We start from the raw sequence: 114,627 nt of genomic DNA, 5'->3' as shown, positions 1-114,627 counted from the left end.
GCCGGCCTGGCGCATCCAGGCGGGCACGCCGTGACCGATGCCGGCGGCCAGCCGGCCGGGATGCATGCGGGCCAGATTGGCCAGCTCCATCGCCAGCAGCATCGGATTGCGCAGGGGAGCGGGGGTGATGCCGATGCCGACGCGCAGCCGGGACGTGACGGCGAGTGCGGTGGCCGCCGCCGAGACGCCGCCCGTCCAGCCGAGGTCCTCCACCACCCACAGGTCGTCGACGGCGGTGCCGTCGAGCTCTCCGGCGAACGGGATCAGCTGCTCGGGCGGCAGGTCCCGGTCGAACATGACGCCAAGTCTCATGATGCTCTCCAGTAGTAGCGAAAGAGCCGGCCGACCTCCGCGTATCCGGCGCGCAGGAACGCGCCGGCCGACGGGACGTTTGCGGCGTCGGTGGCCGCGACGATGCGCGGCACGCCGGCCTCGGCGAGCGTGCGGGTGCCCCTGGCCAGCAGGTCGTTGACGTAGCCGTGGCCGCGGTGCTCGGGCAGCACCCCGATGTAGGCGATGGAGTGGTCGTCGGGAACCACCAGCCCGACGGGGGCGTCGCCCAGACAGCCGATGACGAACCAGTCGGGCTTGGCCTTGCGGTTGATCAGGTCGTCGTACATCCACCGGGCCTCGCGCTCGGCTCCCACGGTGGCCACCTCGACCTGGGTGTCGTGGTCGAGCGAGCCCTCGGACACGCGGATGAGGATGTCGAGCACGTATGACGGGTCCATGCGGCGCGCGGGGCGGTAGGTCAGCCGGCCGGGGTCGTCGGGCAGGTCGGTGCCCGCCGCCCATTCGAGCATGAGCCGCTCGACCTCCATGGTGAAGCCGGCCAGGGTCAGGGCCTCGTGCTCGACGGCGCGGTCGACGACAGGGGAGAGCCCGGGCCTGAGGGGGATGTCGTGGATCATCTTGCTCAGCCTCATCTCCGCCAGGCTGCGGCGCACCAGGCCGGCGGCGGCGACGGGGTCGGGCCCGGGGTCGAACTGCCAGGTGATCACTGGTCCGGAGCCGGGAAAGGGCGCCCAGTAGGCGAGGCGGGCCTGCCCTTCCGTGAAGCACCACTCGGGCCGCGTCCTGCCCTCCTCGAAGGCGGACACCAGCTGGGAGCGGGCAGGCTCGGGGAACTGGTCGAACAACGTGAAGGCCTCCATGCGCGCGAAGGGGGGGCTCCCGCTGGGCGTGCCCACGATGACATCTTCTCGCACGCCTGCCGCGGATCAAGACCGCCCGCGGGTCAGGCGGCGTCGTCGAGGGCCGTGCGCGCCTCGCCGAGCGATTCGGTGGTCTCGAAATGGTGGTCCAGGTTGGTGATCGTCAGCAGGTGGCGGATCATGCCGGGGCCGACCACGAGGATCAGGCGGCCGTGCCGCTGGTGGACCTGGTTGTACGTGGAAACCAGCACGCCCAGGCCGACGGAGTCGCAGAAGGGGGCCCCGGTCAGGTCGATGACGAGTTGGAGCGGCTCGGCGGCGGCCATCGCCTGCTCCAGCTCGGCCTGCAGCCTCGGAGCCCCTGCCACGTCAAGGTCGCCTGCGATGTGGACGACCGTGCAGCGGTCCTCCCGCCACTGTCTGACCACCATGGGCCTCACCTGTCCCGACCTGCAGAAAGATGTGTCTATTTCTTACATATGTTCTGCATTGCCGTTTTGGTGGAGGGTGTAACGCTCGGCTTCGCGGTCGGCATGGATTTCGACCCCTTCTGCCGGACCTTCGGCTGGTCGCTGCCGAGAATCAGCTCGATGCCGTTGATGTCCACCTCGCGCAGCTCGGACCCGGGGATGGCGTCGGCCACCACCCGCGCGGCCTCCTCCTGGCCCTTGCCATGGCGCACGACGGTCTTCTCGTAGTCGTGCTGCCTGGTGTTGCCCGGCTGCCCGGGCACCTTGAACCCGTACGCGACCAGCGCCTCCTTGGTGCGGGCGCCGAGACCGTTGATCAGCGTGCCGTTCTTGATCCTGAGCGAGACGCTCTCCGGCGGGATGGGTGACGGCTTGGCCGAGGGAGTGGCCGACGGGGTGGGCGCGGCCAGGTCGCGGTCGGCGTCGATCCTGGAGAACATGTCGCGGGCCGCCGCCTTGTCCCACAACACCGCGGACTCTCCTGTGGGCGTCTTGTAGTCGACGTCGGCCAGCGGCACCTCCGCGAACTTCACGTCCTCCAGCGAGACGTCCCTGAGCTGGGTGGCCAGGCCGATCAGCCCGTCGTCGGGGTCGACCTTGACCGTGCTCAGCGTCGAGTTGACGAACGAGGCCAGCGTGCCGGGGTTGGCCAGCGTGCCCGCGCTCAGCGCCCGGTTGAGCAATGCGGAGATGACCTGCTGCTGCCGGTCGATGCGGTCGAGGTCGGAACGGGCGGTGGCGCGGGTGCGGGCGTAGCCGAGCGCCTGGACGCCGTCGAGCTTGTGGGTGCCGGCGGGCAGGTCGAGCGCGATCCGCTGGTCCTTGATCGGCACCGGCGTGCAGACGGTGACCCCGCCGAGGGAGTCGACGACGTCGATGAAGCCGAGGATGTTGACCTCGATGTAGCGGTTGATCTGCAGCCCGGTGACGGACTCGACGGTCTGCCTGGCGAGCTTGGGCCCGCCGAACTGGTAGGCCGAGTTGATCTTGTGGTCGCCCTTGCCGGGGACCGTCGTCCAGGTGTCGCGCGGCAGGCTCACCACCGTGACCTTGCGGTGGTCCTCGGACAGGTGGATGACCATCATGGTGTCGGTGCGCTGCCCGGACTCGCGGCCCAGCTTGAGCCGGTTCTGCTGCTGGCGGGTCAGGTCGTCGCGCTTGTCGACCCCCACCAGCAGGATGTTCTCGGCGCCGCGGGAGGAGGACGCGGTCACGCCCGCGTCGACCGTGCCGATCTGGCGGGGGGTCGCCCACACCACGCCGGTCGTGACCAGCACGCACGTGGACAGGAAACCCGCGATCAGCACGTTGCGGCGGCGGGCCCTGGCGCTTTTCAGCGGCCTGCGGGTGCGGCCGGGTGCGAGCTTGACACCGCCATAGGCGTCTCCGCCCACGAGCACACCGGCGTCCTCCTCGCCCGGCTCGCGCATGCACGTCCCCCTCTGTTCACGCCGGAGGATCGGGCTTTCGATTGCCCTCCTCCCCTGCTCGTACAGTAGCGTGAGCCCCGCCATGAAGCAGTTCCCCGACTCGCCGCACGCTCCCGCGGAGACGCGTGCCTGGCCCCCCATCTCCGTCGTCATGCCGGTCCTCAACGAGGAGCGGCATCTCCGCGAGGCCGTCGACCAGGTCCTCGCCCAGAGCTACCCCGGTGAGATCGAGGTCGTCCTCGCCGTGGGTCCCTCCCAAGACTGCACCCAGGAGGTCGCCGAGGCCATCGCGGCGGCCGATCCACGGGTGACCGTCGTGCCCAACCCCACGGGCCGCACTCCCAACGCGCTCAACGCCGCCATCGCCGCGTCACGCAACGGCATCATCGCCAGAGTCGACGGGCACGCCATGCTGCCCTCCGACTACCTGCGCGTGGCGGTCGAGACGCTGGCGGAGACCGGCGCCGACAACGTCGGCGGCGTGATGGCGGCCGAGGGCGTCACGCCGTTCGAGCAGGCCGTGGCCTGCGCCATGACCTCCAAGATCGGCGTGGGCGCCGCCGCCTTCCACGTGGGCGGCACGGCGGGCCCGGCCGACACCGTCTACCTCGGCGTGTTCCGGCGCTCGGCGCTCGACCGGGTGGGCGGCTACGACGAGCACTTCCAGCGCGCCCAGGACTGGGAGATGAACCACCGCATCCGCCAGAGCGGCGGCCTGGTGTGGTTCCAGCCGCGCATGCGGGTCTCCTACCGGCCGCGGCCCAACGTCAAGGCGCTGGCCCGGCAGTATTTCCACTACGGCCGCTGGCGGCGCGTGGTCGCGCGCACCCACGAGGGCACGATCAACCTGCGCTACCTCGCGCCGCCCGCCGCGGTGCTGGCCATGCTGCTCGCGCTGGTCGCCTCGCCGGTCTTCCCGCTCGCGCTGGTCGTCCCCGGGGGCTACGCGCTGGCCATCGTGGCCGGCTCGGCGCTGACGGGCAGCGGTCTGCCGGCCGCCGCGAAGCTGCGCCTGCCGATCGTGTACGCCACCATGCACTGCTCCTGGGGCTGGGGCTTCCTCACCAGCTCGAAGAAGCTGGCCAGGCCGCCGCGGTGACGCCACTCAGCCCGCGAGCACCCGCTCGATGGCGGCGTTGAAGCGGGCCAGCGCGTCGGGATATTCCGGCCCCAGCAGATAGCTCCTGAGCTTGACCCTGGCCCGGGCCAGCGTGTCCTTCCCGTTGAGGAAGTCCGCCAGCCCGGCCAGGTCCTGCCCGAGCAGCTCGCCCGCCTCGGTGCTCGGGTAACGCTCGTGGAAGGCCTTCTCCGGCAGGCCCGCCACGTTCGTCACCGCGTACGGCTTCTCGCTGGCCAGGAAGTCGGCCACGACGCTGGAGATGTCGGTGACGAGCATGTCGCACTCGTTGAAGCAGTCATAGAGATGCGGCTCGGAGCCGGTGACGATCAGATGCCTGATCGCCGGCGCCTCGCCGGCCGCCGCTGACGGGTGCCTGGCCTTCGACGTGGCCAGCTCGCTCTCCTCGATCATGGCGACGATTTTTCTGTGCGCCCGGAGGGCGCTCTTGTCGCGGTGACCGGTCAGCGGGTGCGGCTTGTAGATCACGCGCAGGCGCGGACGGTGGTCGAGCAGGGCCCGCACGAGGCGCGGGCCCATGCTGATCAGCGACGTGTGCAGCAGGTCGTCGCTCCAGCCCTCCCAGGTGGGGGCATAGAGCACGGTCCGGTACGGCAGCCCCGGCCCCTCCGTCGAGATGCCCTCGAGTTGCGGCCTGCCGACCTCGTGGATGTTCTCGTCCCTGACCCCGACCCTGGCACGCCGGTAACGGTCGCGGCCCGCCGGCCCGGCCACCCACACCTCGTCGTAGACCCGGGAGAACGGGTTGAACGACGCCTCCTTGTCGCTGTCGCCGTGGTTCAGGAACGCGCTGCGCAGGGTCGGGATGCGCAGCATGTGGACGTTGCGGCCGGCGTTGGAGACGTACAGGCACAGTTTGGCGGCGGTCAGGGCGCGGAAGCTCATCAGGTCGGCCGACGACGGGAAGCACAACATCGGCAGGGTGGTCGGCTCCAGATGGGCGGCCATGCCGCGCTCGCGGAGCACGACGATGGCGCGCCTGTCGATGCGTTCGAGCACGGGCAGCCACATCCTGGCCTGGTAGGCGGCCGCGGGGGCGCCGGAGAAGTACAGGATGACCTCGGGGCGGTACTTCTCGACCTGCCTGCCCACGACCTCCATGACCTTCGCCCTGTCGGTGAGCGGGGCGGCGCGCCGTACGTACGGGATGAGCGCGAGCGTGCCGGCGGCGCCGAGCGCGACGGCCAGGCTCGCGCCCAGGGCCGCCGTCCTGGCGTCGAACGCCGCCCCGAGCACCGGCAGCGCGTCGAGATAGAGGAAGCGCACGCTGCGGTCGTCGCGCAGGAAGCGGGGCGGCAGCTTGGGGATGCGCAGCGCGGAGACGTCGAGGTTGCGGGTCGTCACCGGCATCCGGCTGAGCATCTGCCTGAGCCGCAGGGCCAGCCCGGCGTGCCCGGCCCGTACGACGTGGATCGCGAACACGCCGGCCGCCATCCCCAGGAACCAGGGCGAGTCGGGCCCGGCCGTCCGCGCCACCAGCAGCAGCGCCATGGTCTCCCTGGCCGCGAAGCGCAGCGTGAGCCCGAGGTGCACCTTGCACAGCAGGTCGGGCAGCGGCCTGCCGGCCCGCGGAGCCACCCGCTCCACCAGGTAGGAGGCCGCGGCGACGGCCCCGAACAAGACCGGCGCCGGCCACAGGGCCGACGCCAGCAGGACGGGGTAGCAGCCGAGCAGTGCCGCGATCACGATGAGTCTCCTCATGTGATCGCACGGTAACAAGTCTCAGGTCAAGCGCCGTCCACGCCTGCCTCTATGACTTGCCCTGATAGGTCGGAGATGAGGATGTCCAGCGAGGTCTGCGCGATCAGGTGCGGAGAAGTGCCGGTATTGACGCAGTTGACCCGGATGCCGTCAGTGGCCCATTCGTGGGCCAGTGCCCGGGTGAGCCCGGCCACCGCGGCCCGTGAGGCCGCGTGCAGCGCCCCGAAACCGGGCGGGCTGTGCAGCAGCAGGCTGCCGCGCAGATGCGGGCGGGCGGCTCGGGCCACGGTGAGCGCGCCCAGATGGTTGACGCTGACCGCGTCGGCGACGCTCTCGACGGTGGCCTCGGCGAGCCCGCCCGCGTGGCCGGCGACCGCCGCGTTCACCACGTGGTCGACCTCTCCCACGCCGTCGAGAGCCTTGGCCACCGCACCGGCGTCGTCGACGCGCACCCCGTCGGCCTCGGAGAAGGCGTGCACCCGGGCGCCGCGGGCGGCGGCCAGCTCCGCGATCTCCGCGGAGCCGAAGACCACCACGCTCTGCCCGTCCAGCCCTCCGGGATCGCCCGCCGGCACCCTGACGGCGAGCTGGAAGAGCCGCTCGGCGATGTGCAGGTCGGCCGGATGGGTGACCTTGATGTTGTGCTCGCTGCCCGGCACCAGGTGGATCGGAACGCCGGGCAGGTAGCGCAGCACCACGCCGCAGTCGTCGGTGGCGGGCCGCTCGCCGAAACCGGGATCGGCCATCGCCCGCTCGTAGGCCTCGCGGATCAGCGAGAGCCGGAAGCACTGAGGCGTCTGGCTGCGCCGCAGCCGCGCCCGGTCCAGCACCTCGCCGATCACCTCGCCGCCGGGCGCCGGCTCGGCCACCAGGACCGTGTCGGAGCTCGGGATCGCCACATTGACGGCGGGATGGTCGCGCAGCGCCCTGACGCACTCGGCGATGATGCGCGGCTCCACCAGCGGGCGCACGGCGTCGTGCAGCAGCACGTTGCACTCCTGCGTGCCCAGCGCCCGCAGCGCCCGCCACGTGCTCTCGGTGCGGCTCGCGCCGCCGTCGACGACCTGGCTGACCTTGCCGTAGCCGCCCCGCGCGACGATCTCGCGCACCCGGTCGGCGTGCCCCGGCGTCATCAGCACCACGATCTCGTCGATCTCGGGGGCGCGCTCGAACGCCGCCAGCGAGTGCTCGATGATCGTCCGCCCGGCCACCTCGACGAGCTGTTTGGGCGTGTCATGCCCGAACCGCTGCCCCACGCCGCCCGCGAGGAGCACCCCAACCGACCGCAGCCGTGACGTCATACCGCGAGCCTAACGGTCCTGGTCCGTGATATCGCGTTGACCTCTCGCTACGCTGTGCCTACGCACCCGCGTGCCCGCACTCCCGACCCGACCGGGAGGAGACCTGTGCCTTGCCCGACTCAATGACGCGAGGTGGCACGACCAGCCCTCATGCCGCGGCCGTGGTCCTCGCCACGACGCCGGCATGCGGGCTCTCGTGCGCCGACGGCACACTGCTCGACCGGCTCAGCGACCAGCTCGCCACGCTGCCGGTGCGCGAGGTGCAGGTGGTGACCCCCAGCGGCGGCCTCGGCGCCGACCTGCGAGGAGTGGCCAAGATCGCCCGCACCGCCACCGGCGCCGTCGCCGTGCTGCCCGGCGACCTCGTGATCCACACCGAGGCGCTGGCGCTGCTGCTCGAACACCCGGCCCACGACACCGGCGCGCTGGTCTGCCGGGAGACGGCCGCGGCCCCGCTCCGGCCGCCCGTACGCGTCGAAGGCGGCAAGGTCGTCGCCGCGGCCAGCTCGTTCCACCTGGTCCCCGAGGCGAACGCCACGTTCAGGGGAGTGCTCCAGGCGGCCGAGGCCGACCTCGGCGTGCTGGCCGACATCGCCGAAGAGCTGGCCGAGCTGGCCGACACCGGCCGCCTCGGCCCCGTCACCCCGGTCGAGGCCGTCGACCTGCTGCTCGTCGGGCTGGTCCGATCGGGTGTGGCCGTACGCGCGGCGACGCTCGGGCCGCTGCACGCCGACCGGGTGACCGGCCAGATCTCCGCGGACACCGCCCTGGCCAAGCTGGCCGAGGTCGACGAGGCCAAGGTCAAGGTCGAGACCGCCGTCAAGCACGACGACGGCTTCTTCGCCACCTACTTCGTCTCCACCTGGACCCGCCACCTGATCAGGCCGGCCGCCACGCTCAGGCTGACGCCCAACACCGTCACCGGCGTCTCCGTCGGCCTGGCGCTGCTGTCGGCCGTCTGGTTCTCCGCCGGCACCCCGGCCGCGCGGCTGGCCGGGGCGGTGCTGCTCTACCTGTCGTTCGCGCTCGACTGCCTCGACGGGCAGCTCGCCCGCTACACCCGCACGTTCTCCCCGCTCGGCGCGTGGGCCGACGGCATGGCCGACCGGCTCAAGGAATACGTCGTCTACATCGGCCTGGCCGCAGGGTACGCCGGACCCCGCATCTGGTACCTCGCGGTGGCCGCGATGATCCTGCAGATCGTCCGGCACGCCGTCGACTACACGTACGCGGGGGCCGTGGCCGACGCCGCCCGCGTCGGCGCCGCCTGGGGCCGGCCCGCCCGCTCCCTGCTGGAGTCGGAGGACGCCCGCCGCGCCAGGGGCGTGCTCGGCCTCGCCCAGCGGCTCGAACGCGACACCGCGGCGCGCTGGCTCAAGAAGATCATCGTGCTGCCCATCGGCGAGCGCACCGCCCTGATCGCCATCACCGCCGCCGGCTGGAACGCCAAGGTCACGTTCCTGTCGCTGCTGTGCTGGGGCGGCGTGGCGGCCCTCTACCAGCTCTGCGGACGGATCGCGAGGTCGGCACGGTGACATCGGTTCACATGGCACCCGTCCCCAGCAGCACGGTCGTGGCCTACCGCGACGACGGCCCGCTCGCGCGGGCCATGGGCCTGCTCGTGGCCGGGCAGCTCCCGCCGCTGCCCCCGGTGATCGCGGGCACGTTCGTCACCGGGGTGCTGCTGGTGCTCGGCGTGGCCGGGTCCGACGGGCTCGCCGTGTTCGCGCCCGCCGTGACGCTGCTGCTGGCCGGGCCGGGCAGCAGCCACGCGCACGACGGCCGGCTCGACTGGCTCGTGCCGCCGATCCTGCGGGTCATCGAATACACCTTCATCGCGGCGTGCGGGTTCGCCCACGGGGTGCACCCCGTGCTGATCACGTTGCTGCTCGGCGCGCTGGCCTTCCACCACTACGACCTGGTCCACCGGCTGCGCCAGCGCGTCTACGCGCCGGCCTGGCTGTCCACGTTCGGGCTCGGCTGGGACGGGCGGATGATGGTGGTCTCGCTGGTCGCCCTCATGGGCTGGCTGACCGGCGGCTACGTGCTGTTCGCGCTCTACCTGTGGGCGTTGTTCGGCTGGGAGAGCCTCACCTGCTGGCTGGCCGCACCCCAGGCGGGGGCGGAAGCGGCGGAAACGGGAACACAAGACTGATGCCAGATTGCCCACCGTAGGCCGAAAGGGAACTAACCTTTGGGCCTACGGTGGCGCGTCCAACGACCCGCCCCCAAACGCGGGTCGCGTCCAGTGCCCCGCCGCACGTTACGACTGAGGAGTGCACGTTGCTGGGAATGGTTCTGGCCGCCGGGGCCGGACGACGCCTGCGGCCGTACACCGACACGCTGCCCAAGGCGCTCGTGCCGGTCGACGGCGAGACCACGATCATGGACATCTCGCTGCGCAACCTTGCCGAGGTGGACCTGCGGGAGGTCGTGGTCGTCGTCGGTTACGCGGCGCAGGCCGTCCACGACCGCAAGGAGGAGCTGGAGGACAGGCACGGCGTCAAGCTCACCCTCGTGCACAACGACAAGGCCGAGGAGTGGAACAACGCCTACTCCCTGTGGTGCGCGCGCGACTACTTCGCCCAGGGCGCGCTGCTGGTCAACGGCGACACCGTGCACCCGGTCTCGGTCGAGAAGACGCTGCTGTCGGCGCCCGGGACGAGCGACATCCTGCTGGCCGTCGACAACGTGAAAAAGCTCGCCGACGAGGAGATGAAGGTCACCCTCTCGCCGGAGGGCGCGCTGCGCCGCATCACCAAGCTCATGGATCCGGCCGAGGCCTACGGCGAGTACATCGGCGCCACCCTCATTCGGCCGGGCGCGGCCGAGCGGCTGGCCGACGCGCTCAAGGCGACGTTCGAGCGCGACCCGCAGCTCTACTACGAGGACGGTTACCAGGAGATGGTCGGGCGCGGCGAGCTGATCCACGCCGCGCCCATCGGGGAGGTCGACTGGGTCGAGGTGGACAACCACGACGACCTGGCGAAGGCCCGCACCATAGCCGTGCGCTACTGAGGGGGCGCGATGCCGCTTCTAGCGAGAATGCTGCCGACGCCGCTGACCATGCAGGTCAGGCGGGGCGCGGTGGCGGAGCTCGGCGCGCTGCTGGCCGACAGCCGCGTGGCCACCTCCGGCAGGGTCGCCGTGGCCGTCGGGCCGGGCCAGGGCGACCACATCGAAAGCCTGATAGCGCCCACGCTGGGTGAGGCCGAGATCTTCAGGGTGGCCGCCGGCACGGTCGAGGCGGCCGTCTCGCTCGGCGCCGACCTGCGCAAGGGCGCCTACGAAGTCGTGGTCGGCGTCGGGGGCGGCAAGACGATCGACGCGACGAAATACGCCGCGTCGCTCGCCGGCATCCCGATGGTGGCCGTGGCCACCAACCTCGCCCACGACGGCATCTGCTCGCCCACCGCCTCCCTGGTCTACGACGGCGGCAAGGGCACGTTCGGGGTGCCGATGCCGCTGGCGATCCTCGTCGACCTCGACTTCGTGCACAACGCGCCGAAACAGCTCGTCCGGGCGGGCGTGGGCGACGTGGTGAGCAACCTGTCGGCGATCGAGGACTGGCAGCTGGGCAACGTCGAGCGCGGCGAGCCGATCGACGGGCTGGCCTGCTCCATGGCCCGCACGGCCGCGGAGGCGCTGATCGGGCGGGCCGACTCCATCGAGTCCGACGCGTTCCTCACCGTGCTGGCCGAATCGCTGATCCTGTCGGGCATGTCGATGGTGATCGCGGGCTCGTCCCGGCCCGCGAGCGGTGGCGACCATGAGATCCTTCATGCCGTGGATCAGCTCTTCCCCGGCACCTCCAACCACGGCGAGCTCGCCGGCATCGGTGCCGCCTTCTGCTTCTTCCTCAGGCAGGACGACGCTCGCGTGGCGCAGGTGACCGACTGCCTGCGCCGGCACGAGCTGCCGATCGTCCCCGCCGACATCGGGCTGTCCAGCCAGCAGTTCGCCGAGGCCGTCGCGCTGGCGCCGGCCACCCGTCCCGGCCGCTACACGATCCTGGAGCACCTGCGCATGCAGGACTCCGAGATCCACGATCGGGTGGAGGACTATGTCCGGGCCTTCGGTCGCTGAGCTGCGGCGGGTCGCCCAGCCCGAGGGCCACCTCCAGCGCAAGAACGGCGAGCACTGGGCGGGCGTCCTCTACATGCGCAGGATGTCCATCTACGTCACGTGGCTGATGGCCAAGACGTCGGTCACGCCCAACCAGCTCACGTGGGTGATGACGCTGGCCGGCATCGTGGCCGGCGTCGTGCTGGCCCTGCCAGGGCTCTGGGCGGCCCTGTTCGCCGCGCTGCTCATCCAGGTCTACCTCCTGCTCGACTGCTCCGACGGCGAGCTGGCCCGCTGGACGGGGAAGACCTCGCTGGTCGGCGTCTATCTCGACCGCGTCGGCGCCTACTTCACCGAGGCGGCGCTGCTGGCCGGGCTGGGCTGGCGGGCCTCGGCCGTCCTGCCCGACTGGTACACCGTGCTGGGGGTCGGCGCCGCGCTGGGCGCGATCCTCATCAAGGCCGAGACCGACCTCGTGGACGTGGCGCGGGCCAAGGGCGGGCTGACGGCCGCGACCGAGGCGTCCGTGGGCCAGTTCCGCTCCGGGCTGCTGGGGCTGGGCAGGCGGGTGCTGTCGGCGACGAAGTTCCACCGCATCGTGCAGCCGGTGGAGCTGTCGCTGCTCGCGCTGGCGACCGCGGTGATCGATCTGGCGATCGGCGATCTCACTCCCACCAGGGTGTTGCTCGTCGCCTGTTTCGTCGCCGCCTGCCTACAGGTTGTCCTGCATTTGGTCAGCATCCTGGCATCGAGGCGACTTGCGTGATCTCATGTCGGAACCGGAAGGGCCCCTCGTCCGTCGTATTGATCGGACGTCCGCCGTTCGGTGGGGGTTCACTGACGGTTCCGATACGCTTAGCTCCACCCATATCCCAAACGATGCAGACCAGCAGACTCGGTGATCATGAAAGAATGCTCCGCCCGTGCTCTCAACGCGTCAGGACGATGATTCGTTGAAGATCTCGTGCGTCATCCTCACCATGGGCAACCGGGTCGCGGAGCTGAACCGGGCGGTCGAGTCCGCGCTCAACCAGGTCGACGGCGACGTCGAGGTGGTGATCGTAGGCAATGGCGCCGACGTGCCCGAGGTGTCGGCGACGCCACCCGAGGGGTCGTCCGCGATCGTGAAAGCGATCCGGCTCGACCAGAACACCGGCATTCCCGCAGGCCGAAACCGCGGCGTGGAGGAGTGCTCGGGCGACGTCGTGCTGTTCCTCGACGATGACGGCTGGTATGCCAGCCAGAAAGTGGTCGCCCACGTACGCGACCGTTTCGCCACCGAGCCCGACCTCGCGGTGATCTCCTTCCGGGTGATGGACCCCGACGGCGGCATCGGGCAGCGGCGTCACGTCCCCCGCCTGCGCGCGGGCGATCCGCAGCGCTCGTCGCCCGTCACGACGTTCCTCGGCGGCGCCTCGGCCATCAGGCGCTCGGCCTTCCTGCAGGTGGGCGGCCTGCCCGAGCGGTTCTTCTACGCGCACGAGGAGACCGACCTGGCCTGGCGGCTGCTCGGCGAGGGCTACCGCATCGAATATGATGCCGAGACGGTGATGTACCACCCGCAGGTGCCGCCGACACGGCACACCGAGTTCTACCGGCTCAACGCCCGCAACCGGGTCTGGCTGGCCCGGCGCAACCTGCCGTGGCCGCTGGCGTTCCTCTACCTCACCAACTGGGTCGTCCTCACCATCGTGCGCGAGCGCGGCTCGGGCGGCGCGCTCAAAGCCTGGTTCGCCGGCTTCTTCGAAGGCCTGCGCACCTCCGCCGGCGAGCGCCGTCCCATGGCCTGGCGTACGGCCTGGCGCATGGTCAAGCTGGGCCGCCCGCCGATCGTCTGAGCTCAGGCCTGCTCGGCCGCGCCGAAGACCATCTCGGCACGCGAGACGTTCATGCTGAACAACGCCCGCTTCGGCAGGCCCAGCTCGCTCAGCTCCTTGGCGACGGGATGGTTGCCCAGGCGGATCAGCGCCCCGGCGGGGCGGACCCTGGCGCCGCGCGCCCGCACCGACCAGGGCACGCGCCGCGTCACGCCCTCCCGGTGCGTGTACGCGTCCAGCGGCGCCACGACGGTGGCGCCCGGCACCGGCACGCCCGGCTTGACCAGCATGTCGAGCACGAGCCTGCCGTCCTTGCGCAGCACACACCGCTTGTACGGCGAGCCGAGCCGCAACTCGATGTCGGCCAGCTCCTTCGGGAACCCCCACAGCGTGCGCCCGGCTTCCAGCGTGAAGTGCTGGTCGACCGGCAGCCAGTGCACGAACATCCCGGCCTTCGACAGGTCGGCCGCTCTCATGGGCCCCGACGCGCCCGGCGGGCGCACCAGGAACGCCATGCCGAACTCGTGGTAGGCGTCGAGGTCGCCGTCTCGGTAGTCGACGAACAGCAGCACGCAGAGAGCCTTGCCCGGCAGGACCTCGGCGACGTCGAGCCCGGAGTAGGCGATGACCGCCCTGGCGGCGTCGGCGCGCACCGGGTGGAAGGCGCCGCAGATCTCCGCGTCCCGCACCCGCACCGGCATGCCGACCGTCCGGCCGTGGATCAGATGCGTTGCCATGGTTCCAGTACATCAACCGGCAGGCCGTGTGACCATTCCCGTTCGGGTGCCGTCCGGTGCTGTGACCGGAAACGATCGCCCGGTAGGCGTGACCGCGGGCGGCGGCGGAAGCGCGCGTGGCACTGGCGACCGACCGCGCGTCGGCGTGGCGCCGGTGGTGTCAGGAGTTGCCCGCGGTGCCGGGGCTGCCCAGGTGCCGGGCGAAGAAGCGGATCGAGCTGTCGATCTCGAAGGACGGGACTCGGAAGTGGCCGCCGGGGTTGGCGTGCAGGGTCTTCTCGGCGGAGCCGAGCGCGTCGAACAGCTTCATGACTGAGTCCCGCGGGTTGCCTTCATCGTCCCACTGCAGCACGAACTCGACCGGGATCGTGATCCGCGCCGCGGTGTCGATGAGCCACTCGCTTCCGACGAGGCCGAGGACGGCAGCTGTGATCCGGGGTTCGGCCGCGACGAGGCGGATGCCCATCTCACCGCCCTGGGACAGGCCGTAGTACCCGACGGGCTGGCCGTCGCCGACGGAGTCCAGTTTCCGGAGCGCGTCCAGGGTGGTCTGCCAGTCGGGTACGAGCTGCGCCGCCACGGTTTCGTTGAGGGCGGGCCACTCCGGGCCGGACCAGAAGGGCTCGCCCGCGGCCTCTCGTTCCTGGATGAGCGCGACGAGCCGCCGGATCTCCGGGTGCTCCGGCCTGTCGCCGGTGCCTGGAGCGTCGATCGCGGCGACCGCGAAGCCGCAGGAGGTGACGTAGGGGAAGGCCCGGGAGACGACCTCCCATCCCTTCTTGTGCTGGCCGCCGCCGTGCCCGATCAAGACCAGCGGACGGGGACCGGAGCCCTCGGCGGGCGTCCAGAGCACCCCGGGGATGTCTCCGATGGTGAAGAGCTGTTCGCGGATGCCGTCAGCGACGGTTTCTGAGGCGATGCGCATGGCAGGATTACATCGGCATTCGCACTGACGATGCGAGTCAATTATCCGGGCGGTCGGGCAGCCGCCGGTTGGTCTCCCGCCGCCCGGCACGTTCGGCCATGCCGCCCGGCTTTCCATGGTCACGCCCGCGGAGCGCCCTACGCGCCAACGCGCTGATCGTTTCGGGTCGCGGCACTAAGAGCTGTTTCTTGGATCAGGTGCGGAGCCAGATGACCAGGGCGGCCAGGGTGACGGTGCCGAGGAAGATGTAGGCGCGTTTGTCGTATCGGGTGGCAACGGCTCGGAAGTTCTTTAGCCGATTGATCGCCCGTTCGACGACGTTCCTGCCCTTGTAGCGTTCGGCGTCGAAGCCGGTGGGCCGTCCTCCGGCCGAGCCGTGCCGGCGACGGTGGGCGCGTTGATCGCGTGGTTCGGGGATGGTGTGGCGGATCTTGCGGCGGCGCAGGTAGGCGCGGTTGGCGCGGGAGGAGTACGCCTTGTCCGCGGCCAGGCTGTCCGCCCGGGTGCGCGGGCGTCCCGGGCCCAGCTGGGGGACCCGGATGGCGGCCAGCACCCGCCGGAACTGCGGGCTATCGCCGTATTGACCTGGTGTCAGCACCAGCGACAGTGTCCGGCAGCGGCCGTCCGCGGACAGGTGGATCTTGGTGGTGAACCCGCCACGGGAACGGCCTAAGCACTCCCCAGTCTGACCACCTCCGCCAGCCGGGCGGCCAAAGCGGTCAGCACTGGATCGCCCCGGTTGTCCCCGCGGCATCCCCTTTTTGCCGCCTCGGGGCGGGAGGCGGCGGGGGCGGGGTGCGTGGTGCGCCGGCGGCGTGCTGGTGCGCCCGGACGGTGGTGGAGTCCACGGAGATGTCCCAGTCCACCCGGCCCTTGGCGTCCTGCTCGGCCTGGATCGCGGTCAGCAGCGCCTGCCAGGTGCCATCGGCCGACCAGCGGCGGTGTCGCTTGTAGACCGTGATCCACGGACCGAACCGCTCGGGCAGGTCACGCCAGGGCAGCCCAGTCCGAGCCCGATACAACACCCCGTCGATCGTCTTGCGGTGGTCATTCCATCGGCCACCCCGCCGGCCGCCCTCGGGCAGCAGCTGCCTGAGCCGCTCCCACTCGGCGTTCGTTAAGTCACCACGCCTCATGCACCCATCGTGACAACATCACCACATTTAGTCCGCAGATCTAAGAAGCAGCTCTTAGGTGTGATGTGAGTGCCCCACCGGCACGGGGGCGGGCGCACCAGGAACGCCATGCCGAACTCGTGGTAGGCGTCGAGGTCGCCGTCTCGGTAGTCGACGAACAGCAGCACGCAGAGAGCCTTGCCCGGCAGGACCTCGGCGACGTCGAGCCCGGAGTAGGCGATGACCGCCCTGGCGGCGTCGGCGCGCACCGGGTGGAAGGCGCCGCAGATCTCCGCGTCCCGCACCCGCACCGGCATGCCGACCGTCCGGCCGTGGATCAGATGCGTTGCCATGTCTCCAGCGCATCAACCGGCAGGCCGTGTGACCATTCCCGCCCTGGTGCCGTCTAGGTGTGATGTGAGTTTCCAACCGACACGGGGGGCGTCATCATCGAGGAGCTGTATCGCGAGCACTGGCCGCTCGTGTGCGGGTTCCTCCTGCGCAGGACCCGTGACCCCCATCTCGCGGAAGATTTGGCGCAGGAGACCTTCGTCAAGGCGACGAGGGCCCTGCTGGGCTGGCGCGGTGAGAACCCGGCCGCCTGGCTGCTCGCCATCGCCCGCAACGTTCTCATCGACCACGTGCGCCGCCGCCGGATCGAGGTGGCCCTGCCGGACCCCGGCGAGCTGGGCGTCCCTCCGCTCCACGTGGCCTCGCTCGACGTGCGCGACGCCCTCGACCGGCTGTCCGAACAGCACCGCAGGCTGCTCACGCTGGTCTACCTCGAAGGGTTCTCGCTCGTGGAGGTGGCCGTGATGACCGGCAGGAAGCACGCCTCGATCAAGACCGCCGTGTGGCGGGCCAGGAACGCCTTCGCCGACATCTACGGAGCCCCCGAATGACCAACGACTTGCCAGAAATGCCGGACTTCGACCCGAAGGCCACCCGGAACGCCGTCCGGCGGGGTGTCTTCAGGACGGCCGCGATCGTCCTGACCGCCCTCGTCCTCCTCGCCGCGGCGGTCACGTGGGGGTCGGCTCTGGTGCAGACCCGCGGCGACCGCGAGCAGCGCATGGCGGCGGTGCTCGGCACCGCGTTCAAGATGTACAGCCCGGCCTACGCCGTGAGCGTGAGCGCCTGCTGCGAGACCACTCCGGTGTCGATGTCCCTGGAGGTGCAGGTGGCTCCCCTGCGTCCTGTCGGCGACTTCTGGCCCGCGGGCGGCGCCGCGTACACGATCAGCCAGAACCTCTTCGGCCGGGTGGGGCGGCTGCCGCTGGGCAGCACGGCCAACACCAGGCTCTCCACAGCCCTGTACGACGTCGGCACCACCCTCGCCCCGAAGGAGGAGGTGCGCAAGGTGCTTGACAGGCTGCCCGGGGACCTCAGGGCGCTGGCGGTCGTGGAGTTCGCCACGCCCCTGCCCGAGAGCGACATGAAGGCCTTCCTGAAGACGCACGGCACCTGTGCCGAGCGGGTCGCCTACGAGCGCAGGCCGGGTGCCCTGTCCATCAACTGGGGCTTCGGTTACTGGTCCGGCGCGCGGACGAACCTCGGCGAGAAGGGCGGCGACATGACCGAGGAAGCGTGCGGCGGCGGGCTACGGGATTTCCGTGCCTGGGTCGGCCTGCTCCGCGAGCACGACGACGCCAACCTGCGCGCCTTCGACCTGTCCCTGGACCGGCTGCGCGAGGCGGCGGACGGCGGCCTCGCCCACGCCTACGTCGACCAGGTCGGCTCGATCGAGAAGCTGCGCGAGGTGATCAGAGATCCGCGCGTCCGCACGGTCCGCCTGGCGGACGTCGCCTTCGATCTGGACAAACCCTGAACCGCCACCGGGTCCGGGGCCCTTAGACCGCCAGCGCGTGCGCGGTCAGGCCGGCCCACGACTCGGCGCGGCGCACGAAGTCCTGAGCGTGGTCCGGCCAGTGGTGGCGCAGGCGCGCCTCGGCGTGGCCCAGCGCGCCCAGCTTGAGCCGGCGTGCCGGGTCCTCCTTGAGGTCCAGGACGGCGTTGAGGACGGCGTCCACGTCGAGGGGCACCACGAGGCCGCAGCCGGCCCGCTCGACCAGCGCGGCGCCCTGCGGGGTGGTGATCACGGGCAGCCCCTGGCCCATGTAGTCCATGATCTTGGTGGGCGGCGCCGGCACCGTGCCGGCGGCCAGCGACAGGCCCGCCAGCGCGCCCCCGGCCATGCGCAGGGCGTGCCGGTTGGGCACGTAGCCGTACCAGTCGAGCAGGCCGACGCGCTGGGCGTCGCGCAGCAGCGGCCGCACGTCGCGGGCCGCCGAGCCGATCAGGTCGAGCCTGATCCCGTGTGGGACGAGGCGTTCGGCCAGCCCGATCAGCTCCGTCACGCCGCGCTCGGCCGACAGGCGGCCGATGTGCACGACCCTGGTGTCGCCGGGTGGAGGTGGTCCGGCCGACACCTGGGTCGCCTCGGGGACCACCGCGGGGGTGATCACCCGGTGCCGGCGTCCCGCCCGGGCGAGCAGCGCCGGGGCCACCTGCTCGCGTACGTCCCAGACGACAGGGGGGCGCCGGTGGGGCAGCGTGCGCAGCAGCCGGTGCTCGTGGACGAGCAGGAGGTCCGCGTCCTGCACGCCGCGCCTGAGCGCCGCGCGGGCCCGGCCCGACGACGCGTGGTACGCCACGTCGACAGCCGCGAGCCCCATGGCCGGCGTCACGTTGAAGTAGGTGAACGGCGCGACGTAGGTCACCTCGTGGCCCGCGTCGAGCAGCGCCCGGATCTGCCGGTGCATGATCCGGGCGTCCTCGGGATGATGGACGGTCGTGGCGACACATGCGCGCATGTGTCGATGCTCGGCGCTAACCAGGTCAAAGGCGTTAATGCGGGCCGAACGGCTGCTTAACTTCGGGATGGCCGCCGGTAGAGCCAGGTCAGGCGGGGCTCAAGCACCCACTTGAAGACCGTGCGGGTCTCCGGCAGGCACAACACGATCGCCAGGGCGAAGGAGCTGAAGGTGATCGCCAGCACGCCGAGCGGCCCGTACAGCCACGGGAAGTCCAGCCAGCCCTGGTCCTTGGCGATGAGGACGGGGATGCCGTGCAGCAGGTAGCAGTAGAGCGTGCGGGTGCCGAGGTCGGTGTACCAGGTCTCCTTCCTGGGCACCAGCGCCAGCACGGCGAAGCACAGGGCCAGCGCGCACACCAGCAGGCCGACGCGCAGGCCGAGCCCCATGTACCAGGACAGGTCGAGGTCCTGGTAGCTGTTCTTGTAGTAGAAGGGGCCGAGCGGGGCCTTGGGCGCGATGTAGATGGCCACCGCCGCCGCGCCGAGCACCGTGACCGCCGAGACGATCTTGATCCAGCGCCGGTTGAGCAGTTCGAAGTGCTCCGGCTGCATCACGAGGCCGATGACGAAGAACGGCAGGAGGCCGAAGAAGCGATCCATGCTGAAGTCGCCCGAGATCTGCGAGAACCCGGCGAACAGGTAGATTGCGATCGACACGGGCACGGGGTATTTCATGCGCTTCCACACCGGCGTGGACAGGCGCCAGAACAGCAGCGCCAGGAGATACCAGTTGAGCCACGCCGGGTCGATGATCGTCAGGCTCCACTTCTGGCCCAGCGCGAAGCGGAGCGCGGCGTAGCCGACCTCGACGATCACGTAGGGGACGAGGAACGTGTCGACCAGCTTGTTGGTCTTCGCGTTGGAGTTCCAGAAATTTCTGGACAGGTAGCCGCTGATCAGCACGAACAGCGGCATGTGGAACGTGTAGATGAAGATGTACAGCGACCTGGAGGAGTCAGCCGACAGGGTCGGAACCAGCGAGTGGCCCAGCGGCACGAGCGCGATCAGGATGAACTTGACGTTGTCGAGAAACGGATCGCGCTTGCGCTTGGGCGGCTGCTCGGCCTGCTGCTTGGGCTGCGGTTGCGCCTGGGGCTGCGCGGCGGGCGCCGTGACCACGGGACGATCGGCCCGCACCGCCGGCTGCGGCGCGGTGCGCTCGCCGGGGGGCACGCCGTGCGGGTCGGTGGCCTCGCTCCAGAAGGTCTCCTCCGGCAGCGGCCATCGGGCTCCCGTGTCGGCGGGCCCGTCCTCGCCGTCGGGGCTCCGCGGGGTCGTGACGGGTGGGGACCATCTGGTGTCAGACACTGGGGGAGTCGCTCAGCTTCGCTCGGGGCCGGGGAACACGACGGCAGCACGACGCGGACGGCCTTGCGGCCCCGTGTCGCGCTGCGTCGCCGACCCGCAACACACTATCCCGCTCTCAAGGGTGCTGTCCCTCACGCGGGAGATATGACCCGATTACACAGGCAACTTGGAGCGTCAGGTGCACACGTTCTTCTGCTCGGACGCGTTGATCGAGCTCTGCTCGACGCTGTCGGGCAGCTTGCTGACCTTGACCGAGTCGAAGTCCTCGCCGATGACGAACTGGATCACCGGGGTGCCCTTGAGCTTGGCCCCGCCGGTGCTGGTCGTCGCGGACGTGTACGGCTGCGCATTCGTCGCCTTGACCTTGCCCGACGCCGGCGAGGGCTTGGGCACGACGGCCTTGGCCAGCACGCCGGCGTAGTCGGGCGCCGTCTCGATCGACTTGGCGTAGTGGACCTCGCTCTTGGGCAGGGTAGCGCCGCCCGGGGCCTCGTAGTTGCCCACCTCGACCACCTTGAAGCCCTGCTCGGCCAGCTGGGCGGCGACCTCGCCGGCCTTGCCCTGGGTTTTGGTGCCGTTGAGCACCTGGACCCGCACCTGCTCCGGCTTGGGCGTGACCTTGGGCTTGGAGCTGGAGCTGGCGCTGGCGGACGGCGACGGCTCGGTGACCTCGGTGTCCGTCTTGATCGCGGTGAACAGCTTCTCGGCGTCGGGCTGCCTCCAGATCACGCGGGCCTCGGGGTTCTCCGGGTCGGGCAACACCGGGACCGTGGTGAGCTCGACCCCCTTCGCCGTCAGCTGCTTCGTGCTCATGGCGATGGAGATGAGCTTCTCGGTGTCGTTGGCGAGCGCGGGGTCCATGGTGACCGAGCCGGCGGCGGCCGCGATGAAGTTTCTGAGCTTGCCGACGTCGGTCATGAGCTCGCTGCTGGTGGCCTTGGCGATGACCTTGCTCAGGAAGATCTGCTGCCGCTTGATGCGCTGGAGGTCGCTGCCGTCGCCGTATTTGCGCAGGCGTACGTAGCCCAGGGCCTTCTCGCCGTTGAGCAGGCTCTTGCCGGGCGGCAGCACCAGCTTGGAGGATTTGTCGTTGACGCCGGACTTCAGGCAGATCTCGATGCCGCCCAGGGCGTCGACGATGTTCTTGAAGCCGCTGAAGTCGACCTCGACGAAGTGGTTGACGCGGATGCCGGTGAGGGTCTCGAGCGTGGAGATCGTGCACGCGACGCCGCCCGAGTTGTACGCCGAGTTGATCATGTCACGGCGCGGCGGCATCTCCTGCTTGGTGGTCTCGTTCTTGCACTTCGGGATCTGCACCATCGAGTCGCGCGGGAAGCTGATCAGCCGGGCCTGGTCGCGGTCGGGGGAGATGTGCAGCAGGATAATCGTGTCGGTGCGCTTGCCGCCGCCGTCGGCCTGCCTGGCGGTCTCCTGGCCGTATTTCGCATTGCCCTCGCCCGCGCGGGTGTCGGAGCCCACGAGCAGCACGTTGAGCGCGCCGGTGTCGACGGGTCGCGGGTTGATGATGTCGTCGTTGATGCTCTTCTGCTTGATATTGCCGAACGCGTCGCGGTAGACGACGTAGCCGGTCAGCGCGCCCACGACCATGAGCGAGGTGACGCCGATGCTGACCCAGGCCAGCACGCGCATCCTGCCGCCCTGACCGCCGCCGCCACCGCGGTGGCCGCGGGGTGGCCGGTCGTCGTCAGGAGGCGGGGGAGGAGGCGGCGTGGAGCCCGCCGCTCTGCGGGCCATCCTGCTGCCCGGCGGGGAGTGAGCGCCTCGACGCTCGTGCGGAAAATCGGCTACTGGCGCGCCCCTGTAGTCGCTCATACGCCCCCTAGCCTCACTTCTTGCGCCTGACGCGCCGGCTTGGTCGCTCCGGGCAACGAGAGTAGGACACGTGCGGCGTGCCCGTGGCCATGATCGTAGGCGACGGTCGTGACCCGGGTGTGACGTTTTCGCGGCAAAGCATACTCAGAGCCGGACATTGGGTGGAATATCATCGCCAAACTCTTTTCACCCTCCGGGTTCTCGTCGCAGCGAATCAGGCTTGAGACTGAGGGCCGCCGCCAGGCAGGCCAGAGGTACGGCCGGCAGAACGTAGCGATAGTCGAACTCGGCGGCCGCGGCCGGTGTGACCAGCAGCACGACGGCCGCCGACCACGGCACCAGCCAGGCCGGAGCCCCCGCGCGAGGCCGGCCCCGCCGCCTGCGCCGGAACCCGGCGACGGCCGCCACCGGCGGCACCAGCAGCACCCCCAGAAGCACCGGGCCGGGCAGCCGCGCTGCGCTCTGGTAGGCCCTCAGCCATCCGGCGTAAGGCTCGACGATCTTCGTGCCGATCGCACCCTGCTCGTAGAGCTTGGCATATTCGGCGCCGACCTGTGCGGGATAACGGCCAGGCGGGCCTGGCTCGCTGACCGGGAACTCGTAGTAGCCGTAAATCTCGGCGTCAGGATAGACCGGGCGGCCCCAGACGAACGTGCGGCCCAGCTCGCCCAGCACGGAGGCGGCGTAGTCGAGCGGCTGGGTGGTGATCGCCAGCGCCGCGAACCTGGCCGCGAGCTCGTCGTTCTCCTGGGTGAAGGTGATCCCCGGCTGCAGGACGAGGGGCGCGTCCTTGGCCCAGATGTACTCCTGGGAGGGAGGGCGCCGCTCCGGCGGGCGCGGGTCGCACAGGACCTTCAGATCGGGCGGCGGGTCCATCCTGTCGCAGTCGGCGAACGACATCGTGCGGGCGTAGAGGAAGGCGCCGTTCGCGCCCACCAGGCCGACCCGCTGGTAGGTGGCGTAGAACCAGGCGCCGTACGCGACGAGCGGCACCAGGGCGGCGGCGAGCAGCACCCCGGCAGGACGGATGCGCCCGCGCAACACGAACCAGCCGGCCAGCACGACGATCAGCGGCTGGCCGACCGTCCTGGTGAGCACGGCGGCGGCCAGCAGCAGACCGATGGCGGCGACCGTGGCGGGCCGCCGCGTCATGCTGAGCGAGACGGCCGCCACGACCAGGAACATGAAGAGGGTGTCGGCGACCAGCAGGTGCTCGAGCTCGATCTGGTACGCGTCCAGCAGCACGGGGACGGTGGCCAGCGTCGCCGCCCACCGGGGCGCCCGGCGCGCCGCAGCCAGGTACACGAGCACGCCGGTGGCCAGCCCGAGCAGGTGTTGCACGACGGCGACGGCGGCGAAGGAGTGCAGCGGCTCGAGCAGCTTGAGGAACATCGAGTAGCCCGCCGGCCGCACCAGGTCGGGGCGCGGGTGGAAGACGGTGACGATGTAGGTGTAGGTGTCGGGGAACCACAGGGCGGGCCGGTAACCCGCCATCGCCAGGACGCGCAGGGCCGTGCCGAGGCCGAGCACGGCCAGGAACCATCCGTGCCGCCGTGTCAACCGCTGGGCCCGGCGGCGGGTGTCGCGCGGGAGACGCCGCCTGCCCCGGCGGGCCGGCGCGGGCGCCTCCGCACGAGCCTCCGACATCACCCGTACGTCCTCCCGAATCTCCGGCACGCCGCAGAGGTGCGCGATCCGACACCCGGCCGACACCCGGCCGCCACCCCCGGGCGGTCTGCCACCGTACGGTACCGGCGTTCGCGCGGAACCCGTGCCACTGGTGGCGCGCCACACCCCTGTCACCGGCGTGCCCGGTGCTCGCTGTTGGATACGCTCGCTCACCGATGGGACACGATCGACCAGGCCGGTTGCTCGCCGCGCTCACGGTGCTGCCCGCGCTCGCCGTGGCGGGATGGCTGCTGGCCGGGCTGCCGCTGCTGCTGCTCGGCCACTTCGCGCCGCTGCCCGCCGCGCTGCTCGGGCTGCCCGCCGCCGCGCTGCTGTGCCGGGCGGGCACGCGGCGGCTCGGCAAGCTGGTCGAGGCCACGCCCTGGCAGGTCGCGGGGGTCGTGGTGGTGGCCGTGGCCTCGGGCGTGTTCAACACGCTGCTGCACAGCGAGCAGATCGCCGTCAGGCGCGATCCGGCGACCTACGCGCTCTACGCGGCCTGGATCGCGGACCACGGCTCGCTGCCCATCCCCCGGCAGGCCGAGGCGTTCGGCGGGTCCGACCCCTGGTTGATCTTCGCCGGCGTCGGCTTCTTCGACGTGCCCGGCGGGGTGGTGCCGCAGTTCATGCCGGGGGCGCCGCTGCTGTTCGCGGTGGGCAACTGGTTCGGGGCGCCGTTCGCCATGCCCGCCGTGCTGGGCGCGCTGGCCGTACTCACGCTGGCCGGGCTGGTGGCGCGGCTGGCCGGCGCGCGGTGGGCGGTGGTCGCGGCGGTGGCGCTCGCGGTGAGCCTGCCGATCCTCTACACCTCCCGCACCACGTTCAGCGAGATCCCGTCGTTGATCCTGCTGTTCGGCGGCCTGTCGCTGACCTGCGACGCGCTCGCCAGGCCGGGGTGGTGGCGCGGGGTGCTGGCGGGGCTGGTGTTCGGGCTGGCCGTGCTGGTCAGGATCGACGGGCTGCGCGACGTGCTGCCGGTGCTGGCGTTCGCGGGGCTGCTGATCGCGATGTGGCGTTCGGCAAGGAACAGGGGTGCTCTGGGGCCGGGGCTGCTGGCCGGTCTGGTCGCGGGCGGCGGGCTGGGGATGCTCGCCGGATACGCGCTGGCCCGGCCGTACCTGGGCTATCTGGCGGGCTCGATCCGGCCGCTGCTGCTCATCTGCGCGGGCGTGCTCGTGCTCACCGCGGCCGGCACGGCCGCCGCGCCGCTCCTGGCGCGGTGGCGGCCGCCGGGCTGGCTGCCGGTGGCGGGCGCCGGGCTGACCGTGCTCCTCATGGCCGGCCTCTACGCGCGGCCGTGGGTGCAGACGGTCACCCGGGTGCCCGCGCACGAGAGCGACCAGCGCACGTTCACGATGATCGAGGCGATCCAGCGGGCCAACGGCATGGCCCCCGACGGCACCCGGCTCTACTTCGAATACTCGCTGCACTGGGCGGTCTGGTACGTCGGCCTGCCCGCGGTCGTGCTGGCCACGGTCGCCGCGGCCCTGCTCGTCCGCCGGCTGCTGCGCGACGGCACGCCCTTGGAGTGGCTGCTGCCGCTGGCGGTCGTCGGCTGGACGACCGTCACCACGCTGCTGCGGCCCGAGATCACCCCCGACCATCCGTGGGCCGCCCGCCGCCTGGTCCCCGTCGTCATCCCTGGGCTCGTCCTGCTGGCCGCGTACGCGCTGGCCTGGCTGCGCGACCAGGCGGGCCGGCGCGGCACGCGCGTCCGGTGCTGGGGCACGGCGCTGGCGGTGGTGCTGGTGCTCGTGCCCCCGGCCGTGACCTCGATCGGCACGGCGTTCACGCCGATCGAGCGGGGCGAGGCGGCGGCGGTCGAGGCGATGTGCGGCAAGATCCCGCGGAACGCGTCGGTGTTGTTCGTGGAGCGGGTCACCGGCGACCGGTTCATGCAGGCGGTGCGGGGCACGTGCGGGCGGCCCGCGGCCGCGGTCAGGCGCGTGCTCACCGACGTCGCGCCGGAGGACCAGGTCCGCCGCCTGATCGAACGGGTGCGGGGCACGGGGCGCGTGCCGGTCGTGCTGGCCGCCGACGAGGGCCAGGTCTCGCCGTACGGGCGGGCGACACAGATCATGGGGCTGGTGGCGCGCCAGGACGAGCGCTCGCTGATCGAGGCCCCGAACGGCACCTGGACCCTGCGGATGAACGTCTGGATGGCCGTGTCGGAATGAGTTGATCTTGTAGGGTAGACTCTGTGCTCCTCCGGGCAGAGTAACCTCGATCCTCGTGAGCACGCTTGACGCCTCCAAGAGTGGACCTGCCGTGGATGAAGCGCCATACGTCACGATCGTCCTTCCCTGCTACAACGAGCAGGATCACGTCATCGACGAGGTCGAGCGCATCACCAGGGCGATGGACTCGAGCGGCTACACCTACGAGCTCGTGGCCGTCGACGACTGCTCCAGTGACGAGACGCTGGCCAGGCTGAAGGAGGCCGCGCCCGGCTATCCCCACCTGCGCATCCGCGCCTTCCACCGCAACGGCGGCGCCGGCACCGTGCGGCGCATCGGCACGCAGGAGGCCAAGGGCGAGATCGTCGTGTGGACCGACGCCGACATGACCTACCCCAACGAGCGCATCCCCGAGCTGGTGCAGATCCTGGAGAAGGATTCCACGATCGACATGGTGGTCGGCGCGCGCACCAGCGAGGAGGGCTCGCACAAGCTGCTGCGGGTGCCCGCCAAGTGGGTGATCCGCAAGGTGGCCGAGAAGCTGGCCGGGCAGAAGATCCCCGACCTCAACTCCGGGCTGCGGGCCTTCCGCAGGCCGGTGGCCAAGCCCTATCTCCGGCTGCTGCCTCCCGGATTCTCCTGCGTCACGACGATCACGCTGTCGTTCCTGTCCAACCAGCACGACGTCTACTACCTGCCGATCGGCTACGCCAAGCGGGCCGGCAAGTCGAAGTTCAGCTTCGTCTCCGACGCCTACCGCTACATCCTGCAGGTGCTGCGGATGATCATGTACTTCAACCCGCTCAAGGTGCTGATGCCGCCCGCGCTGTGGCTGGTGGGCATCGGGCTCGTGAAGGGCATCTGGGACATGATCGAGCAGCCGTTCTACTTCCCGGCCAACACCGTCATGATCTTCCTGTCCGGGTTGCTGATCGGGTCCGTGGCGCTGCTCGCGGACCTGATCGTGCGCTCGCGCGGGAACTGACCGGTGCGCATCGCGATCGTCGGCCCGACCTACCCGTACAAAGGGGGCGGGGCCCAGCACACCACCGAGCTGGCACACCGGCTCGCGGCGCTGGGGCACGACGTGGTGATCGAGTCGTGGCGGGCCCAATATCCGTCGTTCCTCTATCCCGGCCGGCAGACGATCTCCGCGCCAGAGGGCAGCCCCTATCCGAAGACCGCGCGCAGGCTCGACTGGCGCCGGCCCGGCGGATGGGTCGCCGCGGGGCGGCGGCTGCGCTCGGCGGACCTGGTCGTGCTGGCGGTGCTTAGCCCGGTGCAGGTCCCGGCCTACCTGGGGATCCTGCTCGGCCTGGGGCGCAGGGCCAAGGCTGTCGCCCTGTGCCACAACGTGCTGCCGCACGAGCGCAAACCCTACGACCAGCCGCTGATGAGGGCGCTGCTCAAGCGGGTCGACGCCGTGCTGACCCACTCCGAGCAGCAGGCCGCGCTGGCCAGAGGGCTGACCGGCACGCCCGTGAGCGTGGCCGGGCTGCCGCCGCACCTGCCCTCGACCACCGCCGCGAGATCCACCGCCGTGCACCGCCGGCTGCTCTTCTTCGGCATCGTCCGGCCGTACAAAGGGCTCGACCTGCTGCTGCGGGCGCTGCCCGACGGCGTCGCGCTGACGGTGGCGGGCGAGTTCTGGGGCGGGCTCGACGAGACCAGGGCGCTGATCGCCGAGCTGGGCCTCGGCGACCGCGTCGAGCTGCGGCCCGGCTACGTGGCGGCCGAGGACGTGCCGGCGTTGTTCGCCGCCGCCGACGCGCTCGTGCTGCCCTACCGCACCGCGACCGCCAGCCAGAACGTCTGGCTCGGCCACGAGCACGGCGTGCCCGTGATCGCCACCCGCGTCGGGGCGCTGGCCGACCACGTCACCGACGGGGTCGACGGGCTCCTGGTCGAGCCGGGCGACGCCGGCGCGCTCCGCGAGACGATCGAGCGGTTCTACGCCTCCGGCGAGCCCGAGAGGTTGCGGTCGGGGGTCAAGGCGGTCGATCCCGAGCCGTTCTGGTCCGCGTACACGGGGGTGTTGCTCGGCGCCTGACGGCCCAGCAGCCACGACACCCCCGCGGCCGTCGCGTCGGACAGGGTGAACGCCAGCCGCGACACGATCGCCACCGCGAGCGCGGCGGGGGTGCCGACGATCGGCCCGAGCACCAGCACCAGCGCGCCCTCCCTGATGCCGACGCCCGCGGGCACGACGACGGTGAGGATGCCGGTCGCCCACGCGAACGCGTAGGCGCCGGTGGCCACGATGTACAGGTCGGTGACGCCGGCCAGCAGCCAGATGTGCACGCCGTACACGAGCCAGCCGAGCGCCGTCCACGCCACGGCGACAACGACCGTGCGGCCGGGCAGCACGCTCTCCAGCGGTTCCTTGCGGGCGACGCGCAGCGCGAGGTTGAGACCCCAGGTGAGCACCTTGGGGTGCAGGCAGACGACGATCACTGGTACGAGCAGCACGAGATACCAGGCCTGCCGCACCACCTCCTGCGAGCCCAGCGTGGCGGCGGCGATCGAGATCGCGACGCCGATGTTGATCACCAGGCCCAGCGAGATCGTCGCGAACGTGCGCCGCGGCGGGCTGCCGTGGTCACGGCCGAGGTCCATCATCGCGGCGTACGCCCACACCGCGCCCGGGATGTATTTCCCGAGCTGGCCCACGAACATGATCCGCCCGGCCACCCGCAGCGGCACCCGCGTGCCGAGCCCCGCCAGGATCTCGCGCCAGGCCACGAGCATGAAGAACTGGCCGAGCAGCACCGCGGCGAACGCCCCCAGCACCGCCCACGGCGACATGGCGGCCACGGCGGCCGTGGTCTCCTCCCAGTTCGCGGCCAGGCCGTAGCCCAGGAAACCGAGCGCGACCAGGGCGAGGACGACGCGCAGCAGGCGGCGGAGCATTGGGCCAGGCTACGCGTTCCTTCCCCAGACGAGCCAGACCATCGCCGCGAGCACGACCAGCGCGGCGAGCACCGCCAGCGTGATCTTGACCGCGCTGTACGGCCGGTCGCCCTGGACCTCCCCGCTCACCCCGTTGATCATCACCTGGTACGTCTTGCCGCCGAACAGGTAGTTGCCGACCCACACCGGCAGCAACACCAGCTTGAACGTGACGTTCGAGTAGGCGGTGTTCACGGAGTGCACGCGCTGCGCGTCACCGCCGATGTGCCGGCGGCAGTCGCCCAGGATGACCTCGTGCATGACGCCCTTGGCCAGCTCCAGGCCGGCCTGCGGCTCGGTGTCGTACCGGAGGCTGTGGTGCCCTGCCACGTAGCCGGGCTGGAACGCGACCGCCCGCTCCAGGGGCCAGGGCTGCAGCGCGTCGAGCCGGTCCTGGGGAAGCCGTCTCGTGGCGGGGACCAGGACGTCGTCGAAGCCGCGCGCGACCCGTCCGGCGGCCGGATACCAGCGGGTCTTGCGGACCCGCCGGGTCTTTCGCCGGCCGTTGGACGTGTACGACTGGGTAACCCAGTAGTGCTTGCCGCGCTGGCCGGTGTAGTCGGAGACCGTGGCCGCGTCGAACGTCCAGTGCGGCAGGTACGTGCTCTTCATGGTCTCCGCCTCGCTGACCTTCCTGAGGCGGTTGGGGGCGAACCAGCGGGTCCGCACCCAGCCGCGCAGCGAGTTCCTGGCGCCGCCCCGGTCGAGGGCGAACGGCAGCACGGCCTCGGGGGCGATCTGGGCGTCGTTCGCCGTGTCGGCCACCAGGGCGGTGCCGCAGAACTGGCAGGCCCTGGACAGGGCGTCGCTCTCCGTGCGGGCGCCGCAGCCGGGGCAGGTGAACTGGTGCCTGGCCAGGGTGTGGACGCGGGGCTTGGCGAGGAACGCGTCGAAGGAGTGCTCGCGTACCTGCCGCGCGGGCGGGGCGATCTGCTGGTCGAGCCCGCAGTAGGGGCAGCGCAGGACGGTCGTCCCCGGCGCGAAGGCCACGCTCGCGCCGCAGCCCGCGCACGGCTGGGCGGGGGTCTGGGTGGGGGAGCTCACGGGAGGTCCTCTCGGGGCCCGGGGCCCCCGGGCCAGGAACGGGGTCGGGCGGCGGGGTCGGGCGGCGGAGCCAGGCGGGTGTCGGGGTCAGGAGGGTGGCAGCGGGGGCGGCGTGTCGCGGAGCAGGGGCGCGAGGTCCGGCACGTCGCGGGCCGGGGTCCACTGCGGCATCCCGGCCCGCCACACCAGCGCGTCGGGGGTGAGCCCGGCGGCGGCCAGGCCGGCCGCGTCGAACGGTCCGCGCTGCTCGCCGTCCACTCCGAGATACCAGGGGCCGGCGCCGGGCAGCGGGGGTGGCCCCTGCCGGGTGTCCGGCCGGCTCTGGGGGGCGAGCGCCGCGGCCATCTGCTGGCCTGCGGCGATGCCCATGCCCAGCCCCATGCCCTCGCCCGCCCCGCCCGCGTTCTCCAGCGCTTCGGCCGCCTGGAACCTCGCGTACTGCCCGAGGTCGCCCACGATCCCCATCTGCGAGCGTTTGTCCATCGCCCGCTCCACCTCGGGCGGCAGCGAGATGTTCTCGATGGTGAAGGTCGGGATGGCGATGCCCACGCCCGCGAGGTCGGCCGTCAGCGCCTCCGCCAGCCGCTGCCCCATCTCGTGCTGCCTGGCGGCCAGGTCGAGCAGCGGCACGCCGGCGGTGGCCAGGGCGTGGGCGAGCCGGCCCACGACCATCTGCCGCAGGTAGCCCTCCACCTCCTCCGTGCGGAACTGCGGGTCCGTCCCCGCCAGCTCGCGCAGGAGGGCGCGGGCGTCGATGACTCTGGCCGCGTACGCGCCGAACGCCCGCAGCCGCACCGGCCCGAACTCCGCGTCCCGCACCATGATCGGGTTCTGCGTGCCCCACTTGAAGTCCGCGAACCGGCGGGTGCTGGCGAAGTAGACCTCGGCCTTGAACGGGGAGTGGAAACCGTACTTCCAGCCCTTGAGCGTGGCCAGGATGGGCAGGTTGCGGGTCTCCAGTGTGTACGTCCCCGGCGCGAACGCGTCGGCGATCTGGCCCTCGTTGACGAAGACGGCGACCTGCGACTCGCGGACGACGAGCTGGGCGCCCATCTTGATCTCGTTCTCGTGACGGGGGAATCGCCAGACCAGGGTGTCGCGGCTGTCGTCGAGCCATTCGACGATGTCGATGAACTCGCCCCTGATCTTGTCGAAGAACGTCACTTCGCCCCCGTTCGTCGGTTTTGAGCCAGGTCGGCCACCGTACCAAAGCGGCTTGACATCGGATTGGCGTCGTGGTCGGTACTGTGGCCACCGTGGTGAAGCAACGGGTCGCGCAGCTCGAATACAGCGAGTTCCAGTCCGCCATGCTCGACGAGGAGAAGCGGAGGCGGAAGGCCGCGAAGATCATCGCGGTGCTGGAACACTTCCACGGCCCGCTGGGCGGGCTGACCGTGGGCGACGTGGGCTGCTCGGCCGGGTTCATCGCCGACGAGCTCGCGCAGGCCGGGGCCAAGCACACCATGGGCATCGACATCGACGTGCCTGGCCTGCGCAGGGCGGCCGACCGGTTCGGCGAGCGGGTGGCGTTCGTGTGCGGCGACGGCACGGCGCTGCCGTTCCCCGACGGGTCGGTCGACGTGCTGGTGTTCAACCACATCTACGAGCACGTGGTCGACCCCGACGCCGTGGTGGCCGAGATGCACCGGGTGTTGTCGGACGACGGGGTGCTCTACCTCGGGCTCGGCAACCGGCTCGGCGTCATGGAGCCCCACTACAAGCTGCCGTTCCTGTCCTACCTCCCGCCGGCGGCCGCCGACCGCTACGTGCGGGCGTTCGGCCGGGCCGACCACTACTACGAACGTTTCCGCACCCGGCGCGGGCTGCGCAGGATGTTGCGCGCCTTCCACGTGTGGGACTACACGTTCCCCGTGCTGGCCACGCCCACCCGGTTCGCCGGGTCCGAGCTGTTCCCGGGGGCGCTGGGCAGGGTGGTGAAGGCGGTGCTGTCCAGGGTGCCGCGCGGGGTGCTGCGGCTGCTGCTGCCGGTCGTGCCGACCTACCTGTGGGTGGCGACCAAGAGCCCGCGGCGGCCCGCGGGCGCCGCGCTGCCGCAGCCGCCCGAGCCGGTCCGCCCGCTGTGAGCACGGGCGGATCGGGCGCGGGTGGCCCGGGACCGGGCGCGACCGGCGTGAGCGACGGCTCGGCCGGCGCGGGCGAGGAGGCGGCCCGCCCGAGGCGGTCCGTGGCCCGGGCCACGATCAGGTACGGGTTCCTGCTGATCGCGCTCGGGTTCGGCGGATGGGCCGTGGCCGGGCAGTGGGACGACGTGGTGGCCGGATTCGCCGGCCTGACGTGGCCCGCGCTGGCCGGATCGCTGGTCGCGGTGGTCGCCGCGCTGCTCGGGGCCATGCTCATCTGGCGCACCCTGCTGTCCGACCTCGGCTCCCCGCTGCCGCTCAGAGCGGCAGCCAAGGTCTTCTTCGTCGGCCAGCTCGGCAAATACATCCCCGGCACCATCTGGCCCGTGCTGGCGCAGATGGAGATGGGCCGCGACCTCGGCGTGCCGCGCTCGCGCAGCGCGGCGGCGTTCTTCCTGATGATGCCGATCCAGCTGGCCACCGGCCTGCTCGTCACGCTGGTCACGCTCGGCTGGGACCGTTACGGCTGGCTGCTGCTGTTCCTGCCCCTGCTGCTGGTGCTGCTCGAACCCAAGGTCGTCAACGGCGTGATCGGCTATGCCCTGCGCCGGCTCAAGCGGGAGCCGCTCGAACGCCCGCTCACCCGCCGCGGCATGCTCGCCGCGCTCGGCTGGGCGCTGGCCGGCTGGACCGCGTACGGCGTGCACTTCTTCTTCATCGCACCCGAGAGCGGGCTGCTCTTCGCCATCGGCGCGTTCGCGCTGTCCTGGTGCCTGGGCATCATGACCTTCGTCGTGCCGGCCGGCGCGGGGGTGCGGGAGGCCGCCATGGTCGGGGTGCTGGCCCCTCATCTGGCCGCCGGTCCCGCGATCGCGGTGGCGCTCACCTCCCGTGTCGTCATCATCCTGGGGGACCTGATCTGCGCCGGGCTGGCGGGAATCGCTGCACGTCGCGACAAGGTGTGATTTGGGCCACGATTGAGGGGACGCTGGCCATAGGCTGAAGTTCAGAGGGGGACCTACCGGGTCCCGCGTGGATCTTGAGGGGAGAAGATCTTCGTATGCCTCGAGTGCTCGTTGACGCGGCGGCGGTCCCCGCGGACCGCGGCGCGTTGATCAGATACGTGGACGGGCTGGTTGCCGGGCTCCACCGGGCCGGCGCGGACGTGGCGGTGGTCTGCCAGCGGTCCGAGGCCGAGCGATACCGGCGCCTCGCGCCCTCGGCGCAGGTCATCGCCGGGCCCGTCGCGATCACCAACAGGGCGGCCAGGCTCGCCTGGGAGCAGACGGGCCTGCCGCTGCTGGCCCGCCAGGCGGGCGCGGACGTGATCCACGCCCCCTACTACTCCATCCCGCTCGGCTCAGGGCTGCCGACGGTCGTGACGGTGCACGACGCCACCTGGTTCACCGAGCCTGACCGGCACCGGCCGCGGGCGTCGTTCTTCCGCTCCGCCACCCGTACGGCCGTTCGACGCGCCCGGCGGATCATCGTGCCCTCGAAGGCGACCAGAGACGAGCTGGTGCGCGTGCTCGCCGCCGACCCCACCCGCATCGACGTCGCCTACCACGGCGTCGACCTGGCGCAGTTCCACCCGCCGTCGGAGGAGGAGATCCGCCGGGCGGCCATGCGTTGCGGGCTGCACGGCCAGCCCTACGTGGCGTTCCTGGGCGCGCTCGACCCCCGCAAGAACGTTCCCAACCTGATCCGCGGCTTCGCCGCCGCAGTCGCGGCGCTGGAGCGGGCCCCCGCGCTGGTGCTCGGCGGCGGCGTGCACGACGACGAGGTGGACGCCGCCTGCCGCGAGGTCGAGGCCACCGTGAAGGTCGTACGGCCCGGCTACCTGGGCGCGTCCGATCTGCCGGGGTTCCTGGGCGGGGCGCTCGTGGTGGCCTTCCCCTCGCGGGGAGAGGGCTTCGGGCTTCCGGTGCTGGAGGCCATGGCCTGCGGCGCGCCCGTGCTGACCACCCAGCGCTCGTCGCTGCCCGAGGTGGGTGGCGACGCGGTCGCCTACACCGAGCCCGACGCCGGCAGCATCGGAACGGCGCTCGGACAGCTGCTCGCCGCGCCCGAGCGCAGGCGGCAGTTGCGGGAGGCGGGGCTGGCCCGCGCCCGCGAATTCACCTGGGACGCCTCGGCCGAGGCGCATCTCAGCTCCTATCAACGCGCGATCGAATAGTTCGGTAACCTCTCGGAATGATGACGAGCTCATTGCCAGACCTCGAGGCGATCCTCCTGGTCGGGGGGCAGGGCACGCGCCTGCGCCCGCTGACACTGGGCACGCCGAAGCCGCTGCTCCCGACCGCCGGCGTGCCGTTCCTGGCCCACCAGCTCGCGCGAGCACGATCGTTCGGCGTGCGCCGGATCGTGTTCGCGACGTCCTACAAGGCGGCGATGTTCGAGCCCGCGTTCGGCGACGGGGCGGCGTTCGGGCTCTCACTCGAATACATGACGGAGGAGACGCCCCTCGGCACGGGCGGCGCGATCCGCAACGCCGCGGAGGCGCTCACCTCGGGCCCCTCCGACCCCGTGCTCATCCTCAACGGCGACATCCTGTCCGGGCACGACATCGGCGATCAGGTGCGCACACACCTCGCACGGCGGGCCGCTGTAACGCTCCATTTGACAGAAGTGGACGATCCCACCCGATTCGGATGCGTGCCGACCGACGACTCCGGGCGGGTGACCGCGTTCCTGGAGAAGACCCCCAACCCCGTGACCAACCGCATCAACGCCGGCTGCTACGTCTTCACCCGGTCGGTGATCGACTCGATCCCGCGCGACGAGGTCGTGTCGGTGGAGCGGGAGACGTTCCCCGGGCTGATCGAGTCGGGGGAGCTCGTGCTGGGCTACGCCGACCGCAGCTACTGGCTCGACGTCGGCACCCCCGCCGCGTTCGTCCGCGGGTCGCGCGACCTGGTGCTGGGCCGGCTCGCCTCGCCCGCGCTGCCCGGTCCCACAGGCGAATACCTGGCGCTCGACGGGGCGCGGGTCTCGGCCGAGGCCAAGGTGCAGGGTGGCACGGCCGTGGGCGCGCGGGTCGTGGTGGGCGCCGGAGCCTCGGTCGCCGGGTCGGTGCTGCTCGACGACTGCGTCATCGAGCCCGGCGCCGTCGTGACCGACTCCGTGGTGGGCACGGCGGCGCGGGTCTGCGCGGGCGCGGCGGTGCACGACGCGGTGATCGGCGACCGGGCCGTCGTCGGACCGGGCAACGAACTGCAGCACGGCGCGCGGGTCTGGCCCGACATCGCGCTGCCCGAACGCGCGGTGCGCCATTCCAGCGACGTCTGAGACGCCGCACGCTCGCGGCACACTGTAAGGGTGAAGGAGCGCAGGTGGGGGCCCCGCGGGCCGCTTGACGTGGGGCTGGCGCTGCAGCCGCACCGGCGGGGTGGCGGCGACCCCACCTGGCGCCGCGGCGGTGACGGCGCCGTGTGGCGCACGTCCAGGACGCCCGACGGGCCCTGCACGCTGCGGGTGAGCGTCGAGGGCGGGTCCGTGCACGGGCGGGCGTGGGGGCTGGGCGCGGAGTGGGCGCTGGAGACGCTGCCGGCGCTGCTGGGGGCCGACGACGATGTTTCGGGCTTCAGCGTCAGGCACGAGGTCCTGGCGGAGGCCGTACGCAGAAATCCGGGGTTGCGGATCGGCAGGACCGGCCGCGTCATGGAGGCGCTCGTCCCCGCCGTGCTGGAGCAGAAGGTCGTCGGGCAGGAGGCGTGGCGGGCCTGGCGCTGGCTGCTCACCCGCTACGGCGAGCCCGCGCCGGGACCCGCTCCCGAAGGCATGCGGGTCGTTCCCGAGACCGCGGTGTGGCGGCAGATCCCGAGCTGGCACTGGCACCGCGCGGGCGCCGAGGCCGTGCGCGCCAGGACCATCGCGAACGCCGCCTGGCACGCCGCCAAGCTGGAGGCCGCCGCCACCACGGAAGAGCTCGACCGGCTGCTGCGGGCGCTGCCGGGGATCGGGGTGTGGACGTCGGCCGAGGTGCGCCAGCGCGCGTTCGGCGACCCCGACGCGGTGAGCGTGGGCGACTTCCACCTGGCCAAGCTCGTGGGCTACGCGCTGACGGGGGAGAAGACCGACGATCAGGGGATGTTGCGGCTGCTTGAGCCGTACGAAGGGCATCGGCACCGCGCCGCGGTGCTGGTCTGGCTCACCGGGCTGCGCCCGCCCGCCCGCGGGCCGCGGATGCCCGCGCGCGACTACCGGGCGTTCTGAGCCGCCCTGGGTGCGAGCGGCGAACCCAGCTCCACGTACTGTGCCCTTATGAGTCCCGTCAGCGATTCCGCGCTCCGCCGTGCTCTCGCCCGTGCCCGCGACGGCAAGGCCATCGACGTCGCCGAGGCGACCGTCCTGCTGCACGCCCGGGGCGAGCAGCTTGACGCCCTGCTCGACCACGCCTCCCGCGTACGCGACGCCGGGCTGGCGGCCGCCGGCCGCGAGGGCGTCATCACCTACAGCAGGAAGGTGTTCATCCCGCTGACCCGGCTCTGCCGGGACCGGTGTGGCTACTGCACGTTCGCGACCGCGCCGCACAGGCTGGAGTCGCCGTTCCTGAGCCCCGACGAGGTGCTGGAGATCGCCCGGCAGGGGGCGGCGATGGGGTGCAAGGAGGCGCTGTTCACGCTGGGCGACCGGCCGGAGGACCGCTGGCGCCAGGCCCGCGAGTGGCTCGACGCGCACGGCTACGACGACACGCTCTCCTACGTGCGGGCCATGGCGATCAGGGTGCTGGAGGAGACCGGGTTGTTGCCGCATCTCAACCCGGGGGTGCTGAGCTGGCGCGACCTGCAGCGGCTCAAGCCCGTCGCGCCGTCCATGGGGATGATGCTGGAGACGACGTCGCGGCGGTTGTTCGAGGAGAAGGGGCAGCCCCACCACGGATCGCCGGACAAGGACCCGGCCGTGCGGCTGCGGGTGCTGGAGGACGCCGGCCGCAGCGGCGTGCCCTTCACGACCGGGATCCTCATCGGCATCGGCGAGACGGTGGAGGACCGGGCTGAGTCGATCTTCGCGATCCGGCGGGTGGCCCGCGAGTACGGCGGCATCCAGGAGGTCATCGTCCAGAACTTCCGCGCCAAGCCGGACACCGCCATGCGCGGGCTGCCCGACGCCGACCTGCAGGAGCTGGCGGCCACCATCGCCGTCGCCCGCCTCGTCCTCGGCCCCCGCGTCCGCCTCCAGGCGCCGCCGAACCTGGTGGACGCCGAGCACGCGCTCATGATCCGGGCGGGCATCGACGACTGGGGCGGGGTGTCGCCGCTCACGCCCGACCACGTGAACCCGGAGCGGCCCTGGCCGCAGATCGACGACCTCGCGGCCCGTACCGCCGAGGAGGGCTTCCAGCTGCGGGAGCGGCTGACGATCTATCCCGAGTACGTGCTGGCGGGAGAGCCGTGGCTCGACCCGCGGCTGCTCGGGCACGTGGCCGCCCTGGCGGACCCGGCCACGGGCCTGGCCAGGCAGGACGCCGTCCTGCGCGGGCTGCCCTGGCAGGAGCCCGACGGGGGGTTCGCCGCGTCGGGCCGGGTCGACCTGCACGTCGAGGTCGACACGACCGGGCGGACCAGCGACCGGCGCGACGACTTCGACCAGGTCTACGGCGACTGGACCGCACTCCGCGACCGCCTCGCCCCGGATCCCGCCACGCCGGCCGGCGGCGGGGGCGCGACGCCAGGCGAGGTGCGGGCGGCGCTCAGGCGGGCCGAGGCGGATCCCGCGGGCCTGACGGACGCCGAGGCGGTCGCGCTGCTCGGGGCGGAGGGCGAGGCGCTGGACGAGCTGGCGGCGATCGCCGACGGGCTGCGCAGGGAGGCGGCGGGGGATGACGTGACCTACGTCGTCAACAGGAACATCAACTTCACGAACGTCTGTTACACCGGCTGCCGCTTCTGCGCGTTCGCCCAGCGCAGGACCGACGCCGACGCGTACACGCTGAGCCTCGACCAGGTGGCCGACCGGGCGCAGGAGGCGTGGGAGGCGGGGGCGACCGAGGTGTGCATGCAGGGAGGCATCCACCCCGACCTGCCCGGCACGGCGTACTTCGACATCGCGAGGGCGGTGAAGGCCAGGACGCCGGGCATGCACGTGCACGCGTTCTCCCCGATGGAGGTCATCAACGGCGCGAGCCGGACGAACATGTCCGTCCGCGCCTGGCTGGAGGCCGCCAAGGAGGCGGGCGTCGACTCGTTGCCCGGGACGGCGGCCGAGATCCTCGACGACGACGTGCGGTGGGTGCTGACCAAGGGCAAGCTGCCGGCCGCCGAATGGGTCGACGTGATCACCACGGCGCACGACGTGGGCATCCCCACGACGTCCACCATGATGTACGGGCACGTCGACAACCACCTGCACTGGGTCAGGCACATCAAGCTGATCCGGCGGCTCCAGGAGAGGACCGGCGGGTTCTCGGAGTTCGTGCTGCTGCCGTTCGTGCACACCAGCGCCCCCATCTACCTGGCCGGCCTGGCCAGGCCGGGCCCCACGGCGCAGGAGAACAGAGCCGTGCACGCCCTGGCCAGGATCCTCCTGCACGGCGCGATCAGGAACATCCAGTGCTCCTGGGTCAAGCTCCGCGACGACCTGTGCCGCCAGGTGCTCCAGGGCGGCGTGAACGACCTCGGCGGCACGCTCATGGAGGAGACCATCAGCCGGATGGCCGGCTCGGAGAACGGCTCCTACAAGACCATCAGCGAGCTGCGGGAGATGGTCGAGGCCACGGGCCGCCCGGCCAGGCAGCGCACCACCGAGTACGCGACTCCGGCGGCGGAGCGGCTGCGGGCCTCGCAGGCGAGTGACGGGGTGTGCCAGAGCGTCAGGAGGGCCCTCCCGATCGCCTAGTTATAACATGTTCTAACAAGGCGCCCGCCACGGGAGGCGCTGGAAGAATCGTCACTCCCCGGAGAGAGGTTCACCGTGCGGTTGGGTCGGCACCGTGCCGCGCTGCCCCCTGAGCGGCGGCGCAGGAAGGCGTTCCGGCGGGGCATGCTGGCGACGCTCGCGGCCGTGGCGATCGTCGCGGCGGGCGCCGTCGCGGTGCTCGGCGGCGGGGGCGTGCTGTGCAGCGCACGAGAGCCTGTTCTCGTGAGTGTGGCGGCGGCCGTCGACGTGGCGCCCGCGGCGATGCAGGCCGCGGGGCGGTTCAACGAGACCAAGACGGCGGTCGGCGGCAGGTGCGTGCTGGTCCAGGTGACCGAGCACCCGCCGGCCACCGTCCTGCGCACGCTGATCGGCGACCGGGCGGGCGTGCTGCGCGAGCGGCCCGACGGCTGGATCGCCGACTCCTCCGCGTGGATCAGGCTGGCCCGCCAGCAAGGGGCGAGCGCGCTGCCCGCGGGCGAGAGCGTGGTGGCCACGTCGCCCCTCGTGTTCGCGACCCGCCAGTCGCTGGCCGAGCGGTTCTCCGTCGGTAAGACCGAGATGAACTGGCGGATGGTCTTCCCCTCGACCGTGCGCGGGCGGCTGACGCCCACCGAGGACGAGCCCGACATCGTCCGCGTGCCCGACCCGTCCCTCGCCGGGGCGGGCATCGCCACGGTGGCCGCCGCCAGGGACGTCGTCGGCACGGGCCCGGAGGCCGACAAGGCGCTGACCGCGTTCGTACGGTGGGCGCAGGCCGGTTCGGCGCCCGACTACCGCAGCATGCTGGACGCGGTCGACGACCGCGCGTTCTGGAAACGACCGGTCGTGATCGTCCCCGAGCAGTCGGTGCGGCAGCACAACCTGCGCCCGTCGGACGACCCGGTGGTGGCGCTGCACCCGCGCGAGGGCACGATCAACCTCGACTACCCGTACGTGGTCACCACCACCGACCCGGCGGTGGCGGAGGCGTCCGCGGCCTTCGCCGGCTGGCTGGAGGGGCCGCAGGCCCAGGAGATCGTACGGCGGGCCGGGTTCAGGTCGGGAGACGGGCGGCAGGGGCCGATCTCTCCCGGGCCGCAGGTCCCCTCGGCGGCCCCGAAGACGAGGCCGTCGGTGTCGCCGCAGGACATCGACGCGGCGCTGGCCGCCTGGAGCAGGCTGGCACCGCCGACGAACATCCTGGTGCTGACCGACGCCTCCAAGCACATGGCGGAGAAGCTGAACGGCAGGACCAGGATCAGGGTGGCGCTGGACGCGGCCAAGATCGGGCTGCGGTTGTTCCCCGACTCCACGCGCATGGGGTTCTGGGAGTTCGCCGACCGGCTCGGCGGCATCAAGGGCTACCGGGAGCGGGTCACGCTCGGGCCGATCAACGAACCCGAGTCGGGCCAGGTGATCCGGCGCAGTCGGCTGGACGAGCTGACCAGCACGATGACCGCCCATCCGAAGACGGACAGCTCGCTCTACGACTCGATACTCAGCGGCTTCCGCAAGGTCACCGGCGACTACCGCGACGACATGAACAACGCCCTCCTGGTGATCACCGGTGGCCGCGACGACGGCCAGGGCACCGACCTCGCGGGGCTTCTCCAGGCCTTGCGGGACGGGTGGAACCCGGACCGGCCCGTCCAGATCATCATCATCGCGTTCGGCAAGGACGTGGACCGGTCGAGCCTGTCGCAGATCGCGGCCGCCACGAACGGCTCGCTGCACGCGGCGAAGGAGCCGGAGGAGATCATCGACGTCTTCCTCGCCGCCCTGGCCCGCCGGCTCTGCCACCCCACCTGCAAGCCGACGACGTGAGGGCCGCGTGAAGGGGGCGCGGGACGCCCCCTTCAGCGGTGCTAGGCGCGCTGCCAGAGGGCGGGAACGTTGGGCGGTTCCCACCCGGCGATGGCGGTGTGCGCCTGGACGCACCGGTAGGTGGCGCCGTTGTAGGTGACCGTGCTGCCGGTCGTGTACGCCGTGCCGGCCTTCCAGATGCCCGAGGGAGTCGTCGGGGTGCTGGTCGGGGTCGGGGTCGGGGTGGGCGTGGGCGTGACGGTCGGGTCCGGGTTGCTCCCGCCCCCGATGCGTACGTCGATGCACGAGTAGAAGGCGTTGGCCGTGTCGGCGATGTTCCAGATCGCCAGGATCTTCTGCCGCCCGGAGAACCCGGAGAGGTCGACCGTGTGCGAGACCGTGGGAGGCGGCTGCCTGCCGCCGCCGTCGAAGACGGCCACCCGCGTGCCGCCGATGTAGTACTCGAAGTCGCGCGTGGCGTGCTGGACGGTGAACGTCCAGGTGAAGGTCGTGGTGCCGCCCACCGAGGCGACGGGCCACGGCTTGCTCTCGTCGCTGAGCTGGGCGAACTGCGGGAGGTTGGCGTGGCAGCTGCGCAGGCCCTTCGGTCCCTCCACGCTCTGCGGCTCGTAGATGATGTTGCCGCAGTCGGGCACCTTGCCCTGGGCGCAGTTGGCCTGGCGGCTCGGCGGCGAGTTCACGTAGCCGTGGGCGAACGCGGGTGCGGTGTTGAACACCGTGGTGGCGAACGCGACCACCACCACGGCGAGTAAGGTCAGCGTTCTTCTCATTCGGCGGCTCCTTCACATGGGGGGATGAGCCGAATGTAAAGGAAACTTTCCTAACGGTAAATGCCCGGATGACTGGAGTTCCGTCACCCGGTCAACGCGTGACGATGAAGTCGTCAGGATCGCGCGGCGCCCGCTCGCGCGGCGGCGCGGCCGCGTGCCCGACGGCCACGCAGCCCATCGGATCCCACGACCCGGGCAGGCCGAGCACCTCGCGCACGACCGGCCGGCAGAACATCGTGGACGACACCCACGCCGACCCGAGCCCCTCGACGGCGAGCTGGATCAGGAAGTTCTCCACCCCGGCGCCCGTCGCCACGACGAACATCTCCCGCTCGGAGGCGTTGCGCCGCTCGTCGCGGTAGGTGTGGGAGCCCTCCATCACCAGGCACGGCACCACCAGACAGGGCGCGTTGCGCAGCACGTCACCACGCTTGATCCGCTTGGCGATCGACTGCTCGGTGAACCCGTCGCCGCGCAGATCGCGGATCCACGCCTCGCGCATCGCGTCGAGCAGTTTCGTCCTGGTCTCGGGCGACTCGACCAGCACGAACCGCCACGGGGTCGTGTGGTGCGGCGCCGGCGCCGCGATGCCTGCCGCCACCGCCCTGCGCACGGCCGCGGGGTCGACGGGCCGGTCGGCGAACTCCCTGATCGTCCTGCGGGCGAACACCACGTCGCGCGACCCGTAGCGGAACAGGTCTTCGTCGGCCGCCCGCACGAGAGGCCTGACGCCCGGCCCGTCGTCGTCGGTGACCAGGTGGGACAGCCCGCGCACGATCGCCACGGGAACCCCGCCGAGCTTGCCCTTGACCAGCTCGGCCGCGCCCGCGATCTCGTCGGCCAGCGCCGTGACCGTCGCGCCCAGCTCGTTGCCGTAGCCGTCGGACGTGCCCCGGAAGTCGTCGAGCGGCCGCACGCCCGCCGCCCCGATGGCCACGTCGGTGAGGCCGTTGCGCCACGGCCGGCCGAACGTGTCGGAGACGATCACTCCGGCGCGCACGCTCAGGCCGGCCCTGATGCGCCTGGCCGACGCGTCGGGATCGGCGGGCAGGAGCAGCACGGTGCCGGGCTCGGTGTTGGAGGCGTCGACGCCGGCGGCGGCCATGACGAAGCCGTGGCGGGTCTGCGAGATCACGGTGTCGCCGCGCCGGGCCACCACGCGCTCGGTCTCGTCCTCGATCGCCTGGGCGCGGTCGGGCGCCTGCCGTACCCTGCCCTCCGCCTTGCTCACGATCTTCGAGGTGACGACCACGACGTCGCCGTCACGCAGCCCCGCGTCCTTGAGCAGGGTCGCCACGTCGTCGCCCGGCCGCACCTCGCCGATGCCCGTGACCGCGATCACCTCGATCCGCCGCGCGGGGCCCGCGGGCTCGGGAGCCTGCGACCGGTGGGAGGCGGTCCCGGGCGACGAGTGGGGCGACGGGTGCTGGGAGGCGGTCATCGGGCGAGCTCCAGGGCGAGGTCGAGTGCGGTGCGGGCGATGCCGGCGGCGGCGTCGGAGTCATGCATGAGGATCGGCCTGGCGACCACCCTGACGCCGTCGAGGGCGACCGCGTGATCCTCCTCCGCCACCAGCCAGCCGTCGACGAGATCGGAGCCGTACAGCTCCAGGACGGCCTGCGCGGTCGTCTCCACCCCGATGGCCGTCAGGCAGGCGTCGGCCATGCCCCTGACGGGTGCGCCGCCGATGATCGGCGAGACGCCGACCACGGTCTTGGGCAGCAGGGCCTCGCGGATGCCCGGGACCTGCAGGATCGTGCCGATGCTCACCACCGGGTTGGACGGCGGCAGGATGACCACGTCGGCCTGCTCGACGGCCTCGAGCACGCCGGGCGCGGGCTTCGCGGTGTCGGCCCCCACCAGCGCGAACGACTGGGCGGGCACCGAGGCGCGCAGGCGTACCCACCACTCCTGGAAGTGCACGGCGCGCTTGCCGCGGTCGTCCTCGATCACGACGTGGGTCTCGCAGCGGTCGTCGGTCATCGGCAGCAGCCGCACGCCGGGCTGCCAGCGCGCGCACAGCGCCTGCGTGATCTGCGAGAGCGGATAGCCCGCCTCCAGCATCTGCGAGCGCACGATGTGGGTGGCGAAGTCGCGGTCGCCCAGCCCGAACCACTGCGGCTCGACGCCGTAGGCGGCCAGCTCCTCCTTGACGACGTGGGTCTCCTTGGCCCGGCCCCAGCCCTGTTCCTCGTCGATGCCGCCGCCCAGGGTGTACATCACGGTGTCGAGGTCGGGGCAGACCCGCAGGCCGAACAGGGTGATGTCGTCACCCGTGTTGCCGATGACGGTGATCGAGGCGTCTGGCTCGGTGGCGCGCAGGCCGCGCAGGAAACGGGCGCCGCCGATGCCGCCGGCGAGGGACACGATGTGCATGCGGCCCAGTCTTCCACCGGGCTCTGGCAGGCCCGCCTCGGGACCGGTTTTGGCCGTGCCGAAACCCCTGTACATGGGGATATTTGTAGAATTGGGATGGAAGAGGTTTCTGGGACTCCCGCGAGCCTCGTCAGTGATGTGGCAAACTCCCTTCGGGCTAAAGGGTCCGATGGGGGTAGTTGTGAGTAGATTTGACGTCGCCCGGCTGAGGGAGCCGGCCGCGTGGGCCATGGTCGTCCTAGGACTGATGTACGTCCTGGTGAGGTTCGGTCGCGTCCTGGTCGGTGACCCCGACACGACCATCATGGAACGTGCTTCCTGGAACACCCTCGACATCACGAGCCCGTACGTGGTGGCGTTGCTCGTGGGGTCCGTGCTGCTCCTCACCAAGGTCGGCGAGCCGTCGCCCAAGGCCAAGCCCGTCGCGTACGCCGCGGTGGCCGGGCTGGCGATGGCCGCGGTGGGCGGCATGCTCTCGCTCGTCCTCGGCGTGTTCACCGGCGACGGCGCCCGGTCCGCGATCGAGCTCGTGCTGCTGGGCGCGCCCGCGCTCGCGCTGACCGCCATCGCGCTCGTCTACCTGCTGCCGCAGGTCGTCCCCGACCGGCCGGCCGCGCAGGTCTACCAGCCCCAGTTCGGCCAGCAGCCCCCCTACTACGGCCAGCAGCAGCCCGCCCCCGGCTACGGCCAGCCCGGACAGCCCGGCCCGGGTCAGCCCGGTCAGCCCGGTTTCGGGCAGCAGGAGCAGCCCGCCGCGTTCGGCCAGCAGCCCGGTTTCGGCCAGGAGCAGCCCTCCGGCGCGTACGGCCAGCAGGAGCCCGGTTTCGGCCAGCAGCCTCCGTCCGGCCAGCCCGGCTACGGTCCGCAACCCCCGTCGGGCCAGCAGCCCGGTTTCGGCCAGCAGCCCCCGTCCGGCCAGCCCGGCTACGGCCCGCAACCCCCGTCGGGCCAGCAGCCGGGATACGGCCAGCAGCCCCCGTCCGGCCAGCATCCCGACTACGGCCAGCAGCCCGCCCACGGCGGACAGCCCGAGCAGTCGGGCTACGCGCCCCCGGCCGACAACCAGCAGTACGGCCATGACCCCCAGCAGGCCGCGCCCCAGCCGCAGATCAGAGGCGCGCTGCCCGCCGCCCCTTCGGACCAGCAGCAGCCGGACCAGGCCTTCGCGCCGCAGAGCTTCGGCCAGTCGGCCTACGCCCCCGCCGACACGGCCCCCGCGGGCCAGGAGTACGCCGCTCCGCCCGCCGAGTACCAGCCGGCCCCGTACGTCCCCGCGGACAGCCAGCCCAACATCCACAACCAGCCCAGCCAGAACCCGTACGCCCCCCCGGCCGACCAGCAGAACCCCTACGCCCCACCCGCTGACCAGCAGAACCCCTACGCTCCCTCCCCGGACCAGCGGAATCCCTACGCGCCGCCGGACGCCGCCCCCAGCGCCTTCGCCCCCGCCGAGCAGGCCTACCCCCCGGGTGACACGAGCCCGAACGTCCCGCCCGCCGGGGTGGACGGCCAGCAGCCGTACTTCGGCCAGAGCGCGTTCGACCCGCAGCAGCCGGACCAGCAGCAGGGCGGCCAGCCGTTCACGGGATTCTCCGGCCAGGAGTACGCCACCCCCCAGGCGTACCAGGAGCCGCCCGCCGACCCCCGTTCCCAGCAGCTCATGGACGCCTACCAGCAGGCGGAGACCTACCAGCACTCCTTGCCGGGGACCCAGCCCGAGTTGCGCGTGCCCGATTACACGGGCCAGCCGCCCCAGCAGTACGACGACCCGTTCGGCCACCCCCAGCAGCCTTATCAGCAGCCCCATCAACAGCAGGGCGGCGGGTACGAGCCGCAGCAGGGCCAGTACCAGCCCTCTCATCAGGTCCCGGCCGGGGACGCGACGATGCGGCTCGACCCGTCGTTCGGGCCGGACGCCTTCGGCGGCGACCAGCGCCGTCCTGGGGACGACCCGATCGACCCGACAGCCATATACACCCCCAATGAGCCACGCAGGTAACGGACCGGCAATGAACGGCTAGAGAGAAGGTGGGCCACGGGCGGCCGTCTATCCCGCCCTGGTACGGTTCGGACCGCTGACAGCGTTGAACATGCCTGGTTGACGCCGCGCGCACATGGGTGTCGGCCGGGTGCGAACATCACATGCCAAGCACACCGGGGCGAGGTCTGGTCTTTCCCCGGATACCTGCATGCCGCTTGACGCCACGTGCGGCACGCGCGTGTAATTACAACCATGTTGTTACGCCTTCCAGTGGGTGGGTAATAAGGAAGGCGTCCATGGGGGGCTCCATTGCGGGCGGGCGGCAGGGAGGTGTGCAGTGACCGATCCGGTCATCGCACAGGATCAGCTTGACGCTGAAGAACTCGGATGGCAGGAGCGCGCCTTGTGCGCGCAGACTGATCCGGAGGCGTTCTTCCCGGAGAAGGGCGGCTCCACCCGAGAGGCCAAGAAGGTCTGCCGATCGTGCGAGGTCCGTGCAGAGTGCCTGGAATACGCACTCGAGCACGATGAGCGGTTCGGCATCTGGGGTGGGCTGTCCGAGCGGGAGCGCAGACGGATCAAACGCCAGGCCGTTTGAGAGATATGGGCGAGAGGGTCACGCGGCTGCCGTGTGGCCCTTTTTCGCATCTCTTGAAGGGGTTCGCCGGTAAGGTGGGCGCGCCTGATCAACTCCCAGGAGTCACCCGCCCATGGCACGTCCCTGCGTCACCGCGATCGTCGTCGCTCACGACGGCGGGCGCTGGCTTGGGGAGACGCTGCGGGCTCTGGCCGGCCAGAGCCGCAGACCCGACCGCGTGGCGGGCGTCGACAACGGCAGCAGGGACGGCTCCGTCGACCTGCTCGCCCGGACGCTCGGCCGCGGCAACCTGATCTCCCTGCCCCGCTCCACCGGTTTCGGCGAGTCCGTGGCGGCGGCGCTGGAGAGGCTGCCCTCCGCCGGTCCCGATGAGTGGATCTGGCTGCTCCACGACGACTGCGCCCCCGACCGGCGGGCGCTCGAGGCGCTGCTCGCCGCCGCGGAGCAGCATCCCAAGGCGGCCGTGCTCGGACCGAAGCTGCGCGACTGGCTCGACCGCAGGCTGCTGCTCGAAGTGGGCGTGAGGGTGGGCCGCACCGGGCGCAGGGACACCGGGCTCGAACCACGGGAGTTCGACCAGGGGCAGCACGACGGGACGCACGACGTGATGGCGGTGTCCACGGCCGGGATGCTGATCCGCCGCGACGTGTGGGAGCAGGTGGGCGGGCTCGACCCGTTCCTCCCGCTGTTCCGCGACGATCTCGATCTGTGCTGGCGGGTGCGCAACGCCGGGCACCGGGTGCTGAACGTCACCTCCGCCGTGGCCTGGCACGCCGAGGCGGCGGCCCGCAGGCGACGGCGCATCACGGTCAGCGGGGACCATCCGCGCAGGCTGGACAGGCGTAACGCCATCTTCGTGGTGATGGCCAACCTGCCGTTCGGCGCGATGCTCTGGGCGCTGCTGCGGAACGTGGTCGGCTCGGCCTTCCGCACGCTGCTGTTCATCGTCAGCAAGCAGCCCGCGAACGCGCTGGACGAGATGGTGGCCATGGGTTCGGTCCTGGTGCACCCGTTCCGGCTGCTCAGGGCGCGCCGTGCCCGCCGTAACGGCCGCAAGAAGGGATATAACCGCACAAAGCGGTTGATGACCCCTCGGGGAGCGGTCTGGCGGCGGCTCACCGACATGATCCAGAGCTTTCTCGCCGGCGAGGCCCCCGTCGACTCCGCCGGCCGCCACCACCACTCGTCCGCCGAGGAGGAGGACGAGCTCCCGCCCCCCGACACCGGCGCGGTCAAACGGTTCCTCAGCCGCCCCGGCGTCGTCCTCCTGCTCGCGCTGACCGCCGTCTCGCTGGTCGCCGAGCGTTCCCTGCTCGGCGGCGAGCGGCTCGGCGGCGGCGCGTTGGTCCCCGTCACGGGCGGCGCGAGCGACCTGTGGGCGTTCTACACCGAGGGCTTCCACGACGTCGGGCTCGGCTCGGACGCCTGGGCGCCCCCGTACGTCGCCGTGCTCGCCGTCCTGTCCACGCTCGCGCTCGGCAAGACGTGGCTGGCCGTCTCGGTGCTGCTGCTCGGCTCCGTGCCGCTGGCCGGCGCCTCGGCGTACCTGGCCACCCGGCACATCATCCCGGCGGTGCCCGCACGGGCCTGGGCTGCGGGAACGTACGCGCTGCTGCCCGTCGCGACCGGCGCGATCGCGGCCGGGCGGCTGGGCACGGCGGTGGTGTTCGTGCTCCTGCCCCTCTACACGTCGTTCGGCACGGTGCTGCTGTCCGGCGAGCGCCGCCGGGCCCGCCGCGCCGCCTGGGGACTCGGGCTGCTGCTCGCCGTGGGCACGGCATTCGTCCCGCTGGTCTACCCGCTCTTCGCGGTTCTCGGCGTGCTCGCGGCGGTCGCCTTCGGCGGTGTGCGGCGCGGCGTCGTGACCTCGATGGTCATCGCACTCGCGGTGCCGGTGGCGCTGTTGTCCCCCTGGCTGGCGACCCTGGCGGCCGACCCGGGCAAGATCCTCCTGGAGGCCGGGCTGCACGATCCCGCCCTGACCGACCCCGTGCTCGCTCCCGAGTCGCTGCTCGCGCTCAGCCCGGGCGGACCGGGGCTGCCGCCGTTCTGGGTGACGGCCGGCCTGATCACGGCCGCGCTCGCCGCACTCCTCATGCGCCGCCAGCGCATGATCGTCGCGATCGGCTGGGGCGTCGCCCTGTACGGGATGCTGGCCGCCATCCTGGTCAGCCGCGTCACCGTCGAAGGAGCGCGGGCCTGGCCGGGGGTCCCGCTGGCGTTCGCGGGCACCGGGCTGCTGGTCCTCGTGGGACTGACCGCCCACCGGCTGGCCGAACTGCGCGCCGGAGGCGGGCTGCGCAAGCTGGGCGCGACGGCGGTGGCGGCGGTCGCGTTCAGCACGCCGCTGCTGGCCGCGGGCTTCTGGGTGGCGGGCGGCGTCCGCGGGCCGCTCGTGGGCGACGCGCCCGACGTGCTGCCCGCGCTGGCCACGACCTACTCAAGGAACGGCGAACGCACCCTCGTCATCGAGGGCTCCGCGTTCACGGTGCTGCACGCCCGCACCCCGCTGATCGGCGAGGCGGAGCTGCCCGTCGCGTCCGGCGGCCGCACCCAGGTGCGGGCGGCCGCCGAGGGCCTGGCCGGCGGGCGCGGCGGCGACGCGGCCACGCTCGCCCGGCACGGCATCGCCATGGTCGCGGTGGCGCCCCCCGTCTCCCCTGAACTGGCCAAAAGACTCGACTCCCAGCCGTCGCTGCAGCGCATGAGCCTGTCGGACGCGGGCGGGCTGTGGCGCCTGACCGAGCCGGTCACCCGCGTGCCCGCCCGGCCGGACAGCGCCCTGCACACGCCATGGTTGTGGGCACAAGCGGCGCTGGTGCTGGTGGCGGTGGTCATGGCCGCGCCGGGGCGGCGCCCGCCCGAAGGCGTCGAGTCGCCGTCCGTGGCACTGGCGGGTGCGTGATGAAGGCCTTCGTGGAGAACAGGTTCGGCCTGCTGGCACTGGTCGTCGTCGCCCTCGCCGCCATGTACGGCGTCGCGTACGTCACCAGGCCCGCACCCCTGCCGCCCCCGCCCGAGGGCCCGCGGAAGGTGGCCGTCGAGTCGGTCACCGCCGTCTGCCCCGGCACGAAGGGCGAGCACGTCAACGTCTACCTGCCCGACACGCTCAACCGGGAGAAGATGGACGCCGAGCCGTACGTGACGAAGGGCCCCGGCGCGCTGGAGGCCGGCTACCTCACCCGCGTCACCAAGGGCGGCGGGCGGGGACTGGCCGGAGTGCGCTGCACCGAGCCCGGCCAGGAGACCTGGCTGGTCGGCCCCGGGCCCGCCGACGCCGACGTACGCCTCCGTCTCGCCAACGCCGACAAGGCGCCCGCGCTCACCGACGTCCAGGTCCATGCCGCGGAAGGGCTCGTCTCCGGCGACAAGGGGATCGGGCTGGAGATCGCGCCCGGCGAGCACAAGGAGATCGACCTCAAGACGCTCGCCCCCTCGGCCGACATCATGGCCGTGAGCGTCACCACCGTCTTCGGCCGCGTCGCAGTCGCCGCCAGGACCACCCTCGACAGCGGCGGCGTCGACTGGCTCCCCGCCGCCGCGCCTCCCGCGACGCGCGTGGTCGTCCCCGGCATCCCCGGCGGCGGCGGGCGCAGGGAGCTCCTCGTCGCCGCCCCCGGCGAGACCGATGCCGTCGTGCGGCTCAAGGCGGTGAGCGAGGACGCGGAGTACGCGATGAAGGGCCGCGAAACCCTCGACGTGCCGGCCGGCGGCGTGGTCGCCCTCGACGTCACCACCGGGCTCGGCGGTTCCTCGGGCGCCCTCGTGCTCACCTCGACCGCGCCGGTCGTGGCCGGGCTCGTCGCCACGGGCACCGGCGGCCGCTCCGACGTCGCCTTCACCGCGGGCACGTCCTCACTGGACCTGGGCAGCGCGGTGGCCGGCAACCGCGCGGGCTCCCGCCTGGTCCTCACGGCGCTCGGCGGGCCCGGCAAGGTGCGGGTGCGGACCGTGCCCGAGGGCAAGGCGTTCGACGTGGAGGTGCCGGCGGGGCGGACGAAGAACGTCAAGCTCAAGGCGGAGGGGAACTTCGCCGTGGTCGTCACGCCCGTGTCGGGGGAGGTCTACGGGGGACGCGTGGTGGAGGAACGCCTGAAGAGCGGGGTGCTGCTCACGGCCCAGCCGCTGTCTCCCGCCCGCATGTGGACGCTCCTTCCGCCCCTCACCGACACCTCCCGCGTGGTGGTGCCCGGAGCCTCGTGAGCCCTTCTGCCCGGAGCCCGCGCCTCAGCCGCGGTCGTCGTAGCCCGGGTCGACGGTCTCGGGGGCCAGGCCGAGCAGGGTGGCCACCTGCTCCACGACCGTGTCGTGCACCATGGCCCCCAGCGTGTCGCGGTCGCGGGCCCGTGCCTCCAGCGGACGCCGGTAGACCACGATCGAGGCGGGGTTGGGGCCGGCGGCCGCGTCGGCGCGGCCGAACGGGATCGGGTCGGAGCTCAGCTGCGGGCCGTCGCCCAGCTCGCTCAGCGGCGGCACCTCTTCCACCGCGAACTCCACCGCCGACAGCTGGCGCTCCCACCGGGGCCTGAGCCGGTCGACCGCGTCGAGCACGAGGTCGTCGAAGCGCTCGCTGCGGGACTTGGCCATGGGGACGTGGGAGGGGGCGAGCGGGCCGCGGAGACCGCGACCGTGGCGATCGCGCCGCCTGGGACCGCGCCTGTGAGTCACGGGATCAAGTGTACGGGGGCGTACGGGCGCTTCCGGGGAGCGGCGTCACCTCTTCACGTCGGACTGTTCTGCCCGGGAACGCGGGAAATATTCGGGCTCGAAGACCGGGTCCCTGGCGGGGAAATCGGTGGAAAGGCTGCGACAGGTGTCCGAATTGTGGCGACACGCTCGTTAAGAGTGCTCAGATAGTGGCGCCTCGCACTCTTACCAGATACGGTCCCTCCGTGAGCCCCGTCCGCCGCTGTTCCCGCACCGCCTGCAGCCAGCCTGCCGTCTTCACGCTCACGTACGTATACGCCGACTCGACCGCTGTTCTCGGCCCCCTGGCGACGTACGCGGAGCCACATTGTTATGACCTGTGCGCCGAACACGCCGAGCGGCTGACCGCCCCCCGCGGCTGGGAGGTGGTGCGGCTGCCGACGGACGGCGCCTCGCCCAGTTCCGACGATCTGGAGGCGCTGGCCAACGCGGTCAGGGAGGCGGCGCGGCCCACGCCGTCCGGCGGGGGCGAGCCGGTCGGCCAGGGAGTCGAGGTCGGCAGGCGCGGGCACCTGCGCGTTCTGCGGTCGGCCCAGCAGCACCGCGACCGGTAGGCTCGTTTCAACGGAGGAAACGACCAAGGGCGGAGCTGCGGAGTGGGCGATTTCGCCAAGATCTTTAAAGCGTACGACGTTCGCGGGGTGTTTCCCGACGAGTTCGACGAGCAGACCGCCGAGGCCGTGGGGGCGGCATTCGTCGAGGTGACGGGCGCCGGGTCGGTCGTGGTCGCCCATGACATGCGCGAGTCGTCCGTGCCGCTGGCTGCGGCCTTCATCCGCGGCGCGCGCTCGCGCCGGGCCGACGTGGTGCACGCCGGGCTCGGCTCCACCGACCTGCTCTACTACGCCAGCGGCAGCCTCGGGCTGCCGGGCGTCATGTTCACCGCCAGCCACAATCCCGCCCGCTACAACGGCATGAAGATGTGCCGGTCCGGCGCGGTGCCGATCGGCGGCGACACGGGGTTGACGGAGATCCGCGACCGCGCGGCGGAGCTGGTCGGCGTGACGGACACGCCGACGGGGTCGCTGATCGAGAAGGACCTGCTTCCCGGCTACGCCCATCACCTGCGCACGCTGGTCGACCTGGCGGGCGTCAGGCCGCTCAAGGTGGTCGTCGACGCGGGCAACGGCATGGGCGGGCACACCGTTCCCGCCGTGTTCGAGGGGCTGCCGATCGAGCTGGTCCCGCTCTACTTCGAGCTGGACGGCGACTTCCCCAACCACGAGGCCAACCCGCTGGAGCCACAGAACCTCGTCGACCTGCAGCGGGCGGTCGTCGAGAGCGGCGCGGACCTCGGGCTGGCCTTCGACGGCGACGCCGACCGGTGCTGGGTGATCGACGAGCGGGGAGAGTCCGTCTCGCCGTCGGCCGTGACCGCGCTGGTCGCGGTGCGCGAGCTGGCCAAGGCTCCGGGCGCGACGATCATCCACAATCTGATCACGTCGCACGGCGTGCCCGAGATCGTCCGCGAACACGGCGGAGTTCCGGTGCGGACGCGGGTGGGGCATTCGTTCATCAAGGCCGAGATGGCCCGCACGGGCGCGGTGTTCGGCGGCGAGCACTCGGCCCACTACTACTTCCGCGACTTCTGGTTCGCCGACTCGGGCATGCTGGCCGCGATGCACGTGCTGGCCGCGCTCGGCGAGCAGGAGCGGGCGCTGTCCGAGCTGGTGGCGGCCTACTCGCGCTATCACGCCTCCGGCGAGGTCAACAGCGCGGTCGACGACCAGGACGAGGCGCTGCGGCGGGTGCGGGAGGCGTTCGCGGGCCGGGGCGAGTTCGACGAGCTCGACGGGCTGACCGTGACGGGATCCGGCTGGTGGTTCAACCTGCGGCCCTCCAACACCGAGCCGCTGCTCCGGCTGAACGCCGAGGCGGCCGACAAGACCGAGATGACGGCGATCAGGGACGAGGTCCTCGCCATTGTGGGAAAGGTGTCAGAGTGAAGATCGACGACTGGTTGCTGGAGATCCTGGCCTGCCCGGCGTGCAAGGCGCCCCTTCGTGCCGAGGCCGAGGCCGAAGAGCTGGCCTGCACCGGTTGCGGCCTCATTTACCCGGTCCGGGATGACATCCCCGTTCTGCTGGTCGACGAGGCCAGGAAGCCGTGACCTGGGAGCCGGGGCGGCTCGACGACCAGGGGCATCTCAGCGACGGTGATCCCGGGGGCATGTTGCCGGCGGTCGCCGCCGCGGCGGCCCACGTACGCACCGGCTACCGCACCGCCGTCGAGTCCCGTGTCGACCGCCTGGCCGAGATGGGGCGCCCGCGCGCCATCGTGGTCGCGGGCATGGGCGGCTCCGGCATCGCGGGTGACATCATGGCGGCGGCCGTCGGCAACGGCGCGCCCCTGCCGATCATCACCCTGCGCTCCTACCAGCTTCCCGGCTGGGTCGGCGCCACCGACCTGGTCATCGCCGTCTCCGGCTCGGGTGACACCGAGGAGACGCTGGCCGTCGCCACCCAGGCCGTGCGGCGCGGGTGCACGCTGCTGGGCGTGGGCGCGCCCGGCTCGCCGCTGGAGGCGATCGCCACCCAGGCGTCGGCGCTCTACGTGCCGGTGCCGGCGAGCGGGCAGTCCAGGGTCAACGTCTGGCTGCTGGCCGTGCCGCTGATCGTGGCGGCCGCCGCGCTGCGGCTGGTTCCGGCCGACGCGGACCTGTTCGAACGGGTGGCCACGGCGCTGGAGGAGATGGCGCACCGGTGCCGGCCGGCCAGCGAGTCGTTCGTCAATCCGGGCAAGTCGCTCGCGCTCGACCTGGCCGAGAGCCTTCCGTTGATCTGGGGTTCGTCGGCCGCGGCGTCGGTGGCGGCGTACCGGCTGGCCTGCCAGCTCAACACCAATGCGAAATATCCCGCCATCTTCGGAGAGCTGCCCGAGGCGGGCCATGGCCAGATCGCGACCTTCGACGGGCCGATGGCCGAGCGCGACATCTTCGCCGACGCTCCCGCGCACACGCTCAGGCTGGTCGTGCTGCGCGACGTCGAGGAGCATCCCCAGCTGACGCGCCAGCGCGAGGCGTCGCTGCGCCTGGCGCGTGAGCGCGACGTGCCGGTGACCGAGGTGGCGGCGGAGGGCGTGCACCCGCTGGAGCGGATGGCCTCGATGATCCTGCTCGGCGATTACGCGAGCACCTATCTGGCGCTGGGATACGCCGTCGATCCGAGCTCGGTCTCGGCGATCAGTGAGCTGAAGGCCAGGATTTCGCAATAGGATCCCCTTCCAGGCCTTTGTGATTGACCTTATGAGTGGAGAAGACCGGTGAGCGCGAGCGGCGGAACAAAAGCGATCATTGCGGCGTTGGTCGCAAACTTGTCCATTGCCGTAGCCAAGTTCGTGGCGGCGTTCTTCACCGGGTCGTCGTCGATGCTGGCCGAGGGCATCCACTCGGTCGCCGACTCGGGCAACCAGGTGCTTCTCCTGGTCGGCGGCAAGCGTGCGGCCCGCGCCAGCACCAAGGAACACCCGTTCGGCTACGGCCGCGAGCGCTATTTCTACGCGTTCGTGGTGGCCGTGGTGCTGTTCGCGATCGGCGCGCTCTTCTCGCTGTACGAGGGCTACCACAAACTGACCCACGCAGAGGCACTCACGTCTCCCGCCTGGGCGTTCGGCGTGCTGATATTCGCGATCATCGCTGAGATCTTCTCGTTCCGCACGGCCATCAAGGAGGCCAACCTGGTGCGCGGCCGTCAGGGGTGGGTCGCGTTCATCCGCAGGTCCAAGTCGCCGGAGCTGCCGGTCATCCTGCTGGAGGACCTCGGCGCGCTGCTCGGCCTGATCTTCGCGCTGTTCGGCGTGACGATGGCCGTGGTGACGGGCAACCCCGTCTGGGACGCCATCGGAACATTGATGATCGGCACCCTGCTCGCAGTCATCTCGGTCGTGCTGGCCGTGGAGACCAAGTCGCTGCTGGTCGGCGAGGGCGCCTCGCCGGAGGTGGAGGTCCAGATCCGCCGCGCGCTGGAGAGCGCGCCCGAGGTCGACCGGATCATCCACATGCGCACGCTGCACCTCGGCCCGGAGGAACTGCTCGTGGGCGCCAAGATCGCGGTCTCGCACGACGAGACGGCCGGCGAGGTGGCGCGCGGCATCGACGAGGCCGAGCAGCGCATCCGCGCGGCCGTGCCGATCGCCAGGGTCATCTACCTCGAGCCCGACCTCGACCGGTCCCGCACGCCCGCCTCCTGAGCGCCGCCGGACGTACGCAGCAGCCGCAGGGCCTTCTCCTTCTCGAAGTCGAGGGCCCTGCGGGGCACCGGGATGCGCCCGATCCGCACCCCGAGGTCGCGCACGGCCGCCGCCACCGCCGGCTCGCTCAGCACCCGCAGCGCGAACGCCAGCTCGGCCGGCGACACGTCGAACCGTTTCTCCAGCTCGACGCCCTGTGCCACGGCGGCCAGCTCCTCGGGGCCGAACCGCCGGTGCGCCCCCTGCTCCCGCACGGGGGGCAGCAGGCCGAGTGCCTCCCGGTAGCGGAGCATCCGCGGGGACATGCCGAGCCGCTTGGCGGCTTCCGTGATGCGCATCCTTACATTCTTACGTCAGTTTCACCCCTCCCGGCGTGCGTCGTCGTGCGAACGGTGCCTAGACTCGTCGGCGACAACCATCAGTGACGCGAGGGGAAACCCGATGGACTTCAAGGTCGCAGACCTTTCACTTGCCGACTTCGGTCGTAAGGAGATCCGGCTCGCCGAGCACGAGATGCCCGGCCTCATGGCCGTGCGCCGCGACTACTCGGACACGCGACCTTTGGCGGGCGCGAAGATCATGGGCTCCCTGCACATGACGATCCAGACCGCCGTCCTCATCGAGACGCTGGTGGCGCTCGGAGCCGAGGTCCGCTGGGTCAGCTGCAACATCTTCTCCACGCAGGACCACGCCGCCGCCGCCGTGGTCGTCGGGCCCGACGGCACCGTCGACGACCCGAAGGGCGTGCCGGTCTTCGCCTGGAAGGGCGAGACCCTGGAGGAATACTGGTGGTGCACCGAGCAGGCGCTGACCTGGCCTGACGGCGGCGCCCCCAACATGATCCTCGACGACGGCGGCGACGCCACGCTGCTGGTGCACAAGGGCGCCGAATACGAGAAGGCCGGCGCCGTGCCCGCCGCCACCGCCGACGACCCCGAAGAGTGGCACGTCATCATCGACCTGCTCAACCGCACGGTCGGCGCCGACAAGAAGTGGACCAGGATCGCCGAGAGCATCAAGGGCGTCACCGAGGAGACCACCACCGGCGTGCACCGCCTCTACGAGATGCACAAGAACGGCCAGCTCCTCTTCCCGGCCATCAACGTCAACGACTCGGTCACCAAGTCGAAGTTCGACAACAAGTACGGCTGCCGCCACTCCGTCATCGACGGCCTCAACCGCGCCACCGACGTGCTCATCGGCGGCAAAGTGGCCGTGGTCTGCGGCTACGGCGACGTCGGCAAGGGCTGCGCCGACGCGCTGCGCGGCCAGGGCGCCCGCGTGATCGTCACCGAGATTGACCCGATCTGCGCGCTCCAGGCGGCCATGGACGGCTACCAGGTGACCACGCTGGACGAGGTCGTCGGCATCGCCGACATCTTCGTCACCGCCACGGGCAACTTCAACATCATCACCGCCGACCACATGGCGCGGATGAAGCACCAGGCGATCGTCTCCAATATCGGCCACTTCGACAACGAGATCGACATGGCCGGCCTCGCCAAGCTGCCCGGCATCCAGCGCAACACCATCAAGCCCCAGGTCGACGAGTGGGTCTTCGCCGACGGCCACACGATCCTCGTGCTCGCCGAGGGCCGCCTGATGAACCTCGGCTGCGCGACCGGCCACCCGAGCTTCGTCATGTCCAATTCGTTCACCAACCAGGTGATCGCCCAGATCGAGCTGTTCACCAAGACGGCCGACTACCCGATCGGCGTCTACACGCTGCCCAAGCACCTCGACGAGAAGGTCGCCCGCCTGCACCTCGACGCCCTCGGCGTCAAGCTCACCGAGCTCACCAAGGAGCAGGCGGCCTACATCGGCGTCCACGTCGAGGGCCCGTACAAGTCCGACCACTACCGGTACTGATCTGTCTTCGCAAGGCTTCCCGTCTCTCCGGAAGCCTTCCCTCCTTCGCCGCTCCGAGGGGCTCTCCGCCTCTCGGAGCGCTTTCAAACCCCCATCTTTTACGGCAGGCCAAGTCACCCGCACGCGCCGACGCCGCTCCCGTCCGTCATGGCCGGTCGTGAAGGCTCACGGGAATCTCGCCGTTACGAGCGCGTTCTTGGCCGTCTTCTTCGGTTACAGGTGAGCCATGGACGTCTGGGAAAGCGGTGAGCGGCAGATCTCGTGGGCCGCGCGTTCGATGCCGGTGTTGACGGCGATCGGCGAGCGCTTCGGCCTCGAACGGCCGCTGGCCGGGCTGAAGATCGCGGCCTGCCTGCACGTCACCGCCGAGACGGCCGTGCTCATGGGGGCGCTGAAGGCCGGGGGCGCCGAGATCGCGCTCGCCGCCTCCAACCCGCTGTCGACGCGGGACGACGTGGCCGAGGCGTTGCGCGCGTACGGGATCGCGGTGCACGCGAGGGCCGGCGTCGACCGGCCGACCTACTACCGGCACATCCACCAGGCGCTCGATCTCGGGCCCGATCTCGTGCTCGACGACGGGTGCGACCTGGTGAACATCCTGCACACCGAGCGTACCGACCTGCTCGACGGCGTCGGCGGCGGCTGCGAGGAGACCACCACGGGGATCATCAGGCTGCGCCAGATGACCGCGGAGCACGCGCTGAAGTTCCCGGTCGTGGCCGTGAACGACACCCGCACCAAGCGCATGTTCGACAACCGCTACGGCACCGGGCAGTCGACGCTCGACGGGATCATGCGGGCCACCAACATCATGCTCGCGGGGCGCACGGTGGTCGTGGCCGGGTTCGGGTTCTGCGGGCGCGGGGTGGCCGAGCGGGCCAAGGGCTTCGGCGCGCGGGTGATCGTCACCGAGATCGACGCCGTCAAGGCGCTCGACGCGACGCTGCAGGGCTACGAGGTGCGGCCGATGGCGCAGGCGGCGCTGCTCGGCGACCTGTTCATCACCGTGACCGGCAACCGCGACGTGATCAGGGCCGAGCACCTGGCCGCCATGAAGGACGGCGCGATCCTGGCCAACGCGGGGCACTTCGACGTGGAGATCGACGTGCGGGCGCTGGACGAGCTGGCCGTCGAGGTGATCCGTGGCGTGCGGCCCAATACCGACGAGTACGTCATGCCCGACGGGCGCCGGCTGCTGCTGCTCGCGGAGGGCCGGCTGGTCAACCTGACGGCCGCCGAGGGGCACCCGGCCGCGGTCATGGACATGTCGTTCTCGGCGCAGGCCCTGGCCGTGGCCTGGTTGGCCGGCGAGCGGGCACGTCTGGAGCCGGGCGTCTACGACGTGCCGCCGGAGATCGACCACGAGGTGGCCAGGCTCAAGCTGGCCGCCACCGGCATCGGCATCGACGAGCTCACCGCCGAGCAGGAGGACTACCTGCACTCCTGGCGCGTCGGCTCCTGAGCATCGCGGCGTCTCCGGCACGCGCCTCCTGAGGTCGCGCGGCTACAGCGCCGACTGCATCTCGCGCATGCGGCGGATCTCGGCCATCTGGGTGACGCTCACGTCGCCGGCCAGCTCCTCGATCCTGATGTGGGAGCCGCTGGTCAGCACCTTCTCCGACATCGTGATCGCGCCCTGGTGGTGGTTGATCATGAGCTGCAGGAACATCCGGTCGAAGTTGCTGCCCGTCGCCGCCCGCAGCTCCTCCAGCTGCTCCGGCGTCGCCATGCCCGGCATGCCGTCGTGCGCCGCGTGGTGGTCGGGCACCTTCTGCTCCTGCTCCCGCAACCACGTGGTCATGTACTGGATCTCGGGTGCCTGGGCGGCCTTGATCCGGCCGGCCAGGCTCTTCACCTTGGCCGACTCCGCCCTGTTCGGGGCCAGCAACGCCATGTCCAGGGCCTGCCGGTGATGGACGATCATGTCCTGGACGTAGGTCACGTCGGCGGCGTTGGGGGTGGGGGAGGGCACCGCGGTGGCGGCCTCGGCCGGAGAGAGCGTCCGGTCCTGCTCGCCCGGCCGGCCGGGCGCGATCACGGGGGCGGTCGAGCCGGCCCGTGGCGCCTGAGGTGACGTGCTGGAGCTGCAGCCGGTGAGGGTGACGACCGTGGCCGTGACGACAATGAGCGCGGCTCGCACCCAGCCTCCCTGACAAACGTGGTGGAGAATGCGCACTCTAAGTCATGAACCCGGGCTAGGAAAGAGGTCGAACCGGAACAAAAATTGACAGATTGGACGCTGGTCAACGGCGATGAAGAGAGCGACCATAACGGAGGTTTATGCCCCCTTTATCGGAGGTCCCCGAGTGTTCACCCGCCGCAGGGTCCTCATCCTGGTCGCGGCCCTGGTCGCGCTGGCCGGCGTCACCCTGCCGGTCCAGGCTGCGGACGTCCCGGCTCCTGGCGAGATCGTCATGAGCCCGAACATCAAGCACGTCACGAACGTGCCCAAACCCGAGGCCCTGGCCGACATCCACACGGACATGGCCTTCCACGGCAACTACGCGTACGTCGGGAACTACTACGGCTTCTCGATCTACGACATCCGCAACCCCAAGCGGACCTCGCTCGTCAGCTCCGTGGTATGCCCCGGCGGCCAGATGGACGTGAGCGTCCACGGCGACCTGCTGTTCGGCTCGGTCGACTCCTCGCGTAACGACGACTCGTGCAACAGCACCTCGCAGCCCGCCTCGGTCAAGGAGTCGTGGGAGGGCGTACGCATCTTCGACGTCTCCGACAAGTCACACCCGAAGTACATCAAGGCGGTCGAGACGAACTGCGGCTCGCACACGCACACCCTGGTCCCCGACCGGCGGGGGCGCAACGTCTACATCTACGTCTCCTCCTACGGCCCGAGCGACGCGTTCCCCGACTGCCGGACGCCGCACGACCTCATCTCGATCATCAAGGTGCCGCTGCGGAACCCGTCCGCCGCCACCGTCATCGCGACGCCCAACCTGTTCCCCGACGGCGGCTACCCGGGCAAGCAGCTGCCCTATCCCGACGGCAGGTCCGCCACCACGGGCTGCCACGACATCACCGCCTACCCGGAGAAGGGCATCGCGGCGGGCGCCTGCATGGGTGAGGGCATCCTGCTCGACATCCGTGACCCCGAGCGGCCCAAGGTCACCGCGACCGCGCGCGACGAGGAGAACTTCGCCTTCTGGCACTCGGCCACGTTCAACAACGAGGGCACCAAGGTGATCTTCACCGACGAGCTCGGCGGCGGCGGCGCGGCCACCTGCAACGAGGCCATCGGGCCCAACCGGGGCGCCAACGCCTACTTCGACATCAAGCGGGGACAGCTGGTCTTCAGGAGCTACTTCAAGATCTCCCGCCACCAGGACGACAGCGAGAACTGCGTCGCCCACAACGGCTCGCTGATCCCGGTCAAGGGCCGCGACATCATGGTGCAGGCGTGGTACCAGGGCGGCATCTCGGTGGTCGACTTCACCGACTCGGCGCACCCCCAGGAGATCGCCTACTTCGAGCGCGGCCCCGACAACACCGCACCGGCGCTCAGCGGCGGATTCTGGTCAGCCTACTACTACAACGGCCACATCTACGGCTCCGACTTCAACCTGGGCCTCGATGTGCTGAAGATCAACGACTGGCGTACGAACCGGGCGAACGGCGTCAAGATGCGCGAGCTCAACGCGCAGACCCAGACGTCCTACCCCGAGCGTGGCCACGGTCACCACTGACCGGCCGCCGGTCCCCGTACCAAGGAGGCATCCCGCATGTCCAGCCCGCGCCGTGTCCTCGCGATGGCCGGGGCAGCCGTCGCCCTGCTCCTCACCGCGTTACCCGCGACCGCCAGTGACATCCCGCCACCCGACGCCGTCGTCACCAGCCCCAACGTGACCCACGTCAGGAACGTCCCCAAGCCGGACGCCATCGCCTCGTCCATCAACACCGACATCGCCTTCCAGGGCGGCTACGCCTACGTCGGCAACTACGGCGGCTTCTCCATCTACGACATCAGGAACCCCAAGAAGGCCAGGGTCGTGAGCTCCGTCGTCTGCCCCGGCGGCCAGATGGACGTCAGCGTCTACGGCAACCTGCTGTTCGCCGCCGTCGACAGCTCCCGCAGCGACGACTCCTGCGCCAGCACGGACCGGCCCGCCTCCGAGAAGGACGCCTGGGAAGGCGTTCGCATCTTCGACATCTCCCACAAGACCAGGCCGAGGTACGTCAAGGCGGTCGAGACGGCCTGCGGCTCCCACACCCTGACCCTGGTGCCGGGCAAGGGCCGCGACCGGAACAAGAACGTCTACGTCTACGTCTCCTCGTACCTGCCGGCGGCGAACTTCCCCGACTGCCAGCCGCCGCACGACAAGATCTCGATCATCAAGGTGCCGCTGCGCCACCCGGAGGCCGCCCACGTCGCGGCCACCCCGGTCGTCTTCCCCGACGGCGGCAACGAGGACCAGCCCGGCCTGCTCATCCCCACCACCGGCTGCCACGACATCACCGCGTACGCCGAGAAGGACATCGCGGCGGGCGCGTGCATGGGCGACGGCGTGCTGTTCGACATCTCCGACCGGCTCGACCCGAAGGTCACCGCCAGGACCACCGACCCCAACTTCGCCTTCTGGCACTCGGCGACCTTCAGCAACAACGCCGAGAAGGTCGTCTTCACCGACGAGCTCGGCGGCGGGGGCGCGGCCACCTGCAACGAGGCCACCGGCCCGAACCGCGGCGCCGACGCGATCTACGACATCGCGCGCGGGCAGCTCGTCTTCAAGAGCTACTTCAAGATCTCCCGCCACCAGGACGACAGCGAGAACTGCGTCGCCCACAACGGCTCGCTGATCCCCGTCAAGGGCCGCGACATCATGGTCCAGGCGTGGTACATGGGCGGGCTGTCGGTCTGGGACTTCACCGACTCCACCAGCCCGAGGGAGATCGGCTACTTCGAGCGCGGCCCCCGCGCGGGCGGCGGTGGCGGCGGCATCTGGTCCGCCTACTACTACAACGGCTACATCTACGCGGCCGACTTCCACGAGGGCTTCGACGTCGTCAAGATCGACGACCGGCTCACGGACAGCGCCAGGCACGTGCGTACCGACCGGTTCAACGCGCAGACGCAGGAGTCGTACCGCAACGGAAGGCACTGAGCTGATGGCCTCGCTCCGCTCGGCGGGTTCGGTCGCCCTATGCCGCCGCCTTCCCCCGCTCTGGTCGCTGCGCTCCCGCCGCTCCTCCAGACGGCGGCGCTCCCTCACGTGCTGATGGCCTCACCCCGTGAGGCGGGTTCGGTCGTTCGGGGCCGTCTCGGTCACTGGGGTGGCGCGAACCCGCCCGGGGTCGCCTGTGGCGGCTCCGGCGCGGGTGCGGGCGGCGGAGCCGGTGGGCCAGGCTGCGAGTACGGGCCGGGCGTCGGGTGGGGAGCCGCCGGAGGAGGCCCCGGCTGGGCGTAGGGGCCGTACGAGCCCGGCGGAGGAGGACCGGGCTGCGGATATGAGCCCGGCGGAGGAGGGCCGGGCTGCGGGTACGGGACCGGCGAGGGCGGCGCGTACGGGCCCTGGGGCGCGCCGCCGTTTCCCGCCCGCTGCGCGAACCGGGCCTGCTCACGGCGGCGGCGCTCGGCCAGGACGGCGCTCAGGTAGGCGTACGGCGGCGTCCCGGCAGGGGCGGCGGGAGAGACGAAGGACGCCACCTGGGTCGCGATGCGCACGCCCATCTCGTGCTGGACCTGCGGCGACAGGTCAACCCAGCGCAGCAGGTACTGCCTGGCCGCCTGCGCCACCTCGTCGGGCAGCTGGGAGAGCTCCAGCGTGGCCGCCCAGCTCGCCAGCGGCGGCGGCATCATGATGGCCTGCCCCGCGTCGCGCGGCGCCCGGTCGGAGATCACGATGGTGCCCGCGAACACGTCGCCCAGCCGCTTGCCCCGCTGCGAGACCAGCGAGGCGATCAGCGCCGGCGCGCCGGCGAGCAGCCAGAACTCCACCACCCCGGCCAGCCCGCGGAACAGTGCCTGCCGGAAGCGCTCGGGGCTGCCGTCGTCGCTGACCACCCGGAGCCCGAGCGCCAGCTTGCCGAGGCTGCGGCCCCTGGTGACGGACTCGAAGATCACGGGGTAGCCGATCATCACCAGCACCAGCAGCACGATCATGACCGCGCTGAACATGGCCAGATCCGTGACGCCGGCGAACGCTCCTAAGAGCGCGTAGGCGCCGAACATCGCCGTGAACTGCACCGCCATGTCAATGACGACCGCCAGCGCCCGCGAGGGCATCTGGGCCACCCGCACTTCGACGACGACGGCGTCGCCGGTCACTACCTCCGACATAAGTGGAGCCTAACGGCTATGTCGCACTGATTGAGCGGCCAGAATGTTCGGGTGGACATCGATGCTTTCGTCGCGGCGCACCGCCCCGTGTGGGACCGGCTCGACTACCTGGTGAAGAATCGTTCGTCGCTGACGGGCGTCGAGGTGGACGAGCTGGTCGACCTGTATCAGCGGGTTTCAACGCATCTGTCCATCGTGCGCTCCTCGTCGAGCGACCCGATGCTCGCCGGGCGGCTGTCCGCGCTGGTGGCCAGGGCCAGATCCGCGGTGACCGGCGCGCACACGCCCGCCTGGCGGGAGCTGACGAGGTTCTTCACGGTGACGTTCCCCGTGGTGGCCTACCGGGCCCGGTGGTGGTGGCTGGCGAGCTCGGCCGCGTTCCTGGTGGTCGCCTTCGTGATGGGCGCGTGGGTCGCGAACAACCCCGAGGTCCAGGCCGCCATCGCCAGCCCTGAGGAGATCACCCAGCTGGTCGAGGAGGACTTCGCCGACTACTACTCGGAGAATCCCGCCGCGTCCTTCGCCAGCCGCGTGTGGGTGAACAACGCGTGGGTCTCGGCGTTGATGATCGCCTACTCGGTGTTGCTGGGGCTGCCAATCCCGTACGCGCTCTACGCGAACGCCGAGAACGTCGCCGTCTCCGGCGGCCTCATGGCCTCCAGGGACAAGCTGGATATCTTCTTCGGCCTCATCATGCCGCACGGGCTCCTGGAGCTGACCGCGGTGTTCCTCGCGGCGGCCGTCGGCATGCGCCTGGGCTGGACGGTCGTCGACCCCGGCCCCCGCAAGCGGGTCGAGGCGCTGGCCGAACAGGGCAGGGCGGTGATGAGCGTGGCGCTCGGGCTGGTCGTGGTGCTGTTCGTGTCGGGGCTGATCGAGGCGTTCGTGACCCCGTCTGGACTGCCGACGTGGGCGCGGGTGGGCATCGGGGTGCTCGCCGAGGCGGTCTTCCTGACGTACGTGATCGTCTTCGGCCGCCGGGCGCTGGCGCGGAACGAGACCGGCGACCTCGAACGCGCCCCCGACGTCGCCCCGTCAGCCTGACGACAGGCCGTCAGGGGCGCCCCGCCGCAGCCGGCCCCCAGGGCGTCCTCCGCGGCGTCCTTCTGGGCCCCGCCCTCGCGGCGCCCTACGGCGTCAGAGGCGTCCCGCGGCCTTCAACGCCAGGTACGCGTCCGCGAGCGCGGGCGCGATGTCGTCCGGCGCCGCGTCGACCACCTCGACCCCATGCCGGCGCAGCCTGGCGGTGATGCGCCTGCGCCCGAGCTGCGCGTGCTCGGCGGCGGCCGCGTCGTAGACCTCCTCGGTCGAGTCGCGACGGCCGGCCATGGCCGCCACCCGGGGATCGGAAACCCCGGCCACCAGCACCAGGTGCCGCGCGGACAACTGCGGCAGCACCGGCATCAGCCCTTCGTCCAGCGCCGCGGAGTTCAGGTCGGTCAGCAACACGACCAGGCAGCGCCGCTTGGCCCTGGACAGGATGGCGGCCACCATGCCCTGCGAGTCGGCCTCGATCAGCTCCGCCTCGATCGGCGCCATCGCGTTGACCAGCGACGACAGCAATTCGGTACGAGACTCGCCGCTCACCCACGCGCGTACCGCGCGGTCGTAGGCCAAAAAGTCCACCTGGTCGCCGGCCCTGGCGGCCAGCGCGGCCAGCAGGAGCGCGGCGTCCATCGACCAGTCGAGCCGCGGCCAGCCGGGCGCCGGCCGCGGATCGGGCCGCACCAGCAGCCCGCCGCCGCCTCCCCCCGCGCCTGCCAGGGGGATCGGCGCGTCCCCCACCCTGCCCGCCGAGGTGCGGCCGGTATCGAGCACGATCAGCACGCGGCGGTCACGCTCGGGACGCCAGGTGCGCACCACGACGTCGTGGCGGCGCGCGGTGGCCCGCCAGTCGATGGAGCGTACGTCGTCGCCCACCACGTATTCGCGCAGCGAGTCGAACTCGGTGCCCTGCCCGCGCACCAGCGCCGGATGTTGCCCGTCCAGCTCGCGCAGCCTGGCCAGCCTGGAGGGCAGATGCTTGCGCGACAGGAACGGCGGCAGCACCCGCACCGACCACGGAGCCTGGTGGTCGCCCTGGCGGGCGGCCAGGCCGAGCGGGCCGACCGAGCGCACCGTGACGGCCACGGACGTCCGGTCGCCGCGCCTGGTCGGATCGAGGGTCACGACGATCTTGCGACGCTCGCCGGCCGGCACGTCCAGCGGGGCGACGCGGGGCGAGGCTCCCGCCGAGGGCTGCCAGGCGTCCCTGAGCACGCCGCGTACGCGCCGGGGACCCGGATTCTCCACCACCAGCTCCACCGTGGCCCGCTGGCCCAGGCGCATCAGGGTCTCGCCGGAGCGATGGAACCTGAGCGGGCGCACCGCGCCGGCGAACACCAGGTCCACGATGATCGCGGCGGCCAGCAGCAGGCACACCCCGGCCAGCGCGGGCCCCGGCAGGGGCGCGAACATCACCACCAGGATCCCGACCGCCGCGAGAAGCCCGGCACGTCCGGTCAGTGCCATAGATCGCTCACCCTCCTCACTAGCCCGGCTCTCCTGTCAGCGGGGGACGGGGACGGAGGCGAGGATGCCGTCGAGCAGGCCGTCCGCGGTCGCCCCTTCCAGCTCGGCCTCGGGCCGGAGCTGGACGCGGTGCCGCAGTGCGGGCCTGGCCAGCGCCTTCACGTCGTCGGGCGTGACGTACTGGCGCCCGGACAACCACGCCCACGCCCGGGAGGCCGCGAGCAGGGCGGTGGCGCCGCGCGGCGAGACGCCGAGCTGCAGCGCCGGCGAGCTCCTGGTGGCGCGGGCGACGTCGACGATGTAGCCGAGCACCTCAGGCGCCACGTGCACGCCGGCCGCCGCCTCCCGGCCCGCGGCCAGGTCGGCGGCCGTGGCGACGGCCTTGACCTCCGACAGGTCGCGGGGGTCGAAGCCGCGGGCGTGCCGGTCGAGCACCGAGATCTCCTGCTCGCGCGGCGGCAGCGGCACGGTCAGCTTGACGAGGAACCGGTCGAGCTGCGCCTCGGGAAGCTGGTAGGTGCCTTCGTACTCGACGGGGTTCTGGGTGGCGCACACCACGAAGGGGTCGGGCAGCGCCCGGGCCGCGCCCTCGACGCTGACCTGCCGCTCCTCCATCGCTTCGAGCAGGGCGGCCTGCGTCTTCGGCGGGGTGCGGTTGATCTCGTCGGCGAGCAGCAGGTTGGTGAACACCGGGCCCTCGCGGAACTCGAACCGCGCGGTCTTCGCGTCGTAGATCAGCGACCCCGTCACGTCGCCCGGCATCAGGTCGGGCGTGAACTGCACCCGCTTGAAGTCGAGCGACAGGGCCGCCGAGATCGTGCGCACCAGCAGCGTCTTGGCCACGCCCGGCACGCCTTCGAGGAGCACGTGGCCCTTGCACAGCAGCGCGATGACCATCCCCGTCACCACCGCGTCCTGACCGACCACGGCCTTGGACACCTCGGTGCGCAACGCCGCCAGCGCCTCTCTTGCCGAGTCGCCCGAACCCGTCACGCGGTAGGTCTCGTCAAAGTTCACTCAACTGCCTTTCGATCAAGTCCAAGTATCCGGCCAGTTCGACGAGCCCGGCGTCGTCCGCCGGCGGCGGCCCGTACAGTGCCGCGCCGAGCTGGTGCGGGTCCTCCACCGTGCGGGCGGCGAGCGCCGCGACGACCTCATGCGGCCCTGCGCCGTGGCCCAGCCCCAGCCTGGCCGTGAGCCGGTCGATCGTGCCCGCGCGCAGCGCGGCGGCCGCGCGTTCCCTGGCGTGCCTGGCCCGGTAGAGCCTGCCACGCCCTTCGACCGTCTCGGCGGCCCTGACGACGACGGGCAGCTTCTCCACCACCACCGGCCCGAGCCGCCTGCCCCGCCAGAACGCCGTGAGCGCCACGGCGATGATCGCCATGAAGACGACCCAGCGGACGTTGCCGGGCATCAGGTCGTACATCGACTGGCCCTGCTCGCCGGCCAGCTCCCTGGGCGGCGGGTTGTCCGGGGGGACGAGCCAGGTCACGGGCTTGCCGGTGCTGAGGAGGTTGAGCGCGAGCGCCGCGTTGCCGTCCTCGGCCAGCCGCTGGTTCGTCATGAAGCCGCCGTCGCCGACGACGGTGGTGACGCCCCCGCCGCTGGCGTAGCTGACCAGCGTGTGCCCGTCGCCCGCCGGGTAGCAGGCGGTCGAGCCGGGCGGGCCGCGGAAGGCGACGCCGCCCATGTAGGCACTGCCGGCGGCCCGGGCCGCCGGCAGGGGGCACTCGGGCTCGCGCGATCGGGGACGCGGGCGTTGGGGCAGCGCGCGCACGCCGGGGGCCAGGGCGGACAGGTTGATGACGTCGCCGACGATCAGCCGGTCGCCGGGGAGACCGGCGAGGCGGCGCTCGTCGACGTACGTCCGGTCGGTGATGAGCAGCAGGCGGTCGCCCGTGGCGGCCTTGTCGACGGCGGCCTGGGCGGAGTCGACCCGGTCGACGGTTACGCCCTTCTCGCGCAGCAGCTCGGCCAGGGCCTTGGAGCCGGCCAGCGAGGTGTCGTCGGGGTCGAGGGGCCGTGCGGGGACCCCGCCGGAGCCGAGCAGCACGCTCGCCACCGCCGCGAGCACGACGACCAGGCCGAGGAGCACGATGAGCCGGCCGGCGCGCCAGGTGGAGCGGGGGGTCGGGGAGGTCGGCCGGGATCCGGCGGCGGGAGGGGGCGTGGTCACGCTCATGGGGCCCCTCCGCTCCCCGGCCACGGGCTCGCGCCGGGCGCCGCCGCAGCGGGGGACACGATGGGGACCGGGCGGGCCTGGCCGAGGCGGTCGTCGAGGCCGGCCATCCGCGTGTAGGCGTCGCGGGTGCCGGGCACCCCGCCGTACGTGACGTCGTCGAACGAGCGGGCCGCCGCGGCCAGCTCGTCCGCGAAGCCCGGCAGGGAGACGGCGGCCTCTGCGGCCAGCTCGTCGGCCGTGCGCCCGGGCATGCCGTCGACGAGCGCGCGCTCTTCCAGGTCGCGGGCGATGGCACGGAGTCGCTCCTGGACGGCGGGAGTCCACTGCCCTTCGCCGGCCAGCCCTTCCGCCGCCTGCCGGTGCTCGGCGGCGCTCATCGCCCGCTCGCCGAACAGCGCGGCCGTCGCCGTCGCGTTCTTACGCGCGGACCTGCGCAGCTGCCACGAGATCAGCACGATCACCCCCAGGATGATCAGCACGATCACCACGGACGCGATGACCCCGCCGGCCGGGCCGCCGCCCGTGGCCGCGTCGATCAGGTCGCCCAGGAACTGCATGACCCATCGGTAGATCCGGTCGGGCAGCGACTCCGTCTCGTAGGCGGGGTCGAGCAGCTCGCGTGCGGCCTGCCGCGCGGCCTCCTCCCTGTCGATCGGGCTCACGACCTGGCGGAGTTGGACGGGTGCCAGAGCTCGTCGGCGGAGGCGTGCACCCAGCCCTGGCGCTGCTGCTCGATGGCCGCGGTCTGCAGGACGAGGTCGAACGCCTCGCTCCGCATGCGGCGGTCGGCGTAGAGCAGGCCGGAGACCCCGGCTTCGAACGGATAGACGAACATGGCGCTCAGCGTGCCGCCGATGGCGATCAGCACGGCGGACACGACCGCCGTGGCCGCCGAGCCCGCGCCGAGCATGCCGAAGAGCGTGCCCGCGATCGTGAACGGCACCGACAGGATGCCCGCCACGAGCCCGACGAGCAGCGAGGTGAGCAGCAGGATGCCGAACACCCGCCAGAAGTCGCCGGTCACCAGGTGCCATGAGCGGCGCATGGCGTCGAGCGGGCTGCGGCCCTCGAGGACCACGGCGGGCGAGGCGAACGCGAAGCGGGTTCTCATGAACAGGTAGTAGCCGATGTACACGACGATGAACAGGATGCTCAGCAGGGCCAGCCAGCCGAGGTCGCCGGCGCCGGCGTTGAGCGAGAAGGCCACGATGAGCAGCACGAAGACGAGGGCGGGCACCAGCATGATCGCGGCCATCAGCCCCACCACGCCGAACAACGCCGGCACCCGGCCCTTGACCAGCTGCCAGGCCTCGCCGGCGGTGAGCTTGCCGCCGAAGACGGCCCGGCCGAGGATGCGGGTCAGCACGCCGGTCAGCAGGGTGACCACGACGAACTGGATGGCGTAGGAGAGCAGGGTGCCGCCGTACTGGGCGGCGAAGCCGTACAGGCCGGTGAGCTCGCCCTGCGTGGCGACCAGGCTGTCGGGGTCGGCGAGCGCGCTGCCCACGGAGTTGAGGAGGAACGCCTGCCCCACCGCCAGGGGCACGGACGCGAGCAGGGCGGCGATGGCCGACAGGCCGAGCACGGCTTTCGGGTTGGACCTGATGAGCTTGATCGTGCCGTCGAGCAGGTCGCCGAGTTGCAGCGGGCGCAGCGGGATGATGCCCGGCCGGAGCGCGGGCGGCGGCATGGCGCCGTATCCGGGTTGAGGATACGGATGTTGCGGATAAGGTGGCTGCGGCCCGTGGGGCGGCTGCTGCGGTGGTTGTGGCCCGTAGGGAGCTCCGTGAGGGGATTGTTGGTGCGAGCCCGGCGCGGTCCACGGGGAGGCCGGCGGGGCGCTGTAGGGCGGGGGCTGTTCGGCCGACCAGCCTGATGGCGTCTCGGGCGTGGGACCGTGACCGTCTGACATATCCCCAATCCTGGCATGCTGGGCGGGACATTGGTGTCGCCCAGTGGAGCCGGGCTGATCCGACGCCCCGGCTTGGCCGCATTCTTCGGCGAATCCGGCCCATGTTCGCGTCCAGGGATGGCAGAAAGTTGCTCTGTTACCGCAGACTGAGATGGCGATCGCGGGGGCGGACCGGAAATTCGCCTTTTGCGGGGCTCCGAGTCACACTCATGAGCTCGCCAAGGGTAACCTTCAGCGATCGTGCGGGTATGTCCCAGAATGCGTAGAACGAATGAGGGGCCATGAAAGGTCGCGTGCTGGTCGTCGATGACGACGCCGCTCTCGCCGAGATGTTGGGGATCGTGTTGCGGGGGGAGGGTTTCGAGCCGTCATTTGTCTCCGACGGCGACAAGGCCCTTGACGCTTTCCGCGATACACGCCCCGACCTGGTGCTGCTCGACCTGATGCTGCCGGGGGCCGACGGCATCGACGTCGCGCGCAGGATCAGGGCGGAGTCGGGCGTTCCGATCGTCATGCTCACGGCCAAGAGCGACACCATCGACGTCGTCCTCGGGCTGGAGTCCGGCGCCGACGACTACATCGTCAAGCCGTTCAAGCCGAAGGAACTCGTCGCCAGGGTGCGGGCGCGCCTGCGCCGCACCGACGAGCCGACCCCCGAGATCCTGCAGATCGGCGACATCACCATCGACGTGGCGGGACACTCGGTCAAGCGCGGCGAGGAGACCATCAACCTCACGCCGCTCGAGTTCGACCTGCTCGTCGCGCTGGCCCGCAAGCCGCGCCAGGTGTTCACCCGCGAGGTCCTGCTCGAGCAGGTGTGGGGCTACCGGCACGCGGCCGACACGCGCCTGGTCAACGTGCACGTCCAGCGGCTCAGGGCCAAGATCGAGAAGGACCCCGAGCACCCCGAGATCGTCGTGACCGTCCGCGGCGTGGGCTACAAAGCCGGACCCGCCTGACCTCCGCCCAGCCCTGCCATGCCCCCGACCACGAAGACGAGAACACGCAGGCGTACGCTCCGCCAGATCCTCGGCGGAGCGCGCCGGCGGGTTCGTCGTGCGGCGGGCAGGACGCGCAGCGTGTGGCGGCGCTCGCTGCAGCTCCAGGTCGTCACCAGCACGCTGGTGATCTCCGTGATCGTGGTGGTGGTGCTCGGCACCTTCCTGTTCGGCCAGATCAACAAGTCGGTGGTCGACAGCAGCCAGCGGTCCTCCGTCAGCGACGCGTTCGCCGACCGCCTGCAGATCGCCGACGCCCTGGCCCCCGACACGGACGAGCAGACCAAGACCGCCGACACCGTCAAGAGCGGCGCGGTCAACCCGCTGGACGAGGTCATGGACACCGTCACGGGCTCGGGCGAGGACGGCTCCAAGAAGCGCTACGACGTGCTGATCCTCAACCCGGCCACCCCGGGCCAGTCGCGGGCGTCCGGCAGCGTCGTGCGCTCCAGCGTGCCCGCCAACCTCAGGGCGCACCTGCAGCGCTACATGCGCAACCACGAATACGGCAAACCCGTCGGGAACGTCCAGCAGATCAAGTTTCCCGGCGAGAGCCAGCCCCGGCTCACCTTCGTGGTCGGCGGCGTGGTGCACGTGCCCACCAGCGGCCAGAACTACGAGGTCTACCACTTCTTCCCGTTCGACGAGGAAGAGGAGCTGCTCACCAACGTCAGGCTCGCCATCGTCGTGGTGGGACTCGGCCTCGTGCTGCTGCTCGCCGCGATCGCGTACCTGGTCGCCCGCCAGGTCGTCTCCCCCGTACGGCTCGCGCGCCAGGCCGCCGAGCGCCTCGCCGCCGGCAAGCTGGACGAACGCCTCAAAGTGCGCGGCGAGGACGACCTGGCCCGGCTGGCGAACTCGTTCAACGAGATGGCCGCCAACCTGGCGCTGAAGATCCACCAGCTGGAGGAGCTCTCGCAGGTCCAGCGGCAGTTCGTCTCCGACGTCTCCCACGAGCTGCGCACCCCGCTGACCACCGTGCGCATGGCCGCCGACCTGCTCTACGACGCCCGCGAGGACTTCGACCCGATGGCCTCCCGCTCCGCCGAGCTCATGCAGGCGCAGCTGGAGCGGTTCGAGGCGATGCTGGCCGACCTGCTGGAGATCAGCCGCTACGACGCCGGCGCCGCCACGCTCGACCTCGAGCCGGTGGACGTGCGCGACGTCGTGCTGCGGGCCATCGGCGACTCCGAGGCGCTGGCCGAGCGCCACTCGACCCGCTTCGAGCTGCGGCTGCCCAACGAGCCGTGCATGGCCGAGATCGACAACCGCAGGGTCGAGCGCATCCTGCGCAACCTGCTGTTCAACGCGATCGAGCACGGCGAGGGCAGGGACGTCGTGGTCACCGTGGGCGCCGACAGGGACGCCGTCGCCATCGCCGTGCGCGACCACGGGATCGGCCTGAAGAACGGCGAGGACACGCTGGTGTTCGACCGGTTCTGGCGGGCCGACCCGTCGCGTGCGCGCACCATCGGCGGCACGGGGCTCGGGCTGGCGATCTCCCGCGAGGACGCCACGCTGCACGGCGGCTGGCTCCAGGCGTGGGGGCAGCCGGGCGAGGGGTCGCAGTTCAGGCTGACGCTGCCCCGGGCGGCAGGGGCCGACCTGAAGGGCTCGCCGCTGTCGCTGGTGCCGCCGGAGATCGAGATGCGGCGTACGTGGCGCGGCGCCATGACTCCCGTACTGCTGCCCGCCTCGGCGGACGGGGGCGGTCATGACGACGATTAGGCGGCTCGGCGCCGCGGTCGCGATCGCTCTCGCCATGGTCGTCGCGGGCACCGGGTGCACCGTGATCCCCGTGACCGGCCCGTACATGGTGGGTGACGACGGCACCGGCGGCGACCCGCTGAACAAGCCGTTCCAGCGCATGATCGCCATGCCGCCCCAGCCGAACTGGGGGCCCGAGGACACCATCAAGGGCCTGCAGGCCGCCATGGCCGCCTACGCCGACGACCCGTCGATCCTGCCCCAGTACCTGACCCCCGAGGCACGGGGCAAGTGGAGCGCCGCCGGCCCGGTGAAGGTGATCGAGGACGCGTTCGAGATCACCTATCCCACGCCGCGCGACGGCACGGAAACCGTGCTGCAGGTGACGCTCAAGGCCCAGTGGGTGGCCAGCATCGGGACCGACGACGCCTATGCCCCCACGGCCGGCACCTGGGACGGCGGGACGTTCGAGCTGGTCAAGACCCAGCAGGGCGGCTACCTCGTCAACAAGCTGCCCGCCGGGCTCCTGCTCACCAACTCCGACGTGGTGCGCGCGTACCGCCCCGCGAACCTCTACTACCTGAACGCCGACATGCCGGACCGGCTCGTCGTCGACCGCGTGCGCCTGCGGATGAAGCCGACGGAGAGCTTCGCGCGGACCATTCTCGAACGCCTGCTCAAAGAGCCCACCACGGCCCTTCGCGACGCGGTGACCACGAGCTTCCCCGAGGACACGACGATCGAGTCCATCAGGTGGAACGAGGAGCGCGTGCTGGTCAACCTCTCCGGCCCGCTCGATCCGCTCGACCTGAGCGCGGAGGCCGCACTCAGGGCGCAGATCAGGCACAGCTTCGCCGACAACGACGTCGCCAAGGGGCGCATCATCGAGATCCAGGTCGATGGCGAGACGTACGCCGTCGACCGGCCGGATCCCGCGGACCCCTGGCTGGACGACGGGGGCGACACCGCCTACTTCGTCGACAACGGCGCCGTGCACTTCATGGGGAAGGAAGGCCCCGCCGGCGCCGTGCCGGGCGCCGCGGGCGAGCAGCGCGCGGGCTACACCGACTTCGCCCTGTCGAAGGAGGAGACGGCCCTCATCGCCGCCAAGACCTCCACCGGCATCTCCATGGCCAAGCTCGCGCAGGACGGGCGCTGGCAGGAGGTCATCCAGGGCACGGAGCTCACGCCGCCGACGTTCCACCGGGACGGGACCCTGTGGACGTACGACAACAAGAACGGCGTACTGCTCCGGTACGACCCGGGGAGCGGGCGGGGGCCAGAGCGGGTCTCGGCGCCCAAGCTCGCCGGCCTTGACGTCGCCCGCCTGAGGATCGCCAGGGACGGCGTGCGGGTGTCCGTCACCACGGGCGAGAACACCGTGCAGATCGGCGCGCTCACCTCCACTCCCGACGGGCTCGTGCTCGGCAACTTCCGCAGCCTGACCACGACCGAGGTGGGAGACGAGATCGTCGACGTCACCTGGAGCGATGACGAGCACCTGCTGGTCCTGGTGGAGAGCAAGGCCGGGCAGATACTGAACGAGATCAACGTGGGCGACGGGGAGACGGTGGGAGTGCCGTTGAAGGACCGGCTCGCCTCGCTCGCGGCGCTGGACGACCGGGTGCTGGGAGAAGTGCGGACCGACAAGGAGACGAAGATCGTCGAGCTGAACCAGGACCGCCAGACCTGGGTCCCGAAGGTCGAGTCCAACGCCGGCAGCCCTCTCTTCCCCCTGGGCTGACCTGCCGCTCCGCCTTACCGGTCCGCCGGGTTCGCCGCTGCGTGGTCGCCGGGAACTGTCGGTGCCGGGCGGCATGCTGGGCCGCGTGGTGACTGCCGTTCTCGATCTGGTTCTCCCCGGCACGTGCGCGGGCTGCGGCGCCAAGGGGGCGCGCTTGTGCGACGGCTGCGTCGCCGAGCTGACCGCGTCACCCGCCCCGCGCAGGCCCGACCCGTCCCCGCCCGGCCTGCCCGACTGCTGGTCGGCGGCGCCCTACACCGGCGTGGTCAGGAAGGCGGTGGTGGCCTACAAGGAGCGCGGCGCGGTGGCGCTGGCCGGGGTGCTGGCGCAGGCGGCGACGTTCACCGCCGTGACGGCGATCGGGCGGACGCGGGCATCGTGGGCGCGTGGCCGGTTCGCGGTGGTTCCCGTGCCCAGCGCGCGGCGGAGCCTGCGCGGCAGGGGGCACGATCCGGTGGGGCGGCTGGCCGTGCTGGTCGCGCGCGACCTGCGGGCGCTGGGGCTGCCGGCGCGGGCGTGGACGGGGCTGGTCCAGGCCTGGGGCGTGGCCGACCAGGCGGGCCTGAGCTCGGCCGAGAGGGCCGCCAACCTCGCGGGGTCACTCCAGGTCGCCTCGCCCGCCGGAGGCCCTCCAGCGCCCGTTGCGCTGCTCCTGGACGACATCGTGACCACCGGCGCCACGCTCGCCGAGGCCGCGCGGGCGCTGCGGTCGGCCGGCGTGAAGACGCCGCTGGCGGTCACCGTCGCCGCGACACGCCGAAGATCTTGTAAGTCGTTACGGTGACGGTGAGTAAAGAAAGATCCAATTCGCCGCTCTAGCCTGAAGGTGACATGTGCCTTGCCCGAGTGACATGCCGGGGCAGCTCAGCAGTCAGGACGTTCGCGCCCGTAAGGGGTGCCGACCGGGTGTGCCGGGCCTGGGAATGCGCTTTCCATACCGTGGAAAATCACGGAAAGTGATCGTTTGATCATCCCTCCGGCTGACATTCTCCCTGGATACGGATAGCGTTCTGACATGGCACCCGTTCGGGTCCGTGGTTGCGCAGGGCCGGTGTTCCCGGCTCTGCTAGCCGATGCCAGCCGCAGGCAAAACGGTCCACGTAAGGCGACTCTTTGTCGACCGATCACGGTGCGGCTTAGGGGTAAGTCCTGCCTTCCCGAGGGGCCAGATGTCCCTCGCCAGAAGAGAAGGGCAGTAGTGGCGACTGAGCTGCGAGACCCTCAGCAGGCGGATGTGGGGTCGAAGACCAGGTCGGCCGGGCGGGTGCCCACTGAGTTCCCGGTGACGGCGAGTCGGAAGAGGGTAACGGTGGCAGAAAGGCAGACAGAAGACCCCGCCCGGCACGCGCATCGTCGGGCGCTCTTGCTCAGTCGTTAGACGAAGGGGGGCTGTTGCATGGACATCATCGTCAAGGGCCGGCACACAGGAGTGAGTGAACGGTTCCGAGACCACGTGACGACCAAGCTGGCCAGGATCGAACGTCTGGACAACCACATCATCCGAGTCGACGTGGAGGTGTCGAAGGAACGCAACCCGCGCCTCGCCGACCGACGCGAGCGCGTCGAGCTCACCATTCACTCGAAAGGACCGGCCATCCGCGCCGAGGCGTCGGCCGACGACCGGTTCGCAGCCCTCGATCTCGCCCTCGACAAGCTGGAAGGCCGCCTCAGGCGCCTGGCCGACCGGCGCAAGGTCCATCACGGCAACCACTGCCCGCCCTCTGTGGCGGAGATCACCGCGACGCTTCCTGACGCCGCCGGGCTTCCCCCGGTCACCCGGCCATCCGTCCCCGAGCAGGCCCAGGAGCCGGACGAGGACGAGCAGGAGAAGAGCGACCGGCTCTACGACGACATCGTCCCGATCGAGATGGACGGCGACGGTCCGCTCATCGTCCGGGAGAAGTTCCACAAGGCGGAGCCCATGACCATCGACCAGGCCCTCCTCGAGATGGAGCTGGTCGGACACGATTTCTACCTGTTCCGTGACAAGGAGAGCGGCCAGCCGTGTGTCGTCTACAACAGACGCGGTTACAACTATGGTGTGCTGCGGCTCGTAGAGCCCTGACAGCGCGCTGAAAGATCTTCTCGACCACCCGAGAACCGCGGCACCCGTGCCATCATGGCGGTTCAACGGCTCTGGCCCCCCGACGAGGAGGAGACGTGAGCGAGCTCAGTCAGGTTCAGATGAGCGAGCGAAGCGACGAACACACAGTCGCGAGGCTGCGCAAGGAGGCCTCGTGACCGAGTCCGGCGAGGTCCGCGCGTCCGAGAGCGAGCCGATCCGCGTGCTGATCGTGGACGATCACGAGCTGATCAGGCGCAGCCTGGCGCTGGCGCTGGCCGCTGAGCCCGACATCGAGGTGGTCGGTGAGGCGAGCGACGGGCAGGAGGCGGTCGAACTGGCCGACCGCCTCATGCCCGACGTCGCTCTCATGGACGTGCGCATGCCGCGGCAGGACGGCATCGAGGCGGCGAAGGGCATCAAGGCCTCCGTCCCGAGCACCCGCATCATCATGCTGACGGTGAGCGACGAGGAGGAAGACCTCTTCGAGGCCATCAAGGCGGGCGCCACCGGCTATCTGCTGAAGGACGTCCAGATCAACGACGTCCCCGCCGCGGTGCGCGGCGTGCACGAGGGCCAGTCGTTAATCAACCCGGCGATGGCGGCCAAGCTCATCACCGAGTTCGCCAACATGAGCCGCAAGGAGGCCGAGCGCCCGCCCCAGCTTCCCGTGCCCCGGCTGACCGACCGGGAGATGGAGGTGCTGCGGCTGGTGGCCAAGGGCATGAACAACCGCGAGATCGCCAAGCAGCTGTTCATCTCCGAGAACACCGTGAAGAACCACGTGCGCAACATCCTCGACAAGCTGCAACTGCACTCGCGCATGGAAGCCGTGGTCTACGCGGTGCGCGAACGCATGCTGGAGATCACCTAGGAAGCTCCACGAGCACGGTGATGGGCTCCGGCTGGACCCCCGCCCTGGGCGCCCCGTCGAAGATCTCGGACAGGGCGCCTCTCGAAACGGTGCTCAACCCCTCCTGGCCGTGCTCAGGATCGTTGCGAGTTCAGGAGGGTCGGCGCGGTCGACGCGGACGGAGTCGCAGCCGACCCAGTCGGCCGCCGACCACAGGGCCTCGCGCAGGGCGTCGGCCCACCGGGCGGAGGAGAGGCCGGGCTCCAGGCTGAGCTGCCTGGCCACCAGCGTGGTGCCTTCGCGCGCCGGGTCGACGCGGCCGATCAGCCGGCCGCCGGCCAGCACCGGCATCGTGAAATAGCCGTGGACGCGCTTGTGCTTGGGCACGTAGAGCTCCAGCGTGTAGCGGAAGCCGAAGACGCGCTCGGTGCGGCCGCGGTGCCAGATGAGCGAGTCGAACGGCGACAGCAGCGTCGTGCGGTGGCGGCCGCGCGGCTCGGATGCCAGGGCGGCCGGATCGGCCCAGGCGTTGGCGAGGCCCTTCTTGCCCGGCCAGCCGGTGACGGCGACGGGCACCAGCCCCGCGGCCCCGCTCAGCAGCACCTCGTCGAGTGTCGCCGCGTGACGCCCCTTGAGCCGGAGGAAGTCGATCAGGTCGGTGCGGTTGGCCACGCCCAGCGAACGGCCCGCGATGGCGGCCAGGCGCGTGATGCACTCCTCGTCGGGCAGGTCGTCGCCCAGCAGGTCGGCGGGGACGGCGCGCTCGGCCAGGTCATAGACGCGCCGCCAGCCGACGCGGCGGGTGCAGACCAGCTCGCCGATGTCGAGCAGCCACTCCAGGCCGATCTTGGAGTCGGACCAGTCCCACCACGGGCCGCCGTTCTTGGCGCCGCCCACGTCGGACGTCGTCAGCGGCCCCGACTCGCGCACCTTCTCCAGCAGCTTGTCGACGTCGTCGGGGACCTCGTGCCAGCGGAAGCGCCGCTCGCGGTAGGCGCGGCGGCGGAACGAATAGAGCGGCCAGTGCTCGATGGGCAGGATGCAGGCGGCGTGGCACCAGTATTCGAAGCTCTGGGCGGGGTTGTGCCAGTATGCGCGCTCGATCTTGGACCTGCCGACCGCGCCCAGGCGGGCGTAGGCGACCAGCTCGTGGGAGCGGGCGAGGACCGAGATCGTGTCGAGCTGCACGGCGCCCAGCCTGCGCAGCATGGCGTGCACCCCACCCTTGCGCGTGTCGGCCCCGATGAGGCCCTGGGCGCGCAGGATGATGCGTCGTGCCTCGTCGGCGGTCAGATCCGGTAGGGGGGTCATGTCGGCATGTCCGTACGGCGGTGCATGCGAGCAATCTAGTGGCGGCCACCGACAGAACCGCCCGCCCGGCCGCCGGGATGAGGGGAACACGGCCTTCAGGCCCTGGCTCACGGACGTGCCGGACGGGCACCCGCAGACCGTTCGGGGTGCGCCGGGGAGAGCGGGATGGGTAGCGACGTAGGGGGGCGCGGGGCGGGACACGCCCGGGGGATCGCTGGAACGAAAAAACGGCGGGCGGCCCACTGGATGGGCGCCCGCCGTGCGAAGCGTACGTCAGCGGTGGTCTTCGGCTCGCATGCCCACGCGCGGAGCGTCGATCACGACGTCGGTGAAGATGTCGAAGACGAGAGCGAGGATGCCGCCCACGACGAACACACCGGCACCGATCCAGACGAGCGTCCAGTTACCGGCGGTCAGCCCGAAGCCGGCCACCACCGTGCCCACCAGCATCACGGTCACCGCCAGCCACGATGATGCGCGCCCGCCGTGGCTGCCAAGATTCTCGGTTTGCTCCGACTTCTTCCCCTCAACCATGACAAATCCTTCCTTTGCCGGTTATCGCGCTATTGGTGCGAGCCGGCTCTCAACCGGCATATCCTCTGCCTTAAGCCCATTCTCCCAGACCAGTCTTGCGCCCTCGTCGGCACGGTGGCTGTGTCTGCTTGCGGAACCACCTACCATGGCAACGGGGAAGTTTGTCTCGGCCTCTCCTCCTGGCGGCGCCGCCGGGGTAGACCTGCGAGGAGCTTTACATAAAGTGGCAGCCATTCTCGACAAGATCCTACGTGCCGGCGAAGGCAAGATCCTACGCAAGCTGAAGCGGTACGCAGACCAGGTCAACTCCATTGAGGACCATTTCACAGGCATGTCCGACGCGGAGTTGCGGGCGATGACGGACGAGTTCCGCAAGCGCCACGCCGAAGGCGAGAGCCTCGACGACCTGCTCCCCGAAGCGTTCGCGACGGTCCGTGAGACGGCCCGCCGGGTGCTCGGCCAGCGACCCTTCGACGTGCAGATCATGGGTGGCGCCAACCTTCACCTGGGCAACATCTCGGAGATGAAGACCGGTGAGGGCAAGACCCTGACCTGCACCCTGCCGAGCTATCTCAACGCGCTGGCCGGTAAGGGCGTGCACGTCGTCACGGTCAACGACTACCTCGCCAAGCGTGACGCCGAGAACATGGGGCGCATCCACCGTTTCCTCGGCCTCGAGGTCGGCTGCATCGTGTCGGGCCAGCAGCCCGACGAGCGCCGCAGGCAGTACGAAGCCGACATCACCTACGGCACCAACAACGAGTTCGGCTTCGACTACCTCCGCGACAACATGGCCTGGTCGCTCGACGAGTGCGTGCAGCGCGGCCACTTCTTCGCGGTCGTCGACGAGGTCGACTCGATCCTGATCGACGAGGCCCGCACGCCGCTGATCATCTCCGGCCCTGGCGAGCAGTCGGGCAAGTGGTACAACGAGTTCGCCAAGATCGTGCCCCGCCTGCGCAGGGGTGTCGAGGCGAAGAACCCCGGCGAGGAGAGCACCGGCGACTACGTCGTCGACGAGAAGAAGCGCACGGTCGGCATCCTGGAGTCCGGAGTCGAGAAGGTCGAGGACTGGCTCGGCATCGACAACCTCTACAAGCCGGAGCACACGCACCTCGTCGGCTTCCTGAACAACGCGCTCAAGGCCAAAGAGCTGTTCAAGAAGGACAAGGACTACATCGTCGCCGACGGCGAGGTGCTGATCGTCGACGAGTTCACCGGCCGCATCCTGCACGGCCGCCGCTACAACGAGGGCATGCACCAGGCCATCGAGGCCAAAGAGAGCGTCAAGATCAAGGACGAGAACCAGACGCTCGCCACGGTCACCCTGCAGAACTACTTCCGCCTCTACGACAAGCTGGCCGGCATGACCGGCACGGCCGTCACCGAGGCCAACGAGTTCAACAAGACCTACAAGCTCAACGTGGTCCCGATCCCGACCAACCGGCCGATGATCCGTAAGGACCAGGCCGACGTGGTCTACAAGACCGAGGACGCCAAGTTCAACGCGGTGGTCGACGACATCAAGGAGCGCTACGAAGCCGGGCAGCCGGTCCTCGTCGGCACGACCTCGGTGGAGAAGTCCGAGCGGTTGTCCAAGGCGCTCAAGCGGCGCGGCGTGCAGCACGAGGTGCTCAACGCGAAGAACCACGCGCGTGAGGCTTCGATCATCGCCGAGGCGGGCCGCAAGGGCGCCGTCACCGTCGCCACCAACATGGCAGGTCGAGGCACCGACATCCAGCTCGGCGGCAACCCCGAGTTCCGCGCCGACCTCGAGCTGCGCCAGCGCGGGCTCGACCCGGTCGAGACGCCGGAGGAATACGAGAAGGCCTACCCCGAGGCGCTGGAGAAGGCCAAGGCGGCGGTCAAGGCCGAGCACGACGAGGTCACCAAGCTCGGCGGCCTCTACGTCCTGGGCACCGAGCGGCACGAGTCGCGGCGCATCGACAACCAGCTGCGCGGACGCTCCGGCCGCCAGGGCGACCCCGGCGAGTCGCGGTTCTACCTGTCGCTCGGCGACGACCTCATGCGCCTGTTCAACTCGGCCAGGGTCGAGATGATCATGACCAGGCTGCAGATCCCCGACGACCAGCCGATCGAGTCCAACATCGTCTCCAAGGCGATCGCCTCCGCCCAGCACCAGGTCGAGCAGCAGAACTTCGAGATCCGCAAGGAAGTTCTGAAGTACGACGAGGTGATGAACCGCCAGCGCAAGGTCATCTACGCCGAGCGCCTCCGCGTGCTGGAGGGCGCCGACCTGCACGAGCAGGTGCGCGGCTTCATCAGCGACGTGATCGACGGTTACGTCCAGGGCGCCACGACCGAGGGTTTCGCGGAGGAGTGGGACCTCGAGAAGTTGTGGAAGGCGTTCGGCGAGCTCTACCCGGTCCAGGCCACGATCGAGGACATCGTCGAGGAGGCCGGCTCCCGCGAGGAGGTGACCGCCGAGCTGATCAGCGAGCGGATGAAGGCCGACGCGCTGGCCGCGTACACCAGGCGCGAGGAGGAGTTCGGTCCCGAGACCACGCGTGACCTCGAGCGCCGCGTGATCCTCTCGGTGCTCGACCGCAAGTGGCGCGAGCACCTCTACGAGATGGACTACCTGCGCGAAGGCATCGGCATGCGGGCCTACGCGCAGAAGGACCCGCAGATCGAATACCAGCGCGAGGGCTACGAGATGTTCTCCGCGATGCTCGAGGGCATCAAGGAGGACTCCGTCGGCTTCCTGTTCAACCTCGAGGTCGAGGTGCAGGAGAATCCGATCGTCGCCGAAGAGGACGACGCCCTGGCGGAGACCCGTTCGATCATCGCGCGCGGGCTGCGGGGTCCCGAGCGGCCGGCCGAGCTCGAATACTCGGCGCCGGGCGAGCAGGGAGAGGTCGAGCACACCCGGGTGCGCACGACCTCTGCCGAGCGGGCCGCCTACGGCAACGTGGAGCGCAACGCGCCTTGCCCGTGCGGGTCGGGCAAGAAGTACAAGCGCTGCCACGGCGACCCGAAGAACGCCGCCTGACGGTTCCTGCGAAGACCCTCACCTCTCCGGGGTGGGGGTCTTCTGCGCTGTACGGACCCGCACCCTCTTCGGACGGCCGGTTGCGCGCGACCTCGTCAGGCGGTCTCGAAGTCGGTGCAGAGCCATTGGTGGCCGCGTCGTTCCAGGCGGGCGGCGAGCACGTGGTCGCGCTCGCCGCAGTGGACGACCACGCACATCTCCAGGGCGCCTTCCCTGGGTTCGGTCACGTGCGGCCTCCCGGCGAACGGGGGGCGGCTGGACGCGATCATCCGCCCGGCCCTGACGAGGTCCAGGTAGGCCCGCTCGGTGAGCCGGCCGGCCAGCGTCTCGGGCGGGCGGCGGCCGGTGAGCACCTCCGCCAGGGCCTGCCCCAGATGGCGTAGCCTGCGCTCGTCCGGGGCCGCCCCAGGTGCTCCCCACACCAGGGGACGCGCGTCCAGGGCCAGGGCTCCGTGGGTCCGGGACGCCGCGTCGCCCGCCCCGCGCCGCCCGTCGTCGTAGGGCGGCTCGGGGGCGGGGGTGATGCCGACGTGGGGTGGTGCGGACACGCATCCTCCAGGTGCTCGGGCGGAGAAACAAACGTCATAAGGAGTTTTCGGCCCGGCCCAGGAATACAGCGGTCACCAGCTTCCCCGGCTGGGGTCGCTTCTTGTCCCGCTGTGCGAAGAAGGTCCTCCCGAGCTGGATCCCCCTCGTCGAGGGCTGTGCGCCGTTTCGGGCGCGGAGCGGCGTACGCATCGGCCGTCCTGAACTCAGGCCGGTTCGCGGCCGGGCGTGGGGAGGTTCAGGGAGCGGATCAGTACGGTGAACAGCACGTAGTAGAGCACCAGGTACACCAGCCCGAACCCGACGATCAACCCCAGCTCGTGCGTGTTGGACTTGCCGGCGTTCAGCAGCAGGTCGATGGCGCCGCCGGAGAACGTGAACCCGAGGCGCGCCCCCAGCTCGGCCATCAGCGCCATCGACAGGCCGGTCAGGAGCGCGTGCACGCCGAACAGGATCGGCGCCACGAAGATGAAGGCGAACTCCAGGGGCTCCGTGATGCCGGTGACGAAGGCCGTCAGGCCGGCGGAGAGCATGATGCCGCCGACGGCCTGGCGGCGGGCGGGGTCGGCGGCCCGCCACATGGCCAGGGCGGCGCCCAGGAGGCCGAACATCATGACGGGGAAGAACCCGGTCATGAAGATGCCGGCGCCCTGCTCGCCGGCGAAATAGCAGTTGAGGTCCCCGGCCGCGTCCCTGGTCGCGCCGTTCACGCCCGCGCGGCACTCCGGCAGGGTGAACCAGACGATGGTGTTGAGTACGTGGTGCAGACCGAGGGGGATGAGCAGGCGGTTGGCCACGCCGTAGATGCCGGTGCCGACGGTGCCGTGGGCGGACAGCCAGTCGCCCGCCTGCGCCAGCCAGTCGCCGATCGGCCGCCACAGCAGGCCGAAGGCGACGCCGAGGAGGAGGGCGGCGACCGCGGTGATGATGGGTACGGAGCGGCGCCCGCCGAAGAAGGCCAGCCACGAGGGCGGTTTGAGCCGGTGGAACCGCTGCCAGAGCAGGGCGGCGGTGATGCCGATGAGGATGCCGCCGAGGACCCCGGTCGGGTTCTGCGCTCCGAGGTCGAGTGCGGGGGTGCCGTCGCGCAGCAGCACCGTCACCTTGTCGTGGACGGCGCCCTGGCCGGCATCGAAGAAGAGGGTCTTGGTCACCCGGTCGAAGACGAGGTAGCCGACGACGGCGGCGAGCGCGGTGCTGCCGTCGGACTTGCGGGCGAAGCCGATGGCCACGCCCACGGCGAACAGCAGCGGCAGGTTGTCGAAGAGGGCGCCGCCCGCCGCGGCGAGCACGCCGGCCACCGGGAGGAGCCAGGGCAGGACGCCGCCCAAGCCGCCGGCGCCCAGGAGGTCGTCCTGGCCGAAGCGGAGGAGCAGGCCCGCGGCGGGGAGCACCGCGATGGGCATCATGAGCGAGCGTCCCACGCGCTGCAGCCCGCCGAACACCGACGACCAGCCAGGGCTCATGACGGTGGTCCCCCCACATCGCTCGCGGGGGTCGCGGGGATTACTACCCCGGGGCGGATCGCGGGGAACCGGCGCCGGTCTCGCCGGAGTCGACGTCCGGTTCGGGTTCCCGGCCGGGTGTCAGGATGTTGAGCCTGCGGATCAGGAACGTGAAGACGACGTAGTAGAGCACGCCGTAGACGGCGCCCAGGGCGAGGATGCCGGGTAAGTTCTCGGTGTTGGACTTGCTGGCGTTCAGCAGCAGGTCGAGCAGGCCGGCGGAGAAGCCGAAGCCCAGCTGCCCGCCGATCAGCGTGGTCAGCGCCATGGCCAGGCCGGTCAGGATCGCGTGCACCACCAGGAGCAGCGGCGCCACGAAGATGAAGGCGAACTCGATCGGCTCCGTGATGCCGGTGACGAACGACGCCAGCGCCGCCGACAACATGATGCCGCCCACGCTGGCCCGCCGGTGCGGCGGCGCGGCGCGCCACATGGCCAGGGCGGCGGCGGGCAGGGCGAACATCATGATGGGGAAGAAGCCGGCCATGAACTGGCCCGCGTGCGCCGCGCCGCCGAAATAGCAGTTCCAGTCGCCGCCCAGCAGCTGGCCGCCGACGTCGCACTGCGGCACCACGTGCCAGACGACGGAGTTGGCGAAGTGGTGCAGGCCGAGGGGGATGAGCAGGCGGTTGATCAGCCCGTAGATACCGGTGCCGATGGGGCCGATCGCGGTGAGGGCCTCGCCCGCGTGCCGGATCCACTCGCCGAGCACCGGCCAGAGCCAGCCGAAGAGCACGCCGATGAGCAGCGCCACGATGACGGTGATGATCGGTACGAACCTGCGCCCGCCGAAGAACGCCAGCCACGACGGCAGCTTGATGCGGTGGAACCGCTGCCAGAGCAGGGCCGCGACTAGGCCCATGACGATGCCGCCGAGGACCTGGGTGGGGTTCTGCATGCCGTAGTTGATGATCTCGACGACGCCCTGGTCCTGGACCTCCTTGATCGCGACGGTGTCGCGGATGTCGGAGCCGAAGAACATCACCTTCGTGACCCGGTCGAAGACCAGGTAGCCGACCATGGCGGAGAGCGCGGTGCTGCCGTCGGACTTGCGAGCGAAGCCGATGGCCACGCCCACGGCGAACAGCAGGGGCAGGTTCTCCAGCAGCGCGCCGCCGGCCGCGGCCAGGACCTCGGCCACCTGGCCCACCCAGGCGAATCCCGCCACGTCCGCGAGGCCGCCGGGTTCGGCGCCGTTCGAGCCGAGCATGTCGGGCTGGCCGACGCGGAGCAGCAGGGCCGCCGCGGGCAGGGCGGCGATGGGCAGCATCAGGGAGCGGCCCAGCCGCTGGAGCACGGTCATCACGCGGGCGCCCGGCGAGGGCCGGGCGGCGGTGGTCTCGTTCACCGGGCGTTCCTCCGGGGGTGAGGGCCGACCCTCAGGGCTCGAGTAGGGTGCGCAGCTGGTAGCGGTCGGCGCGGTAGGTGGACACGCCCAGCTCCGCGCAGACGCCACCGGCGAACGACCTGCGCTGGAGCAGCAGCACGGCCCCGCCGCGCGGCAGTTTCAGCAGGTCGGCGTCGCTCGGGTCGGCGATGCCGCCGTCGATGGTGAGCTCGCCGGCGTCCATGACGAGACCGTAGCGGCTCTCCAGCAGCTCATACAGTGATTTGTCGGACAAGTCGTGGTCGGCTAGACCGGGGGCGAGCTTGACCGGGATGTGCGCCCGCTCGATGGACAGCGGCTCCCCGTCGGCCGTGCGCAGGCGCTCGATGAAGTGCACCTCCTCGCCCGGCTGGATGCCCAGCTCCTTGGCCAGGTGGGCGCTGGCGCGCACGATCCTCCTGTCGAGGTCGCGCGAGCCGGGGATCATGCCGCGGGCCCTCATGTCGTCGGTGAACGAGGTCAGCTGCAGCGCCAGCTCGATCTTGGGCCGGGCCACGAACGTGCCCTTGCCGGGGACGCGGTGCAGGCGCCCCTCGGAGACGAGGTGGTCGACCGCCTGCCGTACGGTCATTCTGGACAGGCCGAAACGCTGGCAGAGCTCGCGCTCGGAGGGGATGGCGGCGCCGATGCTGAGCTCGTCGCTGTCGATGAGGTCCAGCAGGATCTCGCGAAGCTGGAAGTATTTGGGCACCGGGCTGTCCGGATCGATGTGCGCCACGGATCCTCCTCTCGAACCGACCAGGGCAATGAGTTATGGTTCGTACTGGTCTAGTCCGGACTAGACCACATGTCGTAAAAGACGGTCAAGTCTAAGCCCCACGGATTTGAGGGATGAGCCCGAGATGACGACGAAGATGCGCCGCGAGATCGCCCAGCAGCCGGCCGCGCTGCAGGCCACGCTGGACGCCCTGCTCCCGAGGGTCGACGAAGTGCGCGCGGTGGGCGAGCACGCGAAGCAACTGCTGTTCATCGCGCGCGGCACCTCTGACAACGCGGCGGTGTACGGGCGCTACCTCGTCGAGTCGCACGCGGGCCGCCTGTCGGCGCTGGCCGCGCCGTCGATCGCGACGACGTACAAGCGCCGGCTCGACCTTGACGGCGTGCTGGCCGTGGCCATCTCGCAGTCAGGGCGTACGGAGGAGATCGTCGAGACGCTGGCCTGGGCGAAGGACTGCGGGGCGAGGACGGTCGGCGTCACCAACGGCGGCGCGGACAGCCCGCTGGCCCAGGCCGCCGACGTGGCCCTCTGCACGGTGGCCGGCGAGGAGGAGGCCGTGCCGGCGACCAAGACCTACACCACCCAGCTCGCCGCGCTGGCCGTGCTCGCGCTGGGTCTCGGCGCCGACGTGGACGTGGCGGAGCTGCGGCGGGTGCCCGAGGCCGTGGAGAAGCTCATCGCGGCACCTGGCGACCTCGACGCTCTCGTCGAAGGGCTGGTGGACAAGCCGGGCGTCGTGGTGTCGGGTCGCGGGCTGGCGTTCTCCACGGCTCTGGAGACCGCGCTGAAGCTCAAGGAGGCCTGCTACCTGCACGCCATGGGGCTGTCGTACGCCGACCTGCTGCACGGGCCCATCGCCGTGGTCGACGCCGACACCCCCGCGCTGCTGGTCGCCTCCGAGAACAGCCCCACCCTGCCCGGTACGGTCGCCCTGGCCGAGCGGGTGGTGGCCGCGGGGGCGGCGGCGTACACGATCGGGGGCGGCGAGGCGCTCGCGCGGGCGGGCACGGCCGCGCTCAACGGTCCCGACCTGCCCGAGTGGGTCGCGCCCATGGGCCTGATCGTGCCGGGGCAGCTGCTCACCGAGGCGCTCGCCCGCAGGCTCGGCGTCGACCCCGACGCGCCGCGCGGCCTCAACAAGGTCACTCAGACGGACTGATCACAAAGCGTCGTCTAGCCTGGTCAGAGTGTTAGCGCAAGGGAGGACCGGATGGCGGCTGACGTCAACGCGATCATCGCGGCGCTCGGCGGTGCCGGCAACATCATCGAGATAGAGCCCTGCATCACCCGGTTGCGTACGGAGGTGCGCGACGCGTCCATGGTCGACCAGGCGGCGCTCAGGGCGGCGGGCGCGCACGGCGTGATGGCCGCGGGCAACGTGGTCCAGGTCGTCGTCGGGCCGGAGGCGGACACGATCGCCAGCGACATCGAGGACATCATCGGCTGAGGGCGAGGTCATGACGACTGTTCTCGCCCCGGTCGAGGGGGCGGCCGTGGGGTTGGCCGCGGTGCCCGATCCGGTGTTCTCCGCGGGCATGGTGGGGCCGGGAACGGCGATCGATCCGCTCAGAGGGCCGGGCAAGGCCGTTGCTCCCATAGCGGGAAAAATCATGAAACTGCATCCGCATGCGTACGTCATCGTGGGGGACGACGGCAGAGGCGTGCTGGTGCATCTGGGCATCGACACGGTCCAGCTCAAGGGCGAGGGGTTCCGGCTGCTGGCGACCGAGGGCGACAGGGTGCGCGCCGGCCAGGCGGTGGTGGCGTGGGACCCGTCGGCCGTCGAGGCGGGCGGACGCTCGCCGGTCTGCCCGGTGGTCGCGTTGGACGCGCTCTCCGATGCGGTGACCGGGGTCGCACGGGGCAGGGTGCAGGCAGGAGACGAGCTGTTCATATGGGAATAGACCCGCTGCCAAGGCGTCACAATAGGCATGCCGCCGATCCGACCCCGATCGGCAGGCGCCGTACGAACCCGGGTCCGGCTGGTCCGGACCAGCGCAGAAGGAGGAAGAAGCAGATGGGTGAGCGCAAGGTCACCGTAGCGGCGGAGGTGGGGCTGCACGCCCGTCCCGCGGCGACGTTCGTGCAGCGGGCCAAACAGGCTCCGATGGACATCGCGGTGGCGAAGGCCCACGGCGGTGACCCCGTCAACGGCAAGAGCATTCTCGCAATCATGGGGCTCGACGTCCGCCAGGGCGAGACCGTCGTGATCTCCGCGGAGGGCGAGGGCTCGGAAGAGGTGCTCGACGAACTGGCAGAGATCGCCGGTAAGCCATGAATCTGCGGGGGGTGGGGGTCAGCCCGGGCATCGGGCACGGCCCCGCGTACGTACTGACCGCCTCCGTGCCCGAACCCCCCGAGGGCGCCACCTACACCGGTGAGGCGGAGCAGGAGAAGGAGCGCGCGATGGCCGCGCTCACCCGGGTCGCGGGCGAGCTGGAGGCCCGCGGCAACCAGGCGGGCGGCGAGGCGGAGGAGATCCTCAAGGCTCAGGCGCTGATGGCCGAGGACCCCGGCCTGGTCGTGAAGGTGCGCTCCCTGATCGACCGCGGGCTGGCCGCGCCGAGAGCGGTCTACGAAGCTTTCACGAAATATCGGGACGTGCTTGCCGGCTCCGGTGGATACCTGGGCGAGCGGGCCGCCGACCTCAACGACATCAGGGACCGCGTCGTCGCGCTCCTCTACGGGCACGCGATGCCAGGGCTGCCCGCCGCGCCGGCGGAGCCGTACGTGCTGGTCGCCCGGGACCTCGCGCCCGCCGACACCGCGCTGCTGTCCAGGGGCGACGTCGCCGCCTTCGTCACCGAGGAGGGCGGCCCCACCAGCCACACCGCGATCATCGCCAGGGCGATGGGCGTGCCCGCCGTCGTGGCCTGCCCGGGCGCGACCACCATCCGGCAGGGCGTGCGGGTGATGGCCGACGGCGGCTCGGGCGAGGTGCGCCTGGAGCCGGCCGAGTCCGACGTGGCCGAGGCCGTCGGCGCCGCGACGGCCAGGCGGGCCGCGGTGTCCGAGGCGGAGGGCCCCGGCCGGACCGCCGACGGCCACCTCGTTCCGCTTTTCGCGAACATCGGCAGCCCGGCCGACCTGGCCGCCGCCCGGGAGGCGGGGGCCGAGGGCATCGGCCTCTACCGGACCGAGTTCCTCTTCCTCGACCGCGCCGAGGCGCCGTCCGCCGAGGAGCAGCGGCGCGCCTACCAGGCGGCGCTGGAGGCGTTCCCCGGCGGCAAGGTCGTCGTCAGGACGCTCGACAGCGGCGCGGACAAACCGCTGGCGTTCCTGCCCTCCACCACAGAGCCGAACCCGGCGCTGGGCGAGCGGGGCCTGCGCGCGTTCCGCAAGTTCCCCGAGGTGCTGGAGGCACAGCTCGGCGCGCTGGCCGAGGTCGCGACCGACGACCTCATGGTGATGGCGCCCATGGTGGCCACGGCCGAGGAGAGCCACTGGTTCGCGCAGCGGTGCCGGGCCAAGGGGCTGCGCGGGGTGGGCGTGATGATCGAGATCCCGTCCGCCGCGCTGCGGGCCAAGGATCTGCTCGCCCCCGTGGACTTCGTCTCGGTCGGGACCAACGACCTGTCCCAGTACGCCTACGCCGCCGACCGCCAGCTCGGCGCCGTGAGCGCGCTCCAGGACCCGTGGCAGCCCGCGCTGCTCGACCTGGTCGCCATGGCCGCGCACGCCGCCCACGACGTGGGCAAGCCGTGCGGGATCTGCGGGGAGTCGGCCGCCGACCCCGCGCTGGCGTGCGTGCTCGTCGGCCTGGGGGCGACGACGTTGTCGATGGGGGCCGGGGCGCTGCCCGCCGTACGCGCCGGGCTGGCCGCGCACACCCTGCAGCAGTGCACGTTCGCGGCCGAGGCGGCGCGGGAGCAGACGACGGCGGGCGCCGCGCGTGCGGCGGCCCGCGTGCACCTTCCCGAACTCGCCAGGCTGGGGCTCTGACGGGAGGACGGGCCGCAGGCGTGCGGCCAGGCCGGGTCGTCGCACGGATACCTTAGGAGGCATGCCTCACTCCCCTCGACGCATCGCAACGGCAGGCATCCTGACGATCGCGCTCGCCGCGTGCGCCGGTGGCGGCGGTTCGGCGGGCACGACACCGCCGGGGAGTAAGGCGGCGCCGCCCACGCGGTCCACCCCCCAGCGCCCGCCCCAGACGCCGGACAAGCCCGATCCCGTCAAGAGCGCGCTGGCCGGGATGAGCGTCGCGGAGAAGGTGGGCCAGCTGTTCATGCCCGTTCTCTACGGCACCTCCGCCTCCTCGGTGTCGGGGGAGAACCACGCCCGCTACGGCGCCCAGACCCCGGCCAAGGTGATCAGGAAATACCACCTCGGGGGCGTGATCCTCTTCCCGCAGAACGTCAGGAGCTCCCGCCAGGTCGTCGATCTCACCAACGGCATGCAGCGCGCGGCCAAGGGCGTTCCCCTCCTGGTGGCCACCGACCAGGAGAACGGCCCGGTGTCGCGGATGTCCGCGCTCATGACCGACTTCCCCGGCGCGGGCGAGATCGGCGCGAAGAAGGACCTGTCGCTGTCGCGGGCCGTGGCCGCGGCCACCGGCCGGGAGTTGCGGGCGCTCGGCGTCAACCTCGACTTCGCGCCCGTCGCCGACGTCAACGTCAACCCGGGAAACCCCGTGATCGGCAGGCGGGCCTTCGGTGACGACCCGAAGAAGGTGGCCAAGATGGTCTCGGCGGCGGTCAAGGGCTTCGACGACGCGAAGATCGCCGCCACGGCCAAACACTTCCCCGGCCACGGCGACACGACCGTCGACAGCCACAGCGGGCTGCCCGTGATCAAGCACACCAGGGCCGAGTGGGAGCGGATCGACGCGCCGCCGTTCAAGGCCGCGATCGCCGCGGGCGTGGACGCCGTGATGAGCGCCCACATCGTCTTCCCCAAGCTCGACCCGTCGGGAGACCCGGCGACGCTGTCCAAGCCCATCCTCACCGGCCTGCTGCGGGAGAAGCTGGGCTTCAAGGGCGTGATCTCCACCGACGCGCTCAACATGGGCGGGGCGCGCACGAAGTACGACGACGGCGAGGTGGCGGTCCGTGCCGTGCTGGCCGGCGCCGACCTGCTGCTCATGCCCAACGACCTGCCCGAGGCCCACCGGGCGGTGCTGGCGGCGGTGAAGTCGGGCCGCATCTCCGAGCAGCGGCTCGACCAGTCGGTCACCAGGCTGCTCACGCTCAAGCTGTCGAAGGGCCTGCTGGCCGAGGCCCCCGTCGCCTCCGCCGAGGAGGCGGCCCGCGTGCTGCGCTCCGCCGAGCACCGCAAGCTGGCCGCCCGGGTCTCCGGCGGCTGACGCCCGGCCCCCGATCGGTGAGCGCCCGATGACCCCGTCGCTGGAGCTAGTGCGAGCCGCGTAGCCCGCTGGCGATGAACATCGCGGCCAGGATGGCGAACAGGAATGCCTGCAGAAACTGGATGAACATCTCGAACGCGGTCATCACGATCGTCACCAGCACGCCGACGACGCCGATGCCCGCGCCCAGCGGCGTGAGCCGCTCGAACAGGAACCAGAAGCCCACCGAGCTGAAGAAGGCGACGATGATGTGGCCGGCGAACATGTTCGCGAACAACCGCACGAAATGCGTGAACAGCGACGTGATGAACACCTCTGCCAGGATCATCGGGGCGTAGAGCCCGTACGCCCAGCCGGGCAGGCCCTCCAGGTGCACGATGCCCCTCAGGTAGCCGCGCAGGCCGTGGTGCCTGACGCCGAGGTAGAGCTTGATCCCGTAGACGGTGAGCGCCAGCACCAGGGGGAAGGCGATGTGCGCGGAGACGGGGAACTGAACGAACGGGACGATGCCCATCAGGTTCCAGACGAGCACGGTCAGGAAGATCGTGAGGAGCAGGCCCATCCACCGGTCGGAGTCCTGGCCGAGGTTGGGCTTGGCGATCTGCTCCCGTACGAACATGTAGACGTACTCGCCGAGGTTCTGGCGCCCGCGTGGCACGACTCTCGGCCGGGCGAACGCGGCCCAGCACAGGGCGATGATGATGGCCGAGCTGAGCAGGGCGATCAGCACCGGCTTGGTGAACCAGTGCGGCCCGCCGGGGAGGATCGGCGCGAACTCGAAGAGTTCGAGTCCGGGGGCCTGCCACTGGCCGGGGGAGGGATTCGGGCTGCTGGAGGTGATCAGGATCGTCGTCCGCACGGCGGTCCTTTCCGGGTAGCGTCCTAACGCTGGAAAATCACCCTAGCGATCGAAAATACGGGCATTTATGGGTGGTTCCGTTCCGTCCCGAAACCGCGGTCAGGCGTCGCGCCGGCCCAGCAGCAGCCCGCCGGCCAGCAGCGCGGCCGCCGCCCACGCGGCGAGCACGCCCAGCCCCGCCCACGGGCCGAGCGGCAGGCCGGCGGCGTCGGTGGTGGCCTGGACCGCGAGCCCGGCGCTGGCCGGCGACAGCTGCCAGAGCAACCGCTGCGTCCCCTCGTCGGCGACCATCCGTACGGCGAGCGGGAACAGATAGAGCAGTCCCAGCACGCTGCCCGTGGCCGCGGCGGAGTCTCGTACGGCGGTGGCGACGCCCAGGCTGAGCAGGGCGATCAGCGCCAGATAGAGCACGGACCCGGCGGCGGCGCGCAGCGTCGGGCCGTCGGCCGGCGACAGCGGCGGGTAGCCGTGGGCCGGGGTGAACCCGCTGCCGGGGAGCAGCAGCCGCCCGGCCAGCACCGACCCCAGCACGCCGGCGGTCCCCGCGGCCAGAGTCAGGCCGGTGAGCACGGTGGCCTTGGCGGTCAGGACGGTGGTGCGGCGCGGCATCGCGACGAGGCTGGTGCGGATCATGCCCGTGCCGTACTCGCCGCACACCATCAGCACGGCCAGCAGCGCCACCGTCGCCTGGCCGAGCTGGACGCCCTGCAGGCTGATCCTGGCGGCGTCGTGGCCGCAGCCCGCCGACGCGCACGTCACGGAGGAGGCCGCCACGGCGCTCAGCGCCACCGTCAGCACCGCCGTCCCGGCCAGCAGCCACCCGGGCCCCGGCGCGGTGCGCAGCTTCGTCCACTCCGCGTACACGGCGTGTCTCATACGTCGCTCCCGCGCAGCCGGTACGCGGCCACGGCGAGGGCGGCGGCGGTGTAGCCGCACAGGACGGCGAAGCCGGCCCACGGCGCCAGCGGGTAGTAGCCGGCCACCGGCGCGTAGTGGGCGATCACCTGCGGATATTCGGGCACGCTCTGCTGGATCGCGAACCCGGCCGCGGGCGTGAGCCGCAGCAGCCACTCCGACACGCTCTCCGGCAGGAAGGACAGGATCGCGAGCACGTACGGGACGAGGGTGGCCGCGACGGCCACGATGACCGCCGTCGCGCTGCGCCGGAACAGCGCGCCGAGCGCCAGGCCGAGGACGGCGGCCACGGCCAGCAGCGCGGCGACGCCAGCGATCACGCGCAGCTCGGTGAGCAGGGGGACCGGCTGGGTGAAGACGCCGTTGCCGCTCAGGATGCGCCGCCCGGCCGGCAGCGTGACGCCGGCGGCGGCCAGCCCGGCGAGGAACGTCACCGAGCCGACCACCACGGCCTTGGCCGCCAGCACCCGGCCCCGTCGCGGGCTGGCCAGCATCGTGGTGTGGATCAGCCGCCGCCGGTACTCGGCGGTCACGAACAGCACCCCCACGACGATCATTGCGACCAGCCCCGCCATCGCGCCGGTCAGCGTGCGCTCGACGGTGCTCCCGCCCGTGAGGGGCGCGACGTCCCCGACTCCGGTGACGGCGAACGTGCCGCCGGAGTGCTCCAGCCTGCCCGGGTGATGGGGCGTCACGCCGTCGAGGTCCATCGTGACTCCGATGTCGTCGCTCTTCCATGTGCCGCCGGTGCCGGAGCCGCGCACGCTGACCCGGTCGGCGACGGCGGTGGCCTCCGCGAAGCGGGACGCCGCGATGGACCCGCCGGCGGCGTTCGGCGAGATCGTCAGGTCACCGGGGGAGGCGGCGAACAGCCCGATGCGGACCTGCGCCGGCAACCCCTCCAGGCGGGCGGTGCCGACCCGGGTCCACCGCCTGCCGTCGGGTGACTCCTCGCCGGTGATCGTGTCACCCAACCGGGTGAGCCGCAGCCAGCGCGGGGATCGCGGCGAGACGCCGCCGGGGCGGCCGGCGACGTCCTCGGTGAAGTCGTGCTGCATGCGCACGCCGTGGCCGCCGGTGACCATCACGGCCGCGTAGGAGGCGCCCTGCTCCGTGCTCTCCTTGATCATGAGGCCGGCCTTGGCCCAGGGCACGACACCTTCGACCACGTTCCTGACGCCAGGGGTGGCGTCGGGCTTGCGGATCTGGCCGGTCATGGAGGTGACGCGCGCGGTGATGGCGCCGTCGCCGTCCAGCGGCTGGTGGACGAAGAAGAACCGGTCCTCCACAGCCTGGCCGCCAGGGCCCAGCGGAGGGACGGGACAGGGCACCTCCACCGGCCCCTTGCTGCAGGAGGCGTGGCTGCCCGCGGCGAACGACAACCCGAGGCCCACGACGAGCAGCGCCCCGGTCGCCACGCCGGCCACCCACCCGCGAACGGTGCGGAACTTGGTCCACTCGGCGCGTACGAGCTGCCAGAACCCGTCCCGCCCGGCTCGCAGGTCCGAGCGGTAGGGGGTGACGGCGGTCATCGCGCGGCCCCCCGGTGGTCGACCGCGTCCCTGGTCAGGTCGAGGTACGCCTCCTCCAGCGTCGCCCGGTGGGCGCTCACCTCGGAGAACGGCACGGACCGGTCGCCGAGCAGCCGTACGACGTGCTCGGCGGCCAGCCCCGCGACGGTGAGCGTGTCATGTCCGGTGACGGTCACCGTGGCGCCCGCTCCGGCCAGCGCCGACATCGCGGGCTCCCGTGCCGTCGTGCGGACCGTGACCTGGCCGCCGGACGCGGCCGCGATCAGGTCGGCCACGCTGGTGTCCGCGACCACCCGGCCCCGGCCGGCCACCACGAGGTGGCCGGCGGTGTCCTGCAGCTCGCTCATCAGGTGGCTGGACACCAGCACGGCCCGCCCTTCGGCGGCCAGCGACCGCAGCAGCCCGCGGATCCACACGATGCCCTCGGGGTCGAGGCCGTTGAACGGCTCGTCCAGCATGAGCATCGGCGGGTCGCCCAGCAGCGCCGCGGCGATCCCCAGCCGCTGGCGCATGCCCAGCGAGAACCCGCCCGCGCGGCGTCTCGCCGCGGCGGCCAGCCCGACCCGCGCCAGCAGCGCGTCGGCCCGGCCGGCGCCCAGCCCCTGGGAGCGGGCCAGCCACAACAGGTGGTCGCGCGCGGTGCGGCTCGGTTGCAGCGCACCGGCGTCGAGCAGCGCGCCGACGTGCCGCAAGGGGGTGCGCAGGCTCCGGTACGGCCGCCCGCCGACCAGCGCCCTGCCCTCGTCGGCGGTGTCCAGGCCGAGTACCACCCGCATGGTGGTGGACTTGCCCGCACCGTTGGGGCCGACGAAACCGGTGACCTGGCCCGGCCGTACGGTGAACGACATCCCGTCCAGAGCCTGGGTCGCGCCGAACCGCTTGCGCAGCCCGGAGACTTCGATGGTTGCTTCCACGCCAGGCAGACTAGGCAGCGGACCCCGTGCCGGTCGTCACGCGACGGAGCCATCTCCGACATCCCTGACGCCCGCTACGGCCCGTCCCTCGTACGAGGGATGGCGGCGGGCCGCGCGACGGTGACAATGGCTTGCGTGAAGCGAGCGGGCGGTGGGCGGGTGGCATGGGCGCGCCGGATCCCGGCCGCGTGCACGGCGCTGGCACCGTATGCGCCCCTGGCGACCGGCGTGCTGACGGCACTGCTCGCCGTGGCAGAGTCGCTGGCGTTCTCGTCGACGCAGCCGGTGATGGGCGACACGGTGAGCGTGCCCGCGGGCACCCCGGACGGGCCTGCGGGCACCCCTGCCGGCGCCCCTCCGGCCACGGACCCGGCGGGTCCGGGGGCGCGTGGCGCCGAGTCCCGGGTGCCGGATCCGGCCCAGGTCATCGTGCTGCCGCTGCTCGCGCTGGCCACCACGCTCCCGCTGCCGCTGTTGTGGGCGCAGCCGCTCGCGGGGGCCCTGGTCGCCTGCGCGGCGGCGGTGATGTCGATCGCGGCCTTCGACACGTTCACCGTGGCGGGCGCGGTCACGCAGCTGATCGCCGCCTACCGGTCCGGCCGCCACGGGTCGCCGGTCCCCGCCGTGCTGGCCGTGGCGCCGTTCCCGCTGCTGGCGGTGGCGCTGGCGGCGGCGGGTCGTACGGACGGCCAGGCGTGGATGCTCGCCCTGCTGGCGGTGTGCACGGCCCCGGCGGCCGCGCTGGCCGGGATCGCGCGGCGGGCCCGCCGCCGGGCGATGGCCGACACGGCGGCCCGGCAGGTCATGTCGGAGAGCCTGCTGGAGCACGCGGCCAGGGGCGAGCGCGCCCGTATCGCCCGCGAGCTGCACGACGTGGTCGCCCACCACATTTCCATGGTCGCCGTGCAGGCGGAAACGGCCCGGCTCGCCGTCCCCGGGATGCCCGATGCCGGTGCGGAGCGGCTGCTGGTGATCGGCGACACCGCCAGGGCGGCGCTGACCGAGATGCGGCGGTTGCTCGGCGTGCTGCGCGAGGACGCGGAGGCGGAGCCGGCCTGGCGGCCTCAACCGGGCCTGCGCCTGCACGAGCTCAACGAGCTGCTCGACGCGTCGCGCGAGGCGTCGGGCACGGTCACCAGGCTCGTCCTGCGCGGCACTCCGGCAGAGCTCGACCCGGGGGTGGAACTGGCCGCGTACCGGATCATCCAGGAGGCTCTCACGAACGTGCGGCGGCATGCCCCGGGCGCGGCCGTGGACGTGGAGCTCGACTACGGTGACGAGGTCGTGCGGCTGCGCGTCCGCGACAACGGGCCGGGACCGCCCGGTGATGAGCAGGGTGATGAGCCCGGTGATGAGCAGGGTGACGGGCAGGGTGGTCACGGCCTGGCGGGCATGCGCGAGCGCGCCGCGGCCGTCGGCGCCGACCTGCACACGGGGCCCGCGCCGGGCGGGGGTTTCCTCGTCGAGGCCCGCCTCCCACGCAGTGACGAACGCCTCCCGGGAAAGGAACGACCGAGCGGATGAGTGGCTCCAAGGTCCGTGTCGTCATCGCCGACGATCATCTGGTGGTGCGCACCGGGTTCGCCGAGCTGCTCGACACCCAGCCGGACTTCGAGGTCGCCGGCACCGCCGCCGACGGCGCCGAGGCGGTGCGGGTGTGCCGCGAGCGGTCGCCCGACGTGGTGCTCATGGACGTGCGCATGCCCGGCATGGGCGGCATCGAGGCCACCCGGCTGCTCGTGGGGCCCGGCGGGCCACGGGTGCTCATCCTGACGACGTTCGACCTCGACGAGTACGTCTACGACGCGCTGCGCGCGGGGGCCAGCGGCTTCCTGCTCAAGGACGTCACCGCCGAGCGGCTCTTCGACGCCGTACGCGTCATCGCCGCGGGCGAGGCGCTGCTGGCTCCGGCGGTCACCCGGCGGCTGATCAGCGAGTTCGCCCGGCAGGGCCCGAGGGGCGAGGCTCCCGTGGCGGAGCTGGCCAGGCTCACCCCGCGCGAGACGCAGGTGCTGAGACTGGTCGCGGAGGGGTTGTCCAATCCGGAGATCGCGGGGCGGCTGCTGGTGACGGAGGAGACGGTCAAGACGCACGTCAGCCGCGTGCTGAACAAGCTCGGCCTGCGTGACAGGACCCAGGCGGTCGTCGCCGCGTACGAGACGGGGCTGGTGGTGCCGCGCGGCCGGGCGTGAGCGCGGGCCGCGGGACGCCCTATTCTGGAACGACGTTCGAGCCTGGAGGTGGTCGTGGTCACGGGTGTGCTGATCGACTGGGGCGGGGTGCTCACGACGAGCCTGTCCGACTCCATCGGCAGGTGGATTCGCGAGGACCGGATCGACGCCGACCATTACTACGTCGTGATGCGCGAGATGGTCGATCACGCCTACGGCGACGGCGCGGGGGAGAGCACGGTCCACGCGCTCGAACGCGGCGAGCTCGACGGTCCCGCCTTCGAGCGCGATCTCGCGGCCCGGCTGCTCACGCTCGACGGGGTGCCGCCGGTGCCGGAGGGGCTGCTGGATCGGATGTTCGCGGGGTTCGAGCCGGTCGAGGCAATGTACGACGTGCTCCGCGACGTGCGGAAAAATGGCCTTAAAACGTGTTTGCTCTCCAACTCCTGGGCGAACACGTATGCCCGCGACGGCTGGGACGACCTCTTCGACGCGGTCGTGATCTCCGGCGAGGTCGGCATGCGCAAGCCAGAGCCGCGCATCTTCCACCACGCCCTCGGCCAGATCGGGCTCCCCGGCGAGGAGTGCGTGTTCATCGACGACATCGAGGCCAACATCCTGGCCGCCCGCGCCCTCGGCATCGCCGGCATCCATCACCGCGACGCGGAGTCGACCATCACGGAGCTCGAGTCCCTCCTCCGCCTCACGCTGCGCCGGGCCTGACAGCCTGCCGGGCATCGTGGTCCTGCTGCGTCCCACCGCTCGGCAGGCGGCGGCGCCGGCGGCGTGCCTGGAGGATCATCGGCAGCTCTGCAACGCCGCCTTGGAGCACCGGCGCACCGCCTATGCCAGGGCGGGGGTGGGTGTCCGGTAAGGCGAGCAGTCGGCCGACCTGAAACACATCCTCCCGCACCTGTGCCCGCTGCGGGCACAGCGCGAAGGAGAACCGCGTCACCCGAGCCGACTTCGCCTGCACGGCGTGCGGGCATGCCGCACACGCCGACGTCAACATCTTGAGGGCAGGGCTTGCCCTTCGCCAGGCTGCGCAAGCGGCTTAGCGAGAAGCCGCTCCCTCAGGAAGCGGAGGAGTCACCAGTAATGTGTCGGTCTGGTGGCTCGGGTTTCCCGATGGCCGGGCCCTGGCGAAAGCGTGGAAAGGTACGTCATGCGCGTCTATCTGCCGTGCACTCTCCCTGCCCTGGCCGCGGCGGTCGAGGCGGGAGAGGTGGGTCCGGCCCCGTTGACCGGCTACGCGGTGACCCCCGCGCTGACCGAGTGGTACGCCTCGGGCGACACCGAGGAGCTCGAATACGTCGCGCTCACCGAGGCGGCCCGCGCCTCGCTGCGCATGCTGGCCGGCGCCGGCGGGAAGGCCGCGCCCAGGCGCGTCGTGGTGGCGGCCGAGGTGCCGGACCGCGAGGTGTCCGCCGGCGTCGGTCTCGAGGAGCGGGGCAGGGTGCGCCTCGCCGGGCCGGTCCCGCTGGCCAAGGTGGCCGCCGTGCACGTCGACGACCACGACGCGGTGGCCGACATCGAGGCCGCGATCGCCGCGCTGCCGGCCTCCGACGCGGGCGACGACGACGCGAAGTTCACCGTGGACGGCGCGGAGGCCCACGAGCTCATGTGGTACGCGACCCAGGAGATCCCCGAACTTCTCGGTGAGTAACGGCCGCGCGGTGAAGACCGCGAAGATCAAGAGCCGTGCCAACGGCACCATCGGCACCATCAGAGCCTCCTGAGGGGACCGTCGCCTTCAGGCGATGGGGGAATCGGGAGCGGGAGGGCCGCCAAGGCCCGGGCGTTCAGTGGCAGAACCTCGGACACCGTCGCCTCCTGCGGGTAGGATTGTGCTTGTGCTTTCGGGCATCGGTCAGGGCTTGGCCGTCGTCTCCCGCGTAAGCGGGGCGAGAAGCCGCTTCCTTCAGGGAGCGGAGGAGTCACCAAGGTCTACGCCAGGGACGGACGCTACGACACCTTCTCCTACAAGGCCGGCAACGGGGGCCGCCACTGGGGCGACATGATCTGGGCGAACAACATGTGCGCCTGGGGCACCGCCACCGTGCGGTGGAACGGCGGCCGGGGCGGCCAGAACGGCTCCGGCATGACCGCCAAGGCCTGCCGCTGAGGCATGCGAGCGGAGGCCGCGGCCGGACGGCCCGCGGCCTCCGCGCGTCACGTGGAAGGTCACGCCCGGCCACTATGCTGGTCATGACATGACAAAGCACATTGTTTGGGATTGGAACGGCACCCTCTTCCACGATCTCGACGCCGTGGTCGAAGCCACCAACGAAGTCTTCAAGCCGTACGACCTGCCTGCGATGACCGCCGACGGATTCCGCGCCGTCTACACGCGCCCGGTCTGGCTCGCCTATGAGCGCCTGCTCGGCCGCCCGCTGACCGAGGGCGAGTGGCAGCTGCTCAACGATGGGTTCCACGAGCACTACTACCGGTTGTGCGACAGCTGCCGGCTGGCCGCCGGCGCCGAGGTCGTGCTCTCCAGCTGGACGGGCACGCAGTCGCTCTGCTCGATGGCGCCGCACGCCCATCTGGTGCCCAAGGTCGACTCGTTCGGCATCACCCGGCACTTCACCAGGATCGACGGGCTGCTCGGGCTGACCGGCGGAGAGAAGGCGGCCCACATGACCGCGCACATCGCGACGCTCGGCATCGATCCCAGCGACATCCTGGTGATCGGCGACAGCGTGGACGACGGGCTCGCCGCCAAGCACGTGGGAGCCAGGGCGGTCCTCTACACCGGCGGCATGACGACCAGGGCCGAGCTCGAAAGCACCGGCCTGCCGGTGGTCGACACGCTGGCCGACGCCCTTGACCACGCCTAGACAGCGCTCGGGCCATGCTCAGGCATGCTCGGGGCATACGAAAATCGCCCGGGCGCGGGCCCTGAGCCCGGTGGCGGCCGTACCCTTGGCAGGGATCACCCCCCTCAGGAGGCCGCCATCAACCGCCTTGTGCTCTGGAACGTCGACCTGACCCTGGTCGACGTCGCCATCGTGACCAGGGACGCCTACGCCGAGGCGTTCCGCCTCGTGACCGGGCGACCGCTGGTCAAGCTCGTTCCCCCGCTGGGCCGCCCCGACTCCGAGATCGTCTTCGAGACGCTGGCCGTCAACGGCGTCCAGGCCGAGGACGCCCACCTGCCCAGGTTCCTGGCGGCGCTGGCCATGGCGTTCGCCGACCGGCGCGGGCGGCTGGCCGAGCAGGGCCGGATGATGCCCGGGGCGAAAGACGCGCTCAAGTCGGTGTCCAAGCTCGACGGCGTGGTCCAGACGGTGCTGACCGGCACGATCAAGAGCAATGCCGCGCACAAGCTCAAGGCGTTCAAGCTGGACAAGTACATCGACTTCGAGCTCGGCGGCTACGGCGAGGAGGTCTATCCCAAGGCGACGCTGCTGCAGGTCGCGCAGTCGCGGGCCAAGCAGCGTCTCGGAGTGCCGTTCACCGCGGCCAACACCGTGGTGATCGGCGACTCCACGCGTGACGTGCAGGCCGCCAAGATCGGCGGCGCGGCCATGATCGGGGTCGCCTCCGGGCGGTCGACGGCGGCCGAGCTCAGCGAGGCGGGCGCCGACATCGTGCTGCCCGACCTGTCCAACGCCTCGGAGGTGGTGGCCGCGGTCGCCGGCCTCACGTCCCCTCTCGACCGCAAGGCCGGCTGACCTCCCTCCCGGCCGGCCGTAGCTCGGGGGTCAGGGCAGGGCGTCGAGGAAGCGGGCCGCGATCGGAGCCGCCACCGCGCTGCCCGCGCCGCCGCCCTCGACGACCACCGCGAACGCCAGGTCACCCTGGTAGCCGATGAACCAGGAGTGCGCGGGCGGTTCCTTGCCGGAGCCGTACTCCGCGGTGCCGGTCTTGCCCGCCGTGCCGGCCGGGAACCGTACGGCGTGGGCGGTGCCGTCGGTGACGACTGCGGGCATGAGCTTGCGCAGCGCCGCCACCACCTCTCGCTCCAGCGGGCGCGGCCGGGACGGCTGCGCGTCGGGGATGTGCTCGTCCTTGACGAGCCTGGGCGGGATGTACGCGCCGGAGGCGATGGCCGCGGCGACGGACGCCATGTTCAGCGGGCTCGCCAGCACCCTGCCCTGCCCGATGGCGGCGGAGGCGAGGTCGGTGTCGTCCTTCGGGTCGGGGAACTCCGCCCGTACGGCGGGCACGCCGGGCGTGATCGGGAGGCCGAAGCCGAAGCTCCCGGCGACCTCGCCCAGCCGGCCGCCGTTCAGTTCGGCCACGGCGAGCTCGCCGAACGTGGTGTTGCACGAATGCGCGAACGCGTCACGGAACGGCAGCGTGCCGAAGTCCTCGTAGCCCGCGTTGTGGAACGGGAAGCCGCCGATGCTCCGCTCGGCGGGGCAGGCGACCTTCTCGCTCGGCTCGGTCCCGTCGGCGACCAGGGCGGAGGCCGTCACGACCTTGAAGGTCGAGCCCGGGGGATATTTGCCGAGCAGGGCCCGGTTGAACCCGCCGGGCGCGTTGATCGCCGCGAGGATCTCTCCGGTCGAGGCCCGCAGCGCCACCAGCGAGCGGGGCTTGGACACGCCTTCGAGCGCCCGGGCCCCCGCCCGGTGCACCTTCAGGTCGATCGTGGTCCTCAGCGCCCGCTTCCCGGCGGGTTTCACGACTGTCTGGAGGACCTTGTCCCCTTCGTACAGGTCGATTCTGGTGCGTTCCGCTGCCTGGAAGCGGTCGGGAAAGGTCTGCTTGATCCCTTCGACGAGCTGCTGCACGGAGCCGGGCGCGTCCGGGGTGCTGATGGTGGTGCCGTCCGCGGCCACGACCGGAGGCCCGTCGCCCTGCTCCGTGACCATCCGCAGCGAGCGGTCCTGCTTCAGCAGGGGGTGCAGGGCGGCGGGGGTCCAGGCCACTTTCCAGGTACGGCCGCTCTCGACGAGCTTGAGCGCCCCGCTGTAGCGCCAGTCGTGTTTCCCGGTCACCTGGGCGACGAAGCCGACGTCGCCGTCGCCGTCGGCGGCCGAGCGGGCGAAGACGCCTGTCGGCTCGGGACGGTGGAAGCCGGCCCTTGTCGCCTTGAGGTCGGTGAGAAAGCGCCGGTGCCGGCGCTCGAAGTCGGCGGGCGGGTCGACGACCAGCTCCCGCATGGCCGCGTAGTCCTGGCCTGACCAGGCCGCGAGATATTCGTCGGCCGTCTGTTCCGGCGAGCCCTCCGTACGCAGCGCCCAGATGACGCCGCCGGCCGCGACGACCGGGACGAGCAGTCCCGCCACGATCCACGGCCATCGCCGGCTCCGGCGCCGCGGCGGTTGTTCAGGCCGGAGGTAGGCATAGTTTGTCCCCGTTTGTGGTGCCATGACGGAGAGGACACCAGAGCGGGAGTGTTGGTGTCCAATACTGATATGACCGCTCAATGGATATATATCTTGATATAGTTGCTGTTCATGGACCTCGTCCGGCACCTTCGCTACTTCACCGTGGTCGCGGAGGAACTCCACTTCGGCAACGCCGCGATCCGGCTCGGCATGGCGCAGCCGCCGCTCAGCCAGCGCATCAAGCGCCTGGAGGAGGAGCTCGGCGTGCGGCTGTTCGACCGCTCGGCCCGCCAGGTCAGGCTCACCGAGGCGGGTCGGCTGCTGCTGGGCGAGGCCCGCGAGATCGTGACCAGGGTGGACCGGCTGCACGAGCTGGCCAGGCAGGGCCAGGGCACGGTGCTGAAGGTCGGCGTCCCGCCCGACCTGGCCGCCGCCGCGATCGCCGCGCTCGTCGCCGGTTTCCGCGAGATCAAGCCGGAAGTACGCCTCGCGCCCGCCGAGATCTGGACCGCCGACCAGGTGACGGCGCTGGCGGAGGGCACGATCGACGTCGGCCTGGTCCGCCATCCGGTCTCCGCGCCCGGCCTGGAGTACGGCCGGATCCTCGTGCAGGCGCAGGGCGTGCTGCTCGCAGAGGGCGACCCGCTGACCGCCGTCGGCGAGGTGCACCTGGCCGACCTGGCAGGACGCGAGCTGGTGATGCCACCCAAGGAGGGCGAGCCGGGGCTGCACGCCGAGGTGCTGTCGGAATGCCGGCGCCACGGCTTCGTCCCCGCGCAGGTGCACCAGGGCGCCGGGCTCGGGCTGGTCCTGGCCGGGGCGGCGGTGGCGTTCGGGCCGAAGGCGGAGCTCTCGGGGCTGGCCTGGCGGCCGCTGCTAGGCTCGCCGATCATGTCCCGGGTCTCCACGGCCTGGCGCATGGCGACGGCGTCCGGCAACGACCTGATCGGCGACTTCTCCGCCGTGGCCGTACGGACATTGAAGGAGAGAGCGGGGATGACGGACGAGGGCGCCGTACCCGCACGGCGGATCAGCCGCAGGCCGGGGATGCTGGCATGAGGCGCGGACGCGACCCGCTGACGCGGCCGGTGAAGGAGGGCACGTGAGCACGCCCGACTTCGACGCCCTGTTCAGGGCGGCCGGCGTGAACGGCTGGCTGCACGCCGTCGACGTCGACTCGGGCCGGGAGATCGGTCACGGGGCCGACGTGCCGCTGCCCACGGCGTCGATGTTCAAGGTGCCGCTGCTGGTGGAGTTCTGCCGGCAGGCCGACGCCGGGCTGCTCGACCCCGCCGGCCGGATGACCGTGCCGGCGACCGGCCGGTCGTCGGGGCCGACGGGCATCTCGGCGATGCTGGACGAGGTGACGCTCTCCCTGCGCGACATGGCGTACCTGATGATCGCGGTGAGCGACAACGGCTCCGCCGACGTGCTGCTGGCCGAGGTCGGGCGCGAGGCGGTCAACACGATGCTGGCGGCGCTGGGCCTGCACGGCACGCGTGTCCTGCAGAGCTGCCAGGAGTTCAACGACAGCATGCGTGACGACGCAGGCCACCCGTGGCCGTTCGTCGACCCCGACGACATCGCCCGCCTGAGCGCGCTCGACCCCCAGCGGACCAACCGGAGCACCCCGCGCGAGATGGCGGAGCTGTTCGGGCTGATCTGGCGGGACGAGGCGGCCTCGGCCGAGTCGTGCGCCTGGATGCGCGCGGCGCTCAACAAGCAGGTCTGGCCGCACCGGCTGGCCTCCGGCTTCCCGTACGACGACGTGGCCGTCAGCGGCAAGACCGGCACGGCCCCGACATTGCGCACCGAATCGGGCGTCGTCGAATATCCCGACGGCCGGCGCTACGCGGTGGCCGTGTTCACCCGCTCCTTCAGCACCGCGCTGAACCAGCCGCGCGCCGACGCGGTGATCGGCACGGCCGCGCGTATGGCGGTGGACCACCTGAGGAAGTAGCAACTTGTGGGGAAGTCCGGGTATGACTTTCCGTTGATCAAGCGACAGGATGGGACACATGGTTGCTGAGGGCGAGCTTGTCTGGGAGCCGAGCGAAGAGGTCGTCGCATCGGCCAGGCTGACCCGCTACCTGGAGTGGCTGGGGCGGCCCACCGACTACGAGGACGCGTGGCGGTGGTCCGTCGACAACCCCGAGCAGTTCTGGACGTCGATCTGGGACTACTTCGACGTGATCGGCGAGCGTGGCGACGGGCCGGTGTTGTCCGGCGCGATGCCCGGCGTCACGTGGTTCGACGGCAGCACCCTCAACTACGCCGAGAACGCCCTGCGCCCGCGCAGCACTGACGGCACTGAGGGCGCAGCCCTGGTGTTCGTCTCGGAGGACGGCGCCCGCCAGGAGATGAGCCACGCCGAGCTGCGCGAAGAGGTCGCCCGCGTGCGGGCCGGGCTGCGCCGCCTCGGCGTCGGGCGCGGCGACCGGGTGGCCGCCTACGTGCCCAACATCCCGCAGGCCCTCATCGCCTTCCTGGCCACCGCCTCGCTGGGCGCGATCTGGTCGGCGGGCTCGCCCGACTTCGGCGTGCCGAGCGTGGTCGACCGGTTCACCCAGATCGAGCCCAAGGTCCTCATCGCGGTCGACGGCTACCACTACAACGGCAAGAGCTACGACCGTTCCGCGGCCGTCAACGAGATCGCCGCCGCGCTGCCGTCGCTGCGCGCGACCGTGTGGATCCCCTACCTGGCGGCGGCCGGGGAGGGCCACGCGCCGCAGCAGGCCGAGCCGGCCTCCCCGCACGCCGCGGAGCCGCCGCACGGCGAGGTGATCGGCTGGGAGGGGCTGCGCGCCGAGCAGGGCCCGCTGGAGTTCGAGCGGGTGCCCTTCGACCACCCGCTGTGGATCCTCTACTCCAGCGGCACGACCGGGCTGCCCAAGCCGATCGTGCACGGGCACGGCGGCGTCGTGCTGGAGCACCTCAAGTCGCTCACCTTCCACCAGGACATGGGTGAGGGCGAGGTGTTCTTCTGGTACACCACCACGGGCTGGATGATGTGGAACTACCTCATCGGAGCCCTGCTGGTGGGGGCCACGCCGGTGCTGTACGACGGCTCGGCCACCTATCCGTCGGCGGCGGCGCTGTGGCGGATCGCCGACTCCGAGCACGTGACCTACTTCGGGGTCGGGGCGCCCTACATCATGGCCTCGCAGAAGGCGGGCCTCCATCCGGAAGGGCTGGAGAAGCTGCGCGGCGTCGGCTCGACCGGGTCGCCGCTGCCGCCCGAGGGGTTCGCGTGGCTGGCCGCCGAGCTGCCCGGCATCCCGCTCGGGTCGTTCTCCGGCGGCACCGACGTGTGCACGGGCTTCGTCGGGGCCACCGTGCTCCACCCGGTCAGGGCCGGCATCATCCCGTGCCGGTCGCTGGGGGCGAAGGTGGAGTCGTACGACCCCGCGGGCAAGCCGGTCGTCGGCGAGGTGGGCGAGCTGGTGGTGACCCGGCCGATGCCGTCGATGCCGGTGAAGTTCTGGAACGACCCGTCGGGTGAGCGCTATTTCGGCAGCTACTTCGACGTCTACCCCGGCGTGTGGCGGCACGGCGACTGGATCAAGATCAACGAGGACGGCAGCTGCGTGATCTACGGCCGCTCCGACTCGACGCTCAACCGCGGCGGCGTCCGCATGGGCACCAGCGAGTTCTACCGGGTCGTCGAGCGGTTCGAGGAGGTCGCCGACAGCCTCGTGATCGACACCGGGCAGCTCGGCCAGGAGGGGCGGCTGCTGCTGTACGTCACGCTCGCCGAAGGGGCCGAGCTCACCGAGCCGCTCCAGCGGGCCCTCTGCGACGCCCTCCGCAAGGAGTTGTCGCCCCGCCACGTGCCCAACGAGATCCACGCCGTGCCGGGCATCCCGCGCACGCTGTCGGGCAAGAAGCTCGAGGTGCCCGTACGCAAGATCCTGCTGGGCGCGCCCGTCGAGCAGGCGGCCAATCCCGACGCCATGGCCAACCCGGAGGTCCTGCGGCACTTCAGACCGGCGTGATGACGATCTTCCCGCGGGTCCGCCCCGACTCCGCCCTGCGGTGGATCTCCGCCAGCGCCGCCAGCGGGTGGCACTCGGACGGGCCGGCGACCAGATCTCCCCGGTCCACCAGGGCCGCCAGCTGAACGAGCTGGCCGGGGTCGTTGCGGGTCACGAAGTGTGTGCCGCCCTCGATCGGGGTGGCGATCGTGACCACCGTTCGGCCGAGCCCGGCCAGCGCGGCGGCGTCCCGCGGAGGGACGGCGGCCAGGTTCAGCAGCACGTCCATGCCGTCGGGCAGCGGCGTGGCGGTGTAGTCGATCACTTCGTCGGCGCCGTATCCCTTGACCGCCGCCGCGCTGCGCGGGCTCGCCGTGGCCGTCACGACCGCGCCCGCCAGCCGGGCGAGCTGGACAGCGAACATGCCGACGCCGCCACCCGCGCCGTTGACCAGCACGCGCTGTCCCCTGGTGATGCGGGCGTGCTCGTGGACCGCCTGCCAGGCGGTGAGCCCGGCCACCGGGATGGTGGCCGCGTGGGCGAGCGGGATGCTCTCCGGGGCTCTGGCCAGCATGTTCGCGGGCGCGGTCACGTACTCGGCCGCGGCGCCGTCCACCTGGCCGAACACGCGGTCGCCCGGGGCCAGGCCGGTGACGTCCGCGCCGGTTTCCAGCACGGTGCCGGAGACGTCCCAGCCGAGGGTGCGTGGCAGGCTCGTCCCGAAGATCTCGGTCAGCAGGCCGGAGCGCAGGCCGATCTCGGCCGGGTTGAAGGACGTGGCCGCCACCTCGATCAGCACCTCTCCCGGGCCGGGCCGCGGCACCGGGATCCGGTCGTGCCGGATCACAGAGGGGCCGCCGAACTCGTGGATCCGGGCGGCGCGCATGGTGCCGGCCGGTACGGGGGCGCTGCGGAAGGCCGTGGCGTGCTCCGCGGCCCACTCGCGGAACGTGCGGGCGGCGCTCCGCGTGACCTCCTCGACCGTCCGCGTGACCGGGAGCGGGGCGGTCACCAGGGCGGCCTGAGCCTGGAGGACCTCGTCCACCGCGAGCGGGGGCCACCCCTCGGCCAGGAGCTCCGCGCGGGCATGGTGCGGCGGGACCTCCTCCCAGCGCGCCGGGAATCCGGCGATCTCGGCGAGCACGCCCACCTGGCCGGCCTGGGTGATCGGCTCAGGGCCGGTCAGCACGTAGGCGGCGCCGTGGTGGCCGTCCTCCAGCAGCGTCCGTACGGCGACCGCCGCGATGTCCCGCTCGTGCACCGGAGCCATGGCGGCCCGGCCGTACGGCGCGCGCACGACTCCGGCCCTGAGCCGCCTGGCCCACCGCAGCGCGTTGGCCGCGAAGGCGTGCGGGCGCAGGAACGTCCACTCCAGCCCGGACTCCTCGATCAGCCGCTCGACCTCGCGTTCGTGCTCGCGGACCGCGGCGGAGGAGAGGTAGACCACGCGGCGGGCACGCGCGGCGAGCACGTCGACCACCGCCCGCGCACCCTCGGCCGTCGCGAACGGCCACACCAGGAACACCGACTCCACCCCGTCGAGAGGCAACGATCCGGGGTCTTTGAGATCACCCGTACGGCCCCCCGCAGGGGTCCTCGTCAGGGGCGTGACCTCGGCGCCTGCCGCCCGCAACTGCTTCGCCACCTGGCTGCCGACCGTGCCGGTCGCCCCGGTGACCAGAACCGCACCCATAGAGCGCTCCTTTCGTCGCAAAGCAACCGTAGGAGCGCCCATCGAGACATCCAATGCGCCATTAGCGCGTATTTCATACGTCATCGTCTTAAACTCCTGGGTTATGGACGTGCTCAGTGACGTGATCGCGCTCATGCGCACAGGGCGCCCCCGGGCGGCCCGCGTCGCGTGGCACGCACCCTGGGGCCAGCGGTTCCCGGCGGTCCCCGGCTCGGCCGGGTTCCAGGTCGTCCTGGAGGGGACCGGCCGGCTGATCCCACCGGACGGCGAGTCGGTCGCGCTGTCGGCGGGTGACGTGCTCTTCTTCCCGCGCGGGCACGGCTACGGCATGGCCGACTCGGCGTCCACCCCGCTGGCCGAGCCGGCGTGCGACCCGCTGGAGGATGAGCTCGGCCTGTTCGCCGCGGACTCGTTCGGCGGCACGGGCGCGGCGACGGTGCTGCTGTGCGGTGGTTACCGGTTCGACACGAGCCGCGCCCATCCCATCCTGGCCGACGTGCCCGACCTGGTGCACCTGCCGGGGGCGCTCGGCCGGGACGCCGAGCTGAGCGCCGCGATCGGCCTGCTGAGCACGGAGGTCCGGCGGCCGGGCGGGGGCGCCGACACGATCGTGACGTCGCTCCTGGACATGCTCCTGCTCTACATCCTGCGGGCCTGTTTCGCCGCGGAGCCGGGGCGCTGCCAGGTCGGCGGCTGGGCGGCGGCCCTGGCCGATCCGGGGATCAGCGCCGTGCTCGACGCCGTGCACCGGGATCCGGCACATCCGTGGACCGTCCAGGAGATGGGCGAACGGGCGGGCCTGTCGAGGTCGGCCTTCGCCAGGCGGTTCACGGCGCTGGTGGGGCAGCCGCCGCTCACCTACCTGACCTGGTGGCGCCTGGCCATGGCCGCCCGGCTCATGCGGGAGTCGGACGCGGTGCTGGGGGAGATCGCCGCCCAGGTCGGCTACAGTTCGGAGTACGCCTTCGCCAACGCCTTCAAGCGGGAGCACGGCATGTCGCCCGGCCGGTATCGCCGTGAGGCCGGTCTGCTCGCGCCGCCGACCGGTCGAAGCCGGCGGCGGGCCGTGTTCCGCCAGGTCCCGGACGTGATTAAAACGTAGCAATCACAATGCCGTCATACCTTGGAGCAAGGCATTGACGCTTGCTGGACACAGCGCCTAGATTCCGGACAGCCACCCGTTAAAACGTTTGTTGTCGGGAGGATGGATGGCCGTTCCCCCCACGCTGGCCCTGGCGAACGTCAGCAAGTCGTTCGGCGCCGTGCGCGCGCTGCGTGACGTCTCCATCGAGTTGTTCGCCGGCGAGACGCACGGGCTGGCGGGGGAGAACGGCGCCGGCAAGTCCACCCTGGTCAAGACGCTCGCGGGGGTGCACCGCCCCGACAGCGGCCAGGTGCTGCTCGGGGGCGAGCCGGTCGAGTTCGCCGGACCGGCCGACGCCCAGCAGGCGGGCGTGGCCGTCATCTACCAGGAGCCGACCCTCTTCCCCGACCTGTCCGTGGCCGAGAACATCTTCATGGGCCGCCAGCCCCGGCGCGGCCTCGGCCGGATCGACCGCGGGGCCATGCACGCGCGTACCAGGGAGTTGTTCGGGCGGCTCGGCGTGGCCCTCGACCCCGAGCAGCCCTCGCGCGGGCTGTCCATCGCCGACCAGCAGCTCGTCGAGATCGCCAAGGCGATCTCCAGGGACGCCCGCGTGCTGGTCATGGACGAGCCGACGGCCGCGCTCTCCGGCCACGAGGTGACCCGGCTGTTCTCGGTCGCGCAGACGCTGCGCGAGCAGGGTTGCGCCCTGCTGTTCATCTCCCACCGGCTGGACGAGATCTTCACCCTGTGCCAGCGGGTCACGACCCTGCGGGACGGCGCATGGATCGCCAGCGAGCCCGTCGAGGGCCTCACGCACGACGACCTCATCCGCCGCATGGTGGGCCGCGAGGTCGCCACGCTGTTCCCCAAGGAGGAGGCGGCCGTCGGCGAGGTCGCGCTGAGGGTCGAGCGGCTGACCCGCGAGGGCGTGTTCACCGACGTGTCCTTCGAGGTGCGCAGGGGCGAGATCGTCGCCCTGGCGGGGCTGGTCGGCGCCGGCCGCAGCGAGGTGGCCAGGGCCGTCTTCGGCATCGACCGCTGGGACGCCGGGTCCGTCACGGTGGACGGCGTCACCCTGACCGCGGGCAGCCCCACGGCCGCCATGAACGCAGGGCTGGCCCTGGTGCCCGAGGACCGCCGCCAGCAGGGGCTCGTCATGGACCTGTCGATCGAGCGCAACATCGGGCTGACCGGCCTGCGCGAGCTGCGCCGCGGCCCGACGATCTCCCGCCGGGCCGAGCGCGACCGGGCCAGGGACTGGGCGCTGCGGCTGCAGCTGAAGTTCGCCCGGCTGGCCGACGGGGTGGGCGTGCTGTCCGGCGGCAACCAGCAGAAGGTGGTGCTGGCCAAGTGGCTGGCCACCGAGCCGTCCGTGCTGATCGTGGACGAGCCGACGCGCGGCATCGACGTCGGCACCAAGGCGGAGGTGCACCGGCTGCTGTCGGAGCTGGCCGGCCAGGGCATCGCCGTCCTCATGATCTCCTCCGAGCTGCCGGAGGTGCTCGGCATGGCCGACCGGGTGCTGGTCATGCATGAGGGCCGGCTGGCCGCCGAGATCCCCAGGGCTGAGGCGACCGAGGAGAGCGTGATGAGCGCCGCGACCGGGAGGGCCGCGTGACCGGACCCACCACCACGGTGGCTGCGCCCTCCGAGCAGTCCCCCGGAGGGCGCAGCGCCAGGAGCCTGGTCGACCTGGTGTTCAGGGCCCGCGAGCTGAGCCTGGTCATCGCCCTGGCCCTGCTCATCGGCGTGACCGGCGCGGTCAACCCCAACTTCCTGTCCGGGCAGGGCATCGAGGACATCCTGCTCAACACCGCGATCCTCGCCCTGCTGGCCGTCGGGCAGTCGGTCGTGGTCATCACCCGCAACCTCGACCTGTCCGTCGGCTCCGTGGTGGGGCTGGTCGCGTTCGTCACCGCCGACGTGCTCGCGAGCGGCTGGGGCCTGGTGCCCGGCGTCGTGTTCGGGATCGCCGTCGGCGCGGCCTGCGGCCTGCTCAACGGGCTCCTCGTCAGCTTCTGCCGGGTGCCGGCCCTGGTCGTGACGCTCGGCACGCTCTACGTGATCCAGGGGGTCGACCACTACATCGCGCACGGCCGCCAGATCAACGCCGTCGACCTGCCGCCCGCGCTGCTGTCGCTCGGCAACGGGTCGGTGCTGGGTGTTCCGTACCTGCCGCTCATCACGCTCGTGGTCATGTTGCTGATCGGCTACTACCTGCGCTCCTACCCGAGCGGCCGGGAGTTCTACGCCATCGGCTCCAGCCCCGAGGCGGCCAGGCTGGCCGGCGTGCCGGTGCGCCGCCGCGTCCTGACCGCCTACCTCGTCAGCGGCTGCCTGGCCGGGCTGGCGGGCGTGCTCTGGCTGGCCAGGTTCGGGACGGTCATCGGCGACTCCGCCAACGGCTGGGAGCTCATCGTGATCAGCGCGGTCGTGGTGGGCGGCGTCGCGATCACCGGCGGGGTCGGCAGCGTCTACGGGGCGGCACTCGGCGCGCTGCTGCTCACCACGATCGGCAGCGCCCTGGTGGTGCTCCGCGTCAACCCCTTCTGGCAGCAGGCCATCACCGGCGCGCTGCTCCTGCTCGCCATCAGCGTCGACCGGGTGCTGGCCATGAGGGTGGCCCGCCTGCTCAGGAACAGGAGCCGTCATGGCTGACCAAGCGGGCGGCCGTTCCGTCATGGGCAGGGTCCTGCGGTGGGACGTCATGGTGGCGTCGCTGCTGGTCGCCGTGTTCGCGGCGGGTTCCTTCACCACCCCCGGCTTCGCGACCACCGGCAACCTGTCGTTCGCGCTGAGCGACCTGGGCGAGATCGCGCTCATCGCGCTGGCCATGACCATGCTGGTGGTGGCCGCCGAGGTGGATCTGTCGGTCGCCTCCGTGCTCGGCCTGTCGAGCGCGCTCGTCGGCGCCATGTGGGAAGGCGGCATGGCGATCGAGACGATCATCCCGCTCGTGGTGCTCGTCGGCGCCGCCTGCGGGCTGGTCAACGGGTTGCTCGTGACCCGGCTCGGCCTTCCCTCGCTGGCCGTCACGATCGGCACGCTCGCCCTCTACCGTGGCCTGGCGTACGTGGTGCTCGGAGACAAGGCCATCGCCCAGTTCCCGCCCGGCTACGTCGCGCTGGCCGTGGACGACGTGCCCGGCACGCCGATCCCGTACCCGATCGCGCTGTTCATCCTGCTCGCCGTCATCGTCGGAGTGGTGCTGCACTCCACCGGCTTCGGCCGCTCGCTCTACGCCATCGGGGCGCAGGAGCAGGTCGCGTTCTTCTCCGGCATCCGCGTCAAGCGCATCAAGCTCCTCCTCTTTGTCGTCTCCGGCACGGTCGCGGCGTTCGCCGGGGTCGTCTTCACCCTCAGGTACGGCTCCGCCCGCGCCGACAACGGCCTGGGCATCGAGCTCGCCGTCATCGCGGCCGTCCTGCTCGGCGGGGTCGACTTCGACGGCGGCAAGGGCACGCTGGGCGGGGTCATCGCCGGCGTGCTGCTCATCGGGTTGCTCCGCAACCTGCTGATGCTCGGCGACGTGTCGACGGAGATCCAGTCGATCGTCACCGGGCTCCTCCTCATCGTGTCGGTGCTCACCCCGCGCCTCGTCTCCCTCATCAGGCCGGCCCTGAAAGGAACACCATGACCCCGATGCGCCTCACCGCCGTCGCCACGCTGCTCGTCCTCGGCGTGGCGGCCTGCGGCGGCACCACGAGATCGTCCGTCACCGCCGCTCCCCAGGAGGCCCCCGCCTCCTCGGCCGCCGCCTCGGCGAACCCCGGCGCGCCGCTCAAGGAGGGCATCAAGCTGGCGTTCCTGCCGAAACAGATCAACAACCCGTACGAAGTCATCGTCGACGAGGCCGGGATCGAGGCGGCCAAGGAGTTCAAGGGCGAGGCCAAGGAGGTCGGCCCGTCCGACGCGTCGGCGTCGTCCCAGATCTCCTACATCAACACGCTGACCCAGCAGGGCCACGACGCGATCCTCATCGCCGCCAACGACGCCAACGCCGTCTGCGGCCCGCTCCAGCAGGCCCGCGCCAAGGGCATCAAGATCGTGTCGTACGACTCGGACGCGGCGCCGCAGTGCCGCGACCTGTTCATCAACCAGGCCAGCTCCGAAGAGGTCGGCCGCAGCCAGGTGCAGCTGCTCGCGGAGATGATCGACCACAAGGGCGAGATCGCCATCCTGTCGGCCACGGCAAACGCGACCAACCAGAACACCTGGATCGAGTTCATGAAGGAGGAGCTGGCCAAGCCGGAGTACAAGGACATGAAGCTGGTCAAGGTCGCCTACGGGGACGACGACGACCAGAAGTCCTTCACCGAGACGCAGGGCCTGCTGCAGGCCTATCCCGACCTGAAGGGCATCATCTCGCCCACCACGGTCGGCGTCTCGGCCGCGGCCCGCTACATCTCGGGTTCGAAGTACAAGGGCAAGGTCGTGCTGACCGGCCTGGGCACGCCCAACCAGATGCGGCAGTTCGTCAAGGACAAGACCGTGGAGAAGTTCGCCCTGTGGAACCCGAAGGACCTGGGCTATCTCGCGTCGTACGCGGCGGCGGCGCTGGTGTCGGGGCAGATCACCGGGGCCGAGGGCGAGACGTTCAAGGCGGGCAAGCTGGGGGAGCGCACGATCGGCGAGAACGGTGAGGTCATCCTCGGTCCGCCGTTCACCTTCGACGCCTCCAACATCGACCAGTTCGACTTCTGACGCGTGGTGGTGGGGGGGGGGGGGGGGAAGGAGCG

The 114,627-nt window shown here is 71.3% G+C and carries 100 protein-coding genes and 2 pseudogenes (1 of these 102 only partly in view); 61 read left to right on the top strand and 41 right to left on the bottom strand.

The features are described from left to right. The 4 genes in view from ACTWPV_RS19910 to ACTWPV_RS19895 are tightly spaced (at most 47 nt apart) and all read right to left on the bottom strand, a layout consistent with a single transcriptional unit that may run on beyond the window. On the bottom strand, positions 1–312 hold the start of the coding sequence (locus ACTWPV_RS19910) for an LLM class flavin-dependent oxidoreductase (protein ID WP_347643208.1). Its footprint begins 528 nt before the window's first position; the window shows 312 of its 840 coding nt (coding positions 1–312); the start codon lies at positions 310–312; the stop codon falls past the left edge of the window. Further along, positions 309–1,190: a GNAT family N-acetyltransferase gene (locus tag ACTWPV_RS19905; RefSeq protein ID WP_443152930.1), complete on the bottom strand. Its 882-nt coding sequence runs from the start codon at positions 1,188–1,190 to the stop codon at positions 309–311. Before ACTWPV_RS19905 ends, ACTWPV_RS19910 begins: the two co-directional genes overlap by 4 nt. Positions 1,191–1,237: 47 nt before the next feature. After that, entirely contained in the window at positions 1,238–1,585 is a 348-nt protein-coding gene (locus ACTWPV_RS19900; RefSeq protein ID WP_347643210.1) for an STAS domain-containing protein, read from the bottom strand. Positions 1,586–1,620: 35 nt separating this feature from the next. Further along, positions 1,621–3,054, bottom strand: a complete 1,434-nt coding sequence (locus ACTWPV_RS19895) for an LCP family protein (protein ID WP_443152929.1) — start codon at positions 3,052–3,054, stop codon at positions 1,621–1,623. Positions 3,055–3,136: 82 nt separating this feature from the next. Between ACTWPV_RS19895 and ACTWPV_RS19890 the strand changes: the two genes are divergently transcribed. Continuing rightward, the gene (locus ACTWPV_RS19890; RefSeq protein ID WP_443152928.1) at positions 3,137–4,153 is read left to right on the top strand and encodes a glycosyltransferase family 2 protein; all 1,017 of its coding nucleotides are present in this window, start codon (positions 3,137–3,139) and stop codon (positions 4,151–4,153) included. A 6-nt stretch (positions 4,154–4,159) separates the two neighbouring features. On the opposite strand, the gene ACTWPV_RS19885 is transcribed toward ACTWPV_RS19890, so the two are convergent. Together ACTWPV_RS19885 and ispD are read right to left on the bottom strand one after the other, a co-directional pair. After that, positions 4,160–5,893 carry a CDP-glycerol glycerophosphotransferase family protein gene (locus ACTWPV_RS19885; protein ID WP_443152927.1) on the bottom strand — a complete coding sequence of 578 codons (1,734 nt, stop codon included), beginning with the start codon at positions 5,891–5,893 and terminating at the stop codon, positions 4,160–4,162. 26 nt (positions 5,894–5,919) lie between these two features. Then, positions 5,920–7,194: a 2-C-methyl-D-erythritol 4-phosphate cytidylyltransferase gene (gene ispD, locus ACTWPV_RS19880; protein WP_443152926.1), complete on the bottom strand. Its 1,275-nt coding sequence runs from the start codon at positions 7,192–7,194 to the stop codon at positions 5,920–5,922. A 110-nt stretch (positions 7,195–7,304) separates the two neighbouring features. On the opposite strand from ispD, the gene ACTWPV_RS19875 reads away from it, so the two are divergent. The 6 genes from ACTWPV_RS19875 (at position 7,305) to ACTWPV_RS19850 (ending at position 13,097) form a co-directional block, all read left to right on the top strand. Next, the gene (locus tag ACTWPV_RS19875) at positions 7,305–8,729 is read left to right on the top strand and encodes a CDP-alcohol phosphatidyltransferase family protein (RefSeq protein WP_443152925.1); all 1,425 of its coding nucleotides are present in this window, start codon (positions 7,305–7,307) and stop codon (positions 8,727–8,729) included. Positions 8,730–8,740: 11 nt separating this feature from the next. Next, complete coding sequence (locus tag ACTWPV_RS19870) at positions 8,741–9,349, top strand: DUF5941 domain-containing protein (protein ID WP_443152924.1); 609 nt, start codon at positions 8,741–8,743, stop codon at positions 9,347–9,349. Between the two features lie 128 nt (positions 9,350–9,477). After that, positions 9,478–10,212 carry a phosphocholine cytidylyltransferase family protein gene (locus ACTWPV_RS19865; RefSeq protein ID WP_347643217.1) on the top strand — a complete coding sequence of 245 codons (735 nt, stop codon included), beginning with the start codon at positions 9,478–9,480 and terminating at the stop codon, positions 10,210–10,212. Positions 10,213–10,239: 27 nt separating this feature from the next. Next, a complete protein-coding gene (locus ACTWPV_RS19860; RefSeq protein ID WP_347643825.1) occupies positions 10,240–11,280 on the top strand; it encodes an iron-containing alcohol dehydrogenase family protein in 1,041 nt (346 codons plus the stop codon). After that, on the top strand, positions 11,258–12,025 hold the full coding sequence (locus tag ACTWPV_RS19855; RefSeq protein WP_347643218.1) for a CDP-alcohol phosphatidyltransferase family protein: 768 nt from the start codon (positions 11,258–11,260) through the stop codon (positions 12,023–12,025). The genes ACTWPV_RS19860 and ACTWPV_RS19855 overlap by 23 nt, the downstream gene beginning before the upstream one ends. A gap of 187 nt (positions 12,026–12,212) precedes the next feature. Continuing rightward, positions 12,213–13,097, top strand: a complete 885-nt coding sequence (locus tag ACTWPV_RS19850) for a glycosyltransferase family 2 protein (RefSeq protein WP_347643219.1) — start codon at positions 12,213–12,215, stop codon at positions 13,095–13,097. Between the two features lie 2 nt (positions 13,098–13,099). Here ACTWPV_RS19850 and ACTWPV_RS19845 read toward each other — a convergent pair whose 3' ends face one another. From ACTWPV_RS19845 to ACTWPV_RS19830, 4 genes and pseudogenes are all read right to left on the bottom strand, one after another. Further along, positions 13,100–13,813, bottom strand: coding sequence for an acetoacetate decarboxylase family protein (locus tag ACTWPV_RS19845; RefSeq protein ID WP_443152923.1), 714 nt, complete (start codon positions 13,811–13,813; stop codon positions 13,100–13,102). Positions 13,814–13,973: 160 nt separating this feature from the next. Then, positions 13,974–14,738, bottom strand: coding sequence for a dienelactone hydrolase family protein (locus ACTWPV_RS19840; protein WP_443152922.1), 765 nt, complete (start codon positions 14,736–14,738; stop codon positions 13,974–13,976). Positions 14,739–14,931: 193 nt separating this feature from the next. Further along, positions 14,932–15,874, bottom strand: a pseudogene (locus ACTWPV_RS19835) (IS5 family transposase). Beyond that, entirely contained in the window at positions 15,871–16,206 is a 336-nt protein-coding gene (locus ACTWPV_RS19830; RefSeq protein ID WP_443152921.1) for a hypothetical protein, read from the bottom strand. Before ACTWPV_RS19830 ends, ACTWPV_RS19835 begins: the two are co-directional and overlap by 4 nt. A gap of 93 nt (positions 16,207–16,299) precedes the next feature. On the opposite strand from ACTWPV_RS19830, the gene ACTWPV_RS19825 reads away from it, so the two are divergent. Together ACTWPV_RS19825 and ACTWPV_RS19820 are read left to right on the top strand one after the other, a co-directional pair. After that, positions 16,300–16,755, top strand: a complete 456-nt coding sequence (locus tag ACTWPV_RS19825; RefSeq protein ID WP_443153144.1) for an RNA polymerase sigma factor — start codon at positions 16,300–16,302, stop codon at positions 16,753–16,755. Then, the gene (locus ACTWPV_RS19820) at positions 16,752–17,681 is read left to right on the top strand and encodes a hypothetical protein (protein ID WP_443152920.1); all 930 of its coding nucleotides are present in this window, start codon (positions 16,752–16,754) and stop codon (positions 17,679–17,681) included. The genes ACTWPV_RS19825 and ACTWPV_RS19820 overlap by 4 nt, the downstream gene beginning before the upstream one ends. A 22-nt stretch (positions 17,682–17,703) precedes the next feature. Here the strand turns inward: ACTWPV_RS19820 and ACTWPV_RS19815 are convergent, their stop codons facing one another. The 4 genes from ACTWPV_RS19815 to ACTWPV_RS19800 form a co-directional block, all read right to left on the bottom strand. Next, positions 17,704–18,666, bottom strand: a complete 963-nt coding sequence (locus tag ACTWPV_RS19815) for a glycosyltransferase (RefSeq protein WP_443152919.1) — start codon at positions 18,664–18,666, stop codon at positions 17,704–17,706. A 56-nt stretch (positions 18,667–18,722) separates the two neighbouring features. Next, positions 18,723–19,976 carry an acyltransferase family protein gene (locus tag ACTWPV_RS19810; protein ID WP_347643223.1) on the bottom strand — a complete coding sequence of 418 codons (1,254 nt, stop codon included), beginning with the start codon at positions 19,974–19,976 and terminating at the stop codon, positions 18,723–18,725. 174 nt (positions 19,977–20,150) lie between these two features. Continuing rightward, entirely contained in the window at positions 20,151–21,731 is a 1,581-nt protein-coding gene (locus tag ACTWPV_RS19805) for an LCP family protein (protein WP_443152918.1), read from the bottom strand. 264 nt (positions 21,732–21,995) lie between these two features. Then, positions 21,996–23,486, bottom strand: a complete 1,491-nt coding sequence (locus tag ACTWPV_RS19800) for a hypothetical protein (protein ID WP_443152917.1) — start codon at positions 23,484–23,486, stop codon at positions 21,996–21,998. A 167-nt stretch (positions 23,487–23,653) separates the two neighbouring features. Between ACTWPV_RS19800 and ACTWPV_RS19795 the strand changes: the two genes are divergently transcribed. The 3 genes from ACTWPV_RS19795 to ACTWPV_RS19785 all read left to right on the top strand — a co-directional run bounded on the left by ACTWPV_RS19795 (position 23,654) and on the right by ACTWPV_RS19785 (position 27,704). Then, the gene (locus ACTWPV_RS19795) at positions 23,654–25,654 is read left to right on the top strand and encodes a glycosyltransferase family 39 protein (protein ID WP_443152916.1); all 2,001 of its coding nucleotides are present in this window, start codon (positions 23,654–23,656) and stop codon (positions 25,652–25,654) included. Between the two features lie 91 nt (positions 25,655–25,745). Further along, positions 25,746–26,639 (top strand): glycosyltransferase family 2 protein, encoded by an 894-nt coding sequence (locus ACTWPV_RS19790; protein WP_443152915.1) that lies wholly within the window; start codon positions 25,746–25,748, stop codon positions 26,637–26,639. 3 nt (positions 26,640–26,642) lie between these two features. Further along, positions 26,643–27,704 (top strand): glycosyltransferase family 4 protein, encoded by a 1,062-nt coding sequence (locus ACTWPV_RS19785; protein ID WP_443152914.1) that lies wholly within the window; start codon positions 26,643–26,645, stop codon positions 27,702–27,704. Here the strand turns inward: ACTWPV_RS19785 and ACTWPV_RS19780 are convergent. The 3 genes from ACTWPV_RS19780 to ACTWPV_RS19770 form a co-directional block, all read right to left on the bottom strand. Then, a complete protein-coding gene (locus ACTWPV_RS19780; protein ID WP_443152913.1) occupies positions 27,605–28,564 on the bottom strand; it encodes a lysylphosphatidylglycerol synthase transmembrane domain-containing protein in 960 nt (319 codons plus the stop codon). The genes ACTWPV_RS19785 and ACTWPV_RS19780 overlap by 100 nt on opposite strands. 9 nt (positions 28,565–28,573) lie before the next feature. After that, complete coding sequence (locus ACTWPV_RS19775) at positions 28,574–29,647, bottom strand: hypothetical protein (protein WP_443152912.1); 1,074 nt, start codon at positions 29,645–29,647, stop codon at positions 28,574–28,576. A gap of 87 nt (positions 29,648–29,734) precedes the next feature. Beyond that, the gene (locus tag ACTWPV_RS19770; RefSeq protein ID WP_443152911.1) at positions 29,735–30,811 is read right to left on the bottom strand and encodes an SPFH domain-containing protein; all 1,077 of its coding nucleotides are present in this window, start codon (positions 30,809–30,811) and stop codon (positions 29,735–29,737) included. Positions 30,812–30,903: 92 nt separating this feature from the next. On the opposite strand from ACTWPV_RS19770, the gene ACTWPV_RS19765 reads away from it, so the two are divergent. The 7 genes from ACTWPV_RS19765 (at position 30,904) to ACTWPV_RS19735 (ending at position 40,389) form a co-directional block, all read left to right on the top strand. After that, positions 30,904–31,731 (top strand): class I SAM-dependent methyltransferase, encoded by an 828-nt coding sequence (locus ACTWPV_RS19765; RefSeq protein ID WP_347643232.1) that lies wholly within the window; start codon positions 30,904–30,906, stop codon positions 31,729–31,731. Positions 31,732–31,778: 47 nt separating this feature from the next. Next, positions 31,779–32,693 (top strand): lysylphosphatidylglycerol synthase domain-containing protein, encoded by a 915-nt coding sequence (locus tag ACTWPV_RS19760; protein WP_443152910.1) that lies wholly within the window; start codon positions 31,779–31,781, stop codon positions 32,691–32,693. A gap of 95 nt (positions 32,694–32,788) precedes the next feature. After that, positions 32,789–33,904: a glycosyltransferase family 4 protein gene (locus ACTWPV_RS19755; RefSeq protein WP_443152909.1), complete on the top strand. Its 1,116-nt coding sequence runs from the start codon at positions 32,789–32,791 to the stop codon at positions 33,902–33,904. Between the two features lie 17 nt (positions 33,905–33,921). Further along, positions 33,922–35,016, top strand: a complete 1,095-nt coding sequence (locus ACTWPV_RS19750) for a sugar phosphate nucleotidyltransferase (protein ID WP_443152908.1) — start codon at positions 33,922–33,924, stop codon at positions 35,014–35,016. Positions 35,017–35,046: 30 nt separating this feature from the next. Next, the gene (locus ACTWPV_RS19745; protein WP_443152907.1) at positions 35,047–35,943 is read left to right on the top strand and encodes a DNA-3-methyladenine glycosylase family protein; all 897 of its coding nucleotides are present in this window, start codon (positions 35,047–35,049) and stop codon (positions 35,941–35,943) included. A 48-nt stretch (positions 35,944–35,991) separates the two neighbouring features. After that, positions 35,992–38,565 (top strand): bifunctional FO biosynthesis protein CofGH, encoded by a 2,574-nt coding sequence (locus ACTWPV_RS19740; protein ID WP_443152906.1) that lies wholly within the window; start codon positions 35,992–35,994, stop codon positions 38,563–38,565. A 75-nt stretch (positions 38,566–38,640) separates the two neighbouring features. Next, complete coding sequence (locus ACTWPV_RS19735) at positions 38,641–40,389, top strand: substrate-binding domain-containing protein (protein WP_443152905.1); 1,749 nt, start codon at positions 38,641–38,643, stop codon at positions 40,387–40,389. Between the two features lie 41 nt (positions 40,390–40,430). Here the strand turns inward: ACTWPV_RS19735 and ACTWPV_RS19730 are convergent, their stop codons facing one another. From ACTWPV_RS19730 to cofD, 3 genes are all read right to left on the bottom strand, one after another. Next, positions 40,431–41,159, bottom strand: a complete 729-nt coding sequence (locus ACTWPV_RS19730) for a lytic polysaccharide monooxygenase (RefSeq protein WP_443152904.1) — start codon at positions 41,157–41,159, stop codon at positions 40,431–40,433. Positions 41,160–41,250: 91 nt separating this feature from the next. Beyond that, entirely contained in the window at positions 41,251–42,600 is a 1,350-nt protein-coding gene (locus ACTWPV_RS19725) for a coenzyme F420-0:L-glutamate ligase (protein WP_443152903.1), read from the bottom strand. Continuing rightward, positions 42,597–43,535, bottom strand: coding sequence for a 2-phospho-L-lactate transferase (cofD, locus tag ACTWPV_RS19720; RefSeq protein WP_347643241.1), 939 nt, complete (start codon positions 43,533–43,535; stop codon positions 42,597–42,599). The genes ACTWPV_RS19725 and cofD overlap by 4 nt, the downstream gene beginning before the upstream one ends. Positions 43,536–43,716: 181 nt before the next feature. Here cofD and ACTWPV_RS19715 point away from each other — a divergent pair, with 181 nt between their 5' ends. The 4 genes from ACTWPV_RS19715 (at position 43,717) to ACTWPV_RS19700 (ending at position 50,317) form a co-directional block, all read left to right on the top strand. Then, the gene (locus ACTWPV_RS19715) at positions 43,717–45,534 is read left to right on the top strand and encodes a hypothetical protein (RefSeq protein ID WP_443152902.1); all 1,818 of its coding nucleotides are present in this window, start codon (positions 43,717–43,719) and stop codon (positions 45,532–45,534) included. Between the two features lie 319 nt (positions 45,535–45,853). Beyond that, on the top strand, positions 45,854–46,114 hold the full coding sequence (locus ACTWPV_RS19710) for a WhiB family transcriptional regulator (protein ID WP_020546325.1): 261 nt from the start codon (positions 45,854–45,856) through the stop codon (positions 46,112–46,114). A gap of 112 nt (positions 46,115–46,226) precedes the next feature. Further along, positions 46,227–49,019 carry a glycosyltransferase gene (locus ACTWPV_RS19705; protein ID WP_443152901.1) on the top strand — a complete coding sequence of 931 codons (2,793 nt, stop codon included), beginning with the start codon at positions 46,227–46,229 and terminating at the stop codon, positions 49,017–49,019. Then, on the top strand, positions 49,019–50,317 hold the full coding sequence (locus ACTWPV_RS19700) for a DUF5719 family protein (protein ID WP_347643244.1): 1,299 nt from the start codon (positions 49,019–49,021) through the stop codon (positions 50,315–50,317). The genes ACTWPV_RS19705 and ACTWPV_RS19700 overlap by 1 nt, the downstream gene beginning before the upstream one ends. A gap of 24 nt (positions 50,318–50,341) precedes the next feature. On the opposite strand, the gene ACTWPV_RS19695 is transcribed toward ACTWPV_RS19700, so the two are convergent. Beyond that, entirely contained in the window at positions 50,342–50,782 is a 441-nt protein-coding gene (locus ACTWPV_RS19695; protein ID WP_132605991.1) for a metallopeptidase family protein, read from the bottom strand. Between the two features lie 224 nt (positions 50,783–51,006). Between ACTWPV_RS19695 and ACTWPV_RS19690 the strand changes: the two genes are divergently transcribed. From ACTWPV_RS19690 to ACTWPV_RS19670, 5 genes are read left to right on the top strand one after another with little or no spacing between them, the layout of a single operon-like run. After that, positions 51,007–51,375, top strand: coding sequence for a DUF3499 domain-containing protein (locus ACTWPV_RS19690; protein ID WP_106236645.1), 369 nt, complete (start codon positions 51,007–51,009; stop codon positions 51,373–51,375). A 42-nt stretch (positions 51,376–51,417) separates the two neighbouring features. Further along, the gene (locus ACTWPV_RS19685; protein WP_443152900.1) at positions 51,418–52,767 is read left to right on the top strand and encodes a phosphomannomutase/phosphoglucomutase; all 1,350 of its coding nucleotides are present in this window, start codon (positions 51,418–51,420) and stop codon (positions 52,765–52,767) included. Then, positions 52,764–52,931 carry a Trm112 family protein gene (locus ACTWPV_RS19680; protein ID WP_347643246.1) on the top strand — a complete coding sequence of 56 codons (168 nt, stop codon included), beginning with the start codon at positions 52,764–52,766 and terminating at the stop codon, positions 52,929–52,931. The genes ACTWPV_RS19685 and ACTWPV_RS19680 overlap by 4 nt, the downstream gene beginning before the upstream one ends. Next, the gene (locus ACTWPV_RS19675) at positions 52,928–54,034 is read left to right on the top strand and encodes an SIS domain-containing protein (RefSeq protein ID WP_443152899.1); all 1,107 of its coding nucleotides are present in this window, start codon (positions 52,928–52,930) and stop codon (positions 54,032–54,034) included. The genes ACTWPV_RS19680 and ACTWPV_RS19675 overlap by 4 nt, the downstream gene beginning before the upstream one ends. A 48-nt stretch (positions 54,035–54,082) precedes the next feature. Continuing rightward, a complete protein-coding gene (locus ACTWPV_RS19670; protein WP_443152898.1) occupies positions 54,083–55,009 on the top strand; it encodes a cation diffusion facilitator family transporter in 927 nt (308 codons plus the stop codon). On the opposite strand, the gene ACTWPV_RS19665 is transcribed toward ACTWPV_RS19670, so the two are convergent. Beyond that, entirely contained in the window at positions 54,964–55,347 is a 384-nt protein-coding gene (locus ACTWPV_RS19665; RefSeq protein WP_443152897.1) for a MerR family transcriptional regulator, read from the bottom strand. The two genes, ACTWPV_RS19670 and ACTWPV_RS19665, sit on opposite strands and share 46 nt — an antisense overlap. 103 nt (positions 55,348–55,450) lie before the next feature. On the opposite strand from ACTWPV_RS19665, the gene ahcY reads away from it, so the two are divergent. Next, a complete protein-coding gene (gene ahcY, locus ACTWPV_RS19660; RefSeq protein WP_347643250.1) occupies positions 55,451–56,878 on the top strand; it encodes an adenosylhomocysteinase in 1,428 nt (475 codons plus the stop codon). A 226-nt stretch (positions 56,879–57,104) separates the two neighbouring features. Continuing rightward, entirely contained in the window at positions 57,105–58,340 is a 1,236-nt protein-coding gene (locus tag ACTWPV_RS19655; RefSeq protein ID WP_443152896.1) for an adenosylhomocysteinase, read from the top strand. 42 nt (positions 58,341–58,382) lie between these two features. Here the strand turns inward: ACTWPV_RS19655 and ACTWPV_RS19650 are convergent, their stop codons facing one another. Beyond that, entirely contained in the window at positions 58,383–59,018 is a 636-nt protein-coding gene (locus tag ACTWPV_RS19650; RefSeq protein WP_347643252.1) for a DUF305 domain-containing protein, read from the bottom strand. 166 nt (positions 59,019–59,184) lie between these two features. Between ACTWPV_RS19650 and ACTWPV_RS19645 the strand changes: the two genes are divergently transcribed. After that, positions 59,185–60,582: an LVIVD repeat-containing protein gene (locus ACTWPV_RS19645; protein WP_347643253.1), complete on the top strand. Its 1,398-nt coding sequence runs from the start codon at positions 59,185–59,187 to the stop codon at positions 60,580–60,582. A gap of 36 nt (positions 60,583–60,618) precedes the next feature. Beyond that, the gene (locus tag ACTWPV_RS19640) at positions 60,619–61,998 is read left to right on the top strand and encodes an LVIVD repeat-containing protein (RefSeq protein WP_443152895.1); all 1,380 of its coding nucleotides are present in this window, start codon (positions 60,619–60,621) and stop codon (positions 61,996–61,998) included. A 161-nt stretch (positions 61,999–62,159) separates the two neighbouring features. On the opposite strand, the gene ACTWPV_RS19635 is transcribed toward ACTWPV_RS19640, so the two are convergent. Then, complete coding sequence (locus ACTWPV_RS19635) at positions 62,160–63,173, bottom strand: RDD family protein (protein WP_443152894.1); 1,014 nt, start codon at positions 63,171–63,173, stop codon at positions 62,160–62,162. A gap of 51 nt (positions 63,174–63,224) precedes the next feature. Here ACTWPV_RS19635 and ACTWPV_RS19630 point away from each other — a divergent pair, with 51 nt between their 5' ends. Next, on the top strand, positions 63,225–64,217 hold the full coding sequence (locus ACTWPV_RS19630) for a stage II sporulation protein M (RefSeq protein WP_443152893.1): 993 nt from the start codon (positions 63,225–63,227) through the stop codon (positions 64,215–64,217). A gap of 93 nt (positions 64,218–64,310) precedes the next feature. On the opposite strand, the gene ACTWPV_RS19625 is transcribed toward ACTWPV_RS19630, so the two are convergent. From ACTWPV_RS19625 to ACTWPV_RS19605, 5 genes are read right to left on the bottom strand one after another with little or no spacing between them, the layout of a single operon-like run. Further along, a complete protein-coding gene (locus tag ACTWPV_RS19625; protein WP_443152892.1) occupies positions 64,311–65,684 on the bottom strand; it encodes a DUF58 domain-containing protein in 1,374 nt (457 codons plus the stop codon). A 36-nt stretch (positions 65,685–65,720) separates the two neighbouring features. Then, positions 65,721–66,701: an AAA family ATPase gene (locus ACTWPV_RS19620; protein ID WP_347643257.1), complete on the bottom strand. Its 981-nt coding sequence runs from the start codon at positions 66,699–66,701 to the stop codon at positions 65,721–65,723. After that, positions 66,691–67,866, bottom strand: coding sequence for a DUF4350 domain-containing protein (locus ACTWPV_RS19615; RefSeq protein ID WP_443152891.1), 1,176 nt, complete (start codon positions 67,864–67,866; stop codon positions 66,691–66,693). Before ACTWPV_RS19615 ends, ACTWPV_RS19620 begins: the two co-directional genes overlap by 11 nt. Beyond that, positions 67,863–68,528: a DUF4129 domain-containing protein gene (locus ACTWPV_RS19610; protein WP_443152890.1), complete on the bottom strand. Its 666-nt coding sequence runs from the start codon at positions 68,526–68,528 to the stop codon at positions 67,863–67,865. Before ACTWPV_RS19610 ends, ACTWPV_RS19615 begins: the two co-directional genes overlap by 4 nt. Further along, positions 68,525–69,556 carry a glycerophosphoryl diester phosphodiesterase membrane domain-containing protein gene (locus ACTWPV_RS19605; protein WP_443152889.1) on the bottom strand — a complete coding sequence of 344 codons (1,032 nt, stop codon included), beginning with the start codon at positions 69,554–69,556 and terminating at the stop codon, positions 68,525–68,527. Before ACTWPV_RS19605 ends, ACTWPV_RS19610 begins: the two co-directional genes overlap by 4 nt. A gap of 503 nt (positions 69,557–70,059) precedes the next feature. On the opposite strand from ACTWPV_RS19605, the gene mtrA reads away from it, so the two are divergent. The 6 genes from mtrA (at position 70,060) to ACTWPV_RS19575 (ending at position 77,163) form a co-directional block, all read left to right on the top strand. Further along, positions 70,060–70,737, top strand: a complete 678-nt coding sequence (mtrA, locus tag ACTWPV_RS19600; RefSeq protein WP_043620615.1) for an MtrAB system response regulator MtrA — start codon at positions 70,060–70,062, stop codon at positions 70,735–70,737. Positions 70,738–70,755: 18 nt separating this feature from the next. Beyond that, the gene (gene mtrB, locus ACTWPV_RS19595) at positions 70,756–72,504 is read left to right on the top strand and encodes an MtrAB system histidine kinase MtrB (protein ID WP_443152888.1); all 1,749 of its coding nucleotides are present in this window, start codon (positions 70,756–70,758) and stop codon (positions 72,502–72,504) included. Next, positions 72,491–74,227, top strand: coding sequence for an LpqB family beta-propeller domain-containing protein (locus ACTWPV_RS19590; protein WP_443152887.1), 1,737 nt, complete (start codon positions 72,491–72,493; stop codon positions 74,225–74,227). The genes mtrB and ACTWPV_RS19590 overlap by 14 nt, the downstream gene beginning before the upstream one ends. Positions 74,228–74,312: 85 nt before the next feature. Then, complete coding sequence (locus ACTWPV_RS19585; protein WP_443152886.1) at positions 74,313–75,011, top strand: ComF family protein; 699 nt, start codon at positions 74,313–74,315, stop codon at positions 75,009–75,011. A gap of 612 nt (positions 75,012–75,623) precedes the next feature. Next, positions 75,624–76,292: a ribosome hibernation-promoting factor, HPF/YfiA family gene (gene hpf / locus ACTWPV_RS19580; RefSeq protein WP_347643264.1), complete on the top strand. Its 669-nt coding sequence runs from the start codon at positions 75,624–75,626 to the stop codon at positions 76,290–76,292. 172 nt (positions 76,293–76,464) lie between these two features. After that, the gene (locus ACTWPV_RS19575; RefSeq protein ID WP_347643265.1) at positions 76,465–77,163 is read left to right on the top strand and encodes a response regulator transcription factor; all 699 of its coding nucleotides are present in this window, start codon (positions 76,465–76,467) and stop codon (positions 77,161–77,163) included. A gap of 93 nt (positions 77,164–77,256) precedes the next feature. On the opposite strand, the gene ACTWPV_RS19570 is transcribed toward ACTWPV_RS19575, so the two are convergent. Then, positions 77,257–78,453, bottom strand: coding sequence for a winged helix-turn-helix domain-containing protein (locus ACTWPV_RS19570; protein WP_443152885.1), 1,197 nt, complete (start codon positions 78,451–78,453; stop codon positions 77,257–77,259). Positions 78,454–78,726: 273 nt separating this feature from the next. Continuing rightward, entirely contained in the window at positions 78,727–78,987 is a 261-nt protein-coding gene (locus ACTWPV_RS19565) for an HGxxPAAW family protein (RefSeq protein WP_132596035.1), read from the bottom strand. Positions 78,988–79,210: 223 nt separating this feature from the next. On the opposite strand from ACTWPV_RS19565, the gene secA reads away from it, so the two are divergent. Next, positions 79,211–82,000 (top strand): preprotein translocase subunit SecA, encoded by a 2,790-nt coding sequence (gene secA, locus ACTWPV_RS19560; RefSeq protein WP_443152884.1) that lies wholly within the window; start codon positions 79,211–79,213, stop codon positions 81,998–82,000. Between the two features lie 95 nt (positions 82,001–82,095). Here the strand turns inward: secA and ACTWPV_RS19555 are convergent, their stop codons facing one another. The 4 genes from ACTWPV_RS19555 to ACTWPV_RS19540 all read right to left on the bottom strand — a co-directional run bounded on the left by ACTWPV_RS19555 (position 82,096) and on the right by ACTWPV_RS19540 (position 86,156). Then, entirely contained in the window at positions 82,096–82,548 is a 453-nt protein-coding gene (locus tag ACTWPV_RS19555) for an Rv3235 family protein (RefSeq protein ID WP_443152883.1), read from the bottom strand. Positions 82,549–82,752: 204 nt separating this feature from the next. Further along, the gene (locus ACTWPV_RS19550) at positions 82,753–84,012 is read right to left on the bottom strand and encodes a PTS transporter subunit EIIC (RefSeq protein ID WP_443152882.1); all 1,260 of its coding nucleotides are present in this window, start codon (positions 84,010–84,012) and stop codon (positions 82,753–82,755) included. Positions 84,013–84,055: 43 nt separating this feature from the next. Beyond that, on the bottom strand, positions 84,056–85,399 hold the full coding sequence (locus ACTWPV_RS19545) for a PTS transporter subunit EIIC (RefSeq protein ID WP_443152881.1): 1,344 nt from the start codon (positions 85,397–85,399) through the stop codon (positions 84,056–84,058). A gap of 31 nt (positions 85,400–85,430) precedes the next feature. Continuing rightward, a complete protein-coding gene (locus ACTWPV_RS19540) occupies positions 85,431–86,156 on the bottom strand; it encodes a GntR family transcriptional regulator (protein ID WP_347616450.1) in 726 nt (241 codons plus the stop codon). Positions 86,157–86,280: 124 nt separating this feature from the next. Between ACTWPV_RS19540 and ACTWPV_RS19535 the strand changes: the two genes are divergently transcribed. From ACTWPV_RS19535 to nagZ, 6 genes are all read left to right on the top strand, one after another. Further along, entirely contained in the window at positions 86,281–87,315 is a 1,035-nt protein-coding gene (locus tag ACTWPV_RS19535) for an SIS domain-containing protein (protein ID WP_443152880.1), read from the top strand. 51 nt (positions 87,316–87,366) lie between these two features. Further along, positions 87,367–87,603: a PTS glucose/sucrose transporter subunit IIB gene (locus ACTWPV_RS19530; RefSeq protein WP_347643273.1), complete on the top strand. Its 237-nt coding sequence runs from the start codon at positions 87,367–87,369 to the stop codon at positions 87,601–87,603. Between the two features lie 10 nt (positions 87,604–87,613). Further along, positions 87,614–88,060 (top strand): PTS sugar transporter subunit IIA, encoded by a 447-nt coding sequence (locus ACTWPV_RS19525; protein WP_347643274.1) that lies wholly within the window; start codon positions 87,614–87,616, stop codon positions 88,058–88,060. A 113-nt stretch (positions 88,061–88,173) separates the two neighbouring features. Then, the gene (locus ACTWPV_RS19520) at positions 88,174–88,434 is read left to right on the top strand and encodes an HPr family phosphocarrier protein (protein WP_132596043.1); all 261 of its coding nucleotides are present in this window, start codon (positions 88,174–88,176) and stop codon (positions 88,432–88,434) included. Then, positions 88,431–90,098, top strand: coding sequence for a phosphoenolpyruvate--protein phosphotransferase (gene ptsP, locus ACTWPV_RS19515; protein ID WP_443152879.1), 1,668 nt, complete (start codon positions 88,431–88,433; stop codon positions 90,096–90,098). Before ACTWPV_RS19520 ends, ptsP begins: the two co-directional genes overlap by 4 nt. A 61-nt stretch (positions 90,099–90,159) precedes the next feature. Next, positions 90,160–91,461, top strand: a complete 1,302-nt coding sequence (gene nagZ / locus ACTWPV_RS19510; protein ID WP_443152878.1) for a beta-N-acetylhexosaminidase — start codon at positions 90,160–90,162, stop codon at positions 91,459–91,461. Positions 91,462–91,507: 46 nt separating this feature from the next. On the opposite strand, the gene atpB is transcribed toward nagZ, so the two are convergent. From atpB to ACTWPV_RS19490, 4 genes are all read right to left on the bottom strand, one after another. Next, complete coding sequence (atpB, locus tag ACTWPV_RS19505; protein WP_443152877.1) at positions 91,508–92,320, bottom strand: F0F1 ATP synthase subunit A; 813 nt, start codon at positions 92,318–92,320, stop codon at positions 91,508–91,510. Positions 92,321–92,419: 99 nt separating this feature from the next. Continuing rightward, on the bottom strand, positions 92,420–93,196 hold the full coding sequence (locus ACTWPV_RS19500) for an ABC transporter permease (protein WP_443152876.1): 777 nt from the start codon (positions 93,194–93,196) through the stop codon (positions 92,420–92,422). Continuing rightward, the gene (locus ACTWPV_RS19495; protein ID WP_443152875.1) at positions 93,193–94,767 is read right to left on the bottom strand and encodes an ABC transporter permease subunit; all 1,575 of its coding nucleotides are present in this window, start codon (positions 94,765–94,767) and stop codon (positions 93,193–93,195) included. Before ACTWPV_RS19495 ends, ACTWPV_RS19500 begins: the two co-directional genes overlap by 4 nt. Beyond that, complete coding sequence (locus ACTWPV_RS19490) at positions 94,764–95,681, bottom strand: ATP-binding cassette domain-containing protein (RefSeq protein ID WP_443152874.1); 918 nt, start codon at positions 95,679–95,681, stop codon at positions 94,764–94,766. Before ACTWPV_RS19490 ends, ACTWPV_RS19495 begins: the two co-directional genes overlap by 4 nt. Before the next feature lie 135 nt (positions 95,682–95,816). Between ACTWPV_RS19490 and ACTWPV_RS19485 the strand changes: the two genes are divergently transcribed. The 7 genes and pseudogenes from ACTWPV_RS19485 to ACTWPV_RS19455 all read left to right on the top strand — a co-directional run bounded on the left by ACTWPV_RS19485 (position 95,817) and on the right by ACTWPV_RS19455 (position 101,529). Beyond that, positions 95,817–97,205 (top strand): sensor histidine kinase, encoded by a 1,389-nt coding sequence (locus tag ACTWPV_RS19485; RefSeq protein WP_443152873.1) that lies wholly within the window; start codon positions 95,817–95,819, stop codon positions 97,203–97,205. After that, entirely contained in the window at positions 97,202–97,873 is a 672-nt protein-coding gene (locus tag ACTWPV_RS19480) for a response regulator transcription factor (protein ID WP_347643282.1), read from the top strand. The genes ACTWPV_RS19485 and ACTWPV_RS19480 overlap by 4 nt, the downstream gene beginning before the upstream one ends. Positions 97,874–97,927: 54 nt before the next feature. After that, positions 97,928–98,575: an HAD family hydrolase gene (locus tag ACTWPV_RS19475; RefSeq protein ID WP_347643283.1), complete on the top strand. Its 648-nt coding sequence runs from the start codon at positions 97,928–97,930 to the stop codon at positions 98,573–98,575. A 191-nt stretch (positions 98,576–98,766) separates the two neighbouring features. Further along, positions 98,767–98,910 (top strand): annotated as a pseudogene (locus ACTWPV_RS19470) (RNA-guided endonuclease TnpB family protein); the annotation flags it as partial. A 107-nt stretch (positions 98,911–99,017) separates the two neighbouring features. Next, positions 99,018–99,518 carry a DUF6912 family protein gene (locus ACTWPV_RS19465; protein WP_347643284.1) on the top strand — a complete coding sequence of 167 codons (501 nt, stop codon included), beginning with the start codon at positions 99,018–99,020 and terminating at the stop codon, positions 99,516–99,518. A 547-nt stretch (positions 99,519–100,065) separates the two neighbouring features. Further along, positions 100,066–100,692 (top strand): HAD family hydrolase, encoded by a 627-nt coding sequence (locus ACTWPV_RS19460; RefSeq protein WP_347643285.1) that lies wholly within the window; start codon positions 100,066–100,068, stop codon positions 100,690–100,692. A 129-nt stretch (positions 100,693–100,821) separates the two neighbouring features. Then, a complete protein-coding gene (locus tag ACTWPV_RS19455; RefSeq protein ID WP_443152872.1) occupies positions 100,822–101,529 on the top strand; it encodes an HAD family hydrolase in 708 nt (235 codons plus the stop codon). Between the two features lie 30 nt (positions 101,530–101,559). Here ACTWPV_RS19455 and ACTWPV_RS19450 read toward each other — a convergent pair whose 3' ends face one another. Next, entirely contained in the window at positions 101,560–103,092 is a 1,533-nt protein-coding gene (locus ACTWPV_RS19450; protein ID WP_443152871.1) for a penicillin-binding transpeptidase domain-containing protein, read from the bottom strand. Between the two features lie 171 nt (positions 103,093–103,263). On the opposite strand from ACTWPV_RS19450, the gene ACTWPV_RS19445 reads away from it, so the two are divergent. Genes ACTWPV_RS19445 through ACTWPV_RS19435 form a run of 3 tightly spaced genes read left to right on the top strand, consistent with a single transcriptional unit; the run spans position 103,264 to position 107,129 of the window. Continuing rightward, positions 103,264–104,193 carry a LysR family transcriptional regulator gene (locus ACTWPV_RS19445; protein WP_347643288.1) on the top strand — a complete coding sequence of 310 codons (930 nt, stop codon included), beginning with the start codon at positions 103,264–103,266 and terminating at the stop codon, positions 104,191–104,193. A 43-nt stretch (positions 104,194–104,236) separates the two neighbouring features. After that, on the top strand, positions 104,237–105,094 hold the full coding sequence (locus tag ACTWPV_RS19440; protein WP_443152870.1) for a serine hydrolase: 858 nt from the start codon (positions 104,237–104,239) through the stop codon (positions 105,092–105,094). Positions 105,095–105,152: 58 nt separating this feature from the next. Further along, entirely contained in the window at positions 105,153–107,129 is a 1,977-nt protein-coding gene (locus ACTWPV_RS19435; protein WP_443152869.1) for an acetoacetate--CoA ligase, read from the top strand. On the opposite strand, the gene ACTWPV_RS19430 is transcribed toward ACTWPV_RS19435, so the two are convergent. Beyond that, a complete protein-coding gene (locus ACTWPV_RS19430) occupies positions 107,116–108,801 on the bottom strand; it encodes an alcohol dehydrogenase catalytic domain-containing protein (protein WP_443152868.1) in 1,686 nt (561 codons plus the stop codon). The two genes, ACTWPV_RS19435 and ACTWPV_RS19430, sit on opposite strands and share 14 nt — an antisense overlap. 103 nt (positions 108,802–108,904) lie before the next feature. Between ACTWPV_RS19430 and ACTWPV_RS19425 the strand changes: the two genes are divergently transcribed. From ACTWPV_RS19425 to rhaS, 5 genes are all read left to right on the top strand, one after another. Then, positions 108,905–109,903 (top strand): AraC family transcriptional regulator, encoded by a 999-nt coding sequence (locus tag ACTWPV_RS19425; RefSeq protein WP_443152867.1) that lies wholly within the window; start codon positions 108,905–108,907, stop codon positions 109,901–109,903. A 106-nt stretch (positions 109,904–110,009) separates the two neighbouring features. Beyond that, complete coding sequence (locus tag ACTWPV_RS19420) at positions 110,010–111,506, top strand: sugar ABC transporter ATP-binding protein (RefSeq protein ID WP_443152866.1); 1,497 nt, start codon at positions 110,010–110,012, stop codon at positions 111,504–111,506. Next, on the top strand, positions 111,503–112,546 hold the full coding sequence (locus ACTWPV_RS19415; RefSeq protein WP_347643294.1) for an ABC transporter permease: 1,044 nt from the start codon (positions 111,503–111,505) through the stop codon (positions 112,544–112,546). Before ACTWPV_RS19420 ends, ACTWPV_RS19415 begins: the two co-directional genes overlap by 4 nt. Further along, complete coding sequence (locus tag ACTWPV_RS19410; protein WP_443152865.1) at positions 112,539–113,525, top strand: ABC transporter permease; 987 nt, start codon at positions 112,539–112,541, stop codon at positions 113,523–113,525. The genes ACTWPV_RS19415 and ACTWPV_RS19410 overlap by 8 nt, the downstream gene beginning before the upstream one ends. Further along, a complete protein-coding gene (gene rhaS, locus ACTWPV_RS19405; protein ID WP_443152864.1) occupies positions 113,522–114,592 on the top strand; it encodes a rhamnose ABC transporter substrate-binding protein in 1,071 nt (356 codons plus the stop codon). Before ACTWPV_RS19410 ends, rhaS begins: the two co-directional genes overlap by 4 nt. Positions 114,593–114,627 lie beyond the last annotated feature (35 nt).

Origin of the sequence: Nonomuraea sp. KM88, assembly GCF_052245635.1 — a bacterium.
GTDB lineage: Bacteria > Actinomycetota > Actinomycetes > Streptosporangiales > Streptosporangiaceae > Nonomuraea.
Note: the sequence above shows the minus strand (reverse complement) of the source record. Positions and strands in the feature narration are given on the sequence as shown.

What these genes read in the sequence shown, in the direction of transcription:
- ACTWPV_RS19900 (WP_347643210.1), bottom strand. Translation starts at nt 1,585, where the DNA reads ATGGTGGTCAGACAGTGGCGGGAGGACCGCTGCACGGTCGTCCACATC.
- ACTWPV_RS19895 (WP_443152929.1), bottom strand. Translation starts at nt 3,054, where the DNA reads ATGCGCGAGCCGGGCGAGGAGGACGCCGGTGTGCTCGTGGGCGGAGAC.
- ACTWPV_RS19890 (WP_443152928.1), top strand. Translation starts at nt 3,137, where the DNA reads ATGAAGCAGTTCCCCGACTCGCCGCACGCTCCCGCGGAGACGCGTGCC.
- ACTWPV_RS19885 (WP_443152927.1), bottom strand. Translation starts at nt 5,893, where the DNA reads ATGAGGAGACTCATCGTGATCGCGGCACTGCTCGGCTGCTACCCCGTC.
- ispD (WP_443152926.1), bottom strand. Translation starts at nt 7,194, where the DNA reads ATGACGTCACGGCTGCGGTCGGTTGGGGTGCTCCTCGCGGGCGGCGTG.
- ACTWPV_RS19870 (WP_443152924.1), top strand. Translation starts at nt 8,741, where the DNA reads ATGGCACCCGTCCCCAGCAGCACGGTCGTGGCCTACCGCGACGACGGC.
- ACTWPV_RS19860 (WP_347643825.1), top strand. Translation starts at nt 10,240, where the DNA reads ATGCTGCCGACGCCGCTGACCATGCAGGTCAGGCGGGGCGCGGTGGCG.
- ACTWPV_RS19855 (WP_347643218.1), top strand. Translation starts at nt 11,258, where the DNA reads ATGTCCGGGCCTTCGGTCGCTGAGCTGCGGCGGGTCGCCCAGCCCGAG.
- ACTWPV_RS19845 (WP_443152923.1), bottom strand. Translation starts at nt 13,813, where the DNA reads ATGGCAACGCATCTGATCCACGGCCGGACGGTCGGCATGCCGGTGCGG.
- ACTWPV_RS19840 (WP_443152922.1), bottom strand. Translation starts at nt 14,738, where the DNA reads ATGCGCATCGCCTCAGAAACCGTCGCTGACGGCATCCGCGAACAGCTC.
- ACTWPV_RS19830 (WP_443152921.1), bottom strand. Translation starts at nt 16,206, where the DNA reads ATGGCAACGCATCTGATCCACGGCCGGACGGTCGGCATGCCGGTGCGG.
- ACTWPV_RS19820 (WP_443152920.1), top strand. Translation starts at nt 16,752, where the DNA reads ATGACCAACGACTTGCCAGAAATGCCGGACTTCGACCCGAAGGCCACC.
- ACTWPV_RS19815 (WP_443152919.1), bottom strand. Translation starts at nt 18,666, where the DNA reads ATGCGCGCATGTGTCGCCACGACCGTCCATCATCCCGAGGACGCCCGG.
- ACTWPV_RS19805 (WP_443152918.1), bottom strand. Translation starts at nt 21,731, where the DNA reads ATGGCCCGCAGAGCGGCGGGCTCCACGCCGCCTCCTCCCCCGCCTCCT.
- ACTWPV_RS19795 (WP_443152916.1), top strand. Translation starts at nt 23,654, where the DNA reads ATGGGACACGATCGACCAGGCCGGTTGCTCGCCGCGCTCACGGTGCTG.
- ACTWPV_RS19780 (WP_443152913.1), bottom strand. Translation starts at nt 28,564, where the DNA reads ATGCTCCGCCGCCTGCTGCGCGTCGTCCTCGCCCTGGTCGCGCTCGGT.
- ACTWPV_RS19755 (WP_443152909.1), top strand. Translation starts at nt 32,789, where the DNA reads ATGCCTCGAGTGCTCGTTGACGCGGCGGCGGTCCCCGCGGACCGCGGC.
- ACTWPV_RS19750 (WP_443152908.1), top strand. Translation starts at nt 33,922, where the DNA reads ATGATGACGAGCTCATTGCCAGACCTCGAGGCGATCCTCCTGGTCGGG.
- ACTWPV_RS19740 (WP_443152906.1), top strand. Translation starts at nt 35,992, where the DNA reads ATGAGTCCCGTCAGCGATTCCGCGCTCCGCCGTGCTCTCGCCCGTGCC.
- ACTWPV_RS19730 (WP_443152904.1), bottom strand. Translation starts at nt 41,159, where the DNA reads ATGAGAAGAACGCTGACCTTACTCGCCGTGGTGGTGGTCGCGTTCGCC.
- ACTWPV_RS19725 (WP_443152903.1), bottom strand. Translation starts at nt 42,600, where the DNA reads ATGACCGCCTCCCAGCACCCGTCGCCCCACTCGTCGCCCGGGACCGCC.
- cofD (WP_347643241.1), bottom strand. Translation starts at nt 43,535, where the DNA reads ATGCACATCGTGTCCCTCGCCGGCGGCATCGGCGGCGCCCGTTTCCTG.
- ACTWPV_RS19705 (WP_443152901.1), top strand. Translation starts at nt 46,227, where the DNA reads ATGGCACGTCCCTGCGTCACCGCGATCGTCGTCGCTCACGACGGCGGG.
- ACTWPV_RS19700 (WP_347643244.1), top strand. Translation starts at nt 49,019, where the DNA reads ATGAAGGCCTTCGTGGAGAACAGGTTCGGCCTGCTGGCACTGGTCGTC.
- ACTWPV_RS19665 (WP_443152897.1), bottom strand. Translation starts at nt 55,347, where the DNA reads ATGCGCATCACGGAAGCCGCCAAGCGGCTCGGCATGTCCCCGCGGATG.
- ahcY (WP_347643250.1), top strand. Translation starts at nt 55,451, where the DNA reads ATGGACTTCAAGGTCGCAGACCTTTCACTTGCCGACTTCGGTCGTAAG.
- ACTWPV_RS19655 (WP_443152896.1), top strand. Translation starts at nt 57,105, where the DNA reads ATGGACGTCTGGGAAAGCGGTGAGCGGCAGATCTCGTGGGCCGCGCGT.
- ACTWPV_RS19640 (WP_443152895.1), top strand. Translation starts at nt 60,619, where the DNA reads ATGTCCAGCCCGCGCCGTGTCCTCGCGATGGCCGGGGCAGCCGTCGCC.
- ACTWPV_RS19635 (WP_443152894.1), bottom strand. Translation starts at nt 63,173, where the DNA reads ATGTCGGAGGTAGTGACCGGCGACGCCGTCGTCGTCGAAGTGCGGGTG.
- ACTWPV_RS19625 (WP_443152892.1), bottom strand. Translation starts at nt 65,684, where the DNA reads ATGGCACTGACCGGACGTGCCGGGCTTCTCGCGGCGGTCGGGATCCTG.
- ACTWPV_RS19615 (WP_443152891.1), bottom strand. Translation starts at nt 67,866, where the DNA reads ATGAGCGTGACCACGCCCCCTCCCGCCGCCGGATCCCGGCCGACCTCC.
- ACTWPV_RS19605 (WP_443152889.1), bottom strand. Translation starts at nt 69,556, where the DNA reads ATGCCGCCGCCCGCGCTCCGGCCGGGCATCATCCCGCTGCGCCCGCTG.
- mtrA (WP_043620615.1), top strand. Translation starts at nt 70,060, where the DNA reads ATGAAAGGTCGCGTGCTGGTCGTCGATGACGACGCCGCTCTCGCCGAG.
- mtrB (WP_443152888.1), top strand. Translation starts at nt 70,756, where the DNA reads ATGCCCCCGACCACGAAGACGAGAACACGCAGGCGTACGCTCCGCCAG.
- ACTWPV_RS19590 (WP_443152887.1), top strand. Translation starts at nt 72,491, where the DNA reads ATGACGACGATTAGGCGGCTCGGCGCCGCGGTCGCGATCGCTCTCGCC.
- hpf (WP_347643264.1), top strand. Translation starts at nt 75,624, where the DNA reads ATGGACATCATCGTCAAGGGCCGGCACACAGGAGTGAGTGAACGGTTC.
- ACTWPV_RS19570 (WP_443152885.1), bottom strand. Translation starts at nt 78,453, where the DNA reads ATGACCCCCCTACCGGATCTGACCGCCGACGAGGCACGACGCATCATC.
- ACTWPV_RS19565 (WP_132596035.1), bottom strand. Translation starts at nt 78,987, where the DNA reads ATGGTTGAGGGGAAGAAGTCGGAGCAAACCGAGAATCTTGGCAGCCAC.
- ACTWPV_RS19550 (WP_443152882.1), bottom strand. Translation starts at nt 84,012, where the DNA reads ATGAGCCCTGGCTGGTCGTCGGTGTTCGGCGGGCTGCAGCGCGTGGGA.
- ACTWPV_RS19535 (WP_443152880.1), top strand. Translation starts at nt 86,281, where the DNA reads ATGACGACGAAGATGCGCCGCGAGATCGCCCAGCAGCCGGCCGCGCTG.
- ACTWPV_RS19530 (WP_347643273.1), top strand. Translation starts at nt 87,367, where the DNA reads ATGGCGGCTGACGTCAACGCGATCATCGCGGCGCTCGGCGGTGCCGGC.
- ACTWPV_RS19525 (WP_347643274.1), top strand. Translation starts at nt 87,614, where the DNA reads ATGACGACTGTTCTCGCCCCGGTCGAGGGGGCGGCCGTGGGGTTGGCC.
- ACTWPV_RS19520 (WP_132596043.1), top strand. Translation starts at nt 88,174, where the DNA reads ATGGGTGAGCGCAAGGTCACCGTAGCGGCGGAGGTGGGGCTGCACGCC.
- ptsP (WP_443152879.1), top strand. Translation starts at nt 88,431, where the DNA reads ATGAATCTGCGGGGGGTGGGGGTCAGCCCGGGCATCGGGCACGGCCCC.
- nagZ (WP_443152878.1), top strand. Translation starts at nt 90,160, where the DNA reads ATGCCTCACTCCCCTCGACGCATCGCAACGGCAGGCATCCTGACGATC.
- ACTWPV_RS19500 (WP_443152876.1), bottom strand. Translation starts at nt 93,196, where the DNA reads ATGAGACACGCCGTGTACGCGGAGTGGACGAAGCTGCGCACCGCGCCG.
- ACTWPV_RS19495 (WP_443152875.1), bottom strand. Translation starts at nt 94,767, where the DNA reads ATGACCGCCGTCACCCCCTACCGCTCGGACCTGCGAGCCGGGCGGGAC.
- ACTWPV_RS19480 (WP_347643282.1), top strand. Translation starts at nt 97,202, where the DNA reads ATGAGTGGCTCCAAGGTCCGTGTCGTCATCGCCGACGATCATCTGGTG.
- ACTWPV_RS19465 (WP_347643284.1), top strand. Translation starts at nt 99,018, where the DNA reads ATGCGCGTCTATCTGCCGTGCACTCTCCCTGCCCTGGCCGCGGCGGTC.
- ACTWPV_RS19460 (WP_347643285.1), top strand. Translation starts at nt 100,066, where the DNA reads ATGACAAAGCACATTGTTTGGGATTGGAACGGCACCCTCTTCCACGAT.
- ACTWPV_RS19445 (WP_347643288.1), top strand. Translation starts at nt 103,264, where the DNA reads ATGGACCTCGTCCGGCACCTTCGCTACTTCACCGTGGTCGCGGAGGAA.
- ACTWPV_RS19435 (WP_443152869.1), top strand. Translation starts at nt 105,153, where the DNA reads ATGGTTGCTGAGGGCGAGCTTGTCTGGGAGCCGAGCGAAGAGGTCGTC.
- ACTWPV_RS19430 (WP_443152868.1), bottom strand. Translation starts at nt 108,801, where the DNA reads ATGGGTGCGGTTCTGGTCACCGGGGCGACCGGCACGGTCGGCAGCCAG.
- ACTWPV_RS19425 (WP_443152867.1), top strand. Translation starts at nt 108,905, where the DNA reads ATGGACGTGCTCAGTGACGTGATCGCGCTCATGCGCACAGGGCGCCCC.
- ACTWPV_RS19420 (WP_443152866.1), top strand. Translation starts at nt 110,010, where the DNA reads ATGGCCGTTCCCCCCACGCTGGCCCTGGCGAACGTCAGCAAGTCGTTC.
- ACTWPV_RS19410 (WP_443152865.1), top strand. Translation starts at nt 112,539, where the DNA reads ATGGCTGACCAAGCGGGCGGCCGTTCCGTCATGGGCAGGGTCCTGCGG.
- rhaS (WP_443152864.1), top strand. Translation starts at nt 113,522, where the DNA reads ATGACCCCGATGCGCCTCACCGCCGTCGCCACGCTGCTCGTCCTCGGC.